We start from the raw sequence: 107,692 nt of genomic DNA, 5'->3' as shown, positions 1-107,692 counted from the left end.
CCGGCCTCCGCCTGCTTGAGGAAGTCGAGAATCTGCTCTTCGGTAAAACGCTTTTTCACTGCCGTCTCCTGCTCGGAAAACGGACTCTACTAAGTTTGACGTGGTACTGAAATCGGGGGGGGGGGGCAGGTCACAAAACCGAAAGATCGGCGCCGATTCTCTGAACTGGTCCTGCTTTGGTATGAACTGCACGGCCACTCCCTGCGCGACGGAAAGCGGCGCTTGTCGAAGCTCCAGCAATTGACGGTTCGTTTGGGTGATCCGGTAGGGACTGCATTTGAGGCGTCTAGCTATGCGCAACTGCGCCGCAAACGGCTAGAGGATGGGATATCCGGGAAGACGTTGAATAACGAATTGGGCTATGTACGGGCCGTATTCAACGAATTGAAAGACCTGGGCCAGATTGACTATGCCAACCCCTTGGTAGGGGTGAAACCTTTAAAGCTCCAAGAGCGCGAGCTTTCTTGGCTGACCACAGAACAGATCACCGAGTTGCTCGAAGCGATTCGCAGCGGCAGTGACAACCCCCATACGGAACTGGTGACGTTGCTTTGCCTTGCCACGGGGGCCCGTTGGTCTGAGGCGGAAAAGCTGGTTCCACAACGGCTACAGGGCAACGTCGTGACCTATGCCGGAACGAAGTCGGGGAGGGTTCGCCACGTTCCAATTCCTACCGAGTTGGCCGACAAGATCAGGATGCATTGGCGAACGCACGGCCTGTTCACGTCCTGCATCACATCCTTCCGCCGCGCCCTGGAGCGGACCACAATTCGGCTACCGAAAGGGCAGGCGAGCCACGCCCTACGACATACCTTCGCTAGCCACTTCATGATGAATGGGGGCAACATTCTCACTCTTCAGAAAATCCTTGGGCATTCCACACTGACCATGACTATGCGTTATGCCCACTTGTCTCCTGATCACCTTCAAGATGCTATTCGTCATGGCCCTATGGCGCTCAGAGATTTGTTCTAAGCCAGTTTTGGCAGCCGGTATTGAAAGAGTTTGTCCAAGCGGCACCTCTACCCATCTGGGCGACTAGCAAACGGTCATTGCTATCTATAAAAGTTAAAAGGTAGTCCCTGATCTGTTGGCTATTTAAGTCGCTTACGACTAACCATGTCGAGTCTAGACAGTGCCAGCGGGTAGGGAAAACCTGGGTAATTGCTTGGACAAGAGTGTTGTAGTCTTTCCCGGGTGTAATTAGGTCGTAACCGATCATGTAAACAGCCATGTGAACCTCCTTGTGGGGCGAAGTGCCACTATAACGCTAGCTGAGGTTCGGATAGTCGTCGACATTTTTTCGACACCAAAAGAAAAACCCCTGAAAAACTCTAAGCTTTTCAGGGGCTTATTTGGTGGAGCCGGGGGGATTTGAACCCCCGTCCGCCAGCTCTCCGCTATCGGTTCTACATGCTTAGCCAGCTCTACTGAGTTAACTCCGCGCCGCCCGAGTGGCAGGGTGCTTGGAGCGAGCTGTATGAGTTTTAGCCGTTACGTCTACAGCGAACTTGGCGGCGATCCTGTTCTATCTGACAGTCGTTTCGGGTTTACAGGCATCCCCTAGCGACTGCTAGCCGCATTAAGCAGCTAGAGCGTAGTTGTCGTCGTTGGCAACTATAAGTTTGCAGCAGCGAATTTACGAGTTCTGCTACCAGCTCGGCATGCCCCTCAAGTTTTGTTACCGGCGTCGAATCCTAATCGGCCCCAAAACCTTGACAGGTCGACGACCAGTCTACGGCAAAGGGCTGCGAGAGTCCAATCCGCCGCTCATAAACCTTTGACGCCGCTGGGTTTCCCCTCCGGAGGCGGGCTCAGGTCCAGGGGTTTGTCCGGTGCCTTGGCGTTCCGCCCGGGCGCCAGCTGTTTTTCCACGTCGGCCTGGATCGCCTGCAACACCGGTTGCAGGTCGCGCATGTTGTCGCGGACCTCGGGGTAAGGGTGGTCCTTGGCGAAATCGGCGATGCGTTCCAGCAACTGGGCGCGCACCGGGGAGGGCAGGTGGATGAACAGCTCGGGCATTTCCTTGGCCAGCTCGGCGGAGTAGAGCACCAGGTCCTGGCGCTCGAACTGGGCGGTGAGGCCGAGGTAGTCGAGGGCGCTGCCGGTGAGCATCGCCGCGGCCGCCTTGGTTTCCTGCATGCCCTGCAGACGCGCGGGGTTGCGCTGTTCGGCCTGGGACAGGGTCATCCAGAATTCGACGGTGAGGGTGAACAGGATCGACTGCTCGCGCAGCGAGTAGCTCATCAGGCCCAGCGCCTCGGCGCCGTAGGGCTGTTTGGCGGCGCGGAAGTCGAAGTACAGGCGCATCAGCTCCTTGAGCTTGAACAGCACTTCGCGGGCCTCGTTCTGGCGGATCTCCAGGGGGCTGTAGATGTTCAGCTGCGGGCGGAAGTTTTCCTCGCTGACCATGCGCAGGTAGAGCGGCCCGGTGAATTCGCCGCTGCGTCGCGGCAGGGCGTTCTTCTGGGTTTCCTCGATCTTCTTCAGGGCGTCGATCAGCACCTGGTAGTCGTGGCTGTCCCAGGGCTTCTGGATGTCCGGGATGCGCTGGCCGAGGTAGTAGAGGTCGGCGGCCGCGAGCGGGCGGCCGAGAACCAGTAAAAGGATGGCCAGCGGCCAGAGCAGGCGGCGTGATAGGGTCGGCACGGACTTTCCTTGCGGGGCGCGTGGATCGGCCTAGGTTAGCGATGGCCGGGGCCGGCGTCACCCCGCGCTTCGATTGGGGCGGACGGGATGGCAACGGCGCAGTGGGACGGCTTGCAGGCGGTATTCGAGGACCTCGGCGGCTACGGCGCGCTGGCGCGCCAGGCGGCGCAGGGCGAGGGGCCGCTGGTGGGGCATCTGCAACGGACCAACATCCAGCTCGCGGCGATCCCGGTGTTCACCCGCAAGGGAGTCGCCGAGACCACGGTCAACGACCTGCTGGAGGCGGCGCGGGTCTCGCGGCGGACTTTCTACAAGTATTTCGCCGGCAAGCTGGAGGTGCTGGAAAGCATCTACCACAGCGCCGTGCAATTGCTGCTGGCGCGCTTCGGCGGGCTGCGCAGCGAGGCAGGCAGCGACGAGGACTGGCTGCGGGCGATGGTCTCGCTGTTCTTCGACTACCACCTGGCGGTCGGTCCGATCATCCGCATGATGCAGGAGGAGGCCCTGCATGCCGGCTCGCCGCTGGCGGCGCACCGGCAGCGCGCGCACCTGAAGATTATCGAGCTGTGGGCCGAGCGCCTGGGCGCCCAGGGTGCGGCCCACGATGCGCTGACCTACCGGGTGCTGATCTGGGCGATGGAGGCGGCTTCGCTGGAGCTGCTCAATGCCAGCGACCCGCTGGAGCTGCCGCGGGTCAAGCGGGTGCTCGGCGACCTGCTGGTGGGTACGCTCTGTCCCAGCACCCAGGCTCCGACGAGACTGCAAGGGTAACAGCCGGGCAGTCGCCGCTCGCGCCTACAGAACCTAGGTTGGGCTCGCAGCCCACCGTGGCCATGCTCTGATGCCCTGTCATAACAACAAGACGGGAGACGTGCGTCCATGTCCGCGACACCCTATCTGCTGCAACCGCCGCTGGCGGTCGGATTCGCCCGCCTGGGCTTCGGCTCCCTCTCGCTGGAGTCGTTGCGCGAGCGCTACGCCGCACCGTCCAGCGGCTCGCGCTTCATCGAGCTGGACGGTTTCCCGCTGCACTACCGCGACGAAGGCAGCCGCGACAAGCCGGTACTGGTGATGATCCACGGCGTGGTCGCCTCGCTGCACACCTGGGACGACTGGGTGAAGGCGATGTCGCCCTACTTCCGCATCGTGCGCTTCGACGTGCCGGGCTTCGGCCTGACCGGGCCGGGGCGTGACAGCCGTTACTCCGGCGAGCGCATGGTGGCGATCCTCGGCCAGTTGCTCGATTTCCTGAAGATCGACAAGGCCTCGATCGCCGGCAACTCCCTGGGCGGTTATATCGCCTGGAACTTCGCCCTGGCGCAGCCGCAGCGAGTGGAGCGGCTGGTGCTGATCGACCCGGCCGGTTACCAGATGCGCAAGGTGCCGTGGATGATCGCCTCGGCGGCGCTGCCCGGCTCGACCCTGGCGATGCCGCTGTGGATGCCGCGAGCGCTGATCGCCCAGGGCATCAAGGAAGTCTATGGCGAGCCGGGGCGGATCAAGCCGGGAGTGGTCGACCGTTACTACGACCTGAGCCGCCGCCCGGGCAACCGCAAGGGCATGATGGAGATCTTCCGCGTGTTGCTGAAGGTCAACCGCGAGGAACTCGGCACCTCCGGCGAACGCATCGCCCGGATCGTCGCGCCGACCCTGCTGATGTGGGGCGAACGCGACCGCTGGATCTCGCCGAAGCACGTACCGCTGTGGCAACGCGACCTGCCGGGGATCCAGGTGAAGACCTATCCGGGCGTCGGGCATATCCCCATGGAGGAGATTCCCGAGCAGACCGCGGCGGATGCACTGCGCTTCCTGATGGCCTGATCCCAGGCCGTCATGAAGAAGCCCGCGCTGGTCAGTCGCGGGCTTTTTAATGCATGGACGAAAGGCCGAAATACCAGGCAGGGCAGGGAAGCGATGCAAGCCCCTCTCGCGGCGCGGAGGGGCGGCGAGGAGGGTCAGGCGGCCTTCGGTTCCGGTTCGAACTGGTCGCGGTACTGCTCGATGAGGTGCAGGTTATTGTGCTGCCAGGGGTGGAAGTCCTTCTTGTAGAAGTCCAGGTACACGCCCACCAGCGAGCGGAACACGCCGTCCTTGCCCCACAGCCACTTGATGCCGTCGCGCCAGACCTTGAAGTTCCACAGCAGGCCGTCGCGCTTGAGCATGTGGACCAGGCCCTTGGTGGTGTCGAGGGCGAAGAAGAAGGTGCCCTGGACCATCGCCCGGCGGCGCAGCCTGGCCTTGCCGTTGACCAGCATGAACACGTCGTAGGCCACCGCCTTGTGCTCGGTTTCCTCCAGTGCGTGCCAACGCCACAGGCGGGCCATGGTCGGGTCGGCGCCTTCCAGCCACCTGGGGTTGCTCAGCAGGCCGTCGGCCATGATCGCGGTGAGGTGCTCCAGGGCTGCGGTGGCCGCCAGTTGCCGCGACGGGTGCAGTTTCTGCTGGGCGAAGCGGATGCGCCGTTTGGCGCCGCCTTCCAGGCGGTCGATGTCGTAGCCGAGGGCGCGCAGGCGGTCGCTGTAGACCAGGTGCTCGCGGCTGTGGTGGCCTTCCTGGCCGATGAAGCCACGGATCTGCTGCTTCAGCGCCGGGTCCTCGACCCGCTCGCGGTAGTGGCGCACGGAGTCGATGAAGAAGCGCTCGCCATCGGGGAACAGCACCGACATGGCGTTGAACATGTGGGTCTTGAAAGCGTCGCCGCTGTGCCAGTGGCGCGGCATCGGATCGGGCAGGTCGAAGTCCAGATGACGCGGGCGGATCTCCAGACCTTCGGGGGTGGTGCTGGCCATAGCGGCTCCCTGTGATGGTGAAGGACCATGGGATCGACTATCGCTTGCGGGGGATAGCCTCACAAGGTTATCTTCTGCCAACTTTCCGGTCATATCCGGCCAGCGGTCAGAACAATAAACAGCCATGAAACAACCGCTCAATTTCACCGCCGAACTGGTGCCGGTGGCCTATGCCGAGGCACTACTCGATCTTGTCGCGGAGTACGGCGTATCCCGCCAGGCGCTGTTCGACGCTGCGCGGGTGCGTCCCGAGGTGCTGGACAGCCCGAACGGCCGCCTGTCCTTCCTCGACTTCAACCAGCTCACCTACAGCGCCCAGGCCCTGTGCGGCGAGCCGGCGCTGGGGCTGGTGCTCGGCCAGCGCCTGAACGTCTCCGCCCACGGCATCCTCGGCTACGCGGTGCTGTCCAGCGCCAACCTGGGCAAGGCCATCCAGTTCGCCCTCAAGTACTACCGGGTGCTCGGCCTGGCCTACGAACTGGAACTGGTGCTCGATGACGGCCGCGCCGAGTTGCGCGCGGTGGAGTCGATGCCGCTGGGCGCCGCTTCGGTGTTCGCCGCCGAGGGCCTGATGGCGACGCTGTATTCCATCGCCTGCTTCCTGGTCGGCGAGCCGTTGCAGGACGTGCGGGTCGGCTTCGCCTATCCGCCGCCGGCCCATGCCCGGCGCTACGCCGAGGTGTTCGGGGTGGCTGCGGAGTTCGAGCAGCCCTGGCACTGGCTGAGCATGCCCAGCGAGTACCTGGAACGACCGATGGCGCTGGCCAACCCGGCCACGGTGCAGATGTGCGAGCAGCAGTGCGAGGCGCTGCTGGCCACCCTGGACGTCCAGGAAGGCCTGCTGACCCGTGTGCGCCGCCTGCTGCTGGCGCGTCCCGGCGACTTCCCCGACCTCGAACAGGCCGCCCGCGAACTGCACACCAGCGGGCGCAGCCTGCGCCGGCACCTGTCGTCGCTGGGCACCACCTACCAGCAGGTCCTCGACGATGTGCGCAAGCGCCTGGCCCTGCAATACCTGACCACCACCCAGCTACCGCTGTACGAGATTGCCCTGTTGCTCGGCTTCAACGACTCGTCGAACTTCCGCCGGGCGTTCCGCAAGTGGACCGGCAAGCTGCCCAGCGACTACCGCGAAGCGCCCTGAGCCGACGCCGACGGTCCTCGGCACCAGGCGGATGTGCCATGCTTGGCGTTTCATAGAAATCCATGGCGCGCTTGCCGCGCCGACCGTGATCGGAGTCTTGCATGTCGACATCCCCCGCGCTGATCCGCGAAACCTTTCCCGTCGGGCCTTTGCAGTGCAACTGCACCATCATTGGCGATCCGCTGACCAGGAAGGCCATCGTCGTCGATCCGGGCGGCGACCACGAACTGATCCTGCAGCGCCTCGACCGCCTCGGCCTGCAAGTGGTCAGCATCATCCATACCCACGCGCACCTGGATCACTTCCTCGCCTCCGGCGAGATGAAGAAGCGCACCGGCGCCAGCCTGCACCTGCACAAGGACGACCAGTTCCTCTGGGACAACCTGGAGATGCAGTGCCAACTGTTCGGCGTGCCCTACACGCCGGTGCCGGCCCCGGACCGCTGGCTGGCCGACGACGAGGAACTGGCCTGCGGTTGCGGAGTGGCACTGCACACGCCGGGGCATACGCCGGGCTCGATGAGTTTCTGGTTCCCCCGGGCGAAGCTGCTGATCGCCGGCGACACCCTGTTCCGCCGCGGCATCGGCCGCACCGACCTGTGGGGCGGCGACTCGGCGGCGATCCAGCGTTCGATCCGGCAGCGCCTGTACAGCCTCGACGAGGATGCCACGGTGGTCGCCGGCCACGGCCCGGATACCACGCTGGGCGAAGAGATGCGCGAGAATCCCTTCGTCAGGGGCTGAAAAGGATTTTTCCGAGCATCGGGAATTTTGCCACCTGGCTATGCTCTAAGATGTCGGCCGCCCCTCACGCAGGGGCGTTTCAGTACCTCGAGGAGTAGTTTTCCCATGTTCACCTCCCGTTGCCTGCCTCTGGCCGCAGCCGTCACCGCACTGGCGCTGCTCGCCGGTTGTGCCAACAACAACCCCTACGACACGCAAAGCCAAAGCCAGGGTGGCATGAGCAAGACGGCCAAGTACGGCGGACTGGGTGCGCTGGCCGGCGCCGTCGCCGGCGCCGCGATCGACCACAACAACCGTGGCAAGGGCGCGCTGATCGGCGCTGCCGTCGCTGGCGCCGCCGCTGCGGGCTATGGCTACTACGCCGACAAGCAGGAAGCCGAGCTGCGTCGGCAGATGGAAGGCACCGGCGTGGAAGTGCAGCGCCAGGGCGACGACATCAAGCTGATCATGCCGGGCAACATCACCTTCGCCACCGATTCGGCGAACATCGCTCCGAGCTTCTACGCGCCGCTGAACAACCTGGCGAACTCGTTCAAGCAGTACAACCAGAACACCATCGAGATCGTCGGCTACACCGACAGCACCGGCAGCCGCCAGCACAACATGGACCTGTCCCAGCGTCGTGCGCAGAGCGTGGCCGGCTACCTGACCGCCCAGGGCGTCGACGGCACTCGCCTGAGTACCCGCGGCATGGGCCCGGACCAGCCGATCGCGAGCAACTCCACCGCCGACGGTCGCGCGCAGAACCGGCGCGTCGAGGTCAACCTGCGACCGGTTCCGGGCGCCCAGGGCCCGGCGCAGACCCAGCCGCAGTACTGATCGCGGACTGGACGAAAAAGCCCGCCATTCGGCGGGCTTTTTCATGGGCGCTGGTCGGCGCTCTTCGTCCTACGCCTTGGCGTTACCGGGAAACTCGCGGTGCAGGCTGTCGAGCAACTGGTCCTTGCGCTCCCACAGCTGGTTGACCCATTGCTGGAATTCCGCGCGGTAGCCGGCGTCCTGGTCGTAGCTCTTGCCGACGAACTGGCGCGGAATCTCCAGTTCCTCGAAGCGCACCACGACGTCCTTCAGGCGTCCGGAAAGCAGGCACCAGAAGGTCGGGCTGCCGTCCGGGTAGTGGATGGTCACGTTGACCAGGGTCTTCAATTGCTCGCCCATGGCGTCGAGGACGAAGGCGATGCCGCCGGCCTTGGGCTTGAGCAGGTGGCGGAACGGCGACTGCTGCTCGTCGTGCTTGGCGCGGGTGAAACGGGTGCCTTCGAGGAAGTTGAACACTGCTACCGGGATGCGGCTGAACTTGGCGCAGGCCTTGCGCGTGGTCGCCAGGTCCTGGCCTTTCTTCTCCGGGTGCCTGGCCAGGTAGGCCTTGCTGTAGCGCTTCATGAAGGGAAAATCGAGGGCCCACCAGCACAGGCCGATGATCGGGACCCAGATCAGTTCCTGCTTGAGGAAGAAGCGCAGCAGCGGGATGCGTCGGTTCAACTGGTATTGCAGGACGAGGATGTCGACCCAGCTCTGGTGGTTGCTGGTGACCAGGTAGGAGTGTTGGTACTCCAGGCCCTCCAGGCCCTGGACGTTCCAGCGGGTGCGCTGGACCAGGTTCATCCAGCCCTTGTTGCAGGCGATCCAGCCTTCGGCGATCAGGCTCATGATCTTGCTGCACAGGCGCTGGGCGGCGGCGAACGGCAGGAGCAGCTTGACCAGGGTCATGCCGAACAGCAGGCAGGCCCAGCACAGGGTGCTGGACACCAGCAGCAGGCCGGCCAGGGAGCCGCGCAGGAAATGGGGGAGAAACGACAGCATCAAGGAGTCCTTGTACGTAGGCGCCCGGCCAGGGCCGGGCGCGTGGAGCGGGGCGTGGTCCCGCCGTTCACATGGCACATCCTCGTGCCTGGCCGAAGCCAGTGCCGCCCACTGGGCGGCGTTCCTTCAGGCCGGGGCCTGGGCGTCCGCCTGGATGGCGGTGAGGGCGATGGTGTAGACGATGTCTTCCACCAGCGCGCCGCGCGACAGGTCGTTCACCGGTTTGCGCAGGCCTTGCAGCATCGGCCCGACGCTGACGCAATCGGCGCTGCGCTGCACCGCCTTGTAGGTGGTGTTGCCGGTGTTCAGGTCGGGGAAGATGAACACCGTGGCCTGCCCGGCCACCGGGCTGTTCGGCGCCTTCTGGCGGCCGACGCTGGCGATGGCGGCGGCATCATACTGCAAGGGTCCGTCGATCAACAGGTCGGGGCGCTGCTCGCGCGCCAGGCGGGTGGCCTCGCGAACCTTGTCGACATCCACCCCGGAACCGGAGTCGCCGGTGGAGTAGCTGATCATCGCGACCCGTGCAGGGATGCCGAAAGCCTGCGCCGACGCGGCACTCTGCACGGCGATCTCGGCCAGGTCACTGGCCGAAGGATCGGGATTCACCGCGCAATCGCCGTAGACCAGCACCTGGTCCGGTAACAACATGAAAAACACTGACGACACCAGGTTGTAGCCGGGCGCGGTCTTGATCAGTTGCAGCGCCGGGCGGATGGTGCTGGCGGTGGTGTGGATGGCGCCGGAGACCAGGCCGTCGACCTCGTCCAGGGCAAGCATCATGGTCGCCAGGACCACGCTGTCCTCCAGTTGCTGCTCCGCCATCGGCGCGTTCAGCCCCTTGCCCTTGCGCAGCTCGACCATCGGTTCGACGTAGCGCTGCCGCACCAGGTCCGGGTCGATGATCTCCAGGCCTTCCGGTAGCACGATGCCCTGGGCCTGGGCCACCGCCTGGACCTCGTCCGGCTTGGCCAGCAGCACGCAGCGGGCGATGCCGCGCGCCTGGCAGATCGCCGCCGCCTGCACGGTGCGCGGCTCGCTGCCCTCGGGCAGGACGATGCGCTTGCCGGCCTTCTGCGCGCGTTGCACCACCTGGTAGCGGAACGCCGGCGGCGACAGGCGCAGCTCGCGCGGCGTACCGCAGCGCTGCTTGAGCCATTCGAAATCGATGTGCCCGGCGACGAACTCGGTGACCCGCTCGGCGCGCTCGCGGTCGTCCACCGGGATTTCCTTGTTCATCCGGTTCAGGTTGGTCGCGGTGTCGTAGGAGCCGGTGGCCACCGACAGCACTGGCAGGCCTCCCTGCAAGGCGCCGCGGCAGAGTTCCATGATCCGCGGGTCGGGCGGGAAGTCGCTGCACAGCAGCAGGCCGGCCAAGGGTACGCCGTTCATCGCGGCCAGGCTGGCGGCAAGGATGATGTCGTCGCGGTCGCCGGGGGTCACCACCAGCACGCCGGGCTTGAGCAGTTGCACGGTGTTGGGCACGGCGCGGGCGCATAGCACGATCTTCTGCACCCGGCGCTGCTCGTAGTCGCCGGCGTTGATCACCCGTGCGCTGAGCAGGTCGGCGATGTCGCGGGTGCGCGCGGCGTTGAGTTCGTCCTGCCAGGGAATGCAGCCGATCAGGCGGAAGTCGTCGCGCAGCAGCGGCGAGTGTTCGGTGAGGCGCCGGGCGAAGTCCGCCACGCCGTCCTCGGCGTTGGCCGCGTCGGCCTCGCCGCGGACCTTGTTGAGGATCACCCCGAGCACCTTCGGGTCGCGCGGGCCGCCGAACAGTTGGGCCTGGATCTCGATACGGTCGGTCAGTTCGGTGAGCGTCTCGTTTTCCGGCGCGGAGACCAGGATCACCTCGGCGTCGAGACTCTTCGCCAGGTGGAAGTTGACCCGCGCGGCGTAGCTGGCGTGACGGGTCGGTACCATGCCTTCGACGATCACCACGTCCTTGTCGGCGGCGGCGCGCTGGTAGAGGCTGATGATCTCTTCGAGCAGTTCGTCCAGTTGGCCGTCGCCGAGCATCCGCTCGACCTGGGCCAGCGGCAGCGGCTTCGGCGTATCCAGGCCGTGGGTGCGCGCCACCAGTTCGCTGGAGCGCTCCGGGCCGAGGTCGCCGGGATGCAGCTGGGCGATGGGTTTGAAGAAGCCGACCTTCAGCCCGGCGCGTTCCAGGGCGCGAAGCAGGCCGAGGCTGATCGAGGTGAGGCCGACGCCGAAACCGGTCGGGGCGATGAAGAAGGTATGCATCTGGGCTCCTTAAGCCGTGCGTTTGGCCACGCCGCCTGGTTGGGCGGGGGCGTCGATCCAGTTCAGTCGAGCAGGGCCAGCGTGTCGAGGGCGATCTGCCGCTCTTCGTTGGTCGGGATCACCAGTACCCGCGGATGCCCCGCGGCCTGGATCGGCCCGGCGACGCCGCGCACGCAGCGGGCGTTGGCCTCCTGGTCGAGGCGCAGGCCGAACAGCCGCAGGTGGGCGGCGGTCTTGGCGCGCACCAGCGGCGAGTTCTCGCCGATGCCACCGGTGAAGATCACCCCGTCCAGTTGCGGCAGGGCGCAGCTCATCGCCGCCAGGGACTTGGCCAGGCGGTAGCAGAACACCTCGATCGCCAGGGCCGCGCCGGGGTGGCCCTGCTCGCGCTCCTGCTCCAGGGTGCGCATGTCGTTGGACAGGTCGGAGAGGCCGAGCAGGCCGCTTTCGTTGTTCAGCATCGAGTCGATGCGCTCCAGGCTCCAGCCCAGGGTCCGCGCCAGGTGGCTGTGCAGGTTGGGGTCGACGTCGCCGCTGCGGGTGCCCATTACCAGGCCTTCCAGCGGGGTCAGGCCCATGCTGGTGTCGAGGCTCTGGCCGTTGACGATGGCGCAGGTCGAGCTGCCGTTGCCGAGGTGGGCGCTGAGCCAACTGCTGTCGCCGACCGCCAACCCGGCCATTTCCGCGGCGCGGTGGCTGACGTAGCGGTGGCTGGTGCCGTGGAAGCCGTAGCGGCGCACGCCATGCTCACGGTAGAGGGCCTCCGGCAGGGCGTAGCGGTAGGCGTGCTCCGGCAGGCTCTGGTGGAAGGCGGTGTCGAACACGGCGACGTGGGGCAGCTTGGGAAACAGCGTCATCGCTGCCTCGATGCCTTGCAGGTTGGCCGGGTTGTGCAGCGGCGCCAGCGGCGCGGTGGCCCGGATCGCCTCGACCACCCGGTCGTCGATGCGCGTGGCATGGGTGAACAGCTCGCCGCCATGCACCACCCGGTGGCCGATGCCGTGGAGCTTGCCGCCCGCGGCGTTCTGCACCATCGGCAGCAACTGGGCGAGGGCGGCGCGGTGGTCGGCGTTGGGAATCATCAGGCTGTCGCTGTCGCCGCCGCGCTTCCAGCGCAGCACCGCATCGCGGCTGCCCAGGCGCTCGGCGAGGCCGTGCAGGGGAAACAGGGAGTGGGCCTCGTTGACCAGGGCGAACTTGATCGACGAACTGCCGCAGTTGATCACCAGTATGTTGCGTGAGGGCATCACTGCTCCTTGGTCTGCTCTTCTTCTTCCCGGGCACACCAGCCGCAGCGAAATTCGCGGCCGAGCTGTCTGTGCCGCTCGTTTTCGTCAAGGACCCAGGCGCGCGATTGCCAGGGCGGTTGGTGGCGCAGGTGTTGAGTATGGCCACAGGACAAGACTGCCACCCAATGGCCTTCCTCGTCCTGATGAAAATCAATCACCCGCGACGGCGCCCGCGCGCCCCGTTCATCAGGGGCGCGGTCGCTTTCGGGGCTATTGATGCGTACACTTACGCATTCATCTTCTTTATCGAAAAGGTTTCGAACCATGCAGATCGCGGCCAACAAGGCGGTTTCCATCGACTATACCCTGACCAACGACGCCGGGGATGTCATCGACAGTTCCGCTGGTGGCGCGCCGCTGGTCTACCTGCACGGTGCCGGCAACATCATCGTCGGCCTGGAGAAGGCCCTGGAAGGCAAGAACGTCGGTGACGAACTGAGCGTCGCCATCGAGCCGGAAGACGCCTATGGCGAATACAGCGCCGAACTGGTCGCGACCCTGACCCGCGAGATGTTCGAAGGCGTCGACGAACTGGAAGTCGGCATGCAGTTCCACGCCTCGGCTCCGGACGGCGGCATGCAGATCGTCACCATCCGCGACATCGACGGCGACGACGTGACCGTCGACGGCAACCATCCGCTGGCCGGCCAGCGCCTGAACTTCAAGGTCAAGGTAGTCGACGTGCGCGAGGCCAACGCCGAGGAAATCGCCCACGGCCATATCCATGGCGAAGGCGGTCACCACCACTGATCGGCGTTCATTCGCCGATTGATGACCTGGGCCGTCCGCCGGCGGAACTGCTAAGCTGGTATAGCGAAAGGCGCCTGTGGGCGCCTTTCGCGTCATGCGCCATGCCTGGGCTCTTTACCCCGTCCCTGGGGATGCGCCGCAGCCAGGGTTCTTGCCCGGTGCGGGGCTTGGCACGTTGTGTCGCTGAATGCGCAAGGAGTACGTCATGAGTGCCTTTCACGATCTCACCCTGCAGGGGTTGGATGGACAGGACCTGCCGCTTTCCCCGTTCAAGGGCAAGGTGCTGCTGGTGGTCAATGTCGCCTCCAAATGCGGCCTGACACCCCAGTACGCCGGCCTGGAGAATCTCTACCAGACCTACCGCGAGCGCGGTTTCGCGGTGCTCGGCGTGCCCTGCAACCAGTTCGCCGGCCAGGAGCCGGGCAGCGAGGCGGATATCCAGTCCTTCTGCAGCCTGAACTATGGCGTCAGCTTCCCGATGAGCGCCAAGGTCGAGGTCAACGGCAGCGCGCGGCATCCGCTCTATCGCCTGCTGGCGGGCGAGGGCGCGGAGTTTCCCGGCGACATCACCTGGAACTTCGAGAAATTCCTCCTCGGTCCCGACGGTCGCGTGCTGGCGCGTTTCAGCCCGCGCACGGCGCCGGACGACCCGGCCCTGGTGCAAGCCATCGAGAAGGCCCTGGGTTGATCTCCCCCGCGGGACGCGTTCGCGTCCCGCCGCTTCCTTTCCTGTCTTGCGCCGGTTCATGACGCAACGCGATAAGTCCCTGCCTGTAACGCCTGATCACCGCCGTTGATAATGCTGGGCGGACGAGACGACCGGTCATATTCTCTCGTTCCATGACTAGCAACCGACTCGACAAGCGCGAACTGATCCTGGCCAAGGGCTCCGAGGTCATGACCCGACGTGGCTACCACGGCACCGGGGTGCTGGAGATCGTCCAGGCCGCGCGCATCCCCAAGGGCTCCTTCTATCACTACTTCGACAGCAAGGAAGCCTTCGCCCAGCAGGCCCTGGAGCACGTCTACGCGCCGCGCCTGGCGCGCTACGCCCAGGCCCTCGGCGACAGCCGCTTCAGCCCGCGCGAGCGGGTGCTGCGCTACTACGGCGAGCTGCTGGAGCACTTCGCCCGCCAGGAAAAGCCCGAATACCACTGCTTCATCGGCAGCCTGAGCTTCGAGATGGCCGAGCTGTCGCCGCCGATCGCGGCCAAGGTCGAGTCGATCCTGCAGGCTTCCGCGCAAATCCTCCAGGACTGCCTGGAGCAGGCGCGCGAGGGCGGCGAACTGGCCGCCGACGAGGACTGCGCGAGCCTGGCCGGCTTCATCGGCTTCGCCTGGCAGGGCGCCCTGGCGCGCTTCAAGGTCGGCGCCGGCCTCGCTCCGTTGAATGCTTTCATGTCGCGCCTGGAGCTGCTGCTCCGCGCCTGATACCTGCCCGAACCTCCCATTCCCCCTCAGGAGTCCGTCCATGAGTGCCCCCGTAGAAGCCCTGTTCCAACCGTTCCGTCTCGGCGCCCTGGAGCTGCCCACCCGTGTGGTGATGGCGCCGATGACCCGCAACTTTTCCCCGGGCGGCGTACCCAACGCCAAGGTCGTCGAGTACTACCGCCGGCGCGCCGCCGCCGGCGTCGGCCTGATCGTCAGCGAAGGCACCACGGTCGGCCACAAGGCCGCCAACGGCTATCCGAACGTGCCGCGCTTCTATGGCGAGGACGCCCTGGCCGGCTGGAAGCAGGTGGTCGACGCGGTGCATGCCGAGGGCGGGCGCATCGTTCCGCAGCTCTGGCACGTCGGCAGCGTTCGGCGCCTGGGCGTGGAGCCGGACGCCAGCGTGCCCGGCTACGGCCCGATGGAGAAGGCCAAGGACGGCAAGGTGCTGGTCCACGGCATGAGCAAGGCCGACATCCAGGAAGTCATCGCCGCCTTCGCCCAGGCCGCCCGCGACGCCCAGGCGATCGGCATGGACGGGGTGGAGATCCACGGCGCCCACGGCTACCTGATCGACCAGTTCTTCTGGGAAGGCAGCAACCAGCGGGACGACGAGTACGGCGGCAGCCTGGCCAATCGCTCGCGCTTCGCCGTCGAGCTGGTGCGGGCGGTGCGCGCGGCGGTCGGCGCGGATTTCCCGATCATCTTCCGCTTCTCCCAATGGAAGCAGCAGGACTATTCCGCGCGCCTGGTGGAAACCCCGGAGGGCCTGCGCGAGTTCCTCGCGCCGCTGGTGGAGGCCGGCGTCGATATCTTCCACTGCTCGACCCGCCGCTTCTGGATTCCCGAGTTCGAAGGCTCGGAACTCAACCTGGCCGGCTGGACCCGCGAGCTGACCGGCAAGCCGACCATTACCGTGGGTAACGTCGGCCTGGACGGCAGCGAGTTCCTGCAATTCTTCGGCAAAACCGACGAGGTGGCGCAGCCGGCGAGCATCGACGGCCTGGTGGAGCGCCTGGACAAGGGCGAGTTCGACCTGGTCGCGGTGGGCCGCGCGCTGCTGGTGGATCCGGAGTGGGCGGTGAAGGTCCGCGAGGGGCGCATCGGCGACATCAAGCCGTTCAGCCGCGAGGCCCTGGCCAGCCTGGTCTGAAGGCGCGTCCGCGACACACCGGTCCGGCGCTGCGCCGGCAAGGAAATCCCACCCCTCGGGGTGGGATTTTTCATGGCCGTGATTTTTTCCGAAAACCCGCCCTGCGACCGGCTGACTTCAAAGTCCGAAACCGGCATTGTATGACCGCCAACACAACAATAGGCCGAGAAACGGCCAGAGGAGCGAATCCATGCGTATCGGCCTGGTGGTCGACGCGACCTGCGACCTGCCGCCCGAATTCCTCGCCGCCCACGGCATCCGCGTGATGCCGATCGGGATCCGCCTGGGCGAGCAGCGGCTCATCGATCGACGCGACCCCGACACCACCCTGAGCTTCTACCGCGACCACCTGCCCAAGGTCGGCAGCAAGGACGGCAGCCAGCCGCTCTCCGCCGCCGAGTTGCAGCAATGGTTCCTCGACGAACTGGTGACCGACTTCGACTACGTGGTCTGCCTCACCGTCGACAGCCTGCGCAGTCCGATCTTCGAGCACGCCACCCAGGCCTCCTTCGGCCTGCTCCAGCATTACCACGAGCGCCGCCACGCGGCCGGCATCGCCGGTCCTTTCACCCTGCGCGTACTCGACAGCCACTCGGTGTTCGCCGGCATCGCCTGCCTGGCGGCCGAGGGCACGCGCCTGCTGGCGCAGGGCAGCCACCCCAACGCGCTGCGCACGCGCCTCGAACAACTCAGCCAGCAGACCTGCACCTACCTGGTCGCCGACGACCTGGGCCACTTGCGCCGGCGCGGCTTCCAGAAGGGTGATCGCAGCGGTTTCGTCGACCGGGTCAAGGGCGCGGCGCTGGGGTTGGGCTCGCTGCTCGACGTCAAGCCGGTGTTCAGCCTGGCCGATGGCGAGGACAAACCGGTGGCGCTCTCGCCGAGCTTCGAGAAATCGGCGGAGAAGCTGTTCGGCTATGCCCTGGCGCGGGTACAGGCGGGTGAGCTGCTGGCACCGCAACTGGGTCTCAGCTATGCCGGCGATCCGACCGCGCTGCGCGACCTGCCGGGCTTCGCCGCGCTGGAGAACGCCTGCCGCGAGCGCGACATCCACTTGCACCTGGGCATGCTCAGTCCCACCGGCGGCATCAATCTGGGCGCCGGGGCCATGAGCCTGGGCTTCATCGCCGCGCCGAAAGCCTTTGCCTGAGAGCTACTCGCGGCTGCGTGGCAAGGCCCCGCCATCCTCCGCCGGCGGCCGCTCGGGCTTCGACCGAGCGGGCTGGACCAGCGGACTGGCGCAGGCGTCCTCCAGGTAGTTCTGGAAGTGCTCGACGATGCTGTCCCAACCTTGCCGGCTGGCGTGCTGGCGGGCGTTGAGACGGACCCGGCGCAGGCGTTCCTGGTCGTCCAGCAGCCAACTGGCGACTTCGACGAAGCCGCTCTTGTCGCCCGGCGCGGCGAGCACGCCGTTGTGCCCATGGCGGATGTGCTGGCCGGCGGCGGCCTGGTCGAAGGCGACCACCGCGAGGCCGGCGGCCTGGGCTTCGAGGACCACGTTGCCGAAGGTCTCCGACAGGCTTGGGAAGAGGAACAGGTCGCCCGAGGCGTAGTGGGCGGCCAGGGTTTCGCCGCGCTGGACGCCGCAGAACAGCGCTTCGGGCAGGTCCCGTTCGAGGTGCTTGCGCTCCGGCCCGTCGCCCACCAGTACCAGGCGCAGCTTCAGCTGCGGATGGGCGGCGCAGAGCGCGCGGAAGGTGCCGCCGAGCAGGCCGAGGTTCTTCTCCGCCGCCAGCCGGCCGACGTGCAGCACGGCGATGTCCTGTTCGCCCAGGCCCCAGCGCCGGCGTAGTTCGGGATCGCGCCGGGAGGGATGGAAGAGTTGGCTGTCGACCCCGCGGGAGAGCAGGTTGAGGCGTTCGAAACCGCGCCGTTGCAATTCCATGCGCTGGCTGCCGCTGGGCACCAGGGTCATCTGCGTGCGGTTGTGGAACCAGCGCAGGTAGCCGGTGACCAGCCGGGTCAGCGGGCCGAAGCCGTAGTGCTCGCTGTACTGCTGGAAGTTGGTGTGGAAACCGCTGACCGCCGGGATGCCCAGGCGCCGCGCGGCGCGCAGGGCGGAGAAGCCGAGCGGGCCTTCGGTGGCGATGTAGAGCACGTCCGGGCGCTGGCGCTTCCAGCAGCGCAGCAGCTTGTGCAGGCTCGACATGCCCCATTGCAGGCCGGGGTAGCCGGGCAACGGCCAGCCGCGGGTCAGCACCAGCTCGGCGTCGCTGCGCCGGCCGTCGTCGCCGGGCTGGCGCGGGCGCACCACCTGGACCCGATGGCCAAGCTGCTGGAGACCGGCATGCAGGCGCCCCAGGGTATTGGCGACGCCGTTGACTTCCGGTGGGTAGGTTTCGCTGATCAGGGCGATGCTTAGAGGTCTGCTCATGACGTCAGTGTCGACCGACGCCGTGTAGCGGATGTGAAGTTTTGGTGACGCTTGCGTGACGGCGCCCCTGTCGGGGCGCCGTGGATTTCAGCGTTGCAGCAGGCGTGGGTTCTCCTCGCCGAAGATCTGCTTGCGCAGGGCCTTGAGGCGTTCGTCGATGGCGGCGTGACGCTGCTCCTCGCCGTCGACGCTGGCGAGCACCTCGGCGATCACCTTGTCCGACTCTTGCGCGTATTCGCGCAGTTGCTCTTCCTCGCCAGGCGTCGGCGCTTGCTGCTGGACGGAGGCGTTGTCCTTGAGCGCCATCCAGATCTCGAAGTCGAGCGCCTCGCGGCGCCTGGCATCGGCCTCCACATAGGGCGTCAGACGCTGGATCTCCTCGAAGGTCTGGCGCGGATCGGCGCCGACCGCCACCTCGCGCTTGAGCTGTTCGATCAGACCTTCGGCGGCCTGCTTGCGTTCGATCTCGGACATCTGCCCGGCGTTGCGGCCGAACTCGCCGAGTTGCTGTTCCAGGTTGTCGGGAGCGGTGGCTGTATTCATCTCGGGGGCTCGGGAAGGAATGGAAGGTTTTGCCGCCGGTGTGGCCTGCGGGGGAGACGCGAAGGGCGCGACGGGCGCCGGCTCCGATGGGTAAAACAACAGGACGGCGCCGATGGCCGTGCCGCAGAGCAGCAGGGCCAGCAAGGTCCAGGTCAGGGTAGGTCTCATGCGATGGACTCCTCGCTTCAGGTCGCTGCGATGTCGAGCAATGGATCGCTCCTGCTCGGCTTGCCGGTCTCGACGTGTCCGGCCAGGCGGCGGAAATAGTTGGCTTCCGTATTGCTGGCGGTCACGCTGAGGTCGTACCAGCCCTGGCTGCTGCGTAACAGCCACACTTCACTGATCGCCTGGTTCGGTTCGAGTTCATAGCGACGGCTGCCCTCCCGGGTATAGGCCGGGTTCGGCGTCACCGTCACGCTGCACGGCAGGCGGCCGAGATTGCGGATGTTCAACTGCAGGTTGCCGTTGCGTTGATAGGTGACCGATACCTCGGGCCGCGCCATCTGCGCGGCGAGATGCAGGTTGCCGTGGAACTCGCGGAAGAAGCCGTTGGGGCCGTGCACCTCGAAGGCGTAGCGGCCGTTGGCGTCGAGCAGGTCGTCGAGTTCGTCGTTGAGGGTCCGGCCCAGTTCCTCTCCGCTTTCCTGGACCACCGGATAGCTGGTCACGGTATAGAAGCGCGGATTGCCGACTTCCCGCGGCTGCACCTGGAATACCGCAGCGGAGTGTCCCTGCGGATTGCCCGGCAGGCTCATGCCGTCGTTGCCCAGGGTCAGGCGCAGCTTGCCGGCGGCGATGTCGAGGGCCAGCGTGGCGTGCAACTGGTAGGGCACCGCGAGGGTAGGGCGCTGGCCCTTTTCCTGGCCGGGCAGGCTCTTCGGCTCGTAGGACCAGTACTTGGGGCTGGGCCGGTAGAACTGCTGCCAGTAGGCGTCCTCCTTGCGCGCGTCGCTCTGCGGGACGTTGGTCAGGTCGGGGGCGACCTGGGTATCGCCTGCGCCCTGGAAGTCGAACAGCGAAGTCAGGTCGCCGCAGACGGCACGCCGCCAGGGCGAGATGTTTTCCTCGACGACGCCGAAGCGGCGTTCGAGGAAGCGCAGCACCGAGGTATGGTCGAACACTTCGGCGCTGACCTTGCCGCCCTTCGACCAGGGCGAGATGGCGATCAGCGGGACGCGGTGGCCGAGCCCGATGGGCAGCCCGCTGGATGCCTCGATCTCGCCGGCGGTGCTGACCGTGGAAAGGCCGACGCCATCCTTCCACGGCGGCACCGGGGCGCTGGCGTGGTCATAGAAGCCGTCGCCCTCGTCGTAGTTGAGGATGAACACGGTCCTGGCCCAGACCTCGGGGTTGCTGGTCAGCGCCTCGAGCACCCGGGTCACGTAGTACTCGCCGAACGAGGGGCCCCACCAGGGATGCTCGCAGTAGCAGTAGGGCGCGACGATCCACGACACCTGCGGCAGCGTGTTCTCCTGCACATCCTTGCGCAACTGGTCGACGCCGCGGGCGAGCATGGCGCGCTGCCAGAGGTCCGAATCGCGCGGAGCGTTCTTGAAGTTCCTGAACCAGGCGAGGGCGTTGCAGTCGTAGTTGTTCTGCTCCTGGAGCCGGTATTTCCAGTAGGCGTCGACGTACAGGTACCAGAGTGACGAGGAGCGGTAGCCGCCTTCCTGGTAGACCCGCCAGTCCACGCCAGCGGCGCTTAGCCGCTCGGGATAGGTGGTCCAGTCCACCGTGCTGCTGGCGCCGATGGTGCCGTCGCCCATGTCGTTGCCGATGTGTACGTCCTTGCCGTCGCCGCTGGGGGCGGCGCGTCCGCTCATGTGGTAGAGGCGGTTCGGATTGGTCGGGCCCATCATCGACTGGTGGTAGGCCTCGCACAGGGTGAAGGCGTCGGCCAGGGCGTAGTAGTAGGGAATGTCGCCGCGCTTGAAGTAGCCCATGGCTTCGGGGTACTGCACCGCCATCCACTTGTCGTTGCGGCCCTGGTTCCAGATCGCGTGGAAGGCCGACCATTCATGGTTCTGCGAACTCACCCACTGGGCGCTGGTGACCTTGGTATCCCAGTGATAGGGGGAGAACTCGTACTTGTAGTTCTGGTACCAGACCGGCTTGCCGTCCTGGCGCTTGAGCGCGCGAGGGTCGTTGAAGCCGCGGACGCCGTTGAGGTGGCCGAAGTAGTGATCGAAGCTGCGGTTCTCCTGCATCAGGATGACCACGTGCTGGACGTCCTGGATGGTTCCGGTGCGGATGTCCGGCTCGACGGCCAGGGCGCGCCGGAGCGTCTCCGGGAACAGCCCGGAAAGGCTGGCCAGGGTAGCGGCCTGGGCGCTGTGCTTGAGAAAGGTTCGACGGCGGAATTTCCAGTTTTCGGTCATCGTTTAATTTTCCGGGTGGTTTTTTGATTTCCATCAATCTGCGTACTTCTTGTTTCGAGATGATTAATCGTCTCCGCTGTTTTCCCGGCAGGGAATACAGCGGGCCGATGGTTTCATGGCGATAATTTATCGGTTGATTCCGAAAGCGACTTCGATATGACCTTGAGCGACAACTTGAGAAGTTTTTCGGGATAAAAACAAAGGGCATGGAAATGGATTTCCATGCCCTTTCTCGGCTGAATGAAAGTTCACTTTTTCATGTGTTTTAAATCACATTTTATTTGACGACTTTCATGCGTCATAAAGTTGGCAGGCGAATCTCGCAACCTTGGCTGGAGCCCGCTAGGGAGCGGGGCCGAGCACCTCGAAGGCGCGGGTCGAACCGCCGATCTCGCTGATCTTCTGGGTCCAGAAGTTCTTCGCGTTGCCGTAGTGCCTGATGTAGTAACGGCCGGGCTCGGTCCCAGGTGGAATGGTCCAGCTGATAGTCGCTTTCGAGGCAGATATACCCACTCTCTCCCAGCGGTATTGGGTATCCCAGTCATTATCGGTGGCAATGGTCACGGGCGTCTGTTTGCCATCCTTGCCGATATTCACTACTTCAAGGAAAGTCTTCTCGGTGCGTAAGTCATTCTTCGGATGTCCGGTCACGAAAGCGACGGTCACCTTGTCGCCGATGCGATAACTTTCCCTGGGTTGTTGCAACACGTCGCCGAAGGACTTGCCGATATAGGGATCGTCGGCCACTACTCCGGTCTGGAAGTTCATCTGGCAGCAGGACAGGTCCGGCGCTATCGCCGAGGTTTCCACCGGCAGGCGTTCGCGCAGCGCCACCGCCATGTCGACGAACAACTGCTGGTAGGCGGCCTGGGTCCAGGGGCCGTAGAGGGTCGAGCCGCCTTCGTATTCCTGGGCGGCGTATTCCTCGCGGGTGGTGACGTAGCTGGCATAGGCATTCGCGTAGCCATTGAAGATCACATGGCGGATACCGGCCGCTTCGCTGGCCGCCTGCACCGCGCGGCGGATCCGCACCCCGGCCATCACGGTGAACTCGGCGGGGGCGCCGAGCAGTTCCAACTGGCCGATGCGGAACATCTGGATCGGCAGCACCGTCGGCGTCCAGGGGTAGGGTTTCTTGTTGCCGGTGTCGGCGAGGATGGTCTTTTCCGCCTGGCATTGCACCAGTTCCTGCGGCGGCACGCCGGTGAGCAACCCGCCAAGGGCCGAGAGGAACGGATTGTTGCCTTCATCCAGCCCCAGCGGGCCTGGACCGTCTTCGGTGCTACCGGCGGCCAGGCTGGTGCCGATGGCCGCGGTGCACAGCTGGCGCGGCTGGCCGTCGGTGAACTCCGGGCGGATCGGCAGGCGGGTGAAGTCGACGAAACGGAAGCGCGAATCCAGTTCGCCGAGCACTTCCTCCTGGGCCTGGCCGGCGATCTCGTGGGCCTTGGCGAACTGGCGCAGACCGATCTCGCGGGTGTTGTCGAACTCGTTGTCGAAGGGACCGGAGCCGGGCTTCAGGTTCAGGTTGGGCGACAGGTTGCCGGCATTGGTCTGGGCGAAGGCGGCGACGAAACCGGCCCTGCGGCTGACGTCGTGCTCCCAGTGATAGGAGGCGTAGCCCTTGTTGTCCGGCGAGATCAGATGGTTGGCGTTGGTCATCGAGGTGCTGTGCACCGGGAACCAACTGATCGCGCCGGCCAGCTCGCCGTTGGCGTCGACGAAGCTGAGCACGCTCATCTGCGGGTCGATGCCATCCTCGTAGCCGGCGATGTCCGGATTCTTCAGGTGCGACAGCAGCGAGCGGTTGCGGCTGGCGTTGCGCAGCTCGCCGCTGCCGTAGAACAGGCGGCCGGGCTGCAACCTGGCCTGGGCCCGCTCGATGGAGCGGACGATGCCGTCGACGATGGCGTTGAAGGTCTTTTCCTGGAAGCCGAGCACCGACAGGTTGTACATCGCGTAGTGGGAGAAGCCGCCCGGACCGGAGTGGGTGTGGGTGGCGGCGAGCATCACGTTGTTTTCGTCGTAGACACCGGGGTACTTCGCCTTGAGCCGGGCCAGGACCTTCAGGTGCACGGCCTGGAAGATCATCCCCAGGTCGGTGTTGACGTAGACCAGGCGACGTCCGCTGGCCGGTTCCTCGATCACGAAGGCACGCGCCCACTGGCGCATGTGGATGCCGGCGGTCTTCTGTTCGAGGGAGGAGTAACCCATCATACCGACTTCGGCGGCTTCGCCGGTGATATCCGCCTTGCCCAGGCCGAAGCGGTAGGGCAGGTCGTCGGCCCTGGCAGGCATGGAGAGCGCCAGCAGGACGCAGGACAGCAACAGTGCGGTGAATACGGAACGTGACATGGCGACCCTCTTCTTGTTTTCCGCCGCTGGGCGGGCTGGGGACGGTGGTCATCGAAAGCGGGCCGGAGCCTGCCTCGCCTGGTTGCCACTGTAGTGCCAGGGTGGCGGCGTCGAGGGGGGCGTAGCGGACAGGAAGGGGGTGAGCGCCGGCCATCCTGCATGGACGGCAAGGCAGGCGGGTAAAAAAAGGCCGCCTGCGTGGGGAAGCACCGGCGGCCAGTCGGTTCGGCAGCGTCGAGCCGGTCTGCAAGGGCTGGCGCAGGTCTCGGCTGCGGCCTGCGCCGACGCTCCCGAGGGCATTCGTAGTGTGCCCGACGCCGGCTGTCAGGGCGCTGACGCCCGCCTGACAATGCCGACAGCGGACACCGGGCGCATGCTTATTTCACCAGCGCCTTCTCGCCTTCCTCGCGGACCCAGAACAGGGTGGCGCCGGCGACGGCGGCGGGCATCATGACCAGGTTGACCAGCGGGATCAGCAGCGCCAGGTAGGTCATCCCGCCGAAACCCATGCACGCCCAGCGCTTGCTGCGCAGCCAGGCGAGCATCTCGTTCCAGCCGAGCTTGTGGTTGTCCGCCGGATAGTCGATGTACTGCACCGCCATCATCCAGATGCCGAAGAGGATCCACAGCGGCGTGGCGATCAGGTTGACCCCGGGCACGAAGCTCAGCACCAGCAGCACCAGCGCGCGCGGCAGGAAGTAGGCGAGCTTGCGCATCTCGCGACCCATGGTGCGCGGGATCATCGCCAGCAGTTCGGCCCAGCTGAACGGCGGGAAGTCGTCGCGGCCGCGAACCACCACCTCGACCTTTTCCGAGAGGAAGCCGTTGAACGGCGCGGAGATGATGTTGGCGACCATGGTGAAGGTGAAGAACACGATCACCAGCACCAGCAGGACGAACAGCGGCCAGACGATGTACTGCAGGAAGCTCAGCCAGTCGGGCAGGCTGGGCATCAGCAGGTCGACCCAGTGGCTGAACTGCTGCATCGCGAAGCCGATCAGCAGGGCGAACACCAGCAGGTTGAGGGTCAGGGGGATCAGCACGAACAGGCGCAGGCCGGGACGCATGATCAGCTTCAGGCCTTCGCCGAGGTATTGCGGGCCGCTCAGGGCTGGCATAGGGAATGGTTCTCCGATGGGATGCGGGCTGAAACCTTAGCAGACTGGCGAAAGCCCGCGACAGAGCCTGTTTGACCGCGCATTTCAGGCTGGCGCCCGGTACAGGCAATAGTGGTTGCGCTGGCGCTTGGCCTCGTACATGGCGCTGTCGGCGGCACGGACCAGTCCTTCGGCATCGCCGGCATGCCGCGGGTAGAGAGCGATGCCGATGCTCGGGGTGACGAAGTCGATGCGTTCGCCATTCAGCGCGATCGGTTGGACCAGCGCCGCCAGCAGGCGTTCTGCGAGGCGCTGCGGATTGTTTTCCTGGCTGTCCTCGAGGAGCACGGCGAATTCGTCGCCGCCCAGGCGGTAGGCCTTGTCCGGCTGCCGCAGGGTGCTGCGTACCCGTTCGGCGACGGTCCTGAGGAGGGCGTCGCCGACGTCGTGGCCGAAGCGGTCGTTGACCTCCTTGAAGCGGTCCAGGTCCAGGTACAGCAGCGCCAGTTCGCTTCCGCCGGAGCCGGCGCGAAGCAACGCCTGGCCGAGCTGTTCGTCGAAGGCCTTGCGGTTGCCCAGGCCGGTCAGCGGGTCGCGGTAGGCCATTTCCAGCAATTGCTGCTGGTAGGCGATCTGGTCGCTGACGTCGCGGACGATGCCGCGGTAGCCCCGCAGTTCGCCCTGCAGGTCGTGGATCAGCGAAACCGTGGCTTCGAAGTAGCCGAGGCTGCCGTCGGCGCGCTGCAGGGGGATGGCGAAGGTCTTGCCTGCGCCGCTCTGCATGGCGCGCTGGAAGGGTTGGCGGGCACGCGCCAGGTCGTCTTCGCCGAGCAGTTCGTAGTAGGGGTGGCCGATCAGCGTTTCGCGCGTCTGACCGAGCAGTTGGCAGAGCGCGGGGTTGACGGTGAGGATCACGCCGTCGACGTCCATTTCGAAGTAGCCGTCGCGCATCGACTGGAGGATCGCCCGGTCGCGCGCCTCGCTGTGTTCCAGGCGCTCGAGCATCTGGTTCATCTCGCCCGCCAGTTGTCCCAGCTCGTCGTTGCCGAAGTCGCTCAGGCGTATCGAGTGGGCGTTGCGTCCGACTTCGGCGACCTCCCGGTTGAGCCGTTGGACCCGGCGCAGGACCCACAGCTCCAGGGCCAGGTAGCCGACCAGGAAAGCGCCCAGCGCGACCAGCAGGGAGGCGCCGAGGAAGAAGTTGATGGCCTTCTCGCCCTGGATGTAGAGCAGGCGTTTCTTGGTGATGTCGAAGCGCAGCTGCGGCTCGCCGCTGGAACTCAGGTACTGCACCGAGACCTGCTGGACATGTTCGCCGATGAACCGCCGTGGGCTGAGCAGGGCCTGGTTGTGGGTACTGCCGCTGCGGCTGCGCAGCGGCTTCCAGGTGGCGTCGGTGGCGATGTTGGGCATCGGTTGCAGGTCGGCCTGCATCTGTTCGCGGAGGTTGGCCAGGCGTTCCCGGTCGAGGAAGTAGCCGGCGAGGATCGCGCCCTTCGCCGGCGCGCTACCCTGGTTGTTGCTGATAGGCACGCTGACCAGCAGGGTCGGCAGGTTGTCGACCAGCAGCAGCTCGCTCAGGCTGTGGTCGGTGCGTCCGCGAAAGTCCAGCGCGCCGAGGCGGATGGCGCGTTGCTGCAGTGCCTCGAGCAGGGCCTGGTCGCTCGCCGAGGGGGCGCCGAAGAGCACGCGCTGGTCGGGCGCGGGCGGGGACCACTGCTTCAGTTGCAGGTGACCCCGGTCGTCGAGGAACAGGACGAAGTCGAATCCCAGGTCGTCGAGCATCTCGTGGTCGAGGTTTTCCTGTTCGAAGGTCTCGTTGGGGCGCTGGATGAAGTCGTAGCTGGCATCCCACCAGGCGTAGGTGCGAACGATGTCCAGGTGGCGCTTCAACTCGAAGTCCAGCCGGTTGTGCAGGACGGTGGCGCCCTCTTGCAGGCGTTGCTGGTCCTCTCGGTCGAAACGGCTCAGCAGGATGCTTTCCGACAAGAGCCAGATACCGCCGAGACTGGCGGCCAGCAACGGCAGGAACAGCCAGAGCAGGCGTGTGCGTAGGGGCATGCGGTGAGGACGGGTAATGGGCGACAGCATGAGTCTAGCCGCAGGTTGAGAGCATAGGCGGACTCTATCGTGCGAATTGAAATTCGACATTTCAATGTATCGTCGTGGCTGGGTAACCTGCGCTGCATATTCTTCCGGGAGCCTGGCGTCGCCAGGCGCAACCCAACCTTCTAGGAGCCTCGACGATGAGCGTACTGGTCAACAAGCAAGCCCCCGACTTCACTGCCGCCGCGGTCCTCGGCGACGGTTCCATCGTCGATGCGTTCCAGCTTTCCAGCCTGCGCGGCAAGTACGTCGTGCTGTTCTTCTGGCCGCTCGACTTCACTTTCGTCTGCCCCTCGGAAATCATCGCCCACAACAACCGCATGGATAAGTTCCGCGAGCTGGGCGTCGAGGTGGTCGGTGTCTCCATCGACTCGCAGTTCACCCATCACGCCTGGCGCAGCACGCCGGTGGAGAAGGGCGGCATCGGCGCAGTCGAGTTCACCATGGTCGCCGACGTCAAGCACGAGATCACCCGCGCCTACGGCATCGAGCACGAGGACGGCGTGGCCTTGCGTGCTTCGTTCCTGATCGACCGCGCCGGGGTGGTCCAGCACCAGGTGGTGAACAACCTGCCGCTGGGGCGCGAGGTGGACGAGATGGTGCGCCTGGTCGAGGCCCTGCAGTTCACCGAGGAACACGGCGAGGTCTGCCCGGCCGGTTGGCGCAAGGGCCAGAAAGGCATGAAGGCGAGCGCCGAGGGCGTGGCCTCGTACCTGGCCGAGAACGCCGAGGCACTGTGATCCCGCTGCCGGGCGCGAAGTGTGCCCGACCGACCTTTTTCCGGGGCGACCGCTCCTTCCAAGCCTTCCCCATGTGCTTTGGTGGCCCCGTTTTTATTCGCGCCGACGCTGATGTCGGCAGGAGTCCGACGAGATGCCCGATACCCTCCGCCACGCCCGAGTGATCATTCTCGGTTCCGGTCCCGCCGGTTACAGCGCGGCTGTCTACGCCGCGCGCGCCAACCTCAAGCCGCTGCTGATCACCGGCATGCAGGCCGGTGGCCAGTTGACCACCACCACCGAGGTCGACAACTGGCCGGGCGATCCCCACGGCCTGACCGGCCCGGCACTGATGCAGCGGATGCAGGAGCACGCCGAGCGCTTCGAGACCGAGATCGTCTTCGACCACATCCATGCCGTGGACCTGGCCGGCAAGCCGTTCACCCTGCGCGGCGACAATGGCACCTACACCTGCGACGCACTGATCGTCGCCACCGGTGCCAGCGCGCGCTACCTGGGGTTGCCGTCGGAGCAGGCGTTCATGGGCAAGGGCGTGTCGGCCTGCGCCACCTGCGACGGTTTCTTCTACCGCAACCGCGAAGTGGCGGTGATCGGCGGCGGCAATACCGCTGTCGAAGAGGCCCTGTACCTGGCCAACATCGCCAGCCGGGTGACCCTGGTGCATCGTCGCGAGACCTTCCGCGCCGAGAAGATCCTCCAGGACAAGCTGCAGGCGCGGGTCGCCGAAGGCAAGATAGTGCTCAAGCTCAACGCCGAGGTCGATGAGGTGCTTGGCGACACGATGGGCGTCACCGGAGTGCGCCTGAAGAACCGCGATGGTGGCAGCGAGGAGATCGCCGTGGATGGCATGTTCGTCGCCATCGGCCATACTCCCAATACCTCGCTGTTCGAAGGGCAACTGGCCCTGAAGGACGGCTACCTGGTGGTCAACGGCGGGCGCGAAGGCAACGCCACCGCGACCAACGTACCGGGTGTGTTCGCCGCCGGCGACGTGGCCGACCACGTCTACCGCCAGGCGATCACCTCGGCCGGCGCCGGCTGCATGGCCGCGCTGGATGTGGAGCGCTATCTCGATTCGCTCTGATGAGAAGACAGCCCTGAGTGCTGCGTGCAAGGAAGGCCCCGCTTCGGCGGGGCTTTTCTTTGTCCGTTCGGAAAGCCGCGGGCAGTGGGTCGTCCGGTTACGCATCCGCCGACGGCGGACATCGGGGCCGAGCGGCGTACCGGCAGAACACGACTTAAGGACGGCGGACTGCGAATAGAGCAATTGCTCTAGCCGGCCTAGAATCCAGACGCTTCATCCTTCCCACGACAAGACAATAGAAGGAGCGTCATCCATGTTTCTCAGCCCTAGCGCGATCTGCCTGCTCGGCCTGATCGCCTGGACCCTGTTGCTGGTCTTCCTGCTGGTCAGCCAGCGCGGCCTGCTGGTACTCGGCGGGCGGATGGCGGTGAACGCCTTCGCCGCCGATGGCAGCAACACGCCTGGCGGTTTCGGCCAGCGGCTGGTGCGAGTCCATGCCAACTGCGTGGAGAACCTGCCGCTGCTGACCGGCGCGCTGCTCTACGCGATCGCCAGCGGGCAGAGCAGCCTGACCGACCCGTTGGCGCCACTGGTGCTCGGCGCCCGGCTGTTCCAATCGCTGATGCACCTGGTCAGCACCTCCGCGCTGTTCGTCTGGCTGCGTTTCGCCGGCTTCTTCGTGCAGTTGCTGGTGCTCGCCTGGTGGCTGCTGCTCCTCGCGGGGCTGGCCTAGCGGCGCCGGCTCAGTCGCCGGCGGCCAGTTGCTCGGCGAATACCTCGCGGTCGACGTTCGCTCCGCTGAGGATCAGGCCTACCTTCAGCCCCTTCAGGCGCTCGCGCTCCTGCCAGGCGGCGGCCAGCGCCGCCACCCCGGCGCCCTCGGCGACGTTGTGGGTGCTGGTGAAGCACAGGCGCATGGCCGCGCCGATCTCCCTGTCGCTGACCCGCACCAGGCGATCGGCGCCGGCCAGGATCATTTCCAGCGCGCTCGGGTCCGGCGTACTGCACGCCATGCCGTCGGCCAGGCGGGTGTCGACCGGGTGGCTGATCGCCGTGCCGGCCTCGAACGACAGGGCGTAGGCCGGCGCATGGGTGGACACCACGCCGACGATGCGGGTCTTCAGGCCCAGCGCGTCGCGCGCGGCGATCAGGCCGCAGATGCCCGAACCCATACCGATCGGCACGTAGACTTCGTCAAGGTCGGCCAGCGCGGCGAACAACTCCAGGCTGTAGCTGGCGACCCCGGCCACCAGCCAGGGATGGAACGCCGGAATCAGGTGCAGGCCTTCGTGCCGGGCGCGCTCGGCGGCGTATTCGCGGGAGGCCTGGAAGTCCTCGCCATGCTCGATCAGCTCCGCGCCGAGGCTGCGCATCGCCGCGTTCTTCTCGCGGCTGTTGCCGTGCGGCACGACGATGATCGGCTGGATGCCGTAGCGGCTCGCCGAGAAGGCCACCGACTGGCCGTGGTTGCCGCGGGTGGCGCTGATCACGCCGGCCGGCCGCTCACCCTGGTGCGCCAGGTGGTGGAAATACACCAGGCCGCCGCGCAGCTTGAAGGCCCCCACCGGCAGGTGGTTCTCGTGCTTCATCCACACTTCGCAACCCAGTGCCTCGCATAGCAGTGGCCAGCGTATCTGCGGCGTCGGCGGCAGGCTCTGGTGGACGATGGCGGCGGCTTGTTGGAGGGCGGCGAGAGAAAAAGGCATGCGTGGTTTCCCCGTGCTGGTGGTCGGACCAGCCTAGGGAGCGCACGGCAGATTGAACAGGCACACGTAGCCAGGGTTTCGCCGGGGGACTGTACCGTTGCGCGGATTCGCCGTCTCGCGGCGGGTGCCTGGCGGCGAAAACGACTGCCGCCCGGAGCGGGCGGCAGTCGAGGGCGTTACAGCAGGGTCCAGGCGTCCTGCCAGGCCATGCCCTTGCCCGGGGCGTAGTAGAGGTCCCAGCCCTTGCACCAGCCGGAGTTCGGGTAGGGCTTGCACTGGTAGCGCTTGCCATCGGCACCGCGCACTACGGTCCCGGCGTCGTATTGCTGCAGGCCTTGCGGATAGTCGAAGTCGACCTTGCCGTCGCCGCCCGGCTGCTCGCCGCCGCCCTCGACCGGCAGTTCGATGTCGACCTGGAAGCGGTAGCCGGCCTGGCGCACGTAGACCTGGTTGTCCTGCGAGCTGGCCACCGGGCTGACCGCCCCGTAGGCATCCAGCACGCCGACGTTGACCAGGGTGGAGTCCTGGTTGACCTTCTGCGCCAGCGCCAGCGGCCATTGCTTGGCACCGTTGTTGCCCTGGGCCAGGGTCAGGCTGTGACGCTGGGCGTCGCGGCCCTGGGCATCGAACAGACGCAGGGTGACGGTAGCACCGGCTGGCAGGTCCTGCTGCGCGCGCAGGTTGCCCAGCGCTTGCCAGGGGTTGGCGACGGCGCCGCTGAAGCTCACGTCGATGCAGGCGTAGAAGGCTTCCGGGCTGTCCGAGCGCTGCCAGACGTTATAGATCACATGCTTGCCGGTCTTGCCCTGGGGCAGCGGGCAGTTCATCCGGTAGGTGCCGTTCTCCAGCTTGACGCTGGTGATCGAGCAGAACGGCGCGGGTTCCAGGTCGCTCCAGGCCAGCGGCTTCTCGGGGTTGTAGCCGTCCTTGGTGATGTAGAAGTCGAAGTAGCGGGTCGCGTGCGGCGCGCTGGCCTTGTAGACGAACTGGAAGTTGCCGCTGGCGTCCGGCGCAATGGCAGTGCTGGGCCAGTCGCTGCGAGCCAGGTTCAGGCCCTTGAACAGTGCCTTGCCGGCGCCGCAGAGCTGGCCGTCGGGGACCACCGCCTGGTGGTTGCCGTTGGCGTTGCCCTGGTTGACGCCATTCCAGTCGTACAGCGCCTGGGTGCCGCCGGCGGCGACGGCGGCCTTGCAGGCGGCCGACTTGGGATTCTCCGGACCTTCGAGGAAGCAGCCGTAGACCCGGCTGGGCGGCGTTTCCATCGAGCCGTGGGCATGGGCTGCCTGGGGCAGGAACAGGGCGAGGGTGAGTGGCAGGAGTGCCAGGGTGGCTGAGTAGTGTTTCATGACAAGTCCTTTTTTCCAGAACCGGATTCATTTCGAAGCGGGCTGATCCTAGCCCTCGGTGCCGGTTTGAGGTCCCTACCAAATGTGACGGGCCGGTCAGATTCGCTACCCATTCCTGATGGATGTCGCGGAATGCAAAGCGGTCGGCACCCGCACTGTGAGCCGGTAGAGGCAGGCAAAGGGCCGCCATGGGGGCGGGGAAGGCAAGCCGGCGGGAAGGTGGCGGACCTGTCAGAACGATCAGTGTCCGCGCCCGGCCGCAGCCGGGCGGGAAGGGAACTAGACCTGGCTGCCGAGCTGTTCGGCGCGACGCAGCCAGCCCTGGCGCTGTTCCTCGCTGGAACTGCGCATCGGCGCGAACTCTTCCAGGCGGCGGGTGGCGATGCCACAGGCGCCGAGCACGCTGCGCACCATCTGCCGGTGCGCCGGCGGGCCCTTGAGGAAGCGCAGCCGCGACAGCGGCTGGTCGTGGCAGACCAGCAGGTCGGCGCTGCGCCCGCCCAGCAGTTGCTCCCAGTCCTTGTCCTGGGTGCCGCGGTAGCGGAAGGCGAAGCCCGGCTGCAGGGCGCGGTCGAAGAAGCCCTGCAGCAGCGCCGGCAGGCCGCCCCACCAGACCGGGTAGACGAACACCAGGTGCTCGGCCCAGTGGATCTGCCGCTGCGCTTCCAGCAGGTCAGGTTCGAGCACCTGGCTCTGCTCGTAGCCTTCGTGGAGGATCGGGTCGAAGGCCAGTTCGCCCAGTTTCAGTTCGCGCACCACGTGATCCTTGCTGCGCGCGCCCTGGGCGTAGCATTCGGCGAGCAGGTGGCAGAAGCTCTTGCGCTTGGGCGAGCCGACGATCAGCAGGATGCGCTTGCCGTCGCCTTCCAGCGGGGTGGCGCCGGACTTGGCGGTTTCAACCATGATGGCCGGCCTCCAGCATCTGCTCCGGCCGTACCCATTCGTCGAACTGCGCTTCGTCCAGGTAGCCCAGCTGCAGCGCCGTGGCGCGCAGGGTGGTGCCTTCGGCGTAGGCCTTCTTGGCAATTTCGGCGGCCTTGTCGTAGCCGATGTGCGGGTTCAGTGCGGTGACCAGCATCAGGCCGCGCTCCAGCAGGTCGGCCATGCGCCGGGCGTCCGGCTCCAGGCCGGCGACGCAATGCTTGTTGAAGTTGCGGCAGCCGTCGGCGAGCAGGCGGATGGACTCCAGCAGGTTGTAGACGATCACCGGCTTGAACACGTTGAGTTGCAGATGGCCCTGGCTGGCGGCGAAGGAAATCGTGCTGTCGTTGCCCATGACCTGGCAGGCCAGCATCGACAGCGCCTCGCACTGGGTCGGGTTGACCTTGCCGGGCATGATCGAGCTGCCCGGTTCGTTGGCCGGCAGCTTCACCTCGGCGAAGCCGGCGCGTGGGCCTGAGCCGAGCAGGCGCAGGTCGTTGGCGATCTTCATCAGGGCCACCGCCAGGCTCTTCAGGGCGCCGGAGAGGATGACCAGAGGCTCGTGGCCGGCCAGGGCGGCGAACTTGTTCGGCGCGGCGACGAAGGGCAGGCCCGATTCGGCGGCGATTTCCGCGGCGATGGCGTCGGCGAAGCCCTTCGGCGCGTTGAGCCCGGTGCCCACCGCGGTGCCGCCCTGGGCCAACTGGTAGACCGCCGGCAGCGCCGCGCGGATGGCGCGCTCGGCGTAGTCGAGCTGGGCGACGAAGGCCGAGAGTTCCTGGCCGAAGGTGATCGGCGTGGCGTCCATCAGGTGGGTGCGCCCGGTCTTGACCAGGCTGGCGTGCCGCGCCGACTGTTCGGCGAGACCTCCGGAAAGCTCGGCGATGGCCGGCAGCAATTGTTCGTGCACGGCCTTGGCGGCGGCGATGTGCATGGCGGTGGGGAAGCTGTCGTTGGAACTCTGCGCGCGGTTGACGTGGTCGTTGGGATGCACCGGCGACTTGCCGCCGCGCGGATTGCCGGCCAGTTCGTTGGCGCGGCCGGCGATCACCTCGTTGACGTTCATGTTGGTCTGGGTGCCGCTGCCGGTCTGCCAGACCACCAGCGGGAAGTGTTCGTCGTGGCGGCCTGCGAGGACCTCGTCGGCGGCCTGTTCGATCAGCCGGGCGACTTCCGGCGGCAGTTCGCCGAGGTGGTCGTTGACCCGCGCGGCGGCTTTCTTGATCAGCGCCAGGGCGTGGATCACGGCGAGCGGCATGCGCTGGCCGCCGATGGCGAAGTTCTCCAGCGAGCGCTGGGTCTGGGCGCCCCAGTAGGCGTCGTCGGGCACCTCTATGGTGCCCAGGCTATCGGTTTCGGTCCGGCTCATGAGTGTTCTCCAGGGTGCGTATCCGGCAGTTTAGGCCTTCGCTCCCGCCTTGGGTTCCGCTGCCGTCGCTTCCTCGTGGGCATTTTTCGCCGCGCTGCGGGTCGGAAATAGATTGCCCGCCGCCGGCGTCACCAGCGCGCGCGGGTCGAACCGATCCAGCCGAGGGCGCCGTCCACCGGCACGCAGTCGCCGTCGTCGTGGCGCAGGGTGCCGTTGAAACGGCCGAACCACTGGCGGGTATTGGCATAGAACAGGCCGACGCTGGGCCGCGCCTGGTGCAGCTGTTCGGGACGGAAGAGCAGCTCGACGCGACCGCAGGCGCTGTCCAGGCGCCATTCGGCCAGCGGGTCGCGAGGCTCGCGGATGTGCACGTCGTCGAGCACGCGGCTGAGCTTGCCGCCGAACCACAGGGCGTTCTCGCGCAGGTCGCTGGCTTCGGTCCAGCCGGTGCCGAAGTTGCCGGCGATGCCGCCGGGGGCGGCGAAGGCGGCGCGGGTCCAGTAGGTATGCAGCGGCCAGACGCCGCGGCCGAAGTCCAGCGCGGCGAAGCTCTGGCCCGCCTGGCAGTCGTAGCGCCGGCGGCCGAGTTGCAGGCAGCCGCTGATCGGCAGGCCGAGCTGGCGGCTACAGGCATGGAAGGTGTGTTCGCCCATCGGCACCACCAGGTTCACCGACTCCAGGTGCGACGGTCGTCGCACTTCTAGCGCCAGCTCCAGCGGCAGGCCGCCGAGGTCCGGGGCCTGGCCGGTGACGCGCAGGCGCCCGGGCTGTTCGTCGAAGCGCAATTGCAGGCGGGGATGCTCGAAGGCATGGCTGGCCTGCGGCTCGTCGGGCAACTGGCAGCCGAGGCCGAAGAAGCGGATCTGCGTGTGCGCTACCGCCTGGCCGCTGTCCAGGTCGAGGAAATAGGCGGCGCCGTAGGTCAGGTAGTCGAGGTCGGCGATGGTCAGCGAGAGCATCCAGCCGGGGCTGACGATGCACCAGTGGTTCCAGCGCTTGCGCCGGCCGAAGTGGCCGGGGATGTGGCAGAGCACCCGCGGCCGGGCGGACCAGCCGACCGCCCGGGGATCGAGCCGGCCGTGGCTGTCGCAGAGGTTGCGCAGGGGCGGGGGCGATACGGCGAGGGTATCGGCGGCGGTTCCGTTCATCTAACACATCCATGTGACAGGCTGACGCAAGCATGCCGGCTGCGGAAGGAAGGCGGCAAGTACCCACTACAGAACTGATAGTAGACGGCATGGAGCGGGCGGGCGCCGGATAGGATTCTCCCGATATTCGGCGCCGCGCTTGAGCGGATTTCGAACTTAGGCGCAGAATGTCGGGTCCCACGGACACATCTACCCAACCTCAAGGATTTTCCATGACCCGTCTTCGCCTCATCGGCAGCGCCGTGCTGCTCAGCCTCAGCTCCATGGCCATGGCCGATTCCGCCAGCCAGGCCGAGCAATTCCTCAAGCTGGTCCATGCCGACAAGCTGACGGTCCCGGTCTATGCCCAGGTGCAGCAGATGCTGGCCCAGCGCTTCGCCCAGGCCAAGGCGCCGGAGAGCAAGAAGGCGGTTCTCGAGCGTTACCAGGCCAAGGCCAATGCCGAACTGGACCGCGCCATCGGCTGGGACAAGATCAAGCCCGAGCTGATCAAGCTCTACACCACCAACTTCACCGAGTCCGAGCTGAAGGACCTGAATGCCTTCTACCAGTCGCCGCTGGGCAAGAAGGTGCTGGAGAAGATGCCGCGCCTGACCGCCGAATCCGCCCAACTGACCCAGGCCAAGCTGCAAGGCGCCGTCGAGCCGGTGAACAAGCTGATGGCCGACATGGACAAGGAACTCGGCGTCGCCGCGCCGGCCCAGAAGAAAAAGTGAGTCGTGATTCGCGATGAGCATGCGTGACCGTATCCAGACCGCCCTGCAGCCCCTCGATCCGCAACACGTCGAGGTGCTCGACGAGAGCCACATGCACAGCCGCGGGCTGGAGACCCACTTCAAGGTGGTGCTGGTCAGCCCGCAGTTCGCCGGGTTGAACGCGGTGAAGCGGCACCAGAAGGTATATGCCACCCTCGGTGGGTTGATGGGCGAGTTCCACGCCCTGGCGCTGCATACCTTCACCCCTGAGGAGTGGAGCCAGGCTGCGGTGCCGTCCTCGCCGACCTGCCGCGGCGGGAGCAAGCACGACATACCCTGAGACGGCGTCCGTCGCGGCGGGGTGCAGAGCCTGCCCCTGCTGCGCTAGACTACGCACCCAGCGCCGGCCTTCCGCCGGCGTTGTCGTTTCCATGGCGCCAGCGGCTGGCGCTTTTCGTTCCGGTCCGCCCTTTACGCGGGCGACCACCTGGAGGCTATATCCCCATGACATCCATCGTCGTGGCGGCGCTGTACAAGTTCGTGACTCTCGACGATTACGTGGCGCTGCGTGAACCCCTGCTGCAAACCCTGCTCGACAACGGTGTGAAAGGCACCTTGCTGCTGGCCGAGGAAGGCATCAACGGCACCGTCTCCGGTAGCCGCGAAGGCATCGATGCGCTGTTCGCCTGGCTGCGCAGCGATCCCCGGCTGGCCGATATCGAGCACAAGGAATCCTACTGCGACGAACAGCCGTTCTACCGCACCAAGGTCAAGCTGAAGAAGGAAATCGTCACCCTCGGCGTGCCTGGCGTCGATCCGAACAAGCAGGTCGGCCAGTATGTCGAGGCGAAGGACTGGAATGCCCTGATCAGCGATCCGGAAGTCCTGCTCATCGATACCCGCAACGACTACGAGGTGGCGATCGGCACCTTCGAGGGCGCGGTCGATCCGAAGACCAGGTCGTTCCGCGAGTTCCCCGAGTACATCAAGGCCCACTACGACCCGGCGCGGCACAAGAAGGTGGCGATGTTCTGCACCGGCGGCATCCGCTGCGAGAAGGCTTCCAGCTACATGCTCGGCGCCGGTTTCGAGGAGGTCTTCCACCTCAGGGGCGGCATCCTCAAGTACCTCGAAGAGGTGCCGCAGGAACAGAGCCTGTGGCGCGGCGACTGCTTCGTATTCGACAACCGCGTGACCGTGCGCCACGATCTTAGCGAGGGCGAGTACGATCAGTGCCACGCCTGCCGCAACCCGGTCTCGCTGGAGGACCGCCAGTCCGAGCACTACGTGCCCGGCATCAGCTGTCCGCACTGCTGGGACTCGCTGAGCGAGAAGACCCGCGCCGGCGCCCGCGAGCGGCAGAAACAGATCGAACTGGCGCGGCAGCGCAACCAGCCGCACCCGCTCGGTCGCGATCCGCGCCAGTCCACGCTGGAGAACTGAACCTTGGCCAAGGCCCGCCTGCTGTACGTGATGGACCCCATGTGTTCCTGGTGCTGGGGCTTCGCCCCGGTCGCCGAGGCGCTGTCCCGGCAGGCGGCCGCCGACGGCGTCGCTTTCCACCTGGTAGCCGGTGGCCTGCGCGCCGGCCACGGCGCGGCGCTCGACCCGAATACCCGCGGCTACATCCTCGGCCACTGGCAGACCGTGCAGCAGACCACCGGCCAGCCGTTCCGCTTCGACGACGCGTTGCCCGAAGGCTTCGTCTATGACACCGAGCCGGCCTGCCGGGCCCTGGTGGCGGCGCGCAGCCTCGACGAGGAAAGCGCCTGGCCGCTGGTGAGGGCGATCCAGCGGGCGTTCTACGCCGAGGGTCGCGATGTCACCCAGGCGGCGGTGCTCGCCGACCTGGCGGAAGCGGTGGGAATTCCACGCATCGAGTTCGCCGCGGCCTTCGACAGCGGCGAGGCGCGTGACGCCACCGCCGCCGATTTCGCCTGGGTCCAGGATCTTGGCATCGCCGGGTTCCCGACCCTGCTGGCCGAGCGCAACGGCCAACTGGCGTTGCTCACCAACGGCTACCAGCCGCTTGCCGAACTTTCACCCTTGCTCGGCCGCTGGCTGGAACGGGGCCGGCATGAGTGAGCGCGGAGACCGCCTGAGCTGGGCGGAGATTCGTCGACTCGCACTGCGCCACAAGAAAGCCCTGTTGCTCGCCAACCTGGTGGCGGTGCTGGCCACCCTCTGCACCGTGCCGATCCCCTTGCTGCTGCCGTTGCTGGTGGACGAAGTGCTGCTCGGCAAGGGCGACGGCGCGCTGCGTTTCATGGACCGCCTGTTGCCCGCCGACTGGCAGGTGGCGTTCGGCTACATCGGCCTGATGCTGGCGGCGACCCTCCTGTTGCGGGGGGCGGCGCTGGTGTTCAACGTGCTCCAGGCGAAGCTGTTCGCGCGGCTGTCCAAGGACATCGTCTACCGCATCCGCCTGCGTCTGATCGAGCGCCTCCGGCATATCGCCCTGGGCGAATACGAAACCCTCGGCGGCGGTTCGATCAGCGCCCACCTGGTGACCGACCTGGACACCCTGGACAAGTTCGTCGGGGAAACCCTCAGCCGCTTCCTGGTCGCCTTGCTGACGCTGCTCGGCACCGCCGCGATCCTGGTCTGGATGCACTGGCAGCTGGCCTTGCTGATCCTGCTGTTCAACCCGCTGGTGATCTGGTCCACGGTACAACTGGGCAAGCGCGTCAAGCACCTCAAGAAGCTCGAGAACGACAGCACCGCGCGCTTCACCCAGGCGCTCACCGAGACCCTCGAGGCGATCCAGGAAGTCCGCGCTGGCAATCGCCAGGGCTATTTCCTCGGCCGCCTCGGCCATCGCGCCCAGGAAGTCCGCGACTACGCTGTGGCCTCGCAATGGAAAAGCGACGCCGCCGGGCGCGCCAGCGGCCTGCTGTTCCAGTTCGGCATCGATGTGTTCCGCGCCGCGGCGATGCTCACCGTGCTGCTCTCGGACCTGTCGATCGGCCAGATGCTCGCGGTGTTCAGCTACCTCTGGTTCATGATCGGGCCGGTCGAACAGCTGCTCGGCCTGCAATACGCCTACTACGCCGCTGGCGGCGCGTTGCAGCGGATCAACGAGTTGCTGGCGCGGGCCGACGAGCCGCGCTACCCGCCGCTGCGCGATCCGTTCGCCGGCCGCACGACCGTTGGCATCGAGGTGCGCGGGCTGGATTTCGCCTACGGCGAGGACAAGGTCCTGGAGCAGTTGGACCTGAACATCGGCGCCGGCGAGAAGGTTGCCCTGGTCGGCGCCAGCGGCGGCGGCAAGAGCACGCTGGTGCAACTGCTACTCGGCCTCTACAGTGCGCAGCGCGGCAGCATCCGCTACGGCGGGGTGCCCCTGGAGGAAATCGGCCTGGACTGCGTGCGCGAACATGTCGCGGTGGTTCTCCAGCATCCGGCGCTGTTCAACGACAGCGTGCGGGCCAACCTGACCATGGGCCGCGAACGCAGCGACCAGGCCTGCTGGCGGGCTTTGGAGATCGCCCAGTTGGCCGACGGCGTGCGGCGCCTGCCGCAGGGGCTGGACACCGTGGTCGGGCGTTCCGGGGTGCGCCTGTCGGGCGGTCAGCGGCAGCGCCTGGCGATCGCCCGGATGATCCTCGCCGAGCCCAAGGTGGTGATCCTCGACGAGGCCACCTCGGCCCTCGACGCCGCTACCGAGTACGCCCTGCACCAGGCGCTCGGCGACTTCCTCGAAGGCCGCACCACATTGATCGTGGCTCATCGGCTGTCGGCGGTGAAGCAGGCCGACCGGGTCCTGGTCTTCGATGGCGGGCATATCGCCGAAGACGGCGACCACCAGCAACTGATCGCCGAAGGCGGCCTCTACGCCCGGCTCTACGGACATCTGCAACAGATGTGAGGCACCAGGCTGTCGCCTGGCGGTTTTTCTCGTATATTCCATATAAGACATCCGGTTTTTATTGGCTGCGGCAATAAAAAACGCTGTCTGTTCCGCCAGGTGCAGGGCAGGTTCGGCAAACAGCCACTAGACTCCTACTGTTTGCCGGGTGTCCGCCTCCTCCAGCGTCGTGGCTGCCGGCAGGCAAGGCCTCGGGAGTTCTGCGACGGGATCTTGAGCGGCCGACAGGTGATGCAGTCAGGGGTGACGGAGACGGCACCCGATCGCTTAGCGCCAGTTTGAATGGTAGATGGAATGAGGCAGAACCGGACTCTCGACAAGCCCCGCCTGCTCGGCCTGGTATGGCCCTTCATCGTCGTGGTGCTGTTGCAGGCCATGCTGGCGGGCGGCAGTCTCTACGTCCTCTCCGCGGTGCGCAGCTATGTCGGCGGCGAAAGCCTCTGGTCGAAGGGCCAGAAGGATGCCATCTACTATCTCACCCTCTATGCCGACTCACGCGCCGACGAAGACTTCCGCCGCTACGAGGAGGCCATCGCGATCCCCCTCGGCGACCGCGAGATGCGCCTTGCCCTGGACCAGCCCGACCCGGACATCGAGGCGGCCCGCCAGGGCATCCTCAAGGGCGGCAACCATGCCGACGACGTTACCGCGATCATCTGGCTGTACCGCAACTTCCACGACTTCAGTTACTTCGAGCGCGCCATCGAGCTGTGGCTGGTGGGCGACAAGTACGTCATGGAACTGATCGACGTCGCCGGCAAGATGCGCGCGGGCATCGGCACCGGGCAGGCCAGCGCCGAGCAGGTGCAACAGTGGAAGACCGAGATCCACGCGATCAACGAGAAGGTCACGCCGGCGGCCAAGGCCTTCAGCGACGCCCTCGGCGAGGGCTCGCGGGCCTTGCTCAGGCTGCTGCTGGTGGCCAACCTGACCACCGCCAGCGTGCTCATCCTCCTGGCGTTCCTGCGGACCCGGCAGCAACTGATGCAGCGCCAGGAAGTGGAGAACGCCCTCGATGCCGAGCGCGAACGGGCCCAGATCACCCTGGCCTCGATCGGCGACGGAGTGATCACCGCCGACACCCAGGGGGGCATTTCCTACCTCAACCCGGCCGCCGAGCAGATGACCAACTGGACGCTGGACAAGGCCCGCGGCCTGCCCCTGGCGTCGCTGTTCCGGATCGTCGACGAAAGTTCGCGGGAGGAGGGCATGCTGCTGATCGAGCAGATCCTCAGCGGCGAGATCGACGGCGGCCGCGAGCATTCCAAGCTGGTCCTGCGCCACGACGGCAGCAGCGTGCCGGTGACCCTGGTGGGCGCGCCGATCCACCGCGGCGGCGAGATCACCGGGGTGGTCCTGGTGCTTCACGACATGACCCGCGAGCGCCAGTACATGGCGCGCCTGTCCTGGCAGGCGACCCACGATGCGTTGACCGGGCTGACCAACCGCCGCGAGTTCGAGTATCGCCTGCAGATAGCGCTGGAACGCCTGGAGCGCAACAGCGGGCGGCACGCCCTGATGTTCCTCGACCTGGACCAGTTCAAGCTGGTCAACGACACCTGCGGCCACGCCGCCGGCGACGAACTGCTGCGCCAGGTCTGCACCCTGCTGCAACAAGGCTTGCGCGAGGGCGACACGCTGGCGCGGCTGGGCGGCGACGAGTTCGGCATCCTGCTGGAGAACTGCCCGGCGGAAAAAGCCGTGGAGATCGCCGACCATCTGCGCAAGACGGTCCAGGACCTGCACTTCACCTGGAGCGGGCAGCCGTTCAACTGCACCGTCAGCGTCGGCCTGGTGCACCTGCTGCCGGGTATCTCGACCCTCGAGGAGGCACTGCGCTCCGCCGACATGGCCTGCTACATGGCCAAGGAAAAGGGGCGCAATCGGGTCCAGGTGTTCCATCAGGACGACGTCGAACTGTCGATGCGCTTCGGCGAGATGACCTGGGTCCAGCGCATCCACCTGGCGCTGGAGGAAGACCGCTTCAGTCTCTATGCCCAGCCCATCGTGCCGCTGGGCGAAGGTGCGGAGGAGGGCTTGCACGTCGAACTGCTGCTGCGCCTGCGCGACGAGGGCGGGCGCCTGGTGCCGCCGCTGAGCTTCATACCCGCCGCCGAGCGCTACGGCCTGATGACGCTGATCGATCGCTGGGTGGTGGAGAATGCCTTCCGCACCCTTGTCGAGCGGGCCCAGGACCCTCGCGCCGAGCCGATCGGCACCTGCGCCATCAACCTCTCCGGCGCGACCATCGGCGACGAGTCGTTCCTGCAGTTCCTCACCGAGCTGTTCGCCCGTTACCGCATTCCGCCGCAGACGATCTGCTTCGAGGTCACCGAAACCGTGGCGGTTGCCAACCTGGCCAGCGCCATCCGCTTCATCAACGAGCTCAAGGACACCGGTTGTCGTTTCTCCCTGGACGATTTCTGCGCCGGCATGTCGTCCTTCATCTACCTCAAGCACCTGCCGGTGGATTACCTGAAGATCGATGGCAGCTTCGTCAAGGACATGCTCGAGGATCCCATCGATCGCGCCATGGTCCAGGTGATCAACCATATCGGCCACGTGATGGGCAAACGTACCATCGCCGAGTTCGTCGAGACCGTCGAAGTGATGGAAGCGCTGCGCGAGATCGGCATCGACTATGCCCAGGGCCTGGCCATCGGCGCGCCCCTGCCGTTCAGTCGCCAGCCTCCGGGCGCAGGGCTGGATGCCCAGGGCCTGTGGCCGAGCCTCGGACAGAACCTCCGGTAGGTGACCGCGGAGCGAAGAAAGAGTAGTTTCGCTGCTATGAGGCCGTTGCCGAGAAGAAGAGAAGGGAGACGGGTGTGAGCGAGTTCTTTGACCGTACGGGCCCCTTGCAGGAGGCTGGAAGCTATCCGCAGTGGGCGCAGCAACTGATCGTCGACTGCCAGGCGAGCAAGGATCGGGTTTCCGGTCACGAGCTGTACCGGCGCATGCGCGACGCCGAGCTGAGCCCGGCGCTGATGCGCCTGTACCTGATCGGCGGCTGGCCGGTGGTCGAGCAGTTCCCCTTGTACATGTCGCAGAACCTGCTGAAGACCCGTTTCGCCCGTCATCCCGGCGAAGACATGGCGCGCCGCTGGCTGATGCGCAACATTCGGGTCGAACTCAACCACGCCGACTACTGGCTGCACTGGGCCGAGGCCCACGGCGTGAGCCTGGCCGAGATCCAGGCGCAAGACGTGCCGGCCGAACTGCACGCGCTCAGCCACTGGTGCTGGCACACCTGCGCCAGCGACTCGCTGGCGGTGGCCATGGCCGCCACCAACTACGCCATCGAAGGCGTCACCGGCGAGTGGTCGGCGCTGGTCTGTTCGAACGGCGTCTACGAAAACGCCTTCCCCAAGGAAGGCCGCAAGCGCGCCATGAAGTGGCTCAAGCTCCACGCCCAGTACGACGATGCCCACCCCTGGGAGGCGCTGGAGATCATCTGCACCCTGGCCGGCACCAATCCCAGCGCCGAGCTGCGCCGGCAACTGCGCGACGCGATCTGCAAGAGCTACGACTACATGTACCTGTTCCTCGAGCGCTGCATGCAGCTGGAGGAGGCGCGCAGCGCCCGCAAGCTCGCGGTCGGCGCGGAGTAGCCTTGCGCACAGCGGAATCCCGGCGTGTTCCGCCGGGATTCCGCCCGCTCCTCAGGGCACCAGGATGATCTTCTCGCAGGTGCCTTCGTTCACCGCCCGGTACTGCTCCACGCCCTGCTCCAGCGGGACTTCCCGCAGCCCGTCCGGCAGCGGCAGGCGGCCCTGGTCGAACAGCTTGCCGAAGGCGTCGAGGAAGCCTGCGCAGGCTTCCACGCCATAGAGCAGCGAGTTGATCCCCACCACCGAGCCACCGCGGCGGTACAGGTTCAATGCGGGTAGGCGCACATGGCCGTCGGCCGGTGCGGCGATGATCGCCAGGCGACCGAAGGCGGCCAGCGCCGGGACCGCCGCCTCGAGCCAGAAACCGGTCGTATCGAAGATCACCTCGGCACCGCCGGGGAAGATCCCTTCCACCTGTGCCGCCAGTTCGGCCGGCTCGCCCAGCAGCAGCGCGGCGATGCCCTGCGCTTCCAGCGCCTGGCGTTGCTCCTCGCGCCGCACCGCGCCGATCGCTTCGGCCCCCAGGGCCTTGGCCAGCGCCAGCGCGGCCTTGCCGACCGCGCCGCTGGCGCCGATTACCAGGAGCCGGGTGCCGGCCTTGACCTGGCTGCGTTGCAGGGCGTCCCAGGCGGTGCTGTAGGGCACCCCGCAACTGGCGGCCTGGGCGAAGCTCAGGCTTTCCGGCTTGAGCGCGACGCCGGCGGCCGGCAGGGTCAGGAACTGCGCGTGGCTGCCGTCGCGGAAGAATCCTGGCTCCCGCCCGGTGCCCCAGACCGCCTGGCCGAGCAGGGCCTTCGGTCCCTCCACCACCACCCCGGCGAAGTCGCGGCCCGGTACCCGGGGCAGGGTGGTATAGGGGAAGCGGCCGAGGACGTTCTTCACGTCGCTCGGATTCAGCCCGGCGGCGCGGATTTCCACCCGCACCTCATCGGCGGCGGGAAGCGGGTCGGGCATGTCCACCAGCTTGAGGGCGGCGAGGTCGCCGGTACGGTCGAATTGCAGTGCTTTCATCGGGGGCTCCGTGTCGTCGCGGCGATCAGTGCAGCCACTGCTGCAGCAGGTCGCGGCCAAGGGGGAAAAGCTGTTCGCCGAGCTGCATGCCAAGCAGGCCGACCAGGGCGATGGCGGGTGGCGCCGGCGAGCGGAAGTCGAGTACGGCGTAGAGCAGGCCGACCAGCAGGCCGATGCCGAGGGAGATCAGGTAGTTCATGGCGGCTGACAGGGACGGTGAACGATGGTGCCAGTCTAGTTGGCCGAAAAAACATCTATCGGCCAATCGCTATCGAATACCGGTCAAGGCTGGAACGGCTGGTGATGCTCGGCCCTGTACTCGGTGGGAGAGACGCCCAGCTCGCGGCGGAACATGTCGCTGAAGGCGCTCGGCGTATATCCCAGGGCATGGGCGATGCCTGCCACCGGACGGCCATCGATCAGTGCGGCGGCGGCGGTCGCCAGTTGCACCTGCCGCCGCCAGTCGGCGAAGCCCATGCCCAGGCTGCGCTGGAACAGGCGCGAGAGGGTCCGCACGCTGGCCCCGGCGTCTTCGGCCAGGCGCTCCAGGCCGATGTCCAGGGAGGGATTGGCCATCACCGCCTGGCACAGCGCGAGCAGGCGCCTGTCGGAGGCGTCCGGCAGCGGTACGCGGAGGCTGGAACGGCGCGCGCGACCGAGTTCGAGCACGGCGAGATCGGCCAGCGCCCGATAGTAGTGGGGGTCGCTCTGTCGTTCCTGCTCCACCAGGCTGACGATCAGCTCGCGCAGCAGCGGGCCGACCACCAGCACCAGGGTGCGGTCCTCCAGGCCGCGGGAGAGTTCCGGGCTCAGGTAGATGTTGCGCATCTGCAACTCGGACGCGATCCGCACCGCATGGCGCAGGCCCGGAGGCAACCAGACCGCCCGTTGCGGCGGGACCGGCAGGGCCTCGTCGGGCGTCTCCAGCCACATCATCCCGGACACCGCATAGAGCACCTGGCCCCAGGCGTGCTCGTGGGCATCGACGCGGTGCCCGGCAGGATAGCTGCGGGCGACGCCGCGCAGGGGCCGGCGGCTGTCGCTCAGGTCGGGTGGGGCGGGTCGTGCCATGGGAATGCCGTCGCGGAGTAAAGACGCAGGTTAACCGCTTGACGCCGATCATGCAGCGCCGGCTTTCAGCGCAGCCGTGACAGCGCTGCTGGCAGCTTTTCGCTCCGCCCTGTAAGGATAATTTTACGAAGACCGGGCGTTCGCCATGCATGCCGCCGGCGCGTAAGGAATAGTTGCCAGAAACCCTGCGCCAGGCCCTGCGCCGGGCCCTGCCGACGGCTTGTCCGCCGCGCCGCCACGGGGTGAGATGAAGGCATCTCCCATGTCGCCGGCCGCCTGGACCGGCGGCGGTCCATTCAACAAGAACAACGAGGAGGCCGGATGAACGCCGTGGCCAAGATCGAACAGCACAATCCCATCGGTACCGACGGATTCGAATTCGTCGAGTTCACCGCCCCCGACGCCAAGGGCATCGAGCAGCTGCGCCAGCTGTTCAACATGATGGGCTTCACCGAAACCGCCAAGCATCGTTCCAAGGAAGTCTTCCTGTTCCAGCAGAACGATATCAACATCGTGCTCAACGGCAGCCCGACCGGGCATGTCCACGAATTCGCCCTCAAGCACGGCCCGAGCGCCTGCGCCATGGCCTTCCGGGTGAAGAACGCTTCCCAGGCCGCCGCCTACGCCGAATCCCAGGGTGCCAAGCTGGTGGGCAGCCACGCCAACTTCGGCGAGCTGAACATCCCCTGCCTGGAAGGCATCGGCGGATCGCTGCTGTATCTCGTCGACCGCTACGGCGACCGCAGCATCTATGACGTCGACTTCGAGTTCATCGAAGGCCGCAGCGCCAACGACAACTCGGTCGGCCTGACCTACATCGACCACCTGACCCACAACGTCAAGCGCGGCCAGATGGACGTCTGGTCCGGTTTCTACGAGCGCATCGCCAACTTCCGCGAGATTCGCTACTTCGACATCGAAGGCAAGCTCACCGGCCTGTTCTCCCGCGCCATGACCGCACCTTGCGGGAAGATCCGCATCCCGATCAACGAATCGGCCGACGATACCTCGCAGATCGAGGAATTCATCCGCGAATACCATGGCGAAGGCATCCAGCACATCGCCCTGACCACCGACGACATCTATGCCACCGTGCGCAAGCTGCGCGACAACGGCGTGGAGTTCATGTCGACCCCGGACACCTACTACGAGAAGGTCGACACCCGCGTCGCCGGGCATGGCGAGCCGCTCGAGCAACTGCGCGAACTGAACCTGCTGATCGACGGCGCCCCGGGCGACGACGGCATCCTGCTGCAGATCTTCACCGACACGGTGATCGGCCCGATCTTCTTCGAGATCATCCAGCGCAAGGGCAACCAGGGTTTCGGCGAGGGCAATTTCAAGGCCCTGTTCGAGTCCATCGAGGAAGATCAGATTCGCCGCGGCGTGATCTGATCCCGCTGCCGCCAGCCTCTTCCGGGGCTGGCGGTTTTCCTTGCGCTCCGCGTTTCCGTTCCAGCGGCGCCGATCGCGCCAGCCTTGCCCGCACCGCCGAGCCACGAGCCTGGCGGCCCATTCACGTCACGTACAACAACAAACAGGTGACGCATGATCCGTGAGTCCTTCCTTCGCCCAGCCGACCGCCCGCCGCCACGCGCCCCGCATGGCGCCCGCCGTGCGCCTGCCGCCTGAGCCGCACGGCCCCGTTTCGCCTCCGACAACAATAAATTTCCACTTGCGTGAGATAACTCAATGGACGGCCAACATCCGCATTCGGGCGAGCTCAAGCGCGGCCTGAAGAATCGTCACATCCAGTTGATCGCCCTCGGCGGCGCCATCGGCACCGGCCTGTTCCTCGGCTCGGCCGGGGTGCTCAAGTCGGCGGGCCCGTCGATGATCCTCGGCTACGCCATCGCCGGCTTCATCGCTTTCATGATCATGCGCCAGCTCGGCGAGATGATCGTCGAGGAGCCGGTTGCCGGCTCTTTCAGCCACTTCGCGCACAAGTACTGGGGCGGCTTCGCCGGCTTCCTCTCCGGCTGGAACTGCTGGGTGCTGTACATCCTGGTCGGGATGTCGGAACTGACCGCGGTCGGCAAGTACATCCACTACTGGTGGCCGGAGGTGCCGACCTGGGCCACGGCGGCGTTGTTCTTCGTCGTCGTCAACGCGATCAACCTGGCCAACGTCAAGGCCTTCGGCGAAGCCGAGTTCTGGTTCGCGATCATCAAGGTGGTGGCGATCATCGGCATGATCCTGCTCGGCTGCTACCTGCTGTTCAGCGGCAGCGGCGGTCCGCAGGCTTCGGTGAGCAACCTCTGGGCACACGGCGGTTTCTTCCCCAACGGAGTGAGCGGCCTGGTGATGGCCATGGCGATCATCATGTTCTCCTTCGGTGGCCTGGAAATGCTCGGCTTCACCGCGGCCGAGGCGGACAAGCCGAGGACGGTGATCCCGAAGGCGATCAACCAGGTGATCTATCGCATCCTGATCTTCTACATCGGTGCCCTGGTCGTGCTGCTCTCGCTGACGCCCTGGGACAGCCTGCTGCAGACCCTCAACGCTTCCGGCGATGCCTACAGCGGCAGCCCGTTCGTGCAGATCTTCTCGATGATCGGCAGCGGCACCGCCGCGCACCTGCTGAACTTCGTGGTGCTCACCGCCGCACTGTCGGTGTACAACAGCGGCACCTATTGCAACGGCCGCATGCTTCTCGGCCTGGCCGAGCAGGGCGATGCCCCGCGCGCGCTGGCCAGAGTCGACAAGCGCGGCGTACCGGTACGCGCCCTGGTGGTATCGGCGCTGGTGACCTTCCTCGCGGTGGTGGTGAACTATGTGATCCCGCACCAGGCGCTGGAGCTGCTGATGTCGCTGGTGGTGGCGGCGCTGGTGATCAACTGGGCGATGATCAGCATGGCGCACCTGAAGTTCCGCGCGCAGATGGACCGCCAGGGCACCCGCACGCACTTCCGCGCGTTCTGGTATCCGTACGGCAACTACCTGTGCATGGCCTTCGTGGTGTTCATCCTCGGCGTCATGTTGCTGATCCCCGGCATCCAGGTCTCGGTCTATGCCATCCCGGTCTGGCTGCTGGTGATGTGGGCCTGCTACCGACTCAAGGGAGCCCCGCGGCCGATGCCGGGCCTGCGGGTGAAGCCGGTCGCCGAGTGATCGATGGGGCGCCGGCGCGCAGAGGAGAGGGGAGCGCTCCTTTGCGCGTCCCGGCGGCCCACAAGACTTTTTCTAGGGGCGCCTGTCGTTGACGCGGCAGGTGCCGAATTCCTACAGTGGCAGCGCCATTTTTTCTCGTTAGAGGGATTTCCATGAAAAAAGCGCTCTGGCTGCTTCTGGCTGCCGTTCCCGTGGTCCTGGTCGCCTGCGGCGGCAGCGACGACGACAAGCAGACCGCCCAGGTCGATTACCTGGCCCTGCCGGGGGATGCCAAGCTGGATACCCGCAGCGTCGACTACAAGTGCGAGAACGGTCGCAAGTTCACCGTGCAGTACCTGAACAAGGGCGACAACAGCCTCGCCGTGGTGCCGGTCAGCGACAACTCGACGCTGGTCTTCAGCAATGTGATTTCCGCCTCCGGCGCCAAGTACGCCGCCGGCCAGTACATCTGGTGGACCAAGGGCGAGGAAGCCACCCTCTACGGCGACTGGAAGGGCGGCGAGCCCACCGACGGGGTCGCCTGCAAGGAGCGTTGAGTTCGACCTGGCGCCTTAGCCGAAATGAAGGAACCCGGCCGCGGCCGGGTTTCTTTTGGCCTGCTTTTCCGCTCGGCAAAGGGGGTATGCTGGCAGCCCGTTGGTCCACCGTGCCGCCCCATGCTGATCATCTCCAATGCCGTCCACCTGCCCGACCATGAGATCGAGCTGAATGCCATTCGCGCCCAGGGCGCCGGCGGGCAGAACGTCAACAAGGTCTCCAGCGCGGTGCACCTGCGCTTCGACATCCAGGCCTCGTCGTTGCCGCCGTTCTACAAGGAGCGTCTGCTGGCACTGAACGACCAGCGCATCAGCGGCGACGGCGTGGTGGTGATCAAGGCCCAGCAGTACCGGACCCAGGAGCAGAACCGCGAGGATGCCCTGGAGCGCCTGGCGGAGTTGATCCGCAGCGTGGCCAAGGTGCAGAAGGCGCGGCGCCCGACCAAGCCTACGCGCGGCTCGCAGAAGCGCCGGCTGGACGGCAAGGCCAAGCGCGGCGCGGTGAAGGCCGGGCGCGGCAAGGTGGATTTCTGAGCCGGCCGGTCTTCGCGACGGATCAGCGTACGGCCTGGGCCACCGGCTGGCCGAGGCCGCGCTCGCGGTCGCGTTGCAGGCGATAGGCCTTGGCCGCGGCCGGGATCGCAGTGACCTGGCCGGTTTCCAGCCAGCGTCGCAGGCGAGTGGCGTCGGCGAAGTGGGTGTACTTGCCGAAGGCGTCCAGCACCACCAGATTGACCGGGCTGCGGTTGATCGTGGTGCGCATCACCAGGCAGTGACCTGCTTCGTTGGTGAAGCCGGTCTTGGTCAACTGGATGTTCCAGGTCTTGTTGTTGATCAGGTGGTTGGTGTTGCGGAAGCCCAGGGTGTAGTTGGGGTGGCGGAAGGCCACGGTCTTCTCCGGAGTGGTGCTCCACTGGCTGAGCAGCGGGTATTGCCGGCTGGCCACCAGCAGGCGGGTGAGGTCGCGAGCGGTGGAGACGTTGTGCAGCGACAGCCCGGTCGGCTCGACGTAGCGGGTGTTCTTCATTCCGAGGGCGTGGGCCTTGGCGTTCATCGCCTTGACGAAGGCGTTCTTGCCGCCCGGATAGTTCTGCGCGAGGCTGGCGGCGGCGCGGTTCTCCGAGGACATCAGGGCGAGCAGGAGCATGTCCCGGCGGCTGATCTGGCTGCCGACCCGCACCCGGGAAAACACCCCGCGCATTTCGCTGGTCTCGCTGATGGCGATCGGCAGTACCTCGTCCAGCGGCAGTTTCGAGTCGAGCACGACCATGGCGGTCATCAGCTTGGTGATCGAGGCGATCGGCACCACCAGGTCGGGGTTGCGCGAGTAGAGCACCTTGCCGGTGTTCTGGTCGGTAACCAGCGCGCTGCCCGACGCCAGCTCCTGTTGCAGCGGCAGCCCGGCCTTGGGCGGCGGGGAGGCGGATACCGCGGTGGCAACGCTGAGGGACAGGAACAGGGTGACCAGTGACAGGAGACGGTTTCTCACGTGCGTTGCTCACTAAGACGAGAAAGTGGGGGCCGTGGGGCGCAGTGTGAACTGGTGCCCATAATTGAGCATTTTATGCTCTTTTGTAGGAAAAGCACGTAGGGCTTTGAAAGTGCTGACTTATGGCTGGCCCGGTTCGGAGAGGTTCGGCGGATAACGCCTGTGGCGTTATTCGCCCTACGCCCACAAGGTCGTGGTGCGGTAGGGCGAATAACCGCAACGCGGTTATCCGCCACCTCGGCGGGAGTGCGCGGCATTCGCAGGGGCGAAAAAAAGCCGGCCATCACAGCCGGCTCAGGGTAACCGTGAGGGGTCAGTCCGCGCAGACCTGGGCGATGGCTTGCGCCAGGCGGTCGAGGCGGCGCGCGTCGAGACCGGCGACGTTGGCCCGGCCGCTGGAGACCAGGTAAACGGCGTGCTCGTCGCGCAGCCGAGCGACCTGCTGCGGGCTCAGTCCGGTATAGGAAAACATCCCGCGTTGCGCGCCGACATGGGCGAAGCGCTCGGCCAGGCCGTGCGGCGCCAGGGCTTCGACCAGGCCGATGCGCAGGCTGGCGATGCGCGAGCGCATGCCTTCGACCTCTTCCTGCCAGAGTCCCTTCAACTCGCTGTCGCCGAGGATCGCCGCGACCACCTCGGCGCCATGCGCCGGCGGGGTCGACCAGAGGTTGCGGGCGAGGAAGGCCAGTTGGCTACGCACATCGGTGAGCTTCTCGGCGTTCTGCGCGCAGACGATCAGCGCGCCGACGCGGTCGCGGTACAGGCCGAAGTTCTTCGAGCAGGAACTGGTGACCAGCACCTCCGGCAGTTCGCCGGCGAACAGGCGTACCGCCCAGGCGTCTTCCTCGAGACCGTCGCCGAAGCCCTGGTAGGCGAAGTCGATCAGCGGCAGCAGCTCGCGGCGACGCACCACGTCGAGCACCCTGCGCCAGTCGTCGTGGCTCAGGTCGAAACCGGTCGGGTTGTGGCAGCAGGCATGCAGCAGCACCACGTCTCCCTGGGGAATGCGCTCCAGGCCAGCAAGCATCGCCTCGACATCCAGGCGGTTGTCGGCGCCGACGTAGGGGTAGTGGGAAACCTTCAGGCCGGCGGCGGCGAACAGCGTCTCGTGGATCGGCCAGGTCGGGTCGCTCAGCCAGATGCCGCGGCCGGGCAGGCAATGGGCGATGAAGTCGCCAGCCAGGCGCAAGGCGCCGGTGCCGCCGGGCGTCTGGGTAGCGTCGGCGCGTTGCTCCAGCAACAGCGGCGAGGCGGCGCCGAGCGCCAGTTCCGCCAGGCGCGCGGCGAACAGCGCATCGCCGTGGCCGCCGACGTAGCTCTTGGTGGTTTCCTGCTCGACCAGGCGCTGCTCGGCGAGTTTCACCGAGCGCAGGATCGGGGTCAGGCCCTGGGCATCCTTGTAGACACCGACGCCGAGGTCCAGCTTGTCCGCGCGCGGATCGTTGCGGTAGGCGTCGAGCAGGCCCAGGATCGGGTCGCCCGGTACGCGGGCGACCTTGGCGAAATGACTCATTTGCGCCCCTCGGCGGTTTTCGCTACCTCGTCGGTGCGCGCCGCCATGATGAAGTCGTTGCGGTGCAGGCCCTTGATCGAGTGGCTCCACCAGGTCACGGTGACTTTGCCCCACTCGGTCAGCAGGCCCGGATGGTGGCCTTCGGCCTCGGATATCTCGCCGACGGCATTGGTGAAGGCCAGGGCGTGCTTGAAGTTCTTGAACAGGTAGACCTTCTCCAGCTGCATGATGCCGTCGCGGACTTCGATGTTCCAATCCGGGATCTGCCGCAGCAGCACGGGCAGTTCTTCGTCGCTGACGTGCGGGGCGTCGGCGCGGCAGGCTTCGCAATGGGCTTGGGTGAGTGCGGTCATGGTGGGAGTCCTTGGTTGTCGCATGTGGGAGCGGCGGACGGGCCGGACCCGTCCACCATAGTACAAGGCCGCCGCGGGGTCAGCCGCGGCGGCGGCGATTCTCGTCAGGCCGCCTGCTTGGGCGGGAACAGCGGCGCGTGCAGGCCCAGGCGCATGGCCTCGTGGACCAGTGCCATGATGTCTTCCTGGGCCAGTTGGAACAGGCGCTTGAGGTCGGGCAGGACGAAATAGAGCGGTTGCAGGATGTCGATGCGGTAGGGCGTGCGCATCGCCTCCAGCGGATTGAAGGCCTGGTGCAGCGGCTCGTCGGAGAGGCAGTAGACGGTCTCCTTCGGCGAGGAGAGGATGCCGCCGCCGTAGATGCGCTTGCCCTGGTCGGTCTCGACCAGGCCGAACTCGATGGTCATCCAGTACAGGCGGGCGAGGAACACGCGTTCCTCCTTGCTCGCCTTGAGGCCCAGCTTGCCGTAGGTATGGGTGAACTCGGCGAACCAGGGGTTGGTCAGCAGGGGGCAGTGGCCGAAGATCTCGTGGAAGATGTCCGGCTCCTGCAGGTAGTCCAGTTCTTCCGGGGTGCGGATGAAGGTGGCGACGGGGAATTGCTGGCTGGCCAGCAGTTCGAAGAAGGTCTGGAACGGAATCAGTGCCGGAACCCGCGCCACGCGCCAGCCGGTGGTGGCCTGGAGAACCCTGTTGATCTCGTCGAGCTGGGGGATCCGCTCGTGGGGCAGGCCGAGCTGTTCGATGCCGTCGAGGTATTCCTGACAGGCGCGGCCTTCGATCACCTTCAATTGCCGGGTGATCAGGGTATTCCAGACCTGGTGCTCGGTTTCCGGATAGTGGATGAAACCGTTGTCGTCGGGCTGGCGGGCCACGTACTGCGTCGTTTTCATACGGACTCCATGAGCGGCTTGTGGCCGCGGGGTCTTTGTTGTTGTCGTTGCCTTATCGATACCGCGTCGGGACGGTCCGTGCAGCCCCGGATAGGGACCGGGCAACGGGGATGAATCGGCGTTTTCGTAAAGTTTTCCTTACGAATTGGCCTGGGTCGCCTGTTCATTGGGCCAGGCATTCTTGCTGGTGAGTCTAACTGTCACATATTCTTGACGGAAATTTCCGGCCGGGAGTTAAAAAAACCGGCCGCGAGCCCATCAGAACGACAACACCGGGCCACGCCATGCGTATCAAAGTGCACTGCCAGAACCGTGTAGGCATCCTCCGCGACATCCTCAACCTGCTGGTCGACTACGGCATCAACGTCAATCGCGGCGAAGTCGGCGGCGACCAGGGCAACGCCATCTACCTGCTCTGTCCGAACATGATCAACCTCCAGTTGCAGTCGCTGCGGCCCAAGCTGGAGGCGGTGCCGGGGGTCTTCGGGGTCAAGCGCGTCGGCCTGATGCCCAGCGAGCGCCGGCACCTGGAACTCAACGCGCTGCTCGCCGCCCTGGACTTCCCGGTGCTCTCGGTGGACATGGGCGGGCAGATCGTCGCCGCCAACCGTGCCGCCGCGCAGTTGCTCGGCGTGCGCGTCGACGAGGTGCCGGGGATTCCGCTGTCGCGCTATGTCGAGGACCTCGACCTGCCCGAACTGGTGCGCGCCAACAAGGCGCGGATCAACGGGCTGCGGGTCAAGGTGAAGGGCGACGTGTTCCTCGCCGACATCGCGCCGCTGCAATCCGAGCACGACGAGAGCGAGGCGCTGGCTGGAGCGGTGCTGACCCTGCATCGCGCGGATCGCGTCGGCGAGCGCATCTACCATGTGCGCAAGCAGGAGCTGCGTGGCTTCGACAGTATCTTCCAGAGTTCGCGGGTAATGGCCGCGGTGGTCCGCGAGGCGCGGCGCATGGCGCCGCTGGACGCGCCGCTGCTGATCGAGGGCGAGACCGGCACCGGCAAGGAGCTGCTGGCGCGCGCCTGCCACCTGGCCAGCCCGCGCGGGCAGTCGCCGTTCATGGCGTTGAACTGCGCCGGCCTGCCGGAATCCATGGCCGAGACCGAGCTGTTCGGCTATGGTCCGGGAGCCTTCGAGGGCGCCCGTCCGGAAGGCAAGCTCGGCCTGCTGGAGCTTACCGCCGGCGGTACGCTGTTCCTCGACGGCGTCGGCGAGATGAGCCCGCGCCTGCAGGCCAAGCTGTTGCGCTTCCTGCAGGACGGCTGTTTCCGCCGGGTCGGCAGCGACGAGGAGGTGTACCTGGACGTGCGGGTGATCTGCGCCACCCAGGTAGACCTGTCCGAACTCTGCGCCAAGGGCGAATTCCGCCAGGACCTCTATCACCGTCTCAATGTGCTCTCGCTGCACATCCCGCCGCTGCGCGAGTGCCTGGATGGCCTGGCGCCGCTCGCCGAGCATTTCCTCGACCAGGCCAGCCGGCAGATCGGCTGCGGCCTGCCGAAGCTTTCCGCGCAGGCGCTGGAACGTCTCGAACGCTACCACTGGCCGGGCAACGTGCGGCAATTGGAAAACGTGCTGTTCCAGGCGGTTTCGCTGTGCGAAGGGGGAACGGTCAAGGCCGAGCACATCCGCCTGCCGGACTACGGCGCACCGCAGCCGCTGGGGGATTTTTCCCTGGAAGGAGACCTTGACGCCATCGTCGGGCGCTTCGAGAAGGCGGTGCTGGAGCGCCTGTTCCGCGAGCATCCGAGCAGCCGCCAGTTGGGCAAGCGCCTCGGCGTTTCGCATACCACGGCGGCGAACAAGCTGCGCCAGCATGGCGTGGGGCAAGGCGAGGGCTGAGCGGCATGCTTGCCGGTTTGTTGCAGGCTGGGAAAGAAACGGCGGAGGCGTCGGCCCCTGTGGAAGGGCGCCAGCGCGGTGAGGCGCGGGGAAGACGGCCAGGATGTTCGCCGAGGGGCGGGATTGTCGCCGCCGAGTACACAATGATCGCGCCGGATGGGCGAGCTGCCCCTCGTGGCGCGATCCTTCGGAGGTCGACCCGGAGGTCGAGGAGAGTTTAGCCGCCAGTGCAGCCGTTGCCCCAGACCTGATATTCGACGGTATGTTTCTGCCCGTTCGAATCTTCGTAGGTCATGCGTGCGGGAACGATGCCGCACGCATTGGAAGTGTCGGTTGAAGATATAACGCGAGCCACATCCAGTTGCATGCCATAGGCATATTCTTCAACAGCGTTTTCCTGCTGGCTGGCAGGTTGATCCTGGGCGCCAACCGCCATCACCAGCGGCGAGCAGGCGAACAGGGCCATCAGGGCGAAAGCCTTCATTACTATTTACCTGAGTAGTTTCTGAGTGGGTACGATCTGCCGTCGGAAGACAGGCGGACAGGTCACCGGTGCAACTCGATAAACAAGGCTGGGTAAGTAAGTCTGCAATCAAGTTGCGGAGTCGAAGTTCAACGGGAGTTAACTTCGGCTGTTGGGTTTATTTTAAGTTGGGATAGGCTGCGACATATAGACTCAGTCAAGACAAGAACCTTGTACGGATCGGTAACAATATCCCTGTGGCCTTCTGCGCCGCGGCTTTTCGACCGGCTCACGGGTTTCTTTCCTGGCCCAGGGGCGATTGCGGGTCGAGCAGGGCGCTGCGAATGAAGTGCAGGTAGCTGAGCACCCGTCGCAGCGGCGAGGTATCGAACTGCGGTGCGCGCGGCTCCGGCGCCGCCCGTACCGCCATAATCGCCTGGTTCACCGCGTGCAGGGCGCGCTGACGGTTGCTCGGCCCGGGTTGCAGGAACAGCCGGATCAGCGCCCGGCCCATCAGGCGGATCGCCCGGCGCCAGGCGGTGCGTTCGGCGTAGCAGGGCTCCTGGGGCAGGCGTTGCTGTTCGAGGCGCAGCTCGATGATCGCCTGGCCGACCTCCAGCACCAGGAACATCCAGCCGAGCAACCGGCGCTGCACGTCCGGGCGGCCGGCGGAGAAGGTGTAGGCCTGGTTCAGCAGGTCGCGGGTGCCGCTTTCGAAACCGGAGACCAGGCCCTTGCTCTTGCCGCTGATGGCGAACACTACCCGCTCGCGCAGGTCGTGCTCCAGGCGCTTCCACATCCACGGCCGGTTCGGCGGCAGGATCACCCTGGCGGCGACCGTGGCGAGGACCATCGACAAGAGTAGTGCCAGGTATTCGTTGAAGAAGGCCAGGGCGTCGTAGCGCGCCATGTTGGCCGGCAGCGAGGCGAAGCAGAACCACACCAGCAGGCCGACGCCGTAGCCGTTCCACTGCGGCCGCCAGAGCAGCAGGGCGCCGACCGCGAAGACCGGCAGCAGGCAGCAGAGCAGCATCGGGAAACCGTCCACGTGGGGTAGCAGGTAGAGCAGCACGAACAGCCCGGTGCAGGCCCCGGCGAGGGTCCCGAGGGTGAGTTGCAGCGACAACCGGCCGGGATTCGGCGAGGTCGAGGAGAGCGCCGAGATCAGTACCGCGGTGAGGGCGAAGGTGCCGCCGTGGGGCCAGGAGGTCTGGATCCAGAACGTGCCGAGCAGGCCGATCATCAGCGCGCTGCGCGCTCCGGCGACCAGCGCGGCGACCGGGTTGGCGCGGGCGACGAAGCTTTCCTTCCATTGCTCGCGGGCATGGTGGTGTTCGGCCAGGGAAGCGTGGGTCAGGGCGTAGTTGTGCAGGTCGTCGGTGAAACGGAAGGCCAGTTCGGCGGCGGTGTTGAAATCCAGCAGGTCGTTCTCGCCGGGGCGCTGCTCCACCAGGCGCTGGCGGGCCTGGCGGATGTTCTGCATCAGTTCCGGCTTGTAGGCCTCGATGCGTTCGGCCAGGCGCGCGGCGTCGGCGTCGGTGGGCGTCCGTTCGCGAATCGGCGCGAGCAGCCCGGCAAGCTCCGCCAGGCAGGGCGCCAGGACCTCCAGGACATTCTGCGCCCCGCGCCCGCGCAGGCGTTCGAGCAGGCGGTGGAGGCCGTGGAAGCGACTGGTCATGACCATGAATTCGTTGTTCAGGCGAATCAGCCGGCCGCTGCGCAGGCGCATGTGCGGATCTTCGAAAGTAGTGGCGCTGCGCAGGTTTTCCAGGCCCACGGACTGGGCGACGAAGCGCGCGCTGAGCTCGCCGAAGCGCTCGCCGTCGAGGCTGCCCTGCAGGCCTTCGGCGGCGAACCCGGCGAAGTCGCGGAAGCGCCCGTAGAGTGTGTTGCGCAGGGCGGCGCCGCTGGTCTGCGGCAGGAAGATGGCGCTGACGGTACCGGTGCAGAGGATGCCCAGGGATATTTCCAGGACCCGCCACAGCGCCGCCATGAAGGCGCCTTCCGGGTGCGCGGTGGCGGGAATCCCGATCATGGTCGCGGTGTAGCCGGCGAGTACGCAGGCGTAGCCGCGGAAATCGCGGTAGCGCGCGGCGCCGGCGGTGCACAGGCCGACCCAGAGCGCCAGGCAGGCGAGGAACAGCACGCGCTCCTGGGCGAACAGGGCGATCAGGGTGACCATCACGCTGAGGCCGATCAGGGTTCCGACGATGCGGTAGAAGCTCTTGGCCAGGACCTGCCCGCTCTGCGTCTGCATGACGATGAAGACCGTCACCAGCACCGTACTCGGCTGCGGCAGCTCCAGGCGATAGGCCAGCCACAGGGCGAGGCTGGCGGTGAGCAGGGCCTTGAATACGAAGACCCAGGCGACGCCGTCGCTACGCGCCCATTCGAGCAGGGCGCGGCGCAATTCGTCGGGGCTGGGAAAGAACGCGAGGGTAGCCGGTGGAACCAGGGGGAGACCTTTCCGGGTGGCGCGGGGCACTGCTGCGAATCCTGAACGACGGCGAGGGGAGGCCGAAACGGCTGGGAATTCTAGGAGCGCCGGCGCTTGCGGATAAGAGCTCGGATAGGTGAAAAATTTTTGTCACAAAAGGCAATAATAGGTGGGTTGACTCATGACAGAATCTGCGCCGCCTTGGGGTGTCCTCCGGGTTGCGTGGAAAAGAGACGCGCCATAAGCGTCAGAGCCTAGAGGGCCGTGATGGATATCCTGTTCAATATGCGCGCGTTCGTCAGCGTCGCGGAGACCGGCAGTTTCACTGCCGCCGCCCAGCGCCTGGACCTGACGACCGCCTATGTCTCCCGTGCGGTGGCCAAGCTGGAGGCCCACCTGCAGACCCGCCTGCTGCATCGCACCACCCGGCGCATCGCGCTGACCGAAGCCGGGCAGCGCTACCTGATGCGCGCCCAGCAGATACTCGCCTACATCGAGGAGGCCGAGGCCGAGGCGGGCGACGCCCATGCGCGGCCGTCGGGCACGCTGAAGGTCCACGCGATGACCGGCATCGGCCAGCACTACCTGATCAAGGCCATCTCGCAATATTGCGAGACCTACCCGGAGGTTGGCTTCGACCTGACCCTGGCCAACCGGATCACCGACATTCTCGACGAGGGCTACGACATTTCCGTGGTGATAGCCCCCGAACTGCCGGACTCCGGTTTCGTCTCCAAGTGCATCGGCCAGACCTACAGCATCCTCTGCGCCTCGCCGGGCTACATTGCCGCGCACGGCTTCCCCAAGCTGCCGGCGGAGCTGTCCGCGCACCGTTGCCTGCGCCTGGTGAACTCGGTGATGTCGCTGGACCGCTGGCTGTTCGACGGTCCCGACGGCCAGGAACTGGCCTGCATCAACCAGACGCATTTCCAGGTCAACACCGCCGACGCCATGACCGAGGCGGTGGTCTCCGGCATGGGTATCGGCGCGCTGCCGGTGTACGCGGCGGTCAACGGCCTGAAGGACGGCAGCCTGGTGCGGGTGTTGCCGCGCTATAGCCTGTTCCATCTCAACGTCTACGCCCTCTACCCCTCGCGGCAGTACCTGGATGCGAAGATCCGCACCTGGGTCGAGTTCCTCCGCGAGCACATGCCGGCGATGCTCGCCGCGGACGAGCGCAGCCTGGCGGAGAGCGGTGGGTTGGCGAACTGAGCGGGAGTGGTGGGCGGCCCCCTACAGGCTGTCTCCCACCCTCTGCAACTCCTCGATCAACGCCCGCAGGCAACTCGGCAGTGCTTCCAGGTCGCGTACCAGCAGGCTGCGCTCGCGGATCGCCCAGGGCTCGTCGAGTTCGATGGTCGCCAGCTTCATCGTCCGGCTGTGGCGGCGCGCGGCGGACTGCGGGATCACGCCGATACCGACGCCGCCCTCGATCATCCGGCAGATCGCCTCGAAGCTGGAGACCTGGATGCGCAGCGATAGCTGCTCGCCCATCTGCTCCACCCGTTCGTACAGGAAGGCGTGCAGGGTGGTGCCCTCGGGCAGGCCGATATGCTGGAACTGCAGGGTGTCGCGCAGGCGTACCTTGGCCTGTCCGGCCAGCGGATGGCCCTGGGGCACCGCCATCACCAGGCGGTCGGTGCTGAAATGCAGGATCTGCAGGCCACTGGCTGCCACCGGCCCGGCGATGATGCCGAGGTCGGTGGAGCCGTCCAGCACGCCGCGGACAATGTCGCGGCTGAGGCGTTCCTGCAGGTCGACGGTGACGCCGGGACGAGCGGCAAGGAAGCCGGCGAGGATTTCCGGAAGGAATTCGGTGACCGCGGTGGTATTGGCGAAGATGCGGATATGCCCGGCGGCGTCGCTGCCGTACTCGGTGAACTCGCTCTTCAGGTATTCCACCTGGCGCATGATCAGCCGCGCGTGCTGTAGCAGGCGCTGGCCCGCCGGGGTCAGTTCGACGCCGCGGCTGTCGCGGTACAGCAGGCGGCTGCCGAGCTGGCCTTCGAGCGCCTTGACCCGTGCGCTGGCGGCGGCCGGGGAAAGGAAGGCGCGGCGCGCGCCCTGGGTCAGGCTGGGCGACTCGGCGATATGGATGAACAGGCGCAGGTCGGCGAGATCGAAATGCATGGGCACTCCATGGCGTTCGGCAAATCCGAACGCGCCATTGCGTAATTGCAAATTCTCAAAACGCTAGCATCCTATCATTCTCCTCCCATCACCCCCTAGGTCATGGGAAGCCACGCATGAGTGAGTCCGCTTTCGCCCCCTGGATCGGTCGCCAGGAAGAAACCCACGATCAATTGAGCCGCAACCTGGTCAAGCGCATCGCCGCCACCTTCGGCGAGCCGACCCCGGCCCACGGCGAAGCGCTGCCGCCGCTCTGGCACTGGGCGTTCTTCCAGGACCCGGTGGAGGCCGCCGGCCTCGGCGTCGACGGCCACCCGGCGCGCGGCGGTTTCCTGCCGCCGGCGGACGATCGCAACCGCATGTGGGCCGGCGGGCGCCTGGAGTTCCACCAGCCGCTGCGGGTCGGCGGCGAGGCCAGCCGCACCTCGACCATCCTCCGGGTCGAGGAGAAGCACGGTCGCAGCGGTGCGCTGCTGTTCGTCACCCTGCGCCACGACTACCGCCAGGACGGCCAACTGGCGCTGAGCGAAGAGCACGACATCGTCTACCGCGAACCGACCCCGCCCAAGCTCGGCGGTACCGAGGCCTTGCCCGAGGGCGACTGGCGCGAGGCGCTGGAGCCCGATCCGGTGTTGCTGTTCCGCTACTCGGCGGTGACTTTCAACGGCCACCGCATTCACTACGACTGGCCCTATGTCACCGATGCCGAAGGCTATCCGGGCCTGGTGGTGCACGGTCCGCTGATCGCCACCCTGGCCCTGCGCGCGTTCTGCCGGGCCAATCCGCAGGCGCGTCTGCGCCGCTTCGCCTATCGCGGCCTGCGCCCGCTGATCTGTCCCGAGCCGTTCGAGGTCGGTGGCCGCCTGCTCGCTGCCGGCAAGGCCGAGGTATGGGTCGGCAATGGCGCCGGCCTGGCCCAGCGCGGCGACGTGGAATTCGACTGAAAGGGCCCCAGCGCCCGTCCAACGACAAGAATCGAGGAGTCACCGATGAATCCGAACAGCGAAGAGCTGAACGCGATCCGCGAGGGCGTACGTGCCCTCTGCGCCGAATTCGACGCCGCCTACTGGCGCCGCATCGACGAGCAGCGCGGTTTTCCCGAGGCCTTCGTCAAGGCCCTGACCGACGCCGGCTGGCTCTCGGCGATGATCCCGGAGGAGTACGGCGGTTCCGGCCTGGGCCTGGCCGAGGCCTCGGTGATCCTGGAGGAAGTCAACCGCTGCGGCGGCAACTCCGGCACCGTGCACGGGCAGATGTACAACATGTTCACGCTGCTGCGTAACGGCAGCGAGGCGCAGAAGCGCTTCTACCTGCCGAAGCTGGCCAGCGGCGAGCTGCGCCTGCAGTCGATGGGGGTGACCGAGCCGACCACCGGCACCGATACCACCAAGATCAAGACCACCGCCGTGCGCAAGGGCGACCGCTATGTGATCAACGGGCAGAAGGTGTGGATCTCGCGGATCCAGCACTCCGACCTGATGATCCTGCTGGCGCGCACCACGCCGCTGGCCGAGGTGAAGCGCAAGTCCGAAGGCATGTCGATCTTCCTCGTCGACCTGCGCGAGGCCATCGGCAAGGGCCTGACCGTGCAGCCGATCGCCAACATGGTCAACCACGAGACCAACGAGCTGTTCTTCGACAACCTCGAGATCCCCGCCGATAGCCTGATCGGCGAGGAAGGCAAGGGCTTCCGCTACATCCTCGACGGCCTCAATGCCGAGCGCACCCTGATCGCCGCCGAATGCATCGGCGACGGCCGCTGGTTCATCGACAAGGCCAGCCACTATGCCCGCGACCGCGTGGTCTTCGGCCGGCCGATCGGGCAGAACCAGGGCGTGCAGTTCCCCATCGCCGAGGCGCACATCGAAGTGGAGGCCGCCGACCTGATGCGCTGGCGCGCCTGCCAGGAGTACGACGCCGGGCTCAACGCCGGGGCCAGCGCGAACATGGCCAAGTACCTGGCGGCGAAAGCTTCCTGGGAGGCGGCCAACGCCTGCCTGCAGACCCACGGCGGCTTCGGCTTCGCCTGCGAGTACGACGTCGAGCGCAAGTTCCGCGAGACCCGCCTGTACCAGGTGGCGCCGATCTCCACCAACCTGATCCTGTCCTACGTGGCCGAGCACCTGCTCGAACTGCCGCGCTCGTTCTGAAGCGGGAGCCGCCCATGCAGATCGACCGTCTCGACCACCTGGTGCTCACCGTCCGCGACATCGACGCCAGCATCGATTTCTACACCCGCGTGCTGGGCATGCGCGCCGTTACCTTCGGCGCGGGTCGCAAGGCCCTCGCCTTCGGTGCGCAGAAGATCAACCTGCACCAGGCCGGGGGCGAATTCGAACCCAAGGCCGAGCGACCTACGCCAGGGTCCGCCGACCTCTGTTTCATCGTCGCCACGCCACTCGAGGCGGTGGCCGAGCAACTGCGCCAGCAGGCCGTGGAAATCCTCGAGGGCCCGGTGCAGCGCACCGGCGCCGGCGGGCCGATCCTCTCGCTGTACCTGCGCGACCCCGACCTGAACCTGATCGAACTGAGCAACCCGCTGTAGGCCGCGTGCCTCGGGACAACTACAAGAGAGCGTTGGTCATGACCGACTACACCCAGCAACTCGCCGGCTTTCTCGCCGGCCTGCGCTACCAGGACCTGCCGCCGGCGGTGCTGGCGCGGATGGAAGAATTGTTCCTCGACTGGCTCGGCTCGGCGCTGGCCGGCAAGGGCCAGCATCCGATCCCATTGTTCGAGCGTTACGCCGAACGCATGGGCCCGGCCGACGGTAGCGCGCAGATCCTGCCCAGCCGGCGGCGCAGCTCGCCGTATTTCGCCGCCCTGGTGAACGGCGCGGCTTCCCACGTGGTGGAGCAGGACGACCTGCACAACAGCTCGGTGCTGCACCCCGCGGCGGTGGTCTTCCCTGCCGCCCTGGCCGCGGCCCAGGACCTCGGCCGCAGTGGCGCCGAGCTGATCCTCGCGGCGGTGGCCGGCTACGAGGCCGGCATCCGCATCGGCGAATTCCTCGGCCGTTCCCACTACCGGGTGTTCCATACCACTGCCACGGTCGGCACTCTCGCCGCGGCAGTGGCGGTGGGCAAGCTGATGGACTTCGACCGCGAGCGCTTCGTCGACCTGCTCGGCAGCGCCGGAACCCAGGCCGCCGGGCTCTGGGAGTTCCTCCGCGACGCCGCCGATTCCAAGCAGTTGCATACCGCCAAGGCCGCCGCCGACGGGCTGCTCGCGGCCTATCTCACCGCCGACGGCCTGAGCGGCGCGCGACACATCCTCGAAGGCGAGCAGGGGATGGCCGCCGGGATGTCCAGCGACGCCGACCCCGAGCGCCTGGTGGATCGCCTCGGCAGCCGCTGGGCGTTGCTGGAAACCTCGTTCAAGTTCCACGCCTCGTGCCGCCATACCCATCCCGCGGCCGACGCGCTGCTGGCGCTGATGCAGCGCGAAGGGCTCGATCACTCGCAGATCGCCGCGGTCACCGCGCGGGTCCACCAGGGCGCCATCGACGTGCTCGGCCGGGTGGTCGAGCCGCAGACCGTGCACCAGGCGAAGTTCTCCATGGGCACCGTGCTGGGCCTGATCGCGGTGTACGGCAAGGCCGGCCTCGGCGAGTTCCATCGGCATGCGCTGAGCGACCCACGGGTCGCTGCGTTCCGCGAGCGGGTCGAGATGCGCCTGGACCCGGAGGTCGACGCCGCCTATCCGCAGCGCTGGCTCGGGCGGGTCGAAGTACTGGATCGCGAAGGGCGGCGCCATACCGCCGCCATCGACGAACCCAAGGGCGATCCCGGCAATACCCTCAGCCGCGACGAGCTGGCCGACAAGTTCCGCCGCCTGCTGGCGTTTTCCGGCGCGGCCACCGGCGCCGAGGCGGAGATCCTTATCCAGCGGGCCTGGGGCCTGCGTCAGGCGCCTTCCGTAACGCCCCTGATCTGATCAACCGAACCAGCCGCACCTCGTCTTCGACGGACGAGGGCAGGGAGTCCGACCCATGACGCAATCCCACCAGCCGCGCCCGCTCGACGGCATCACCGTGGTCAGCCTGGAGCACGCCATCGCCGCGCCCTTCTGCACCCGCCAACTGGCCGATCTCGGCGCGCGGGTGATCAAGATCGAACGCCCCGGCGTCGGCGATTTCGCCCGTGGTTACGACGAGCGGGTCAACGGCCTGTCGTCGCACTTCGTCTGGACCAATCGTTCCAAGCAGAGCCTCAGCCTCGATCTCAAGCAGGCCGAGGCGCTGCCGTTGCTGGAGAAGCTGCTGGCCGGCGCCGACGTGCTGGTGCAGAACCTCGCGCCGGGCGCCGCCGCGCGCCTGGGCCTGTCCTACGAGGCGTTGCGCGAGCGCTTCCCGCGACTGATCGTCTGCGATATCTCCGGCTACGGCGAAGGCGGTCCCTACGAGAAGAAGAAGGCCTACGACCTGCTGATCCAGAGCGAGGGCGGCTTCCTTTCGGTGACCGGCGGCGCCGGGCCGAACGAGATGGCCAAGGCCGGCTGTTCGATCGCCGATATCGCCGCCGGCATGTACGCCTACAGCAGCATCCTTTCGGCCCTGCTGCTGCGCGAGCGCACCGGCGAGGGCAGCCGCATCGACGTGTCGATGCTGGAGAGCCTGGTGGAGTGGATGGGCTACCCGATGTACTACGCCTACCAGGACGCGCCGCCGCCGCCGCGCGCCGGCGCTTCGCACTCGACCATCTACCCCTATGGGCCATTCCCCGCCGGCGACGGCGGCACGGTGATGCTCGGCCTGCAGAACGAGCGCGAGTGGCGGGCCTTCTGCGACAAGGTCCTGCGCCGCCCGGAGCTGGCCGACGACGAACGCTTCTCGGCGAACTTCAAGCGCTCGGCCAACCGCGAGGAGCTGCGTGCGCTGATCGTCGAAGCCTTCGCCGCCTTGCCGGCCGCCGAGGTGGTGGCGCGCCTGGAACAGGCGCAGATCGCCAACGCCCACGTCAACGACATGGCCGGGGTCTGGGCGCACCCGCAGTTGCAGGCGCGGCAACGCTGGACCTCCATCGACAGCCCGGCCGGGCGCCTGCCGGCGTTGTTGCCGCCGGCCAGCAGCAGCGCCTTCGTTCCGCGCATGGATGCGGTGCCGGCGCTGGGCGGCGACAGCGACGCGCTGCTTGCCGAACTGGGCTGTACCGCGGCCGATATCCAGCGCCTGCGCGCGACCGGAACGGTATGAGGAGACGGACATGAACCGACAGATCGTGCGCAGCGCGCTGTTCGTCCCGGCGACCCGCCCGGAGCGGATCCCCAAGGCCCTTGCCAGCGGCGCCGACCGGGTCATCGTCGACCTCGAGGATGCGGTGGAGGAGGGGCTGAAGGTCGAGGCGCGGGCCAATCTCCGGCGTTTCCTCGTCGATACGCCGGAAGCCCGGGTGCTGGTGCGGATCAACGCGGCGGAGCATCCCGAACATGCCGACGACCTGGCGCTGTGCCGCGACCACGCCGGAGTGATCGGCCTGCTCCTGCCGAAAGTGGAGAGCGCCGCCCAGGTGCGCCACGCCGCCGTGGCCAGCGGCAAGCCGGTCTGGCCCATCGTCGAGAGTGCCCGCGGCCTTGCCGCGCTGGGCGAGATCGCCGCCGCCGCGGGGGTCGAGCGGCTGTCCTTCGGCAGCCTCGACCTGGCCCTGGACCTCGATCTCAACACCGGCAGCAACGCCGCCGAACAGATTCTCGGTCACGCCCGTTACGCGCTGCTCCTGCAATCGCGCCTGGCAGGCCTGGCGCCGCCGCTGGACGGTGTCTATCCGGCGATCCAGAACCGTGCCGGACTGGTCGAGGCAGTGCGCTTCGCTCGCGATATGGGCTTCGGCGGGTTGCTGTGCATCCATCCGAGCCAGGTCGAGCCGATCCACCAGACATTGATGCCGAGTCCGGCGGAACTGGAGTGGGCGCGTCGGGTGGCAGAGGCCGGCGCCTCCGGTGCCGGCGTCTTCGTGGTCGACGGCGAGATGGTCGACGCGCCGGTGCTGGGACGCGCGCGACGCCTGCTGGAGCGGGCCGGGGAGGGCGGCTGAACGCGTTCGACAGACGCGAACGCGGGCTTGAGCAATGGCGAATTCTCCGAACGCGCCGGCTGCGTCAGGCTCGTCGATACCTCGAAAGCACAACAACAATCTGAGGTCACGAAATGTTCAAGACGATGGTACGGGCGCTGTTGTGCGCCCTGGCGATCGGTGGCTCCTGCCTGGCGAATGCCGCGCAGCCGATCGTCATCAAGTTCTCCCACGTGGTCGCGGAAAACACGCCCAAGGGCCAGGGCGCGCTGCTGTTCAAGAAACTCGTCGAACAGCGCCTGGGCGGCCGGGTCGAGGTAGACGTCTATCCCAACTCGTCGCTGTTCGGCGACGGCAAGGAAATGGAGGCGCTGCTGCTGGGCGACGTGCAGATGCTGGCGCCGTCCCTGGCCAAGTTCGAGCAGTACACGCGCAAGGTGCAGATCTTCGACCTGCCGTTCCTCTTCGACGACATCCAGGCGGTCGACCGCTTCCAGCGCAGCCCGCAGGGGCGCGCCCTGCTGACCAGCATGCAGGGCAAGGGCATCCTCGGCCTGGCCTACTGGCACAACGGGATGAAGCAGCTCTCCGCCAATCGCCCGTTGCTGGAGCCGGAAGACGCGCGCGGGCTGAAATTCCGCGTGCAGGCGTCCGACGTGCTCAACGAGCAGTTCCGCCAGCTCCGCGCGATCTCCCGGAAGATGTCCTTCGCCGAGGTCTACCAGGGCTTGCAGACCGGCGTGGTGAATGGCACCGAGAACACCTGGTCGAACTACGAGAGCCAGAAGGTCAACGAGGTGCAGAAGTATTTCACCGAGTCCAACCACGGCCTGGTGGACTACATGGTGATCACCAACGCGAAGTTCTGGAACGGCCTCCCGGCGGACATCCGCGAAGCGCTGCAGCGGATCATGGACGAGGTCACCGTGCAGGTGAACATCGAAGCCGAGCGCCTCAACCGCGACGCCCGCCAGCGCATCCTCGCCAGTGGTGTCAGCGAGATCCATACCCTGACCCCGCAGCAGCGCGCCGACTGGCGCCAGGCGATGCAGCCGGTATGGCAGAAATTCCGCGGCAATGTCGGTGCCGATCTGCTCCAGGCCGCCGAAGCCTCCAACCGTCCCGATTGACCCGTCCGGCCCCGCCCGGCCGGGCGGGGCATTGTGGAGAACGCTGCGATGAATCGACTCGTGCGCGTTTGGAACCGCTTCGAGGAGGGCGCTATCGCCTTCCTGCTGGCGGCGATGACGCTGGTGACCTTCCTCTATGTGGTGATGACCAACGTCTTCACCCTGTTCTACGACCTCGGCGACCGCCTGCCGACACTGCGGGTTCCGCTGTACTCGGTGGGCGACGCGATCCTCGGGGTAGCCCAGGACATGTCCTGGAGCAACGCGCTGACCAAGGCGCTGTTCGGCTGGCTGATCTTCCTCGGCATCGCCTACGGCGTGCGCACCGCCGGCCACCTCGGGGTGGACGCCCTGGTGCGCCTGGCGCCGCGTCCCTTGCAGCGCCTGATCGGGATACTCGCCTGCCTCTGCTGCCTGGGCTACGCCGGGCTGTTCATGGTCGCCAGCTACGACTGGGTGAAGACCCTGTTCGTCGCCGGCATCGGCGCCGAGGACCTCGACCACTTCGGCATCCTCCAGGCCTACATCGCGGTGGTGGTGCCGGTCGGCTTCGGCCTGGTGCTGCTGCGCTACCTGGAAATCCTCGTCAACCTGTTGCGCGGTCGCCAGCTCGGGCTGGGCCTCGCCGACGAGGCCGCCGAGGCCTCCAAACTGGCCGGCGAAGAGGCCGGGGAGAACCGCCCATGACCGTGCTGATCCTGTTCCTGCTGCTGTTCCTGTTCATGTTCATCGGCGTGCCCATCGCCATCTCCCTGGGGTTGTCCGGCGCCCTGACGATCCTGCTGTTCAGCCCGGATTCGGTGCGCTCGCTGGCGATCAAGCTGTTCGAGACCTCCGAGGCCTACACCCTGCTGGCGATCCCGTTCTTCCTGCTCTCCGGCGCGTTCATGACCACCGGTGGCGTGGCGCGGCGCCTGATCGACTTCGCCAATGCCTGCGTCGGGCATATCCGCGGCGGCCTGGCGATCGCTGCGGTGCTCGCTTGCATGCTGTTCGCCGCGCTGTCCGGTTCGTCGCCGGCGACAGTGGCGGCGGTCGGCTCGATCGCCGTGGCCGGCATGGTCCGCTCCGGCTATCCGCGCGCCTTCGGCGCGGGGATCATCTGCAATGCCGGGACCCTGGGCATCCTCATCCCGCCATCGATCGTGATGGTGGTCTACGCCGCCGCCACCGAGACCTCGGTGGGCAAGCTGTTCGTCGCCGGGGTGGTTCCGGGGTTGTTGCTCGGGGTGATCCTGATGGTGGTGATCTACATCGTCGCGCGGGTCAAGAAGCTGCCGGCGCAGCCGCGCGCCAGCTTCCGCGAGTGGCTGGCCGCCGCACGCCGTGCAGGCTGGGGCCTGTTGTTGCTGGTGATCATCCTCGGCGGCATCTATTCCGGGCTGTTCACCCCCACCGAGGCGGCGGCGGTGGCGGCGGTGTACTCGGCCTTCGTCGCGCTGTTCGTGTACAAGGACATGCGTCTGCGCGACTGTCCCAAGGTGCTGCTGGAGTCGGGGCGGCTGAGCATCATGCTGATGTTCATCATTGCCAACGCCATGCTCTTCGCCCATGTGTTGACCACCGAGCAGATCCCCCAGCAGATCACCGAATGGGTGGTGCAGGAAGGCCTGACCCCGATCGGCTTCCTGCTGATGGTCAACGTGGTGCTGCTGGTTGCCGGCAGCTTCATGGAGCCCTCGGCGATCGTGCTGATCCTGGCGCCGATCTTCTTCCCCATCGCCATGAAGCTGGGCATCGATCCGATCCACCTGGGTATCGTCATGGTGGTGAACATGGAGATCGGCCTGGTACACCCGCCAGTGGGCCTCAACCTGTTCGTCACCTCGGCGGTCACTGGCATGCCGCTGGGGGCGACCATCCGCGCGGCGCTGCCGTGGCTGATGATCCTGCTGCTGTTCCTGATCCTGGTGACCTACGTGCCGTTGATCTCGCTGTGGCTGCCGGGCCTGCTGGGCATGAGTTGAGGTCGCGGCGGCGGGGCGCGGGACGCGCTCCGCCGCCCGGCGCAAGGCTACGATCGGCGCGGCTTATAGCTACGATCGGCGCTGTCGCGCAGTGGTAAGACCATGGTCGTATGGTTCGTGGGGTGTGCGCTCGCTACAACTGGGCACAACAAAAACAACACTCACGTACCGAGGTTAAAGCCATGTCTGCGGCATCCCTGTACCCCGTGCACCCGGAAGCGGTGGCACGGACCTTCACCGACGAAGCCACCTACAAGACGATGTACCAGCAGTCCGTCGTCAACCCCGACGGCTTCTGGCGCGAGCAGGCCCAGCGGATCGACTGGATCAAGCCGTTCGAGAAGGTCAAGCAGACCTCCTTCGACGACCATCACGTGGACATCAAGTGGTTCGCCGACGGCACCCTCAACGTGTCGCACAACTGCCTCGACCGTCACCTCGCCGAACGCGGCGACCAGGTGGCGATCATCTGGGAAGGCGACGATCCTGCCGACCACCAGGAAATCACCTACCGCCAGCTCCACGAGCAGGTCTGCAAGTTCGCCAACGCCCTGCGCGGGCAGGACGTGCACCGCGGCGACGTAGTGACCATCTACATGCCGATGATCCCCGAGGCCGTGGTCGCCATGCTCGCCTGCACCCGCATCGGCGCGATCCACTCGGTGGTCTTCGGCGGCTTCTCCCCCGAGGCCCTGGCCGGACGCATCATCGATTGCAAGTCGAAGGTGGTGATCACCGCCGACGAAGGCGTGCGCGGCGGCAAGCGCACTCCGCTGAAGGCCAACGTCGACGACGCCCTGACCAACCCGGAAACCTCCAGCGTGCAGAAGATCATCGTCTGCAAGCGTACCGGCGCCGAGATCAAGTGGAACCAGCACCGCGACGTCTGGTACGACGACCTGATGAAGGTTGCCGGCAGCACTTGCGCACCCAAGGAAATGGGCGCCGAGGACCCGCTGTTCATCCTCTACACCTCCGGCTCCACCGGCAAGCCGAAGGGCGTGCTGCATACCACCGGCGGCTACCTGGTGTACGCCTCGCTGACCCACGAGCGGGTCTTCGACTACCGTCCGGGCGAAGTCTACTGGTGCACCGCCGACATCGGCTGGGTCACCGGCCACACCTACATCGTCTATGGCCCGTTGGCCAACGGCGCCACCACCATTCTGTTCGAGGGCGTACCGAACTACCCCGACGTGACCCGCGTGGCGAAGATCATCGACAAGCACAAGGTCAACATCCTCTACACCGCGCCGACCGCGATCCGCGCGATGATGGCCGAAGGCAAGGCGGCGGTGGCCGGTGCCGACGGTTCCAGCCTGCGTCTGCTCGGTTCGGTGGGCGAGCCGATCAACCCGGAAGCCTGGCAGTGGTACTACGAGACCGTCGGCCAGTCGCGCTGCCCGATCGTCGACACCTGGTGGCAGACCGAGACCGGCGCCTGCCTGATGACCCCGTTGCCGGGCGCCCATGCGATGAAGCCGGGCTCCGCGGCCAAGCCGTTCTTCGGCGTGGTCCCGGCGCTGGTGGACAACCTCGGCAACCTGATCGAAGGCGCTGCCGAGGGCAACCTGGTGATCCTCGACTCCTGGCCGGGCCAGGCGCGGACCCTGTTCGGCGACCATGACCGCTTCGTCGACACCTACTTCAAGACCTTCAAGGGCATGTACTTCACCGGCGATGGCGCGCGCCGCGACGAGGACGGCTACTACTGGATCACCGGGCGAGTCGACGACGTGCTCAACGTCTCCGGCCACCGCATGGGCACCGCCGAGGTGGAAAGCGCGATGGTCGCCCACCCGAAGGTCGCCGAGGCGGCGGTGGTCGGCATGCAGCACGACATCAAGGGGCAGGGCATCTATGTCTACGTCACCCTCAACTCCGGGGTCGAGCCGAGCGAGGCGCTGCGCCAGGAGCTGAAGCAATGGGTCCGCCGCGAGATCGGTCCGATCGCCACGCCGGATGTGATCCAGTGGGCGCCGGGACTGCCGAAGACCCGTTCGGGCAAGATCATGCGGCGCATCCTGCGCAAGATCGCCGCGGCCGAGTACGACACCCTCGGCGACATCTCCACCCTTGCCGACCCGGGCGTGGTCCAGCACCTGATCGAGACCCATCGCTCGATGCAGGCCGCCTGACTTCCGCCTGATCCGAAACGACCCCGCGCGGTGCGAGCCGCGCGGGGTCTTTCATTTGGCGCGGGCCGAGGAGGAGGGCGTTTCGAATGGGCTCGCGCCGGGAATGGGGCGGCGGTAACACTTCGGTGATGTGCGCTTGCGCATAATTGGGGCGAGAGGAAACGCCACGCACAGCCAAGGTGCGACACGGGGTAGCAGTCGAGGCGAGTCGTAGCGGCCAAGCCATTGAAGGAGAAGGAATTAGAAATTTATGGCTTGAGATTTGCTTTACTCATTGATTACACTTCGCGCTTTCCGGGCACAAATGTCGCTGCCTGTCAATATCGCCGAATGCCCTCTTCGGTGCTTTTATAATTAGTTGTCGCATTGAAGAAATAACCACTTTCGGCCTGTCGCTAGAATGCCGCTCACCCCAGCTGGCGCCCTGTCCACGAGAAGGCGCCATGCGCAAGAGCCGGTGATCACGCATATCCGTCGGCAGCCTGGGCAAGGTTCTATTTCTCCTGCCAATCGATGCCATCCCCTTCGAAGGAGTTCCAGATGAAGAAGCTCGCACTTCTCGGCGCCCTGGCGCTGTCCGTGCTCTCCCTGCCCACTTTCGCCGCCGACAAGCCGGTGCGCATCGGCATCGAGGCGGCCTACCCGCCGTTCTCGCTGAAGACCCCGGACGGCCAGCTGGCAGGCTTCGACGTGGATATCGGCAATGCCCTCTGCGAAGAGATGAAGGTGCAGTGCAAGTGGGTCGAGCAGGAGTTCGACGGCCTGATCCCGGCCCTCAAGGTGCGCAAGATCGATGCGATCCTCTCGTCGATGACCATCACCGACGAGCGCAAGCGTTCGGTGGACTTCACCAACAAGTACTACAACACCCCGGCGCGCTTCGTGATGAAGGAAGGCGCCAGCCTCAACGATCCCAAGGCCGACCTGAAGGGCAAGAAGGCCGGCGTGCTGCGTGGCAGCACCGCCGACCGCTACGCCTCCGCCGAACTGACCCCGGCCGGTGTCGAAGTGGTGCGCTACAACTCCCAGCAGGAAGCCAACATGGACCTGGTGGCCGGTCGCCTCGACGCGGTGGTCGCCGATTCGGTGAACCTCGAGGACGGCTTCCTCAAGACCGATGCCGGCAAGGGCTACGCCTTCGTCGGTCCGCAACTGACCGATGCCAAGTACTTCGGCGAAGGCGTCGGCATCGCCGTGCGCAAGGGCGATAGCGAGCTGGCCGGCAAGTTCAACGCGGCCATCGACGCGCTGCGCGCCAACGGCAAGTACAAGCAGATCCAGGACAAGTACTTCAGCTTCGACGTCTACGGTTCGAACTGACGCTATCCGTCAGAGGTGGCACAAACGTCCGCGACGCCTCGCGCTGTTTGTGCCACTTTTTTATTGACTGGACGCCACTGCTTTAGCGCTGCATTAGCTGCATAGAGGTACCGTTTTGATGATCACTGGCTACGGTGCGACCATCGTCGATGGCGCCTGGCTGACTCTCCAGCTGGCCCTGCTTTCCATGCTCCTGGCCATCGTCCTCGGCCTGCTGGGCGCGGCCTTCCGCCTGTCGCCGGTGCGCTGGCTGGCCTGGTGCGGCGACCTGTACGCCACGGTAGTGCGCGGCATCCCCGACCTGGTGCTGATCCTGCTGATCTTCTACGGTGGCCAGGGCCTGCTGAACTGGGTCGCCCCGCAACTCGGCTACGACGACTACATCGACCTGAATCCCTTCGTGTCCGGCGTCGGCACCCTCGGCTTCATCTTCGGCGCCTATCTCTCGGAGACCTTCCGCGGCGCCTTCATGGCGATTCCCAAGGGCCAGGGCGAGGCCGGCTACGCCTACGGCATGAGCCACCGCCAGGTGTTCTTCCGCATCCAGGTGCCGCAGATGATCCGCCTGGCGATCCCCGGCTTCACCAACAACTGGCTGGTGCTGGTCAAGGCCACCGCGCTGATTTCCGTGGTCGGCCTGCAGGACATGATGTTCAAGGCCAAGCAGGCCTCCGATGCGACCCGCGAGCCGTTCACCTACTACCTCGCCGTGGCCGGCCTGTACCTGCTGGTGACCAGCGTGTCGCTGCTGTTGCTGCGCCTGCTCGAACGCCGCTATTCGGTCGGCGTGAAAACCGCGGAACTGTGAGTCAAGGGGCCCTATCGTGATCTTCGATTTCTCCGTCATCTGGGACAGCCTTCCGCTCTATTTCGACGGCCTGCTGGTCACCCTCAAGCTGCTCTCGATCTCCCTGCTGATCGGCCTGCTGCTGGCGGTGCCGCTAGCGCTGATGCGGGTCTCCAAGCAGCCGCTGGTGAACTTCCCGGCCTGGCTCTATACCTACGTGATCCGCGGCACGCCGATGCTGGTCCAGTTGTTCCTGATCTACTACGGCCTGGCGCAGTTCGACGCGGTGCGCGAGAGCGCGCTGTGGCCCTGGCTGTCGAACGCGTCCTTCTGCGCCTGCCTGGCGTTCGCCATCAACACCAGCGCCTACACCGCCGAGATCCTCGCCGGCAGCCTGAAGGCCACGCCCCATGGCGAGATCGAGGCGGCCAAGGCGATGGGCATGTCGCGCCTGAAGATGTACCGCCGCATCCTCCTGCCATCGGCACTGCGGCGTGCGCTGCCGCAGTACAGCAACGAAGTGATCATGATGCTGCAGACCACCAGCCTGGCGTCCATCGTCACCCTGGTGGACATCACCGGCGCCGCGCGAACCGTCTATTCGCAGTACTACCTGCCGTTCGAAGCGTTCATCACCGCCGGTCTGTTCTACCTGTGCCTGACCTTCATCCTGGTGCGCCTGTTCAAGCTTGCCGAGCGCCGCTGGCTGGCTTACCTGGCGCCGCGCAAATCCTGATCCGGAGGACCGCATGGAGCGTATCGACCACCTGCTGCCGTGGAGCACCCTGGGAAGCGAGAAGCGCCTGAGCGTGTTTCGCTTCGGCTGCGGCGCGCGCAAGGTCTACATCCAGTCCAGCCTGCACGCCGACGAGCTGCCGGGCATGCGCACCGCCTGGGAGCTGAAGCAGCGGTTGCGCCTGCTGGAGGCGGAAGGCCGCCTGCGCGGTACCGTCGAGCTGGTGCCGGTGGCCAATCCGGTCGGTCTCGGGCAGATGATCCAGGCGCTGCACCAGGGGCGCTTCGAAATGAGCAGCGGGCGCAACTTCAACCGCGATTTCCCCGACCTGCTGGACGCGGTGATCGACAGTGTCGGCGAGCGTCTCGGCAGCGATCCGGCGGCCAATGTCGCGCTGGTCCGCCAGGGCCTGCGCGCGGCGCTGGACGCCCTGCCGCCGGCGACCTCGGAACTGGAGGGCATGCAGCGCCTGCTCTATCGCCACGCCTGCGACGCCGACCTGGTGCTCGACCTGCATTGCGACTTCGAGGCCGCCATCCATCTCTATACCCTGCCGCAGCAATGGCCCGCCTTCGCCTCCCTGGCCGCACGCCTGGGCGCCGCTGTCGGGCTGCTCGCCGAGGAGTCCGGCGGCGGTTCCTTCGACGAGGCCTGCTCGGTGCCGTGGCTGCGCCTGTCGCGCCTGTATCCGCGCGCCGAGCTGCCGCTGGCCTGCCTGGCGACCACCGTCGAACTCGGCGGCCAGGCCGATACCACGGCGCAGCAGGCCGAGGCCAACGCCGCGGCGATCCTGGCCTTCCTCGCCGAGCAGGGCTTCGTCGAGGGCGAATGGCCGGCGGCGCCCGAAGCCTGCTGCGAAGGCTTGCCCTTCGAAGGCACCGAATACGTCCACGCGCCGCATACCGGCGTGGTGAGTTTCCTGCGCCGGCCGGGCGAATGGGTGGAGGCGGGCGAACCGCTGTTCCAGGTCATCGATCCCCTGGCCGACCGTGCCAGCACCGTGTGCGCCGGGGTCTCCGGCGTGCTTTTCGCCATCGAACGGATGCGCTACGCGCAGCCGGGACTCTGGCTGGCCAAGGTGGCCGGTCGTCAACCGATCCGTCAGGGACGCTTGCTCAGCGACTGATTAGCCGAGAACACACACATGTACAAACTGGAAGTCCAAGACCTGCACAAGCGCTACGGTAGCCACGAGGTGCTCAAGGGCGTCTCGCTGGCGGCGAAAGCGGGCGACGTGATCAGCATCATCGGCTCGAGCGGTTCCGGCAAGAGCACCTTCCTGCGCTGCATCAACCTGCTGGAGCAGCCGCACGCCGGCAAGATCCTGCTCAACGGCGAGGAGCTGAAGCTGGTGCCCGGCCGCGACGGCGCGCTGAAGGCCGCCGACTCCCGCCAGTTGCAGCGCATGCGCTCGCGCCTGTCGATGGTGTTCCAGCATTTCAACCTGTGGTCGCACATGAGCGCCCTGGAGAACGTCATCGAGGCGCCCGTGCATGTACTCGGCGTGTCGAAGAAGGAAGCCATCGAGAAGGCCGAGCACTACCTGGCCAAGGTCGGCGTGGCGCACCGCAAGGACGCCTACCCGGCGCACATGAGCGGCGGCGAGCAGCAGCGCGTGGCGATCGCCCGGGCGCTGGCGGTGGAGCCGGAAGTGATGCTGTTCGACGAGCCGACCTCGGCGCTCGACCCCGAACTGGTGGGCGAAGTGCTGAAGGTCATGCAGGACCTGGCGCAGGAAGGTCGCACCATGGTGGTGGTGACCCACGAGATGGGTTTCGCCCGCGAGGTGTCGAACCAGTTGGTGTTCCTGCACAAGGGCCTGGTCGAGGAACACGGCTGCCCGAAGGAAGTCCTCGCCAACCCGCAGTCGGACCGCCTCAAGCAGTTCCTCTCCGGCAGCCTCAAGTAACATTCATCGCAGAGGCCGGCTAAGCTGCTCCCATGACTGCCCAACCCCAACGCATCGGTTTCCTCCTCTGGCCCGCCACCCGCGCGCTGACGCTATCGCTTGCCGAGGAAGCCCTGCGGGCGGCCCGGCGGTTGCACCCCGAGGCGCTCTACGAGCCGCTGTTCCTGCTCGCCGAAGCGCCGGCCGAAGAGGAGGGCTGGCGCCTGCCGGGAACGGCCTGGAACGGCAGGCTGGAGCAATGCTCGCGGCTGTTCCTGGTCGCCGACGAGGCGCCGGCGGCGGTGTCGCCAGCGCTGGGCCTGGCGCTCAAGCAACTGGCGCGTTCGGGAGCGGCGATCGGCGCACTGTCCGCCGGCATCTACCCGCTGGCCCAGCTCGGCCTGCTCGACGGTTATCGCGCCGCGGTGCACTGGCGTTGGCACGATGACTTCACCGAGCGCTTCCCCAAGGTCATCGCCACCAACCACCTGTTCGAGTGGGATCGCGACCGCATGACCGCCTGCGGCGGCATGGCGGTACTCGACCTGCTGTTGGCGCTGCTGTCCCGCGACCATGGCGCTGAACTGGCCGGCGCGGTCTCGGAGGAGTTGGTGGTGGAGCGCATCCGCGAAGGCAACGAGCGCCAGCGCATCCCGCTGAAGAATCGCCTCGGCTCCAGCCATCCGAAGCTGACCCAGGCGGTACTGCTGATGGAAGCCAATATCGAGGAGCCACTGACCACCGACGAGATCGCCCAGCATGTGTGCGTTTCGCGGCGCCAGTTGGAACGGATCTTCAAGCAATACCTGAACCGCGTACCCAGCCAGTACTACCTGGAGCTGCGCCTGAACCGCGCGCGGCAGATGCTGATGCAGACCAGCAAGTCGATCATCCAGATCGGCCTGTCCTGCGGTTTCTCTTCCGGGCCGCATTTCTCCAGCGCCTACCGCAACTTCTTCGGCGTCACTCCGCGCGAGGACCGCAACCAGCGGCGCGGCGGCAGCGCCTTCGAGACGACCTTCACTCCCGTCGAACGCGGCTGATCGCCAACGGCGCGGCGTTTTCAGCCGGGCTTTGCGACGCCCCGGGAGGCGGATCGCCTCGGAAAGTCGCCGAGTTCGCGACGGGCCGTCGGAATGATCGCCTCCAGCAGTTCCAGCGGAACGTCGCTGGCGAACAGGTTGACCACGAAACGCCGGCCGGCGTCGTCGCGAAAGACCTCGAACAGCGGCTGTTCGCCGCGCCAGCACTCCAGGCCGAGGCCGTCGCGTGGATTGACGTCGGAGGCGAAGACGAGATGGTAGTCGATTCCCTCGATGGGCATGGCTTGTTTCCCTGCTGTTCCCGCCCGCGGGGCGGCGTAGAAGAAGTATGCACCCGAGTGCATCGCGCGTTTACACTGCGCCTTCCCGATGCTTTCTGTCGCATTTCCGAAAGCCGCGGAAATTCCCGGGTTGGCGCTATAACAAGTTGTCGCATGGCGGCAATGCCGGCCCGGTCCCAATCCCTACAATCCTTTCATCGATAGCCGCCTTCAGGCAGGAGAAACACCGATGTCCGCTCCCCATGCGCAGGTAGAACGTGCCGATTTCGACCGGTATATGGTCCCCAACTACGCCCCCGCCGCCTTCATCCCGGTGCGAGGCGAGGGATCGCGCGTCTGGGACCAGAGCGGCCGCGAACTGATCGATTTCGCCGGCGGCATCGCCGTGACCTCCCTGGGCCACGCGCATCCGGCGCTGGTCAAGGCGCTCACCGAGCAGGCCCAGCGCATCTGGCACGTTTCCAACGTCTTCACCAACGAGCCGGCCCTGCGCCTGGCGCGCAAGCTGGTGGACGCCACCTTCGCCGAGCGGGTGTTCCTCGCCAACTCCGGCGCCGAGGCCAACGAGGCGGCCTTCAAGCTGGCTCGCCGCTACGCCAACGATGTCTACGGCCCGCAGAAGTACGAGATCATCGCGGCCAGCAACAGCTTCCACGGGCGCACCCTGTTCACCGTCAACGTCGGCGGCCAGCCGAAGTATTCCGATGGCTTCGGGCCCAAGTTCGAGGGTATCACCCACGTTCCCTACAACGACCTGGAAGCGCTGAAGGCGGCGATCTCCGACAAGACCTGCGCCGTGGTGCTGGAACCGATCCAGGGCGAGGGCGGCGTGCTGCCGGCGCAGCAGGCCTACCTGGAAGGGGCGCGCAAGCTGTGCGACGAGCACAACGCGCTGCTGGTCTTCGACGAGGTCCAGAGCGGCATGGGCCGGGTCGGCGAGCTGTTCGCCTACATGCACTACGGCGTGGTCCCGGACATCCTCTCCAGCGCCAAGAGCCTGGGCGGCGGCTTCCCTATCGGTGCGATGCTGACCACCGGCGAGATCGCCAAGCACCTGTCGGTCGGCACCCACGGCACCACCTACGGCGGCAACCCGCTGGCGTCGGCGGTGGCCGAGGCGGCGCTGGACGTGATCAATACCCCGGAAGTGCTGGATGGCGTGAAGGCCAAGCATGAGCGCTTCAAGTCCCGTCTGCAGAAGATCGGCCAGGAGTACGGCATCTTCGGCGAGATTCGCGGCATGGGCCTGCTGATCGGCGCGGCGCTGACCGACGAGTGGAAGGGCAAGGCCAGGGATGTGCTCAACGCCGCCGAGAAAGAGGCGGTCATGGTGCTCCAGGCCAGCCCGGACGTGGTGCGCTTCGCGCCGAGCCTGGTGATCGACGACGCCGAGATCGACGAAGGCCTGGAGCGCTTCGAGCGCGCCGTGGCCAAGCTGGTCCGCGGCTGAGCGAACCCACGGGGCCCCGGCGCAGGCCGGGGCCCCGATGCGACATCCCGGAGCGGCCCGCGCCGGAGCCGGGAACCGTGCCGCCGTGCGTGGCGCGGGATCTTCCCTGCTGGACGTTCGAAACCGTGGCACAGGAAGGTGCCGCGGTCCCGCGCATGGATGCGGCAATCATCGTTGTCTGAGAAAGGAGTGACGCCATGTTGGTGATGCGCCCCGCCCAAGCGGCCGACCTGCCACAGGTGCAGCGTCTGGCGGCGGACAGCCCGGTAGGCGTCACGTCCTTGCCGGATGACGCCGAACGCCTGCGCGACAAGATCCTCGCTTCCGAGGCCTCGTTCGCCGCGGAGGTGAGCTACAACGGCGAGGAAAGCTATTTCTTCGTCCTCGAGGACAGCGCCAGCGGCGAGCTGGTCGGCTGCTCGGCGATCGTCGCCTCGGCCGGGTTCTCGGAACCGTTCTACAGCTTCCGCAACGAAACCTTCGTGCACGCCTCGCGCTCGCTGTCGATCCACAACAAGATCCATGTCCTCTCGCTGTGCCACGACCTTACCGGCAACAGCCTGCTGACCAGTTTCTACGTACAGCGCGACCTGGTGCAGAGCGTCTATGCCGAACTCAACTCGCGCGGTCGCCTGCTGTTCATGGCCAGCCATCCGGAGCGCTTCGCCGACGCGGTGGTGGTGGAGATCGTCGGCTACAGCGACGAGCAGGGCGAATCGCCGTTCTGGAACGCGGTCGGGCGCAACTTCTTCGACCTGAACTACATCGAGGCGGAAAAGCTCTCCGGGCTGAAGAGCCGCACCTTCCTCGCCGAACTGATGCCGCACTATCCGATCTACGTGCCACTGTTGCCGGATGCCGCCCAGGAGTCCATGGGCCAGGTCCACCCGCGAGCGCAGATCACCTTCGACATCCTGATGCGCGAAGGCTTCGAGACCGACAACTACATCGACATCTTCGATGGCGGCCCGACCCTGCACGCGCGTACCTCGGGGATTCGCTCGATCGCCCAGAGCCGGGTGGTTCCGGTGAAGATCGGCGAGGCGCCGAAGAGCGGGCGTCCATACCTGGTCACCAACGGCCAGTTGCAGGACTTCCGCGCGGTCGTGCTGGACCTGGACTGGGCGCCCGGCAAGCCGGTGGCCCTGAGTGTTGAAGCCGCCGAGGCCCTGGGCGTCGGCGAAGGCGCCAGCGTGCGCCTGGTAGCGGTCTGAAGGAGCCAGTCATGATCGTACGTCCTGTTACCAGCGCCGACCTGCCGGCCCTGATCGAGCTGGCGCGCAGCACCGGCACCGGCCTGACCACCCTGCCGGCCAACGAGCAGCGCCTGCAGCATCGCGTCAGCTGGGCCGAGAAGGCCTTCCGCGGCGAGGCCGAACGCGGCGACGCCGACTACCTGTTCGTCCTCGAGGACGACGCCGGCAAGGTCGTCGGCATCTCCGCCATCGCCGGAGCGGTGGGGCTTCGCGAACCCTGGTACAACTACCGGGTCGGCCTCACCGTGAGCGCCTCGCAGGAACTCAACATCCATCGCGAGATCCCCACGCTGTTCCTGGCCAACGACCTGACCGGCAATTCCGAGCTGTGCTCGCTGTTCCTCCACGCCGACCACCGCAGCGGCCTCAACGGCAAGCTGCTGTCGCGCGCGCGCTTCCTGTTCATCGCCGAATTCCGCCACCTGTTCGGCGACAAGCTGATCGCCGAGATGCGCGGCATGTCCGACGAGGAGGGGCGTTCGCCATTCTGGGAAAGCCTCGGCCGGCACTTCTTCAAGATGGAATTCTCCCAGGCCGACTACCTCACCGGGGTCGGCAACAAGGCCTTCATCGCCGAGCTGATGCCGAAGTTCCCGCTCTACACCTGCTTCCTCTCCGAGGAGGCGCGCGGGGTGATCGGCCGCGTCCATCCGAACACCGAGCCGGCGCTGGCCATGCTCAAGGCCGAGGGCTTCAGCTACCAGGGCTACGTCGACATCTTCGACGCCGGCCCGGCGATCGAGGCCGAGACCGACAAGATCCGCGCCATCGCCGAGAGCCAGAACCTGGTGCTGGCGGTGGGCACTCCCGGCGACGACGCCGAGCCCTACCTGATCCACAACCGCAAGCGCGAAGACTGTCGCATCACCGCCGCGCCGGCGCGGGCCGCCGCCGGCACCCTGGTGGTCGATCCGCTGACTGCCAAGCGCCTGCGCCTGTCGGCCGGCGCCTCGGTACGCGCAGTGCCGCTGTCGGCGCAGAAGCGCGCTTGAAAGCCTGATGGAGGCGTCCCGGCGAGGGCGCCCGAGGAGTCGATGATGAGTACCCATTACATTGCCGGCCAGTGGCTGGCGGGCCAGGGCGAGACCCTGGAGTCCCTCGACCCGGTTGGCCAGGGCGTGGTCTGGTCCGGGCGCGGCGCTGACGCCGCCCAGGTCGATGCCGCCGTGCGCGCCGCCCGCGAGGCCTTCCCGGCCTGGGCGCGGCGCCCGCTGGAGCAGCGCATCGAGTTGCTCGAGCGCTTCGCTGCGACCCTCAAGTCCCGCGCCGACGAGCTGGCCCGGGCGATCGGCGAGGAAACCGGCAAGCCGCTGTGGGAGTCGGCCACCGAAGTGACCAGCATGGTCAACAAGGTGGCGATCTCGGTGCAGGCGTTCCGCGAGCGCACCGGCGAGAAGTCCGGTCCGCTGGCCGACGCCACCGCCGTGCTGCGGCACAAGCCGCATGGCGTGGTGGCGGTATTCGGTCCCTACAATTTCCCCGGCCACCTGCCCAACGGGCATATCGTCCCGGCGCTGCTGGCCGGTAACTGCGTGGTGTTCAAGCCCAGCGAGCTGACCCCGAAGGTCGCCGAGCTGACGCTCAAGGCCTGGATCGAGGCCGGCCTGCCGGCCGGCGTGCTCAACCTGGTCCAGGGCGGTCGCGAAACCGGCGTCGCGCTGGCCGCCCACCGTGGGCTCGACGGTCTGTTCTTCACCGGTTCCAGTCGCACCGGCAACCTGCTGCACAGCCAATTCGGTGGCCAGCCGCAGAAAATCCTGGCACTGGAGATGGGCGGCAACAACCCGCTGGTGGTGGAGGAGGTCGCCGACCTCGACGCCGCCGTCTACACCATCATCCAGTCCGCCTTCATCTCCGCAGGCCAGCGTTGCACCTGCGCCCGCCGCCTGCTGGTGCCGCAGGGCGCCTGGGGCGACGCACTGCTGGCGCGCCTGGTGGCGGTCAGCGCTACCCTGCGGGTCGGTCGCTTCGACGAACAGCCGGCGCCGTTCATGGGCGCGGTGATTTCGCTGAGCGCCGCCGAGCACCTGCTCAAGGCCCAGGAGCATTTGATCGGCAAGGGCGCACAGCCGCTGCTGGCGATGACCCAGCCGATCGACGGCGCCGCCCTGCTGACCCCGGGCATCCTCGACGTCAGCGCGGTGGCCGAGCGACCGGACGAAGAGTTCTTCGGGCCGCTGTTGCAAGTGATCCGCTACTCCGATTTCGCTGCGGCGATCCGTGAAGCCAACGCCACCCAGTACGGCCTGGCCGCCGGGTTGCTGTCGGATTCCCGCGAGCGTTTCGAGCAGTTCCTCGTGGAAAGCCGCGCCGGCATCGTCAACTGGAACAAGCAGCTCACCGGCGCCGCCAGCAGCGCGCCGTTCGGCGGTATCGGCGCGTCCGGCAACCACCGGCCGAGCGCCTACTACGCCGCCGATTACTGCGCCTATCCGGTCGCCTCGCTGGAAAGCCCCAGCGTGTCCCTTCCTGCCACCCTGACTCCCGGGATCAGCCTATGAATGCCCATGAAGTGAATTTCGACGGCCTGGTCGGCCCGACCCACAACTACGGCGGCCTGTCCTACGGCAATGTCGCTTCGCAAAGCAACAGCCAGGCGGTGTCCAACCCGAAGGAAGCGGCGAAGCAGGGCCTGGCGAAGATGAAGGCGCTGATGGAGATGGGTTTCAAGCAGGGGGTACTCGCTCCGCAAGCCCGCCCGGATACCGCTGCGCTGCGTAGCCTGGGCTTCTCCGGCAGCGACGAGGAGGTGATCCGCCGTGCGGCGAAGGAAGCGATGCCTCTCCTCGCCGCCTGCAGCTCGGCGTCGAGCATGTGGACCGCCAATGCCGCCACGGTCAGCCCGAGTGCCGACACCGCCGACGGCCGCGTGCATTTCACCGCGGCCAACCTGAACTGCAAGTTCCACCGATCCATCGAGCATCCCACCACCAGCCGCGTGCTGGCGGCGATGTTCAACGACGAGCGGCATTTCGCCCATCACGCGGCGCTGCCGGCAGTGAGCCAGTTCGGCGACGAAGGCGCGGCCAACCACACGCGCTTCTGCAAGGACTATGGCGATGCCGGCGTGGAGTTCTTCGTCTTCGGTCGCAGCGCCTTCGACAGTCGCTTCCCGGCGCCGCAACGCTATCCGGCGCGCCAGACCCTGGAAGCCTGCCAGGCCGTCGCGCGTCTGCACGGGCTGAGCGAGGCCGGAGTGGTCTACGCTCAACAGAACCCGGCGGTGATCGACCAGGGCGTGTTCCACAACGATGTGATCTCGGTGGGCAATGGCGAGGTGCTGTTCCATCACGAGGACGCCTTCCTCGATACCGAGAAGGTCCTTGCCGAACTGCACGACAAGCTTGGCCGCCGCGGCGGCCGCTTCCGCGCCATCTGCGTGCCGCGCGACCAGGTCGCGGTGGAGGACGCGGTGAAGTCCTATCTGTTCAACAGCCAACTGCTGTCGAAGGCCGACGGTTCGATGCTGCTGGTGGTACCGGAGGAGTGCCGGAACAACCCGCGGGTCTGGAACTACCTGGACCAGCTCACCGGCGACGACGGCCCGATCCGCGAAGTGAAGGTCTTCGACCTCAAGCAGAGCATGCAGAACGGCGGCGGCCCGGCCTGCCTGCGCTTGCGCGTGGCGCTGCAGGAGCGGGAGCTGGCGGCGGTGAATCCGGGGGTGATCATGAGCGCCGGCCTGTACGACACGCTGGTAGCCTGGGTCGACCGGCACTACCGCGACCGCCTGAGCGAGACCGACCTGGCCGACCCGCAACTGCTGCTGGAGTGCCGGACGGCATTGGATGAACTGACGCAGATCCTTAAACTGGGCTCGGTTTATTCCTTCCAACTCGATTGAGAGCCTCGCCACCATGTCCGATAGCCTGCAACTGATCCTCGAAGATACCGACGGCACCCAGCTGGAAACTTCCTGCACCCGTTTCGCCGTAGTCTGGCAGGGCAAGGAAGTGTGGGTCCAGCAAGCCGGCAACGGCCAGTTGCTGATCGGCGTCGACGTCGAAGACGGCGATACCGAATACACCAACCTGCTGTTGCGGCCGATGGCGACCAACCTGGTCAGCCTGCAACTGGAGATGGAGCCGATCGAAGAGGGCGACGACCACGAGCACGGCCCCGACTGCGGCTGCGACCACACCCACTGACTGAGGACATCCCATGCTCGCCCTCGGCAAACTGCTCGACTTGACCCTGGCCGGCCGCGAGCCGACCGAGAAGATCCAGCTCACCGCCGACGGCACCCGCCTGCACTGGCTGGCCGAGGGCGCGCTGGAAGTCACGCCGATCGGCGCCCGCGACAACGGCGTCGACCTGTTGCTCTCGGCCGGTATCCACGGCAACGAGACCGCGCCCATCGAACTGCTCGAACGGCTGATCCGCAAGGTCGCCGCGGGCACCCTCAAGCCTGCCGCCAGGGTCCTCTTCCTGTTCGGCAATCCCGAAGCCATCCGCCGCGGCGAGCGCTACGTCGAACAGGACATGAACCGCCTGTTCAACGGTCGCCACGAGGAGGGCAGCGGCAACGAGGCCTTCCGTGCCGCCGAGCTGGAGCGCTTGGCCCAGGTGTTCTTCAGCAAGACCGAGCGAGTCCACCTGCACTACGACCTGCATACCGCGATCCGCGGCTCGAAGATCGAGCAGTTCGCCCTCTACCCCTGGGCCGAGGGCCGCGAGCATTCCCGCAGCGAACTGGCCCGCCTGCGCGACGCCGGCATCGAGGCGGTGCTGTTGCAGAACAAGCCGGGCATCACCTTCAGCGCCTACACCTACGGCCAGCTCGGCGCCGAGGCCTTTACCCTGGAACTGGGCAAGGCACGTCCGTTCGGAGAGAACCAGGAGGTCAACCTGGAGCGCCTGGAGCGGAGCCTGGAGCTGCTGATCGACGGCAGCGAGGAACAGCCGGACGGCTCCCGACTCGATGGCCTCAAGCTGTTCAGCGTGTCGCGCGAGGTGATCAAGCACAGCGACCACTTCCGCCTGCACCTCGACGACGACGTGGCCAACTTCACCGAACTCTCGCCGGGCTACCTGCTGGCCGAGGATATCGGCGGCACGCGCTGGGTGGTGGAGGAGGTCGGCGCGCGCATCATCTTCCCCAATCCGCGGGTGAAGAACGGCCTGCGCGCCGGAATCCTGGTGGTGCCGGCCAAGCTCTGAGATGTATCGGCCTTCCCTCTCGATCATGACGGAGCGCTTCGGCGCTCCGTTTCCGTTGCGGCCGGGAAGATTTCCCGACTTCCCTTGTGGCTGTCGGTAGAGCGCCGTAGGATCGGGCTTTTCCGCCGAACCGAGGAGCCCTCCGTGCCTGTCATCGACCTGCGCAGCGACACCGTCACCCAGCCCACCGCCGGCATGCGCGAAGCCATGGCCGCGGCCGAACTGGGCGACGACGTCTATGGCGAGGACCCTACGGTCAACCGCCTGGAGGCCGAACTGGCGGCGCGCCTGGGCTTCGCCGCGGCGCTCTTCGTACCGACCGGGACCATGAGCAACCTGCTCGGATTGATGGCCCACTGCGAGCGCGGCGACGAATACATCGTCGGCCAGCAGGCGCATACCTACAAATACGAGGGCGGCGGTGCCGCGGTGCTGGGCTCGATCCAGCCGCAGCCGATCGACGGCGAGGCCGACGGATCGCTCGACCTGGACAAGGTCGCGGCGGCGATCAAGGCCGACGACTTCCATTTCGCCAGGACCCGCCTGCTGGCCCTGGAAAACACCATGCAGGGCAAGGTGCTGCCGCTCGACTACCTGGCCGCGGCGCGCGCTTTCACTCGCGCGCGTGGCCTGGCCCTGCACCTGGATGGCGCGCGCCTGTACAACGCGGCGGTGAAGCTGGGCGTAGACGCCAGCGAAATCACCCGGCACTTCGACTCGGTGTCGGTGTGCCTGTCCAAGGGCCTCGGTGCGCCGGTGGGCTCGGTGCTTTGCGGCAGCGTCGAACTGATCGGCAAGGCCCGTCGCTGGCGCAAGATGGTCGGCGGCGGGATGCGCCAGGCCGGTCTGCTGGCGGCTGCCGGCCTGTACGCCCTCGATCACCAGGTGGCACGCCTGGCCGACGACCACGCCAACGCCGCGCGCCTGGGCGACGGGCTGCGCGAACTGGGCTATGCGGTGGAGCCGGTGCAGACCAACATGGTCTACGTCGATGTCGGCGAGCGGGCGGTCGCGCTGCGCGACTTCCTCGCCGAGCGCGAGGTGCGGATCAGCGCGGCGGCGCGTTTGCGCCTGGTCACCCACCTGGACGTTTCCGCCGAGTCCATAGGACAAGTACTGGATGCCTTCGCGGCCTTTCGTCGCTCATAAGCGAAAAGGTCGGCAATAGGCAATAACTATCGCGCAAATACACTACAACCTTGCCCAAGGGCCGATATAATGCGGCCCTTTGCCGGCGATTCGTGGCCGCCAATTTTCCGTGGAAGAACCTATGAAAAGCGCTGAAATCCGTGAAGCCTTCCTCCGCTTCTTCGAAGAGAAGGGACACACCCGTGTCGCTTCCAGTTCGCTGATCCCGGCGAACGATCCGACCCTGCTGTTCACCAACGCGGGCATGAACCAGTTCAAGGACTGCTTCCTCGGCCTGGAAAAGCGCGCCTACACCCGTGCGACCACCAGCCAGAAATGCGTGCGCGCCGGCGGCAAGCACAACGACCTGGAAAACGTCGGCTACACCGCGCGGCACCACACCTTCTTCGAAATGCTGGGTAACTTCAGCTTCGGCGACTATTTCAAGCGCGACGCCATTCATTACGCCTGGGAGTTCCTCACCGGCGAGAAATGGCTGAACCTGCCCAAGGAAAAGCTCTGGGTCACCGTCTACGCCACCGACGACGAGGCCTACGACATCTGGACCAAGGAAGTCGGCGTGCCCGCCGAGCGTATGGTGCGGATCGGCGACAACAAGGGCGCGCCCTATGCGTCCGACAACTTCTGGGCGATGGGCGATACCGGACCTTGCGGTCCCTGCACCGAGATCTTCTTCGACCATGGTCCGGAGATCTGGGGCGGCCCGCCCGGTTCGCCGGAAGAGGACGGCGACCGCTACATCGAGATCTGGAACAACGTGTTCATGCAATTCAACCGCACCGCGGACGGCGTCATGCACCCGCTGCCGGCGCCGAGCGTGGACACCGGCATGGGCCTGGAGCGCGTCAGCGCGGTACTCCAGCACGTGCACTCGAACTATGAGATCGACCTGTTCCAGAACCTGCTGAAAGCCTCCGCCGAGGCCATCGGCTGCGCCAACGACGACGCGCCGTCGCTGAAGGTGGTAGCCGACCACATCCGTTCCTGCAGCTTCCTGATCGCCGACGGCGTGCTGCCGTCCAACGAAGGTCGCGGCTACGTCTTGCGGCGGATCATCCGCCGCGCCTGCCGCCACGGCAACAAGCTGGGCGCCAGGGGCACCTTCTTCCACAAGATCGTCGCAGCGCTGGTCGCCGAGATGGGCGATGCCTTCCCCGAGCTGAAGCAACAGCAGGCACACATCGAGCGCGTGCTGAAGACCGAGGAAGAGCAGTTCGCCAAGACCCTGGAGCAAGGCCTGAAGATCCTCGAACAGGACCTCGCCGAACTGCAGGGCAGCGTGATTCCCGGCAACGTGGTGTTCAAGCTGTACGACACCTATGGCTTCCCGGTCGACCTGACCAATGACATCGCCCGCGAGCGCGAGCTGACCATCGACGAGGACGGCTTCGAGCGCGAGATGGAGGCCCAGCGCGAGCGCGCCCGCGCTTCCAGCGCCTTTGGCATGGACTACAACAGCCTGGTCAAGGTCGACGGCGAGACCCGCTTCCTCGGCTACCAGGGCGTCTCCGGCGCCGGGCAGATCGTCGCGCTGTTCAGGGACGGCCAGGCCGTCGAGCGCCTGGAGGAGGGCGAGGAGGGCGTCGTGGTCCTCGACCAGACGCCGTTCTACGCCGAGTCCGGCGGCCAGGTCGGCGACAGTGGCTACCTCGAGGCGGCTGGCGTGCGCTTCGACGTGCGCGATACCACCAAGGCCGGCGGCGCGCACCTGCACCACGGCGTGGTCGCCCGGGGCAACCTGAGCGTCGGCGCCGCGGTCAAGGCCGAGGTCGACGCCTCGGTACGCCAGGCCACCGCCCTCAACCACTCCGCGACCCACCTGCTGCATGCCGCGCTGCGCCAGGTACTGGGCGACCACGTACAACAGAAGGGCTCGCTGGTGGACAGCCAGCGCCTGCGTTTCGACTTCAGCCACTTCGAGGCGATCAAGGCGGAACAACTGAAGGCCCTGGAGGATATCGTCAACGCCGAAATCCGTCGCAACACCGAGGTCGAGACCGAGGAAACCGATATCGACACCGCCAAGGCCAAGGGCGCCATGGCGCTGTTCGGCGAGAAGTACGGCGACCAGGTGCGCGTGCTGAGCATGGGCGGCGATTTCTCTGTCGAGCTGTGCGGTGGCACCCACGTATCCCGCACCGGCGACATCGGCCTGTTCAAGATCACCAGCGAGGGTGGCGTGGCTGCCGGCGTACGCCGTATCGAGGCGGTCACCGGCGCGGCGGCGCTGGCCTACCTGAACGGTGCCGAGGAGCAGCTCAAGGAAGCCGCCAGCCTGGTCAAGGGCAGCCGCGACAACCTGCTGGACAAGCTCGGCGCCCTGCTGGAGCGCAACCGCTCGCTGGAGAAGGAGCTGGAACAGCTCAAGGCCAAGGCTGCCAGCGCGGCCGGCGACGACCTTTCGGCGGCGGCGGTGGAAATCAAGGGCGCGAAGGTACTCGCCGCGCGCCTCGATGGTCTGGACGGCAAGGCGCTGCTGGCGCTGGTCGACCAGTTGAAGAACAAGCTCGGCCGCGCAGTGATCCTGCTCGGCGGCGAGCTGGACGGGAAGGTCGTACTGGTCGCAGGCGTGACCCAGGACCTGACCGGCCAACTGAAGGCCGGCGAGCTTATGAAGCAAGCCGCGGCGGCAGTTGGTGGCAAAGGTGGCGGACGCCCGGATATGGCCCAGGGCGGCGGCACCGATGCAGCGAAATTGGACGAGGCCCTGGCCCTGGCCCAGCGCTTCGTCGAGCAAGGGCTCTGATGCCATGCCGGCCCCGCGCCAGAGCGACGCGGGGCCGGGCGGCCAGCGCCCCTTGATGCCCGGCCGGCGGTGCGCCCCGCCAGTCCGGGTAGCGAAAGAATGTGGCAGGTTCAAAAGGGCGCCCTTCACGGAATCAGGCGGTTTGAAATGGCTTTGATCGTACAGAAGTTTGGAGGGACCTCCGTCGGCACCGTCGAGCGTATCGAGCAGGTGGCCGAGAAGGTGAAGAAATTCCGCGAAGCGGGCGATGACGTCGTCGTGGTGGTATCCGCCATGAGCGGCGAGACCAACCGTCTGATCGGCCTGGCCAACCAGATCATGGAGCAGCCGGTTCCGCGCGAACTGGACGTCATGGTCTCGACCGGAGAGCAGGTGACCATCGCCCTGCTCAGCATGGCCCTGATCAAGCGCGGCGTGCCGGCGGTCTCCTATACCGGCAACCAGGTGCGTATCCTCACCGACAGCGCGCACACCAAGGCGCGCATCCTGCACATCGACGACACCCATATCCGCGCCGACCTCAAGGCCGGCAGGGTAGTGGTGGTCGCCGGTTTCCAGGGCGTCGACGGCAACGGCAACATCACCACGCTGGGCCGCGGCGGTTCCGATACCACCGGGGTGGCCCTGGCGGCGGCGTTGAAGGCCGACGAATGTCAGATCTACACCGACGTCGACGGCGTCTACACCACCGATCCGCGCGTAGTGCCGCAGGCCCGCCGGCTGGACAAGATCACCTTCGAGGAAATGCTGGAAATGGCCAGCCTCGGTTCCAAGGTGCTGCAGATCCGGGCGGTCGAGTTCGCCGGCAAGTACAACGTTCCGCTGCGCGTGCTGCACAGCTTCCAGGAGGGTCCGGGCACCCTCATTACTATCGATGATGAAGAGGAATCCATGGAACAGCCGATCATCTCCGGCATCGCCTTCAACCGCGACGAAGCCAAGCTGACCATCCGTGGCGTACCCGATACCCCCGGCGTGGCCTTCAAGATCCTCGGGCCGATCAGTGCCGCCAATGTGGAAGTCGACATGATCGTGCAGAACGTGGCGCACGATAACACCACCGACTTCACCTTCACGGTGCATCGCAACGATTACCTGAACGCCCTGGAAATTCTCAAGCAGACCGCCGCCAACATCGGCGCGCGCGAAGCCATCGGCGACACCAACATCGCCAAGGTTTCCATCGTCGGCGTCGGCATGCGTTCGCACGCCGGCGTGGCCAGCCGCATGTTCGAGGCGCTGGCCAAGGAAAGCATCAACATCCAGATGATCTCCACCTCGGAAATCAAGGTTTCCGTGGTGATCGAAGAGAAGTACCTGGAACTGGCGGTACGTGCCCTGCACACGGCGTTCGAGCTCGACGCGCCGGCGCGACAGGGTGAGTGACGCTGGCAGGCGAAAGGCGCGGCAACCCCGCGCCTTTTGTCGTTTTTGACCGTTCGGCAGGAACTTTCATTCCGGCGGGACTGGTCAATACTGGGTGAAGGATCGCGCTCTTGATTTCTGCGGATCCGCCGCCATTTCTTTTTTGCAGACTGTTGTCCTGAAATATTCGCGTGAGGAGAAAGGAATGCTGATTCTGACTCGTCGGGTCGGAGAGACCCTGATGGTAGGTGACGACGTCACCGTGACGGTACTGGGTGTCAAAGGGAACCAGGTGCGCATCGGCGTCAACGCGCCGAAGGAAGTCGCCGTGCACCGGGAGGAAATTTACCAGCGCATCCAGAAAGAGAAAGATCAAGAGCCAAACCATTAATTTTTATCTAATTTTCCCTTTGCAAACGGGGTAAAGATGGGTATCATGCGCCCCGTGTTGCGGAGAGGTGGCCGAGTGGCCGAAGGCGCTCCCCTGCTAAGGGAGTACACCTCAAAAGGGTGTCGGGGGTTCGAATCCCCCCCTCTCCGCCATTCAAGTGTTAGAGGTTGATTCAGGCGGCGAAAGCCATCTTGGTAACTAAGTTACTGATTTGATTGAAAAAATCGCTTGACGGATAAAATCCACAATCTATAATGCGCCCCCACGACGCACTCATAGCTCAGCTGGATAGAGTACTCGGCTACGAACCGAGCGGTCGGAGGTTCGAATCCTCCTGAGTGCGCCATATTTCGAAGGGTTCCTCTCGTCAGGGGCTCGACGGACGAAGGATCGACAGTTGCGGTCTTTCACGGTAAAACAAGCGTTACCGGCAGGTGGCCGGAAAAAGCACCGACACGCACTCATAGCTCAGCTGGATAGAGTACTCGGCTACGAACCGAGCGGTCGGAGGTTCGAATCCTCCTGAGTGCGCCATACCGAAAGGGCCTGCAGCAATGCAGGCCCTTTTTCTTTGCCCGGGATTTTTCTTCCGCCGGAACGCGGCCCCGTCGTCAGGCGGGGCGGGAAGGGGTCAGACCAGCACCGAGTACCAGAACACCCGGCCGATCACGTTGATGTGCTCGGCGGCTTCCTGGGGCTCGTAGCGCTCGTCCGGGTGCTCGTCGCTGTTGAAGCTGCGAATGCGCAGGCCGCCGCCCGGAAGGCGGTAGAGCAGTTTCACGCGCAGTTGGCCGTCGTGGTCGAAGGCGTACATGTCGCCGTCCTTGATCGTCCGCGCGCTAGTGTCCACGCCTACCGTGCTGCCGTCCGGCAGCACCGGCTCCATGCTGTTGCCGCTGACCGTGACGCAGGCGGCACTGGCCGGATCGATGTTCTTCTTGCGCAGGGTGTACTTGCCGAAGCGCAGCTTGCGCCCGCCGGTCTGCAGGATCACCGTGCTGCCCTTGCCGCCGGACAGCTCGATCTCCTTGTAGAAGGGCAGTTCGATCTCGTCGGCATCCAGGGGCGTTTCGTCGTCCCATGACTCTACTGCGCCAAGCCAACTGGCATTGGGTCCTGCGTTCGCCTGGCCGCGCTCGGCGAGCATCTCGCCGCGACCTTCCGCCAGCCACAGGGGGTTGACGCCGCAGGCGCCGGCGATCTGCGCGACGAAGCTGGTGGCGCGGGACTTGCCGCGCTCCAGATCGGAAATGGAGGTCTGGGTCATGCCTACCGCCTGGGCAAGCTGGACCTGGCTGAGATGGGCGTGCTTGCGCGCCGCCTTGATGCGATCTTTGAGTTCCATAGGGGGCAAGACTAAGGGTGTGCCTGTGGCATTGCAAGCGTCCGTATATGGGTATTACCATAATTTCAGCGCTTTCCTACTCGCCTCGGGTAGGACGGCGGCCCAACACAGCCACTGCGGGTGGCTAATGCGAGCGGCCAGCCAGGTGGGCCGGCCAAGGAGGGAATACCATGTTTCAAAGTACCGAGCAGGCGCTGGCCGTGGCCTACTGGATGTTCGAGCACCAGCCGGGACCGAAGTCGTCGACGGCGATGGTGATCGATGGCCTGCGCGAGCGCTTCGATCGCAGCTTCATCGAACACCTGCCCAGCGGTTTGAGTCCGCACGAATGGCAGGCCCAGGCGGTGATGACCGTGCGTTTCGCCCAGCGCCAGCTGGCTGCGCACCCACTGGAGCTGGCGGTGGTGCGGGCCGAGTTCGCCCGCGGGCGGGATTTCGTCCTTGGCCTGGCGGCTTTGCGCGACTGGCTGAAGCCCGGGGCCGACCCGATCGAGCAGCGGGCGACCCTGGCCTTGCTGATGCGCATGTTCCGTCGTCCGCCGTCGAGCATCCGCGAGATCGAGCGACTCAGCGGCCTGTCGAAGAGCACCCTGCATCGCTGGGACAAGGAATGGCGCGAGCGGGTCGTCGCTTTGCTGCGCCAGGCCTTGCAGCGGCTGGAGGAGCCGATGGCGGAGGTGGGGATCGTGTGCGAGCGCTAAAAAAATTTCTATATGAAAACGGGTTTTCCCATATTGACGCTATGGGACGATAAAGGTATAAATTCTCCACGATTGAAATTCCTCTGGCCGAAGCCCGCCGATGCGGGCTTCGGCCGTTCCGGGCCCGCCTTTTCGGCGGGCCTTTGCATTTCCGGGAGTCATCCATGTCCGAGCCAAGCTCTGCGGCCTCCGCCGCCAGCGCAATGGCTGGCGTCGGCCTGGCCATGTACCTGCCGGGTATCGATGGCAACGCTTTGCTGGGAGGCTTCGGCGGCGCCATCTTCTTTGTCGTGTTCGCCCGTGACTACAACGCCCTGACCCGCCTCGGCTATCTGCTGGTGTCCTGGGTCGGCGGCTATTACGCCGGAATCGAGGCGCTCGGCCGCGGGTTGACCCAGACCAGCGGCATGGCCGCCTTCGTCGCCGCGACCCTGTGCGTGACCGGCGGCATCGGCATGCTCGAGTGGATGCGTGGCGGTGAACTGCCCAACTGGATGCGCGGGCTGTTGCGCCGCCGGGGAGGCAAGTCCGATGGTTGATCCGCTGTCCACCCTGACCGTGCTGGTCTGCTCGGCGATCTGCATGCGCCTGATCACCTATCGCCGCGCCGGCGCGCGTTTCCGCCCCGGCGTTTCCCTGTGCGCCTACCTGCTGGCGTTGTGCACCGGCTGCCAGGCGCTGGGAATAGTGGCCGGGCTGTATCGCGCCGAGCACCTCTCGCCGTGGATGCTCGGGGTACTGCTGGTGCTGCTGGTCCTGCTGTTGCAGGCGCGCGGCAACCTGGCGCGGGTCCTGCGCCTGCATTGAACGAACGCACTTCGCTCCGGCCTGGCCGGCGGTTGTATCCGCCGCGTCGGTGCCTGTCCGTCATCCATCCATTCTGAAAAAGGAGTTCGCCATGTCCAGTGCAACCGTGCGCCTGGATCACGCCGCCCTGCGCGAAACGTTGCGGCAGTTGTTCGGCCTGCCCGCCGGCAGCGTCGTCGATGCCGATCAACTGCTGGCCCCGCCGGCCATCCCCTTCATGACCTTGCGCCTGGAGTCCTCGAGCCTGCTTGGCAAGGTGCGGCGGGAGTTTTCCGCCAGTGGCGAGCAGGAGTCCCTGCTGGCCAGTTGCGAGAGCATCTTTCGCCTGACCTGGCATGGTCCCGAGGCGCACCAGTACCTGCAGGATGCCCGCTGCCTGCTGCAGTCAGGCAATGCCGGCGAGCGCCTGCGCGTGCTGAAGGCCAGCCTGCTGCGCCTGACGCCCATCGAAAACCTGTCCGTCGTGCAGGATGGCCAGGCGCTGGTGGGGCAGGCTCGTTTCGACCTTGTTCTCGCTCACGAACACGTGCTGCTCGTCGACCTCGAGCGCACCGCTCCCGGGCAGGCCTCCGGGGGGGCAGGTGGAACGGCTTCCTAGAGGTCGTTGCGATGCATCGTAGCGATGCCATCCATACATAGAGGAGAGATCCATGGTCATGTTGATCAGTCGTCGCGTCGGCATCGTTCGCCTGGATGCGGTGATTTCCGAAAACCTCGCGCAGGCTGCCGGGAGTGTCGTCGAGACGGGGCAAGAGGCTGCCGTCAGCGCGCGCGGCGACAAGCTCATCACCATCGTCGGCAGCATTGTCGACCATGCGCCCGCTGACGAGCCGTTGCCCTCCTTGCTGCCGATGGAGGGAGGCAGCCGCGCGTTGAACGAGTACCGTGTGCGCAAGGGCATCGCTGCCTTGACTTCACTGCAAGGCGCTTCCGAAACGGTGGACGTGCAAACGGGATTCCACCTGTATCGCGGTCTGTTCATCACGCGCGTTGTTGCCCGGCAAACCGCAGAAAGAGGATTGAGCCTGACCATAACCGCCAGCCAGAGGCGTGCGCGGCGGGTAGGCGGTAGGCTGCTGAAGACTGTCGTCCGTCTTTTCCATGCGGGCAGGGCGACACCCTGCCCGGCACGCTAAAGGCGATGCCGGTCCTGCTTTCATCGGTATGAGGTCGGCCCGGCCTTAGCTCCCGGGATCGACTCGCTCCACCCGGTACCTTCCCTTTCCCTTCACGCATCCCTCCTGATCGAAGCTCACGCTTCTCGCTCCCCGTCGCTTGTCGGCCTTGTACTGATAACGCACCTCCGCATTGTTCCCGCTGACCCGGTCCGGCTTGCCCAGCGCCCGCTCCACATCGGAGCGGGTCATTCCCGTCATTATTCGCTGCTCCACGATCGCCTTGCGGCGTTCCTTCTCGTCCAGGCGTCTTCCGCAGCGATCTTCTCTTTCTCCGATCACCGCGAGCGGCACGTTTTTCCGGCCGATGGACGCCTTTTTCGTCTTCGTCTCGGCCATCGGCGTGACGCTCCTGCCTCCCGGCGGCGGGTTGTCCGCCACGACGGTCTCGCCGGCCTGCCCGGCGGGGCAACCGAGTTGGGTGAAGCTGACATGGCCGCTGGCGTCTTCGCAGCGGAATACCGCAGCGGCCTCGCAGGTGGACGCCAGCGAGAGGAGGAGAACGAGGGACAGGGAACGCATGGCCGGCACTCCGGGTCGGATAAGGGTGAGTGCAGGCTAACGCGTTGCCTTTTTCCGCGGGGCCGAGTGTCCTGAGTGAAATTTCCGGCGTCGCAGTCAGGCGTCGAGTGACGATGAACTTTGTGCCGCAAGCGCTTGTTCTTGCCGCCATTTTGTAACGCGCAAAACGCAAGCGGAGTGTTATCATTATCCGTATCTGCCCCGAGAGGGCCCTTGGAACACCCCCATGGACTTACCCAGTAGAAACTCGAACAGTTTCCCGTTTGACCAATCACGTTTCTGATTGACCCCTTTGGCGTGCTCCGCTACTGGGGGTGGAGCGCGCTATGACCGAAGTAGAAGCCAAGAAGCCGCAGGAAAGCCTGCAGGACCGCCTAGCGCAGGTGGTCGAGCTGCTGCATCGCCACAAGGTGGTGGAGGACCTGACCCATCGTCAGGAAGGCCAGCACCATGACCGGGTGGAAAACCTCGTCCACCGGCAGAATCTCGTAGAACTCCAGCGCAAGCTGGAGGAACTGCACCCCGCCGACATCGCCCACATCCTCGAATCGCTGCCGCTGGACGACCGCCTTACGGTCTGGCAGCTGGTCAAGTCCGAGGACGACGGCGACATCCTCCTCGAAGTCTCCGACGCGGTCCGGGAAACCCTGATCGCGGACATGGACGACCACGAGATCATCGCCGCGACCAAGGACCTGGACGCCGACGAACTCGCCGACCTGGCGCCGGAACTGCCGCGCGACGTGGTCCATGAACTGATGGAAAGCCTCGACGCGCAGCAGCGCGAGCGAGTGCGTTCGGCGCTGTCCTACGAGGAGGACCAGGTCGGCGCGCTGATGGACTTCGAGATGGTCACCATCCGCGAGGACGTCAGCCTGGAAGTGGTGCTGCGCTACCTGCGCCGCCTGAAGGAACTGCCCGGGCATACCGACAAACTGTTCGTGGTCGACTACGACGGCGTGCTCAAGGGCGTGCTGCCGATCAAGCGCCTGCTGGTCAACGATCCGGACAAGCAAGTGCTGGAAGTCATGGCCACCGACCCGGTGACCTTCCACCCGGACGAGGACGGCTACGACGCCGCCCAGGCATTCGAGCGTTACGACCTGATTTCCGCGCCGGTGGTGGACAAGGGCGGCAAGCTGATCGGTCGTCTGACCATCGACGAGATGGTCGACCTGATCCGTGAGGAGAGCGAAAGCGAAGTCCTCAACATGGCCGGTCTGCGTGAAGAAGAAGACATCTTCGCCTCGGTCTGGAAGTCGGTGCGTAACCGCTGGGCCTGGCTGGCCACCAACCTGATCACCGCCTTCGTCGCCTCGCGGGTGATCGGCCTGTTCGAAGGCTCCATCGAGAAACTGGTGGCGCTGGCCGCGCTGATGCCGATCGTTGCCGGCATCGGTGGCAATTCCGGCAACCAGACCATCACCATGATCGTCCGCGCCATCGCGCTCGACCAGGTACAGCCGACCAGCAACAGTCGCAACCGCCTGCTGCGCAAGGAGCTTGGCGTCGCGCTGGTCAACGGCCTGGCCTGGGGCGGAGTGATCGGCGTGGTGGCCTTCTATCTTTACGGCAACTGGGAACTGGGCGTGGTGATGACCGCCGCGATGACCCTGAACCTGCTGCTGGCGGCGATGATGGGAGTGCTGATCCCGATGACCCTGCATCGTTTCGGACGCGATCCGGCGATGGGCTCCAGCGTGATGATCACTGCGATGACCGACAGCGGCGGTTTCTTCATCTTCCTCGGCCTGGCGACGATCTTCCTGATGTAGCCGAAGCGCCATGCAAGAAGCCGCCCAAGGGCGGCTTTTTTCATGGCGGTCAGATCAGCGGGGAAACCTTCGGTGGCGACCAGGACAGCACGCTCAGGCAGCGATCGCCGCCATTGACGAAATACTCGTCGACGGCCTTGGTCTCGCGGGCGACGAAGCCCTCGCGACGGCATTCCTGGTCCAGCCAGCCGCCTTGCTCGACCCGGTACAGCCAACCCTCGGACGCCGCACAGGCTGGCCAGAATTCCAGCAGGTCGGCAGCGTCGAGCTGGCGCAGGCCTTCGACTTCGACGAACTCGACGCGCCAGGTGCGCTGGTTGGCGAGGTCGCGGACGAGGATGGTGAGGCCGGCGCGATCCTGGCGGCACTCCAGGAACCAGGGGTCGACGCAGGGCGGCGCCTGGAGCAGAACCGCCAGCAGCGGCTCCGCGCGTTCAGCCACGGACGCGCAGGGTCAGGCCCTTGAGGAAGTTGCGCAGCAACTGGTCGCCGCAGGTCCGGTAGTTGCTGTGACCGGGCTTGCGAAACAGGGCGCTCAGCTCGGGTTTGGAGACCGGGAAGTCGACGCTGGCGAGGATGGCATGGAGGTCTTCCTCCTTGAGTTCGAAGGCGACCCGCAGCTTCTTCAGGATCATGTTGTTGCTCAACGGCAGCTCCAGCGGCGGTAGCGGACGCGACTCGTCGCGTCCGCGGCGCTGGATGATCAGTCCGTCCAGGCAGCGCGCCAGGTAGCGGTCGGGGCAGGCCTGGAAGCCGTCTTCGTCTTCCTTCTTCAGGTAAGCCTCGAGCAGGTCCGCTTCGACTTGCTCGCCGAACGGGGCGGCCAGTTCGGCCAGATGTGCATCGGGAAGATCCAGCAGGTAGCGCAGGCTGCGTAGTACGTCGTTGTTGAGCATCGTGCTCTCCGGAACGGTTGGCGATGAAAAAGCCCCGCGGGGCGGGGCTCTTCAGGGAGGGCTCAGACCAGCTCGGCCCAGAGGTCGTACTCGTCGGCATCGGTGATGCGCACGCGGACCTTGTCGCCCGGCTTCAGCTCGTCGCTGTCGACGAACACGTTGCCGTCGATTTCCGGAGCGTCGGCCCAGGAGCGGCCGACCGCGCCCTGTTCGTCGACTTCGTCGATCAGCACTTCGATTTCCTTGCCGACCTTGAGCTGCAGGCGAGCGGCGGAGATCGCCTGCTGGTGGGCCATGAAGCGTTCCCAGCGGTCCTGCTTGACCTCGTCCGGCACCGGCTCCAGGCCCAGCTCGTTGGCCGGAGCGCCTTCGACGGGGGAGTACTGGAAGCAGCCGACGCGGTCGAGCTGGGCTTCTGTCAGCCAGTCGAGCAGGTACTGGAAGTCTTCTTCGGTTTCGCCCGGGAAGCCGACGATGAAGGTCGAGCGGATGGTCAGTTCCGGGCAGATCTCGCGCCACTGCTTGATCCGGGCCAGGGTCTTGTCCTCAAAGGCCGGGCGCTTCATGGCCTTGAGCACCTTCGGGCTGGCGTGCTGGAAGGGGATGTCGAGGTACGGCAGGAGCTTGCCGGCGGCCATCAGCGGGATCACGTCGTCGACGTTGGGGTACGGGTAGACGTAGTGCAGGCGAACCCATACGCCCATGCTGCTCAGCGCCTCGCAGAGTTCCTTCATGCGGGTCTTGACCGGCTGGCCGTTCCAGAAGTCGGTCTTGTACTTCAGGTCCACGCCGTAGGCGCTGGTGTCCTGGGAAATCACCAGGAGTTCCTTGACCCCGGCCTTGACCAGGCGCTCGGCCTCGCTCAGCACGTCGCCAACCGGCCGGCTGACCAGCTTGCCGCGCATGGACGGGATGATGCAGAAGCTGCAACTGTGGTTGCAGCCTTCGGAAATCTTCAGGTAGGCGTAGTGGCGCGGGGTCAGCTTGACGCCTTGCGGCGGGACCAGGTCGACCAGCGGGTTGTGTTCGGTCTTCGGCGGTACCACTTCGTGCACCGCGGTAACCACCTGCTCGTACTGTTGCGGGCCGGTGACCGCCAGCACGCTGGGATGCACGTCGCGGATCGCGTCCTCTTCCACGCCCATGCAGCCGGTGACGATGACCTTGCCGTTCTCGGCGATGGCTTCGCCGATCACTTCCAGGGACTCGGCCTTGGCGCTGTCGATGAAACCGCAGGTGTTGACCACCACGACGTCGGCGTCTTCGTAGGTCGGGACGACCTCATAGCCTTCCATGCGCAGCTGGGTGAGGATGCGCTCGGAGTCGACCAGCGCCTTGGGGCATCCAAGACTGACGAAGCCGACTTTGGGAGTGGGGGTGGACATGGCTAACCTCGGTAGGCGGGCGCGCTTGCTGGCGCCTCTGATCAAAAAGTGCGCAATTCTAGCGGCAGCGCCGCGGCTTTTCCAGTCTCCCGTGCAGCTCTTTTCCGGCTCTGGAAAAACTCTCCGCGGGCGCTCGGCAATCGGCTCCCCGGCCTTCTATAGTCATAGCAGTCCGGGGCCTCGGCGCTTGCATCGCGGACGGCATGGGCGCAGCATTTGCCGAATTTTTCCGGGGGAAAGCGTTTCATGAGTGATGCAGCGACGCGTGCCGAGGAGACGTCGGAGGGGCATTCCAGCTCTGCCATCGGCCTGATGGTCGGGGCGGTTGGAGTCTGCTATGGGGATATCGGCACCAGTCCCTTGTATACCCTGAAAGAGGTTTTCATCGGCGGCTACGGGGTGCAGGCCAACCACGATGGCGTCCTTGGCGTGCTGTCGCTGATCTTCTGGTCGCTGGTCTGGGTCGTTTCCATCAAGTACGTGATCTTCGTCCTGCGTGCCGACAACCAGGGCGAGGGCGGGGTGATGGCGCTGTCGGCCCTGGCGCGCCGGGCGGCGGCGCCGTTCGGCAGGCTGCAGACCTTCGTGGTGGTTGCCGGCCTGATCGGCGCGGCGCTGTTCTACGGCGACAGCATGATCACCCCCGCGATCTCGGTACTGTCGGCGGTAGAAGGGCTGGAGATTGCCTTCGACGGCCTGGAGCACTGGACGGTACCGCTGGCGCTTATCGTGCTGATCGGCCTGTTCCTGATCCAGAAGCACGGCACCGCGCGGATCGGTATCCTGTTCGGCCCGGTCATGGTGCTCTGGTTCGGCGCCCTGGCGGCGCTGGGTGTCTACGGGGTGATCCAGCAGCCGGAAGTGCTGCAGGCGATGAACCCTGTATGGGCCGTGCGTTTCTTCGGTTCGCATCCCGGCATCGGTGTCGCCATCCTCGGCGCCACCGTACTGGCGCTGACCGGCGCCGAGGCGCTGTACGCCGACATGGGCCACTTCGGTCGCAAGCCGATCGCCCGTGCCTGGTTCCTGCTGGTGCTGCCGGCGCTGGTGCTGAACTACTTCGGCCAGGGCGCGACCATCCTTTCCAACGCCGAGGCGGCGCGCAACCCCTTCTACCTGCTGGCGCCGGGCTGGGCGCTGCTGCCGATGGTGGCGCTGTCTACCCTGGCCACGGTGATCGCCTCCCAGGCGGTGATCTCCGGCGCCTTCTCCCTGACCCGCCAGGCGATCCAGCTCGGCTACGTGCCGCGGATGACCATCCAGCACACTTCCAGCCACGAGCAGGGGCAGATCTACATCGGCGGGGTGAATTGGGCGCTGATGGTCGGCGTGGTCCTGCTGGTGCTCGGCTTCGAGTCCTCGGCGTCGCTGGCGGCGGCCTACGGCGTGGCGGTGACCGGAACCATGCTGATCACCACCCTGCTGATGGGCGTGGTGATCTGGCGCCTGTGGAAATGGCCGCTGTGGCTGGGCGTCCCGTTCTTCTGCGTGATGCTCGCGGTGGACAGCCTGTTCTTCGCCGCCAACCTGCCCAAGGTGATCCAGGGCGGCGCCTTCCCGGTCATCGCGGGTATCGTCATCTTCATCCTGATGTCCACCTGGAAGCGTGGCCGCCAACTGCTGGTGGAGCGCCTCGACGAGGGCTCGCTGCCGCTCTCGGTGTTCATTTCCAGCATGCGCGTGCAGCCGCCGCACCGGGTCCAGGGGACCGCGGTGTTCCTGACCGCGCGTACCGACGCGGTGCCTCACGCGCTGCTGCACAACCTGTTGCACAACCAGGTGCTGCACGAGCAGGTGGTGCTGCTCACCGTGGTCAACGAAGACAGCCCACGGGTTCCGCCGGATCGCCGTTTCGAGGTCGAGGCCTATGGCGACGGGTTCTTCCGGGTGATCCTGCACTTCGGCTTCATGGAAGAGCCGGACATCCCGGCGGCCTTGCGCCTGTGCCATCTCAACGAACTGGACTTCAGCCCGATGCGCACCACCTACTTCCTCAGCCGGGAGACGGTGATTCCATCCAAGCGCATCGGCATGGCGCGCTGGCGCGAGGGGCTGTTCGCCTTCCTGCTGAAGAACGCCAACGGCAACCTGCGCTATTTCAACCTGCCGCTCAACCGGGTGATCGAGCTGGGAACCCAGGTCGAGATCTGATCCGTTCCGCTGCAACAAAGCGCGCCCGATTGGGCGCGTTTCTCAGCGCCGTTGCGGCAGCATCCGTACCAGGGTGTTGTCGTGGCTGACGAAGTGATGGAAGAGTGCCGCGGCGGCGTGCAAGCCGATCAGGAAATAACCGGCGTTGCCGATGGTTTCGTGCCATTCCTTGATTTGCCCGGCGAGGTCGGGGTTCTTGTCTACCAGCGGCGGTAGCTCCAGGCCGAAGAACGGTATCGGCTTGCCGGCGGCGCTGAGGATCAGCCAGCCGGCGAAGGGCAGGCCGATCATCATCAGGTAGAGGGCGTAGTGCATCAGCCTGGCCAGCGTCGCCTGCCAGGCGGGGATGGCGGGCTCTATGCGCGGGGTAGGGCTGGCCAGGCGCACCAGCAGGCGCAACCAGACCAGCAGGAAAACGCTCAGGCCAAGCATGAAGTGCCATTGCTTGAGCAGTTCGCGGGTTTCGCTGCCCTTGGGGAAATTGCCCTTCAGTTCGATACAGGCGTAGACCCCGGCGATCAGCAGCAGGGTCAGCCAGTGCAGGGCAATGGTCAGGCTCCCATAACGGGACTCGGTGTTTTTCCAGCTCATCACGGTTCCTTCTCTTCGGCTCTCGGGAGCCCGCTCTGCGGCGGGTCGGCCGGTATTCTCGGCGGCTTCGCCGAAGCCAGCCGGAATGCCCCCGGCAGGCTCAGTCTAGCTGGCGCCGGCCGGGGACAAGAAGGAAGGAGCAGGGAGCCTGATCGCGGTCAGGCGTCGGGAGCGTTCTCGCGGTCGCGGATGGCCTGGAGCATCTTCTTCGCCAGGGACAGGTAGTCCTCGTCGAAGTGGTGGCCGCCCGGCAGTTCGAGCTTCTCGCCGACGGCCTGGGGTTGGGTACAGCCGCTTTCGTCCTTTTCTTCGGCGCCATAGATGCAGAACACCTTGGCCGCCGGCAACCTGGCCATTTCCGGGCCGGTGGCGGCTTCCTCGCCGGCCTTGCCCAGCCAGCCTTCCACTTCGATCTCGAAGCTGCCGGTCCGCGCCAGCGCCAGCAGGAGCATGGCTTTCACTTGCTGCTGGTCCTTTCCGGGCAGGCGGTTGTAGATCGCCGGCAGGATGTCGGCGCCGAACGAGTAGCCGGCCAGGACGAAACGTTTCGCGCCCCACTTCTCGCGGTAGTGTTGCATCAGCTTGGAGAGGTCGGCGGCGCTCTGTTCCGGGCTCTTGTGTTGCCAGTAGTAGCGCAGGGTGTCGATGCCGACCACCGGGTAGCCCATGCTCGCCATATGCTCGGCAGAGTCCTTGTCCAGGTCGCGCCAGCCGCCGTCGCCGGAATAGAACAGGGTGACGATGTCCGAGGGTTGCGCCGCGGGGACCTCGAGTACCGGCAGGGCCTCGGCGTTGCCTTGCAGTTGCAGGCGCAACTGATGGGCGAGCACGTCGGACAGCGGGGTGTCGTAGTCGCTGATGCTGGTTTCCGCGCTCGACTGCTTGCGGACGAAGACCGCGGTGTCGTCGTCCGGGTTGTCGTTCCAGGCCAGCAGCCACTGGCCGTGCGCTGCCTGGTGCGGCAGCGGGGCGTCGCAGTCGCGCTCGGCCAGGGCAATGTCGAAGCCGACCGAGAGCGCCTTGGCCTTGTCGTCGTCCTGGCTGGCGAGCCAGCGCCAGGCGGTGGTCGAGCCCGGGCCGATGCCGGCGACCAGGTTCGGCTTGCCGCCGAGGCGGGCAATGACCGCTTCGAGCCGGGACTGCTGCGCCCTGCAATCGCCGTTTTCCGGGGGGAAGTACTGGATCACCCGGGCGGCGCTGTCGTGAGCCAGGTTCAGCATCTGGGCGTCGTTCAGTTGCTGTTCGGGGGCGGCGATCACCACCACCCGCGAGCGCGGCTTCTCGCCGGGTTCGGCAAGGGTGGCGTGGCCGCCGTCGTCGAGGGCCAGGGCTTCCAGTTTCGCCTGGGCCGCCGGTCGGCTCCAGAGCAGCAGGGCGGCACCGACGATCAGCACCAGGGCGGCGACCAGAAAACGGCGCCAGTGACGTTTCACGACAGACATATCAGCGTTTCACCAATCCAGTCAGGCCGCCGGCGATCAGCGCGGCGGTATCGGCCAGGGCCACCAGCGGGTCGAGCCCGGCTGGCACGGCCAGGTAGCGGGGTTCCCAGTCGGGCTGGAACTTGTCCTTGAAGCGTCGCAGCCCCTGGAAATTGTAGAACTGTTCGCCCCGCCGGAAGACCAGTGCGCCCAGGCGCTGGGTCAACGGCGCGCCGCGCCTTGGCTGGAGCCCGGCCAGCGGCACCATGCCGAGGCTGAAGCGCGCGTGGCCCTGGGCCTTGTAGTGGAGGATGAGGCCGAGCATGAGGAACTCCATGGTCAGCTTCGGCGCCTCCGGGTGCACGCGCATCAGGTCGAGGCTCGCCAGTTCGCGGCTGTCGGTTTCCAGCAGGTTGGCGAAGGCCACCGGCTTGCCCTGGTGGCGGACGATGGCGATGCGGAAGAAGTTCAGGTACGCCGGGGTGAAGCGGCCCAGGGAGAAGCCTTTCTCGCGCACCTGCTTGCCGCCCAGCCAGGCGTCCGATATCGCCTTCAGCTCGTCCAGCGGAGCCTGGCCCGGTTCATGGAACTCCAGGGCCAGCCCGTCGCGCTGGCCGCGGTTCCAGGTGTAGCGCAGGTCTTTCATTTCCTTGCCCTTGTTCTCCAGGTCGAAGCGCAGCAGGTCGACTCGCGCTTCTTCGCCGAGCTTGAGGGCGGTCAGGCCGATGTCCATGTAGAACGGCAGGTTCTCGGCACGCACCTGGTAGAACACCGGGCGGGCATGGTGCAGGTCGCAGAGGTCGCGGAACTGCCAGATCAGTTCGGCGCGCTGCATGGCTGGGCCGATCGGGTCGTACAGGGCGATCATGCTGCGACCGCGGCGGGCGTACATGAGGAAAGCGTCGTCGCCCTCATGGAAGAGCAGGGCCTTGTCGCCGGTCAGGGCCAGGCCGCCATCCGGCTGGTCCGAGTGGCGGATGATCCGCGCCGCGCGCTGCAGCTCTTCCGCGTCCGGCTCGCGGATCGCCGGCGGTGCCGCGCGCAGCAGCCAGCCAAGGGCCAGGGCCAGGAGCAGCAGGCAACTGCCGAGGGCGGCGCGCAGGGCGCGCGGGGCGTCGGCGTCCAGGGCGAACTGCCACCAGAGCTGGTTGCTGTAATGCACGTCCTGGTTGGCGAACAGCAGCAGCCAGACCGAGGCGCCGACCACGCAGATGCTGGCACCTACGTAAAGCGGCGAGAAGGGTACTTCCATCAGCCGGCTGGGACGGTAGAAGGAGCGGCGGAACATGGCGAGCAGCGCGGCGGTCAGGCTCAGCAGGCTGGCTTCTTCCCAGTCGAAGCCTTTCAGCAGCGAAAGCAGGGCGCCCACCAGCAACAGCACCAGGGTCAGGGCCCAGGCGGCCGACAGCCGTCGGCGCAAACCCTGCGCGAGCAGCAGGCAGAGCACGCCGATCAGGCTGGCGACCAGGTGCGAGGCATCGATCAGGCGATGTGGAATGAGGAAGCCGAGGTGCTCCAGGCGGGTGTCGATCGCCGGCGTGGCGCCGGAAAACAGCAGCACGACACCGGAGAGGAAGACCAGGATCGCCAGGATCGGTGCGGCGAAACCCGAGGCGACGCGGATCGCCTGGCGCGTCACCCACAACCGGCGCGCTTCGAGGAACAGCAACAAAAGGCAGGCCAGCAGCAGCGGCAGCACCACGTAGATCAAGCGGTACAAGAGCAGGGCCGCGGCCAGCGGCGCGGCGCCCAGTTGGCCGGCGAACGCGGCCAGCAGCACCGCCTCGAACACCCCGACTCCGCCCGGTACGTGGCTGAGTACGCCGGCGGCCAGGGCGAGCAGGTAGACCAGCAGGAACGCCGCGAAGGGTGGGGTTTCCGGCAGCAACAGATAAAGGACGGTAGCGGCGGCGGCGACGTCGAGGGCGGTGATCAGCAGTTGCAGCAGCGATAGGCGCAGGCCTGGCAGGCGCAGGCTGCGGCGGCCGAGGCGGACCAGCAGGCTGTCGGGGGACGGCCGTTCTCCCGGCAGACGGTGCCGGGCCAGGAACGCCACCAGGCCGACAGCCAGCAACAGGACGGCGATCGCGATGACGGCGACCAGGGCGTGGGGCAGGTGCAGCGCCGATGCCGCATCGTCGAGGTCGCAGAGTGCGGCGAGTGCCGCCAGCACCGGCAGTGCGCAGCCCAGGGAAAGGCTGGCAAATAGCGTCATCCGGGCAATTTCGGCAGCGCCGATGCCATGCCGGGAATACAGTCGGTAGCGTACGGAGCCGCCGGAAAGCAGCGACAGACCTACCGCATTGCCGATGGCGAAGGCGCTGAAGCCACCGGTGGCCAGGCTGCGCATGGGCAGCGTGACGCCAGCGAAGCGGCTGGCCGACCACTCGTAGCCGAGCAGGATGACGAAGCCGAGGGCGGTCGCGCCCAGGGCGCCGAGCAGCGCCGGCCTGGGCACGTCGGCGATGGCATCGTGGAGGGCGCCGGGATCGATCTCCCGTAGCAGGTGGTAGCAGGCCACCAGCGCCAGGCCGAACAGCAGCAAAGTGAAGACCAGGCCGATGGGCTGGCGGTAGGCGGTAATCCGATCGATCAGCCGGATGCGTTGTGGGGACGCGGGAGAGCTGGGTGGAGCGGGATGTTCTGGAACGGGAGCGTCGGTGCGCATCAGCCACCTCATGGGAATTTGCGCGACAGAGTATGGCCTCTCGGGCGAGTTCCCAAGTGGTCGCAGCAGATTTTTTCTGTGCGGGGCGGCGTCCTGTCACAGGGAGAAGACCGCCGGGTTTTTCAGGAGTTGCGTCGGCGAAGTGGCCGAAGGCCATTTGCTGGTGTTCGTTCAGCGATGGTTCAGCTTGCCGTGGGCATAGTGGCGGCTTGCACTGTCCGACCATTTCCGAGGGGGGAAGGGTGACGATGATCCAGGCGGGCATTCATGTCGGCGCCGGAGTCGTGCTGGGCGTGGCCGCTGGATGGTGGCTGGGGGATTGGGAACAGTCGTTGCAGGTCAAGGACTCGGTGGCGCGGGTCGATTGCCTGTTGTACGGCGTCCTGCTGGTGGTGTTGCTCCGCCACGACGGTTGGTTGCGCCGCCTGGGCCAACTGGGCCTGGGGCTGTTCTGCGGTTCCCTGCTGGTCTATTCGGTGAATCCGGCAAGCCTGTTCGCTGCGAAAGAGTCCTGGAGCCTGGCGCGGATCTCCATGCGGGCCTTCGGTCCGCTGGTGATGCTGGTCGTGGGGATGGCCTGCGCGCGCCTGGCACACGAGTTGCGCTGACGCAGGCGTTGCGCTCACGCCGGAGTCAGGTGACGCGATTCCTCGCGGTATTCCTTCAACCAGCGCAGCACTTCCACGGCCTCCCAGCGAGAGGGGTCGTACAACGCATAGATCTCGCCCTGGTAGCCGACCACATCGAGCGGCCGGTGGAAGCCGGCGCGCTGGAACAGCGCCTCGATCTCGGCGAAGCAGGTGTTGAAGTGCACGCGGGTGAACGGCGTCTTGCCGTCGGTGACCAGGCCGTCCATCTGCAATTCGTCCACTGCCTGGCGGATGTCGTCGAGTCCCATCCGGTTCACGCTGCGCTTCAATTGTTCGACGTTCAGCATCTATCTGTCCTTTCCGTATCCGTTACCGAGCATTCATCGAAGGCTGAGCTAGCTGTACGAATATACAGTTAAATGTGCGATGATGCGAGCGAACGGAGGGCGAGGCGATGCAGTGGAGCACGAGTGTCGGAATGCAAAAAGCCCCGGCGCTATCGTTAGTGCCGGGGCTTTTCGAATGTGGTTGCGGGAGCTGGATTTGAACCAACGACCTTCGGGTTATGAGCCCGACGAGCTACCAGACTGCTCCATCCCGCGTCTGTGTGGGCGCATTCTACGGACTCTCGTCGGGCTGTCAATCGATTTTTCGAAAAAAGTGTTTTTTCTTCAAATGCTTAGCGCTTGCCCAATGCTAGAATTCGGCGCTCCGGGGCAGGCCCGG

At 66.2% G+C, this 107,692-nt stretch carries 99 protein-coding genes, 4 tRNA genes and 1 other RNA gene; 65 read left to right on the top strand and 39 right to left on the bottom strand.

The features are described from left to right. Positions 1 to 111 precede the first annotated feature (111 nt). Positions 112 to 975 carry a phage integrase gene (locus AC4OR5_RS22735; protein ID WP_058160006.1) on the top strand — a complete coding sequence of 288 codons (864 nt, stop codon included), beginning with the start codon at positions 112 to 114 and terminating at the stop codon, positions 973 to 975. A gap of 381 nt (positions 976 to 1,356) precedes the next feature. Here AC4OR5_RS22735 and ssrA read toward each other — a convergent pair. Beyond that, positions 1,357 to 1,709, bottom strand: a transfer-messenger RNA (tmRNA) gene (ssrA, locus tag AC4OR5_RS22730). Positions 1,710 to 1,770: 61 nt separating this feature from the next. Next, positions 1,771 to 2,649, bottom strand: a complete 879-nt coding sequence (locus AC4OR5_RS22725) for a hypothetical protein (RefSeq protein WP_058160016.1) — start codon at positions 2,647 to 2,649, stop codon at positions 1,771 to 1,773. Positions 2,650 to 2,736: 87 nt separating this feature from the next. Here AC4OR5_RS22725 and AC4OR5_RS22720 point away from each other — a divergent pair, with 87 nt between their 5' ends. Both AC4OR5_RS22720 and AC4OR5_RS22715 read left to right on the top strand, forming a co-directional pair. Next, on the top strand, positions 2,737 to 3,420 hold the full coding sequence (locus tag AC4OR5_RS22720) for a TetR/AcrR family transcriptional regulator (RefSeq protein ID WP_003085795.1): 684 nt from the start codon (positions 2,737 to 2,739) through the stop codon (positions 3,418 to 3,420). A 108-nt stretch (positions 3,421 to 3,528) separates the two neighbouring features. Continuing rightward, entirely contained in the window at positions 3,529 to 4,470 is a 942-nt protein-coding gene (locus AC4OR5_RS22715; RefSeq protein ID WP_003085798.1) for an alpha/beta fold hydrolase, read from the top strand. 134 nt (positions 4,471 to 4,604) lie between these two features. Here the strand turns inward: AC4OR5_RS22715 and AC4OR5_RS22710 are convergent, their stop codons facing one another. After that, complete coding sequence (locus tag AC4OR5_RS22710; RefSeq protein WP_003109433.1) at positions 4,605 to 5,438, bottom strand: metal-dependent hydrolase; 834 nt, start codon at positions 5,436 to 5,438, stop codon at positions 4,605 to 4,607. A gap of 124 nt (positions 5,439 to 5,562) precedes the next feature. On the opposite strand from AC4OR5_RS22710, the gene oruR reads away from it, so the two are divergent. From oruR to AC4OR5_RS22695, 3 genes are all read left to right on the top strand, one after another. After that, positions 5,563 to 6,582 carry an ornithine utilization transcriptional regulator OruR gene (oruR, locus tag AC4OR5_RS22705; protein ID WP_003114220.1) on the top strand — a complete coding sequence of 340 codons (1,020 nt, stop codon included), beginning with the start codon at positions 5,563 to 5,565 and terminating at the stop codon, positions 6,580 to 6,582. A gap of 101 nt (positions 6,583 to 6,683) precedes the next feature. After that, positions 6,684 to 7,325, top strand: coding sequence for an MBL fold metallo-hydrolase (locus AC4OR5_RS22700; RefSeq protein ID WP_003085806.1), 642 nt, complete (start codon positions 6,684 to 6,686; stop codon positions 7,323 to 7,325). A gap of 105 nt (positions 7,326 to 7,430) precedes the next feature. Further along, on the top strand, positions 7,431 to 8,144 hold the full coding sequence (locus tag AC4OR5_RS22695; protein WP_003085808.1) for a YiaD family glycine zipper/OmpA-like lipoprotein: 714 nt from the start codon (positions 7,431 to 7,433) through the stop codon (positions 8,142 to 8,144). Between the two features lie 69 nt (positions 8,145 to 8,213). Here the strand turns inward: AC4OR5_RS22695 and yihG are convergent, their stop codons facing one another. The 4 genes from yihG to AC4OR5_RS22675 all read right to left on the bottom strand — a co-directional run bounded on the left by yihG (position 8,214) and on the right by AC4OR5_RS22675 (position 12,954). Beyond that, positions 8,214 to 9,128: a 1-acylglycerol-3-phosphate O-acyltransferase, YihG family gene (gene yihG, locus AC4OR5_RS22690; protein WP_003085811.1), complete on the bottom strand. Its 915-nt coding sequence runs from the start codon at positions 9,126 to 9,128 to the stop codon at positions 8,214 to 8,216. Positions 9,129 to 9,254: 126 nt separating this feature from the next. Continuing rightward, positions 9,255 to 11,369, bottom strand: coding sequence for a phosphate acetyltransferase (gene pta / locus AC4OR5_RS22685; protein WP_003085813.1), 2,115 nt, complete (start codon positions 11,367 to 11,369; stop codon positions 9,255 to 9,257). Positions 11,370 to 11,431: 62 nt separating this feature from the next. After that, positions 11,432 to 12,616, bottom strand: a complete 1,185-nt coding sequence (locus tag AC4OR5_RS22680; protein ID WP_019486722.1) for an acetate kinase — start codon at positions 12,614 to 12,616, stop codon at positions 11,432 to 11,434. Then, positions 12,616 to 12,954: a DUF3565 domain-containing protein gene (locus tag AC4OR5_RS22675; protein WP_003109430.1), complete on the bottom strand. Its 339-nt coding sequence runs from the start codon at positions 12,952 to 12,954 to the stop codon at positions 12,616 to 12,618. The genes AC4OR5_RS22680 and AC4OR5_RS22675 overlap by 1 nt, the downstream gene beginning before the upstream one ends. Here AC4OR5_RS22675 and AC4OR5_RS22670 point away from each other — a divergent pair. The 5 genes from AC4OR5_RS22670 to AC4OR5_RS22650 all read left to right on the top strand — a co-directional run bounded on the left by AC4OR5_RS22670 (position 12,923) and on the right by AC4OR5_RS22650 (position 17,142). Next, complete coding sequence (locus AC4OR5_RS22670) at positions 12,923 to 13,408, top strand: FKBP-type peptidyl-prolyl cis-trans isomerase (RefSeq protein WP_003085816.1); 486 nt, start codon at positions 12,923 to 12,925, stop codon at positions 13,406 to 13,408. The genes AC4OR5_RS22675 and AC4OR5_RS22670 overlap by 32 nt on opposite strands. A 205-nt stretch (positions 13,409 to 13,613) precedes the next feature. Continuing rightward, positions 13,614 to 14,096 (top strand): glutathione peroxidase, encoded by a 483-nt coding sequence (locus AC4OR5_RS22665; RefSeq protein WP_003109429.1) that lies wholly within the window; start codon positions 13,614 to 13,616, stop codon positions 14,094 to 14,096. 152 nt (positions 14,097 to 14,248) lie between these two features. Next, a complete protein-coding gene (locus AC4OR5_RS22660; RefSeq protein ID WP_023084562.1) occupies positions 14,249 to 14,839 on the top strand; it encodes a TetR/AcrR family transcriptional regulator in 591 nt (196 codons plus the stop codon). Between the two features lie 40 nt (positions 14,840 to 14,879). Further along, a complete protein-coding gene (locus AC4OR5_RS22655) occupies positions 14,880 to 15,992 on the top strand; it encodes an NADH:flavin oxidoreductase (protein WP_003085824.1) in 1,113 nt (370 codons plus the stop codon). 190 nt (positions 15,993 to 16,182) lie between these two features. Further along, complete coding sequence (locus AC4OR5_RS22650) at positions 16,183 to 17,142, top strand: DegV family protein (RefSeq protein ID WP_003085826.1); 960 nt, start codon at positions 16,183 to 16,185, stop codon at positions 17,140 to 17,142. Positions 17,143 to 17,145: 3 nt separating this feature from the next. Here AC4OR5_RS22650 and AC4OR5_RS22645 read toward each other — a convergent pair whose 3' ends face one another. From AC4OR5_RS22645 to AC4OR5_RS22620, 6 genes are all read right to left on the bottom strand, one after another. Next, a complete protein-coding gene (locus AC4OR5_RS22645; RefSeq protein ID WP_003085828.1) occupies positions 17,146 to 18,366 on the bottom strand; it encodes a glycosyltransferase family 4 protein in 1,221 nt (406 codons plus the stop codon). Positions 18,367 to 18,453: 87 nt separating this feature from the next. Beyond that, on the bottom strand, positions 18,454 to 19,077 hold the full coding sequence (gene plcR, locus AC4OR5_RS22640; RefSeq protein ID WP_003122996.1) for a phospholipase C accessory protein PlcR: 624 nt from the start codon (positions 19,075 to 19,077) through the stop codon (positions 18,454 to 18,456). 17 nt (positions 19,078 to 19,094) lie between these two features. Further along, a complete protein-coding gene (locus AC4OR5_RS22635) occupies positions 19,095 to 21,287 on the bottom strand; it encodes a phosphocholine-specific phospholipase C (protein WP_058160017.1) in 2,193 nt (730 codons plus the stop codon). A gap of 342 nt (positions 21,288 to 21,629) precedes the next feature. Then, positions 21,630 to 23,642 carry a ceramidase CerN gene (gene cerN / locus AC4OR5_RS22630; protein WP_058160018.1) on the bottom strand — a complete coding sequence of 671 codons (2,013 nt, stop codon included), beginning with the start codon at positions 23,640 to 23,642 and terminating at the stop codon, positions 21,630 to 21,632. A gap of 377 nt (positions 23,643 to 24,019) precedes the next feature. Continuing rightward, positions 24,020 to 24,760 (bottom strand): sulfate transporter CysZ, encoded by a 741-nt coding sequence (cysZ, locus tag AC4OR5_RS22625; RefSeq protein ID WP_003085838.1) that lies wholly within the window; start codon positions 24,758 to 24,760, stop codon positions 24,020 to 24,022. An 84-nt stretch (positions 24,761 to 24,844) separates the two neighbouring features. Continuing rightward, the gene (locus AC4OR5_RS22620; protein WP_058160019.1) at positions 24,845 to 26,800 is read right to left on the bottom strand and encodes a sensor domain-containing diguanylate cyclase; all 1,956 of its coding nucleotides are present in this window, start codon (positions 26,798 to 26,800) and stop codon (positions 24,845 to 24,847) included. A 185-nt stretch (positions 26,801 to 26,985) separates the two neighbouring features. Here AC4OR5_RS22620 and AC4OR5_RS22615 point away from each other — a divergent pair, with 185 nt between their 5' ends. The 3 genes from AC4OR5_RS22615 to AC4OR5_RS22605 all read left to right on the top strand — a co-directional run bounded on the left by AC4OR5_RS22615 (position 26,986) and on the right by AC4OR5_RS22605 (position 29,342). Beyond that, positions 26,986 to 27,585, top strand: a complete 600-nt coding sequence (locus tag AC4OR5_RS22615; protein WP_003085842.1) for a peroxiredoxin — start codon at positions 26,986 to 26,988, stop codon at positions 27,583 to 27,585. A gap of 133 nt (positions 27,586 to 27,718) precedes the next feature. Beyond that, a complete protein-coding gene (gene trxB / locus AC4OR5_RS22610; protein ID WP_003134313.1) occupies positions 27,719 to 28,669 on the top strand; it encodes a thioredoxin-disulfide reductase in 951 nt (316 codons plus the stop codon). A 253-nt stretch (positions 28,670 to 28,922) separates the two neighbouring features. Next, positions 28,923 to 29,342: an MAPEG family protein gene (locus AC4OR5_RS22605; RefSeq protein ID WP_058160020.1), complete on the top strand. Its 420-nt coding sequence runs from the start codon at positions 28,923 to 28,925 to the stop codon at positions 29,340 to 29,342. Between the two features lie 10 nt (positions 29,343 to 29,352). On the opposite strand, the gene AC4OR5_RS22600 is transcribed toward AC4OR5_RS22605, so the two are convergent. The 5 genes from AC4OR5_RS22600 to AC4OR5_RS22580 all read right to left on the bottom strand — a co-directional run bounded on the left by AC4OR5_RS22600 (position 29,353) and on the right by AC4OR5_RS22580 (position 35,099). Beyond that, on the bottom strand, positions 29,353 to 30,315 hold the full coding sequence (locus tag AC4OR5_RS22600; protein WP_033995163.1) for a threonine dehydratase: 963 nt from the start codon (positions 30,313 to 30,315) through the stop codon (positions 29,353 to 29,355). A 176-nt stretch (positions 30,316 to 30,491) separates the two neighbouring features. Continuing rightward, positions 30,492 to 31,661: a chitin-binding protein CbpD gene (cbpD, locus tag AC4OR5_RS22595; RefSeq protein WP_003109418.1), complete on the bottom strand. Its 1,170-nt coding sequence runs from the start codon at positions 31,659 to 31,661 to the stop codon at positions 30,492 to 30,494. Positions 31,662 to 31,940: 279 nt separating this feature from the next. Next, on the bottom strand, positions 31,941 to 32,564 hold the full coding sequence (locus tag AC4OR5_RS22590) for an NAD(P)H-dependent oxidoreductase (RefSeq protein ID WP_003140847.1): 624 nt from the start codon (positions 32,562 to 32,564) through the stop codon (positions 31,941 to 31,943). Then, positions 32,557 to 33,951 (bottom strand): class II fumarate hydratase, encoded by a 1,395-nt coding sequence (locus AC4OR5_RS22585; protein ID WP_058160021.1) that lies wholly within the window; start codon positions 33,949 to 33,951, stop codon positions 32,557 to 32,559. The genes AC4OR5_RS22590 and AC4OR5_RS22585 overlap by 8 nt, the downstream gene beginning before the upstream one ends. Before the next feature lie 128 nt (positions 33,952 to 34,079). Further along, on the bottom strand, positions 34,080 to 35,099 hold the full coding sequence (locus tag AC4OR5_RS22580; protein WP_003109416.1) for a DUF2804 domain-containing protein: 1,020 nt from the start codon (positions 35,097 to 35,099) through the stop codon (positions 34,080 to 34,082). Between the two features lie 167 nt (positions 35,100 to 35,266). On the opposite strand from AC4OR5_RS22580, the gene AC4OR5_RS22575 reads away from it, so the two are divergent. The 7 genes from AC4OR5_RS22575 (at position 35,267) to AC4OR5_RS22545 (ending at position 43,270) form a co-directional block, all read left to right on the top strand. Beyond that, complete coding sequence (locus AC4OR5_RS22575) at positions 35,267 to 35,815, top strand: DUF2059 domain-containing protein (RefSeq protein WP_003120754.1); 549 nt, start codon at positions 35,267 to 35,269, stop codon at positions 35,813 to 35,815. A 13-nt stretch (positions 35,816 to 35,828) separates the two neighbouring features. After that, entirely contained in the window at positions 35,829 to 36,134 is a 306-nt protein-coding gene (locus AC4OR5_RS22570; protein WP_003109415.1) for a BolA family protein, read from the top strand. 164 nt (positions 36,135 to 36,298) lie between these two features. Further along, positions 36,299 to 37,237: an oxygen-dependent tRNA uridine(34) hydroxylase TrhO gene (gene trhO, locus AC4OR5_RS22565; RefSeq protein ID WP_003109414.1), complete on the top strand. Its 939-nt coding sequence runs from the start codon at positions 36,299 to 36,301 to the stop codon at positions 37,235 to 37,237. A 39-nt stretch (positions 37,238 to 37,276) separates the two neighbouring features. Then, positions 37,277 to 37,879, top strand: coding sequence for a DsbA family protein (locus tag AC4OR5_RS22560; RefSeq protein WP_003140842.1), 603 nt, complete (start codon positions 37,277 to 37,279; stop codon positions 37,877 to 37,879). Next, the gene (locus AC4OR5_RS22555; protein WP_003106581.1) at positions 37,872 to 39,662 is read left to right on the top strand and encodes an ABC transporter ATP-binding protein; all 1,791 of its coding nucleotides are present in this window, start codon (positions 37,872 to 37,874) and stop codon (positions 39,660 to 39,662) included. Before AC4OR5_RS22560 ends, AC4OR5_RS22555 begins: the two co-directional genes overlap by 8 nt. Positions 39,663 to 39,956: 294 nt before the next feature. After that, positions 39,957 to 42,413, top strand: coding sequence for an EAL domain-containing protein (locus tag AC4OR5_RS22550; RefSeq protein WP_003134291.1), 2,457 nt, complete (start codon positions 39,957 to 39,959; stop codon positions 42,411 to 42,413). Between the two features lie 74 nt (positions 42,414 to 42,487). Continuing rightward, positions 42,488 to 43,270 carry an iron-containing redox enzyme family protein gene (locus tag AC4OR5_RS22545; protein ID WP_003106577.1) on the top strand — a complete coding sequence of 261 codons (783 nt, stop codon included), beginning with the start codon at positions 42,488 to 42,490 and terminating at the stop codon, positions 43,268 to 43,270. Positions 43,271 to 43,321: 51 nt separating this feature from the next. Here the strand turns inward: AC4OR5_RS22545 and AC4OR5_RS22540 are convergent, their stop codons facing one another. The 3 genes from AC4OR5_RS22540 to AC4OR5_RS22530 form a co-directional block, all read right to left on the bottom strand. Continuing rightward, entirely contained in the window at positions 43,322 to 44,281 is a 960-nt protein-coding gene (locus tag AC4OR5_RS22540) for a quinone oxidoreductase family protein (protein WP_003134289.1), read from the bottom strand. Positions 44,282 to 44,306: 25 nt separating this feature from the next. Then, positions 44,307 to 44,480, bottom strand: coding sequence for a DUF1427 family protein (locus AC4OR5_RS22535; protein ID WP_003109411.1), 174 nt, complete (start codon positions 44,478 to 44,480; stop codon positions 44,307 to 44,309). 83 nt (positions 44,481 to 44,563) lie between these two features. Then, the gene (locus AC4OR5_RS22530) at positions 44,564 to 45,352 is read right to left on the bottom strand and encodes an AraC family transcriptional regulator (RefSeq protein WP_003085876.1); all 789 of its coding nucleotides are present in this window, start codon (positions 45,350 to 45,352) and stop codon (positions 44,564 to 44,566) included. Between the two features lie 321 nt (positions 45,353 to 45,673). On the opposite strand from AC4OR5_RS22530, the gene hppD reads away from it, so the two are divergent. From hppD to arfB, 4 genes are all read left to right on the top strand, one after another. Next, complete coding sequence (gene hppD / locus AC4OR5_RS22525; RefSeq protein WP_058160022.1) at positions 45,674 to 46,747, top strand: 4-hydroxyphenylpyruvate dioxygenase; 1,074 nt, start codon at positions 45,674 to 45,676, stop codon at positions 46,745 to 46,747. Between the two features lie 297 nt (positions 46,748 to 47,044). Beyond that, positions 47,045 to 48,463 carry an amino acid permease gene (locus tag AC4OR5_RS22520; RefSeq protein ID WP_058160023.1) on the top strand — a complete coding sequence of 473 codons (1,419 nt, stop codon included), beginning with the start codon at positions 47,045 to 47,047 and terminating at the stop codon, positions 48,461 to 48,463. A 152-nt stretch (positions 48,464 to 48,615) separates the two neighbouring features. Then, positions 48,616 to 48,999 (top strand): lysozyme inhibitor, encoded by a 384-nt coding sequence (locus tag AC4OR5_RS22515; protein ID WP_003085889.1) that lies wholly within the window; start codon positions 48,616 to 48,618, stop codon positions 48,997 to 48,999. A 120-nt stretch (positions 49,000 to 49,119) separates the two neighbouring features. Further along, positions 49,120 to 49,533 (top strand): alternative ribosome rescue aminoacyl-tRNA hydrolase ArfB, encoded by a 414-nt coding sequence (arfB, locus tag AC4OR5_RS22510; protein WP_003105972.1) that lies wholly within the window; start codon positions 49,120 to 49,122, stop codon positions 49,531 to 49,533. Positions 49,534 to 49,555: 22 nt separating this feature from the next. Here arfB and pbpG read toward each other — a convergent pair whose 3' ends face one another. From pbpG to phhA, 4 genes are all read right to left on the bottom strand, one after another. Next, entirely contained in the window at positions 49,556 to 50,488 is a 933-nt protein-coding gene (gene pbpG, locus AC4OR5_RS22505; RefSeq protein WP_003114239.1) for a D-alanyl-D-alanine endopeptidase, read from the bottom strand. Between the two features lie 313 nt (positions 50,489 to 50,801). Beyond that, positions 50,802 to 52,001 carry an amino acid aminotransferase gene (locus AC4OR5_RS22500; RefSeq protein ID WP_034016428.1) on the bottom strand — a complete coding sequence of 400 codons (1,200 nt, stop codon included), beginning with the start codon at positions 51,999 to 52,001 and terminating at the stop codon, positions 50,802 to 50,804. Next, positions 51,998 to 52,354, bottom strand: a complete 357-nt coding sequence (locus AC4OR5_RS22495; protein ID WP_003085898.1) for a 4a-hydroxytetrahydrobiopterin dehydratase — start codon at positions 52,352 to 52,354, stop codon at positions 51,998 to 52,000. The genes AC4OR5_RS22500 and AC4OR5_RS22495 overlap by 4 nt, the downstream gene beginning before the upstream one ends. Before the next feature lie 104 nt (positions 52,355 to 52,458). After that, the gene (gene phhA / locus AC4OR5_RS22490) at positions 52,459 to 53,247 is read right to left on the bottom strand and encodes a phenylalanine 4-monooxygenase (RefSeq protein WP_003140840.1); all 789 of its coding nucleotides are present in this window, start codon (positions 53,245 to 53,247) and stop codon (positions 52,459 to 52,461) included. Positions 53,248 to 53,531: 284 nt separating this feature from the next. Here phhA and AC4OR5_RS22485 point away from each other — a divergent pair, with 284 nt between their 5' ends. Then, positions 53,532 to 55,091: a sigma-54-dependent phenylalanine hydroxylase transcriptional regulator PhhR gene (locus AC4OR5_RS22485; RefSeq protein ID WP_003105980.1), complete on the top strand. Its 1,560-nt coding sequence runs from the start codon at positions 53,532 to 53,534 to the stop codon at positions 55,089 to 55,091. A gap of 217 nt (positions 55,092 to 55,308) precedes the next feature. On the opposite strand, the gene AC4OR5_RS22480 is transcribed toward AC4OR5_RS22485, so the two are convergent. Both AC4OR5_RS22480 and AC4OR5_RS22475 read right to left on the bottom strand, forming a co-directional pair. Continuing rightward, positions 55,309 to 55,575, bottom strand: a complete 267-nt coding sequence (locus AC4OR5_RS22480; RefSeq protein ID WP_058160024.1) for a DUF2790 domain-containing protein — start codon at positions 55,573 to 55,575, stop codon at positions 55,309 to 55,311. A 268-nt stretch (positions 55,576 to 55,843) separates the two neighbouring features. Next, a complete protein-coding gene (locus tag AC4OR5_RS22475; protein ID WP_009878012.1) occupies positions 55,844 to 58,039 on the bottom strand; it encodes an FUSC family protein in 2,196 nt (731 codons plus the stop codon). Between the two features lie 219 nt (positions 58,040 to 58,258). Here AC4OR5_RS22475 and AC4OR5_RS22470 point away from each other — a divergent pair, with 219 nt between their 5' ends. Continuing rightward, positions 58,259 to 59,203, top strand: a complete 945-nt coding sequence (locus AC4OR5_RS22470) for a LysR family transcriptional regulator (protein WP_003085907.1) — start codon at positions 58,259 to 58,261, stop codon at positions 59,201 to 59,203. Positions 59,204 to 59,224: 21 nt separating this feature from the next. On the opposite strand, the gene AC4OR5_RS22465 is transcribed toward AC4OR5_RS22470, so the two are convergent. Continuing rightward, on the bottom strand, positions 59,225 to 60,121 hold the full coding sequence (locus AC4OR5_RS22465) for a LysR family transcriptional regulator (RefSeq protein ID WP_058160025.1): 897 nt from the start codon (positions 60,119 to 60,121) through the stop codon (positions 59,225 to 59,227). A gap of 116 nt (positions 60,122 to 60,237) precedes the next feature. Between AC4OR5_RS22465 and AC4OR5_RS22460 the strand changes: the two genes are divergently transcribed. The 16 genes from AC4OR5_RS22460 (at position 60,238) to argR (ending at position 77,141) form a co-directional block, all read left to right on the top strand. Beyond that, a complete protein-coding gene (locus AC4OR5_RS22460) occupies positions 60,238 to 61,065 on the top strand; it encodes an HTD2 family dehydratase (protein ID WP_003085910.1) in 828 nt (275 codons plus the stop codon). 45 nt (positions 61,066 to 61,110) lie between these two features. Continuing rightward, positions 61,111 to 62,271 carry an acyl-CoA dehydrogenase family protein gene (locus tag AC4OR5_RS22455; RefSeq protein ID WP_003085913.1) on the top strand — a complete coding sequence of 387 codons (1,161 nt, stop codon included), beginning with the start codon at positions 61,111 to 61,113 and terminating at the stop codon, positions 62,269 to 62,271. A 14-nt stretch (positions 62,272 to 62,285) separates the two neighbouring features. Then, a complete protein-coding gene (locus AC4OR5_RS22450) occupies positions 62,286 to 62,666 on the top strand; it encodes a VOC family protein (RefSeq protein WP_003085915.1) in 381 nt (126 codons plus the stop codon). 38 nt (positions 62,667 to 62,704) lie between these two features. After that, on the top strand, positions 62,705 to 64,057 hold the full coding sequence (locus tag AC4OR5_RS22445; RefSeq protein WP_004348281.1) for an MmgE/PrpD family protein: 1,353 nt from the start codon (positions 62,705 to 62,707) through the stop codon (positions 64,055 to 64,057). A gap of 55 nt (positions 64,058 to 64,112) precedes the next feature. Next, a complete protein-coding gene (locus AC4OR5_RS22440; RefSeq protein WP_003110264.1) occupies positions 64,113 to 65,315 on the top strand; it encodes a CaiB/BaiF CoA transferase family protein in 1,203 nt (400 codons plus the stop codon). A 10-nt stretch (positions 65,316 to 65,325) separates the two neighbouring features. Beyond that, positions 65,326 to 66,153, top strand: a complete 828-nt coding sequence (locus tag AC4OR5_RS22435; RefSeq protein WP_058160026.1) for an HpcH/HpaI aldolase/citrate lyase family protein — start codon at positions 65,326 to 65,328, stop codon at positions 66,151 to 66,153. A gap of 113 nt (positions 66,154 to 66,266) precedes the next feature. Further along, entirely contained in the window at positions 66,267 to 67,262 is a 996-nt protein-coding gene (locus tag AC4OR5_RS22430) for a TRAP transporter substrate-binding protein (protein WP_009315301.1), read from the top strand. Positions 67,263 to 67,310: 48 nt separating this feature from the next. Beyond that, positions 67,311 to 67,949: a TRAP transporter small permease gene (locus AC4OR5_RS22425; protein ID WP_058160027.1), complete on the top strand. Its 639-nt coding sequence runs from the start codon at positions 67,311 to 67,313 to the stop codon at positions 67,947 to 67,949. Further along, the gene (gene dctM / locus AC4OR5_RS22420) at positions 67,946 to 69,229 is read left to right on the top strand and encodes a C4-dicarboxylate TRAP transporter large permease protein DctM (RefSeq protein WP_003085927.1); all 1,284 of its coding nucleotides are present in this window, start codon (positions 67,946 to 67,948) and stop codon (positions 69,227 to 69,229) included. The genes AC4OR5_RS22425 and dctM overlap by 4 nt, the downstream gene beginning before the upstream one ends. 182 nt (positions 69,230 to 69,411) lie before the next feature. After that, positions 69,412 to 71,367 carry an acetate--CoA ligase gene (gene acs, locus AC4OR5_RS22415; protein WP_003110260.1) on the top strand — a complete coding sequence of 652 codons (1,956 nt, stop codon included), beginning with the start codon at positions 69,412 to 69,414 and terminating at the stop codon, positions 71,365 to 71,367. 540 nt (positions 71,368 to 71,907) lie between these two features. Further along, positions 71,908 to 72,687 carry an ABC transporter substrate-binding protein gene (locus AC4OR5_RS22410; protein ID WP_003085932.1) on the top strand — a complete coding sequence of 260 codons (780 nt, stop codon included), beginning with the start codon at positions 71,908 to 71,910 and terminating at the stop codon, positions 72,685 to 72,687. 118 nt (positions 72,688 to 72,805) lie between these two features. Next, positions 72,806 to 73,495 carry an ABC transporter permease gene (locus tag AC4OR5_RS22405; protein ID WP_003085934.1) on the top strand — a complete coding sequence of 230 codons (690 nt, stop codon included), beginning with the start codon at positions 72,806 to 72,808 and terminating at the stop codon, positions 73,493 to 73,495. A gap of 16 nt (positions 73,496 to 73,511) precedes the next feature. Then, positions 73,512 to 74,210, top strand: a complete 699-nt coding sequence (locus AC4OR5_RS22400) for an ABC transporter permease (protein WP_003085936.1) — start codon at positions 73,512 to 73,514, stop codon at positions 74,208 to 74,210. A 13-nt stretch (positions 74,211 to 74,223) separates the two neighbouring features. After that, entirely contained in the window at positions 74,224 to 75,336 is a 1,113-nt protein-coding gene (locus tag AC4OR5_RS22395; RefSeq protein ID WP_034028025.1) for a M14 family metallopeptidase, read from the top strand. Positions 75,337 to 75,354: 18 nt separating this feature from the next. After that, positions 75,355 to 76,119, top strand: a complete 765-nt coding sequence (gene aotP, locus AC4OR5_RS22390) for an arginine/ornithine transport ATP-binding protein AotP (protein ID WP_003085940.1) — start codon at positions 75,355 to 75,357, stop codon at positions 76,117 to 76,119. 32 nt (positions 76,120 to 76,151) lie between these two features. Further along, entirely contained in the window at positions 76,152 to 77,141 is a 990-nt protein-coding gene (gene argR / locus AC4OR5_RS22385) for a transcriptional regulator ArgR (protein ID WP_003085944.1), read from the top strand. A gap of 20 nt (positions 77,142 to 77,161) precedes the next feature. Here argR and AC4OR5_RS22380 read toward each other — a convergent pair whose 3' ends face one another. Continuing rightward, entirely contained in the window at positions 77,162 to 77,485 is a 324-nt protein-coding gene (locus AC4OR5_RS22380) for a hypothetical protein (RefSeq protein ID WP_079992396.1), read from the bottom strand. A 166-nt stretch (positions 77,486 to 77,651) separates the two neighbouring features. On the opposite strand from AC4OR5_RS22380, the gene aruC reads away from it, so the two are divergent. From aruC to AC4OR5_RS22310, 14 genes are all read left to right on the top strand, one after another. Beyond that, positions 77,652 to 78,872 (top strand): bifunctional succinylornithine transaminase/acetylornithine aminotransferase, encoded by a 1,221-nt coding sequence (gene aruC, locus AC4OR5_RS22375; RefSeq protein WP_003085948.1) that lies wholly within the window; start codon positions 77,652 to 77,654, stop codon positions 78,870 to 78,872. 197 nt (positions 78,873 to 79,069) lie between these two features. Then, positions 79,070 to 80,086 carry an arginine/ornithine succinyltransferase subunit alpha gene (gene aruF / locus AC4OR5_RS22370; RefSeq protein ID WP_003085950.1) on the top strand — a complete coding sequence of 339 codons (1,017 nt, stop codon included), beginning with the start codon at positions 79,070 to 79,072 and terminating at the stop codon, positions 80,084 to 80,086. Between the two features lie 11 nt (positions 80,087 to 80,097). Beyond that, positions 80,098 to 81,120, top strand: a complete 1,023-nt coding sequence (gene astA / locus AC4OR5_RS22365) for an arginine N-succinyltransferase (protein ID WP_003110258.1) — start codon at positions 80,098 to 80,100, stop codon at positions 81,118 to 81,120. A gap of 42 nt (positions 81,121 to 81,162) precedes the next feature. Beyond that, positions 81,163 to 82,629, top strand: coding sequence for a succinylglutamate-semialdehyde dehydrogenase (astD, locus tag AC4OR5_RS22360; RefSeq protein ID WP_023435825.1), 1,467 nt, complete (start codon positions 81,163 to 81,165; stop codon positions 82,627 to 82,629). Next, on the top strand, positions 82,626 to 83,972 hold the full coding sequence (gene astB, locus AC4OR5_RS22355; protein WP_003085956.1) for an N-succinylarginine dihydrolase: 1,347 nt from the start codon (positions 82,626 to 82,628) through the stop codon (positions 83,970 to 83,972). Before astD ends, astB begins: the two co-directional genes overlap by 4 nt. A gap of 13 nt (positions 83,973 to 83,985) precedes the next feature. Further along, positions 83,986 to 84,276: a hypothetical protein gene (locus AC4OR5_RS22350; protein ID WP_003085959.1), complete on the top strand. Its 291-nt coding sequence runs from the start codon at positions 83,986 to 83,988 to the stop codon at positions 84,274 to 84,276. 13 nt (positions 84,277 to 84,289) lie between these two features. After that, positions 84,290 to 85,288 (top strand): succinylglutamate desuccinylase, encoded by a 999-nt coding sequence (gene astE / locus AC4OR5_RS22345; RefSeq protein WP_003085962.1) that lies wholly within the window; start codon positions 84,290 to 84,292, stop codon positions 85,286 to 85,288. A 144-nt stretch (positions 85,289 to 85,432) separates the two neighbouring features. Beyond that, entirely contained in the window at positions 85,433 to 86,437 is a 1,005-nt protein-coding gene (gene ltaE, locus AC4OR5_RS22340) for a low-specificity L-threonine aldolase (RefSeq protein ID WP_003111717.1), read from the top strand. 121 nt (positions 86,438 to 86,558) lie between these two features. Further along, positions 86,559 to 89,183: an alanine--tRNA ligase gene (gene alaS, locus AC4OR5_RS22335; protein WP_023112293.1), complete on the top strand. Its 2,625-nt coding sequence runs from the start codon at positions 86,559 to 86,561 to the stop codon at positions 89,181 to 89,183. A gap of 147 nt (positions 89,184 to 89,330) precedes the next feature. Next, positions 89,331 to 90,569, top strand: a complete 1,239-nt coding sequence (locus AC4OR5_RS22330) for an aspartate kinase (protein WP_003085971.1) — start codon at positions 89,331 to 89,333, stop codon at positions 90,567 to 90,569. A 184-nt stretch (positions 90,570 to 90,753) separates the two neighbouring features. After that, a complete protein-coding gene (csrA, locus tag AC4OR5_RS22325) occupies positions 90,754 to 90,939 on the top strand; it encodes a carbon storage regulator CsrA (RefSeq protein ID WP_003085981.1) in 186 nt (61 codons plus the stop codon). 61 nt (positions 90,940 to 91,000) lie between these two features. Further along, positions 91,001 to 91,091 (top strand) — tRNA-Ser (locus AC4OR5_RS22320). A 117-nt stretch (positions 91,092 to 91,208) separates the two neighbouring features. Beyond that, positions 91,209 to 91,285: transfer RNA gene (locus tag AC4OR5_RS22315), tRNA-Arg, on the top strand. A gap of 111 nt (positions 91,286 to 91,396) precedes the next feature. Beyond that, a tRNA-Arg gene (locus AC4OR5_RS22310) sits at positions 91,397 to 91,473 on the top strand. Positions 91,474 to 91,570: 97 nt separating this feature from the next. Here the strand turns inward: AC4OR5_RS22310 and alpR are convergent. Next, complete coding sequence (gene alpR / locus AC4OR5_RS22305) at positions 91,571 to 92,284, bottom strand: transcriptional regulator AlpR (protein WP_003085982.1); 714 nt, start codon at positions 92,282 to 92,284, stop codon at positions 91,571 to 91,573. Between the two features lie 170 nt (positions 92,285 to 92,454). Here alpR and AC4OR5_RS22300 point away from each other — a divergent pair, with 170 nt between their 5' ends. The 5 genes from AC4OR5_RS22300 to AC4OR5_RS22280 all read left to right on the top strand — a co-directional run bounded on the left by AC4OR5_RS22300 (position 92,455) and on the right by AC4OR5_RS22280 (position 94,928). After that, entirely contained in the window at positions 92,455 to 92,985 is a 531-nt protein-coding gene (locus tag AC4OR5_RS22300) for a hypothetical protein (protein ID WP_009315311.1), read from the top strand. A 164-nt stretch (positions 92,986 to 93,149) separates the two neighbouring features. Beyond that, entirely contained in the window at positions 93,150 to 93,524 is a 375-nt protein-coding gene (locus AC4OR5_RS22295; RefSeq protein WP_003085986.1) for a phage holin family protein, read from the top strand. Beyond that, positions 93,517 to 93,792, top strand: coding sequence for a phage holin family protein (locus tag AC4OR5_RS22290; protein ID WP_003085989.1), 276 nt, complete (start codon positions 93,517 to 93,519; stop codon positions 93,790 to 93,792). The genes AC4OR5_RS22295 and AC4OR5_RS22290 overlap by 8 nt, the downstream gene beginning before the upstream one ends. Positions 93,793 to 93,883: 91 nt before the next feature. Beyond that, positions 93,884 to 94,390, top strand: a complete 507-nt coding sequence (locus tag AC4OR5_RS22285) for a phage neck terminator protein (RefSeq protein ID WP_058160029.1) — start codon at positions 93,884 to 93,886, stop codon at positions 94,388 to 94,390. A 52-nt stretch (positions 94,391 to 94,442) separates the two neighbouring features. Then, positions 94,443 to 94,928, top strand: coding sequence for a hypothetical protein (locus tag AC4OR5_RS22280; protein WP_021264332.1), 486 nt, complete (start codon positions 94,443 to 94,445; stop codon positions 94,926 to 94,928). A gap of 45 nt (positions 94,929 to 94,973) precedes the next feature. Here the strand turns inward: AC4OR5_RS22280 and AC4OR5_RS22275 are convergent, their stop codons facing one another. Beyond that, positions 94,974 to 95,489: a DUF4124 domain-containing protein gene (locus AC4OR5_RS22275; RefSeq protein WP_058160030.1), complete on the bottom strand. Its 516-nt coding sequence runs from the start codon at positions 95,487 to 95,489 to the stop codon at positions 94,974 to 94,976. A gap of 326 nt (positions 95,490 to 95,815) precedes the next feature. Between AC4OR5_RS22275 and mgtE the strand changes: the two genes are divergently transcribed. Then, complete coding sequence (mgtE, locus tag AC4OR5_RS22270) at positions 95,816 to 97,264, top strand: magnesium transporter (protein ID WP_003085996.1); 1,449 nt, start codon at positions 95,816 to 95,818, stop codon at positions 97,262 to 97,264. A 49-nt stretch (positions 97,265 to 97,313) separates the two neighbouring features. Here mgtE and AC4OR5_RS22265 read toward each other — a convergent pair whose 3' ends face one another. From AC4OR5_RS22265 to rimO, 3 genes are all read right to left on the bottom strand, one after another. Beyond that, positions 97,314 to 97,706, bottom strand: coding sequence for a hypothetical protein (locus AC4OR5_RS22265; protein ID WP_003085997.1), 393 nt, complete (start codon positions 97,704 to 97,706; stop codon positions 97,314 to 97,316). Beyond that, the gene (locus tag AC4OR5_RS22260) at positions 97,699 to 98,160 is read right to left on the bottom strand and encodes a YehS family protein (protein WP_003085999.1); all 462 of its coding nucleotides are present in this window, start codon (positions 98,158 to 98,160) and stop codon (positions 97,699 to 97,701) included. The genes AC4OR5_RS22265 and AC4OR5_RS22260 overlap by 8 nt, the downstream gene beginning before the upstream one ends. Before the next feature lie 62 nt (positions 98,161 to 98,222). Next, positions 98,223 to 99,545 (bottom strand): 30S ribosomal protein S12 methylthiotransferase RimO, encoded by a 1,323-nt coding sequence (rimO, locus tag AC4OR5_RS22255; RefSeq protein WP_058160031.1) that lies wholly within the window; start codon positions 99,543 to 99,545, stop codon positions 98,223 to 98,225. A gap of 246 nt (positions 99,546 to 99,791) precedes the next feature. Here rimO and AC4OR5_RS22250 point away from each other — a divergent pair, with 246 nt between their 5' ends. Continuing rightward, positions 99,792 to 101,696, top strand: a complete 1,905-nt coding sequence (locus AC4OR5_RS22250) for a potassium transporter Kup (RefSeq protein WP_003140804.1) — start codon at positions 99,792 to 99,794, stop codon at positions 101,694 to 101,696. A 42-nt stretch (positions 101,697 to 101,738) separates the two neighbouring features. Here the strand turns inward: AC4OR5_RS22250 and AC4OR5_RS22245 are convergent, their stop codons facing one another. The 3 genes from AC4OR5_RS22245 to mprF all read right to left on the bottom strand — a co-directional run bounded on the left by AC4OR5_RS22245 (position 101,739) and on the right by mprF (position 106,376). Continuing rightward, positions 101,739 to 102,287 (bottom strand): cytochrome b, encoded by a 549-nt coding sequence (locus tag AC4OR5_RS22245; protein WP_003140803.1) that lies wholly within the window; start codon positions 102,285 to 102,287, stop codon positions 101,739 to 101,741. Positions 102,288 to 102,445: 158 nt separating this feature from the next. Continuing rightward, complete coding sequence (locus AC4OR5_RS22240) at positions 102,446 to 103,729, bottom strand: virulence factor family protein (protein WP_023126471.1); 1,284 nt, start codon at positions 103,727 to 103,729, stop codon at positions 102,446 to 102,448. A 1-nt stretch (position 103,730) separates the two neighbouring features. After that, the gene (gene mprF / locus AC4OR5_RS22235) at positions 103,731 to 106,376 is read right to left on the bottom strand and encodes a bifunctional lysylphosphatidylglycerol flippase/synthetase MprF (RefSeq protein ID WP_003140801.1); all 2,646 of its coding nucleotides are present in this window, start codon (positions 106,374 to 106,376) and stop codon (positions 103,731 to 103,733) included. Between the two features lie 248 nt (positions 106,377 to 106,624). Here mprF and AC4OR5_RS22230 point away from each other — a divergent pair, with 248 nt between their 5' ends. Continuing rightward, complete coding sequence (locus AC4OR5_RS22230) at positions 106,625 to 106,984, top strand: PA0921 family PhoP regulated protein (protein WP_003086013.1); 360 nt, start codon at positions 106,625 to 106,627, stop codon at positions 106,982 to 106,984. A 14-nt stretch (positions 106,985 to 106,998) separates the two neighbouring features. Here AC4OR5_RS22230 and AC4OR5_RS22225 read toward each other — a convergent pair whose 3' ends face one another. Together AC4OR5_RS22225 and AC4OR5_RS22220 are read right to left on the bottom strand one after the other, a co-directional pair. Then, complete coding sequence (locus AC4OR5_RS22225) at positions 106,999 to 107,313, bottom strand: transcriptional regulator (protein WP_003109929.1); 315 nt, start codon at positions 107,311 to 107,313, stop codon at positions 106,999 to 107,001. Positions 107,314 to 107,491: 178 nt separating this feature from the next. Then, a tRNA-Met gene (locus AC4OR5_RS22220) sits at positions 107,492 to 107,568 on the bottom strand. Positions 107,569 to 107,692: the final 124 nt, after the last annotated feature.

The sequence above is a fragment of the Pseudomonas sp. YA1 genome (genome assembly GCF_058680555.1).
The sequence above is the reverse complement of the archived record's forward strand: the minus strand, read 5'-3'. Positions and strand labels throughout refer to the sequence as shown.

Excerpts from the sequence above, each read along its gene's own strand:
- AC4OR5_RS22720 (WP_003085795.1), top strand. The coding sequence starts at position 2,737 with ATGGCAACGGCGCAGTGGGACGGCTTGCAGGCGGTATTCGAGGACCTC.
- AC4OR5_RS22715 (WP_003085798.1), top strand. The coding sequence starts at position 3,529 with ATGTCCGCGACACCCTATCTGCTGCAACCGCCGCTGGCGGTCGGATTC.
- AC4OR5_RS22710 (WP_003109433.1), bottom strand. The coding sequence starts at position 5,438 with ATGGCCAGCACCACCCCCGAAGGTCTGGAGATCCGCCCGCGTCATCTG.
- oruR (WP_003114220.1), top strand. The coding sequence starts at position 5,563 with ATGAAACAACCGCTCAATTTCACCGCCGAACTGGTGCCGGTGGCCTAT.
- AC4OR5_RS22700 (WP_003085806.1), top strand. The coding sequence starts at position 6,684 with ATGTCGACATCCCCCGCGCTGATCCGCGAAACCTTTCCCGTCGGGCCT.
- AC4OR5_RS22695 (WP_003085808.1), top strand. The coding sequence starts at position 7,431 with ATGTTCACCTCCCGTTGCCTGCCTCTGGCCGCAGCCGTCACCGCACTG.
- yihG (WP_003085811.1), bottom strand. The coding sequence starts at position 9,128 with ATGCTGTCGTTTCTCCCCCATTTCCTGCGCGGCTCCCTGGCCGGCCTG.
- pta (WP_003085813.1), bottom strand. The coding sequence starts at position 11,369 with ATGCATACCTTCTTCATCGCCCCGACCGGTTTCGGCGTCGGCCTCACC.
- AC4OR5_RS22680 (WP_019486722.1), bottom strand. The coding sequence starts at position 12,616 with ATGCCCTCACGCAACATACTGGTGATCAACTGCGGCAGTTCGTCGATC.
- AC4OR5_RS22670 (WP_003085816.1), top strand. The coding sequence starts at position 12,923 with ATGCAGATCGCGGCCAACAAGGCGGTTTCCATCGACTATACCCTGACC.
- AC4OR5_RS22675 (WP_003109430.1), bottom strand. The coding sequence starts at position 12,954 with ATGGAAACCGCCTTGTTGGCCGCGATCTGCATGGTTCGAAACCTTTTC.
- AC4OR5_RS22665 (WP_003109429.1), top strand. The coding sequence starts at position 13,614 with ATGAGTGCCTTTCACGATCTCACCCTGCAGGGGTTGGATGGACAGGAC.
- AC4OR5_RS22660 (WP_023084562.1), top strand. The coding sequence starts at position 14,249 with ATGACTAGCAACCGACTCGACAAGCGCGAACTGATCCTGGCCAAGGGC.
- AC4OR5_RS22655 (WP_003085824.1), top strand. The coding sequence starts at position 14,880 with ATGAGTGCCCCCGTAGAAGCCCTGTTCCAACCGTTCCGTCTCGGCGCC.
- AC4OR5_RS22650 (WP_003085826.1), top strand. The coding sequence starts at position 16,183 with ATGCGTATCGGCCTGGTGGTCGACGCGACCTGCGACCTGCCGCCCGAA.
- AC4OR5_RS22645 (WP_003085828.1), bottom strand. The coding sequence starts at position 18,366 with ATGAGCAGACCTCTAAGCATCGCCCTGATCAGCGAAACCTACCCACCG.
- plcR (WP_003122996.1), bottom strand. The coding sequence starts at position 19,077 with ATGAGACCTACCCTGACCTGGACCTTGCTGGCCCTGCTGCTCTGCGGC.
- AC4OR5_RS22635 (WP_058160017.1), bottom strand. The coding sequence starts at position 21,287 with ATGACCGAAAACTGGAAATTCCGCCGTCGAACCTTTCTCAAGCACAGC.
- cerN (WP_058160018.1), bottom strand. The coding sequence starts at position 23,642 with ATGTCACGTTCCGTATTCACCGCACTGTTGCTGTCCTGCGTCCTGCTG.
- cysZ (WP_003085838.1), bottom strand. The coding sequence starts at position 24,760 with ATGCCAGCCCTGAGCGGCCCGCAATACCTCGGCGAAGGCCTGAAGCTG.
- AC4OR5_RS22620 (WP_058160019.1), bottom strand. The coding sequence starts at position 26,800 with ATGCCCCTACGCACACGCCTGCTCTGGCTGTTCCTGCCGTTGCTGGCC.
- AC4OR5_RS22615 (WP_003085842.1), top strand. The coding sequence starts at position 26,986 with ATGAGCGTACTGGTCAACAAGCAAGCCCCCGACTTCACTGCCGCCGCG.
- trxB (WP_003134313.1), top strand. The coding sequence starts at position 27,719 with ATGCCCGATACCCTCCGCCACGCCCGAGTGATCATTCTCGGTTCCGGT.
- AC4OR5_RS22605 (WP_058160020.1), top strand. The coding sequence starts at position 28,923 with ATGTTTCTCAGCCCTAGCGCGATCTGCCTGCTCGGCCTGATCGCCTGG.
- AC4OR5_RS22600 (WP_033995163.1), bottom strand. The coding sequence starts at position 30,315 with ATGCCTTTTTCTCTCGCCGCCCTCCAACAAGCCGCCGCCATCGTCCAC.
- cbpD (WP_003109418.1), bottom strand. The coding sequence starts at position 31,661 with ATGAAACACTACTCAGCCACCCTGGCACTCCTGCCACTCACCCTCGCC.
- AC4OR5_RS22590 (WP_003140847.1), bottom strand. The coding sequence starts at position 32,564 with ATGGTTGAAACCGCCAAGTCCGGCGCCACCCCGCTGGAAGGCGACGGC.
- AC4OR5_RS22585 (WP_058160021.1), bottom strand. The coding sequence starts at position 33,951 with ATGAGCCGGACCGAAACCGATAGCCTGGGCACCATAGAGGTGCCCGAC.
- AC4OR5_RS22580 (WP_003109416.1), bottom strand. The coding sequence starts at position 35,099 with ATGAACGGAACCGCCGCCGATACCCTCGCCGTATCGCCCCCGCCCCTG.
- AC4OR5_RS22575 (WP_003120754.1), top strand. The coding sequence starts at position 35,267 with ATGTCGGGTCCCACGGACACATCTACCCAACCTCAAGGATTTTCCATG.
- AC4OR5_RS22570 (WP_003109415.1), top strand. The coding sequence starts at position 35,829 with ATGAGCATGCGTGACCGTATCCAGACCGCCCTGCAGCCCCTCGATCCG.
- trhO (WP_003109414.1), top strand. The coding sequence starts at position 36,299 with ATGACATCCATCGTCGTGGCGGCGCTGTACAAGTTCGTGACTCTCGAC.
- AC4OR5_RS22560 (WP_003140842.1), top strand. The coding sequence starts at position 37,277 with ATGTGTTCCTGGTGCTGGGGCTTCGCCCCGGTCGCCGAGGCGCTGTCC.
- AC4OR5_RS22555 (WP_003106581.1), top strand. The coding sequence starts at position 37,872 with ATGAGTGAGCGCGGAGACCGCCTGAGCTGGGCGGAGATTCGTCGACTC.
- AC4OR5_RS22550 (WP_003134291.1), top strand. The coding sequence starts at position 39,957 with ATGAGGCAGAACCGGACTCTCGACAAGCCCCGCCTGCTCGGCCTGGTA.
- AC4OR5_RS22540 (WP_003134289.1), bottom strand. The coding sequence starts at position 44,281 with ATGAAAGCACTGCAATTCGACCGTACCGGCGACCTCGCCGCCCTCAAG.
- AC4OR5_RS22535 (WP_003109411.1), bottom strand. The coding sequence starts at position 44,480 with ATGAACTACCTGATCTCCCTCGGCATCGGCCTGCTGGTCGGCCTGCTC.
- AC4OR5_RS22530 (WP_003085876.1), bottom strand. The coding sequence starts at position 45,352 with ATGGCACGACCCGCCCCACCCGACCTGAGCGACAGCCGCCGGCCCCTG.
- hppD (WP_058160022.1), top strand. The coding sequence starts at position 45,674 with ATGAACGCCGTGGCCAAGATCGAACAGCACAATCCCATCGGTACCGAC.
- AC4OR5_RS22520 (WP_058160023.1), top strand. The coding sequence starts at position 47,045 with ATGGACGGCCAACATCCGCATTCGGGCGAGCTCAAGCGCGGCCTGAAG.
- AC4OR5_RS22515 (WP_003085889.1), top strand. The coding sequence starts at position 48,616 with ATGAAAAAAGCGCTCTGGCTGCTTCTGGCTGCCGTTCCCGTGGTCCTG.
- arfB (WP_003105972.1), top strand. The coding sequence starts at position 49,120 with ATGCTGATCATCTCCAATGCCGTCCACCTGCCCGACCATGAGATCGAG.
- AC4OR5_RS22500 (WP_034016428.1), bottom strand. The coding sequence starts at position 52,001 with ATGAGTCATTTCGCCAAGGTCGCCCGCGTACCGGGCGACCCGATCCTG.
- AC4OR5_RS22495 (WP_003085898.1), bottom strand. The coding sequence starts at position 52,354 with ATGACCGCACTCACCCAAGCCCATTGCGAAGCCTGCCGCGCCGACGCC.
- phhA (WP_003140840.1), bottom strand. The coding sequence starts at position 53,247 with ATGAAAACGACGCAGTACGTGGCCCGCCAGCCCGACGACAACGGTTTC.
- AC4OR5_RS22485 (WP_003105980.1), top strand. The coding sequence starts at position 53,532 with ATGCGTATCAAAGTGCACTGCCAGAACCGTGTAGGCATCCTCCGCGAC.
- AC4OR5_RS22480 (WP_058160024.1), bottom strand. The coding sequence starts at position 55,575 with ATGAAGGCTTTCGCCCTGATGGCCCTGTTCGCCTGCTCGCCGCTGGTG.
- AC4OR5_RS22470 (WP_003085907.1), top strand. The coding sequence starts at position 58,259 with ATGGATATCCTGTTCAATATGCGCGCGTTCGTCAGCGTCGCGGAGACC.
- AC4OR5_RS22465 (WP_058160025.1), bottom strand. The coding sequence starts at position 60,121 with ATGCATTTCGATCTCGCCGACCTGCGCCTGTTCATCCATATCGCCGAG.
- AC4OR5_RS22460 (WP_003085910.1), top strand. The coding sequence starts at position 60,238 with ATGAGTGAGTCCGCTTTCGCCCCCTGGATCGGTCGCCAGGAAGAAACC.
- AC4OR5_RS22455 (WP_003085913.1), top strand. The coding sequence starts at position 61,111 with ATGAATCCGAACAGCGAAGAGCTGAACGCGATCCGCGAGGGCGTACGT.
- AC4OR5_RS22450 (WP_003085915.1), top strand. The coding sequence starts at position 62,286 with ATGCAGATCGACCGTCTCGACCACCTGGTGCTCACCGTCCGCGACATC.
- AC4OR5_RS22445 (WP_004348281.1), top strand. The coding sequence starts at position 62,705 with ATGACCGACTACACCCAGCAACTCGCCGGCTTTCTCGCCGGCCTGCGC.
- AC4OR5_RS22440 (WP_003110264.1), top strand. The coding sequence starts at position 64,113 with ATGACGCAATCCCACCAGCCGCGCCCGCTCGACGGCATCACCGTGGTC.
- AC4OR5_RS22435 (WP_058160026.1), top strand. The coding sequence starts at position 65,326 with ATGAACCGACAGATCGTGCGCAGCGCGCTGTTCGTCCCGGCGACCCGC.
- AC4OR5_RS22430 (WP_009315301.1), top strand. The coding sequence starts at position 66,267 with ATGTTCAAGACGATGGTACGGGCGCTGTTGTGCGCCCTGGCGATCGGT.
- AC4OR5_RS22425 (WP_058160027.1), top strand. The coding sequence starts at position 67,311 with ATGAATCGACTCGTGCGCGTTTGGAACCGCTTCGAGGAGGGCGCTATC.
- dctM (WP_003085927.1), top strand. The coding sequence starts at position 67,946 with ATGACCGTGCTGATCCTGTTCCTGCTGCTGTTCCTGTTCATGTTCATC.
- acs (WP_003110260.1), top strand. The coding sequence starts at position 69,412 with ATGTCTGCGGCATCCCTGTACCCCGTGCACCCGGAAGCGGTGGCACGG.
- AC4OR5_RS22410 (WP_003085932.1), top strand. The coding sequence starts at position 71,908 with ATGAAGAAGCTCGCACTTCTCGGCGCCCTGGCGCTGTCCGTGCTCTCC.
- AC4OR5_RS22405 (WP_003085934.1), top strand. The coding sequence starts at position 72,806 with ATGATCACTGGCTACGGTGCGACCATCGTCGATGGCGCCTGGCTGACT.
- AC4OR5_RS22395 (WP_034028025.1), top strand. The coding sequence starts at position 74,224 with ATGGAGCGTATCGACCACCTGCTGCCGTGGAGCACCCTGGGAAGCGAG.
- aotP (WP_003085940.1), top strand. The coding sequence starts at position 75,355 with ATGTACAAACTGGAAGTCCAAGACCTGCACAAGCGCTACGGTAGCCAC.
- argR (WP_003085944.1), top strand. The coding sequence starts at position 76,152 with ATGACTGCCCAACCCCAACGCATCGGTTTCCTCCTCTGGCCCGCCACC.
- AC4OR5_RS22380 (WP_079992396.1), bottom strand. The coding sequence starts at position 77,485 with ATGCACTCGGGTGCATACTTCTTCTACGCCGCCCCGCGGGCGGGAACA.
- aruC (WP_003085948.1), top strand. The coding sequence starts at position 77,652 with ATGTCCGCTCCCCATGCGCAGGTAGAACGTGCCGATTTCGACCGGTAT.
- aruF (WP_003085950.1), top strand. The coding sequence starts at position 79,070 with ATGTTGGTGATGCGCCCCGCCCAAGCGGCCGACCTGCCACAGGTGCAG.
- astA (WP_003110258.1), top strand. The coding sequence starts at position 80,098 with ATGATCGTACGTCCTGTTACCAGCGCCGACCTGCCGGCCCTGATCGAG.
- astD (WP_023435825.1), top strand. The coding sequence starts at position 81,163 with ATGATGAGTACCCATTACATTGCCGGCCAGTGGCTGGCGGGCCAGGGC.
- astB (WP_003085956.1), top strand. The coding sequence starts at position 82,626 with ATGAATGCCCATGAAGTGAATTTCGACGGCCTGGTCGGCCCGACCCAC.
- AC4OR5_RS22350 (WP_003085959.1), top strand. The coding sequence starts at position 83,986 with ATGTCCGATAGCCTGCAACTGATCCTCGAAGATACCGACGGCACCCAG.
- astE (WP_003085962.1), top strand. The coding sequence starts at position 84,290 with ATGCTCGCCCTCGGCAAACTGCTCGACTTGACCCTGGCCGGCCGCGAG.
- alaS (WP_023112293.1), top strand. The coding sequence starts at position 86,559 with ATGAAAAGCGCTGAAATCCGTGAAGCCTTCCTCCGCTTCTTCGAAGAG.
- AC4OR5_RS22330 (WP_003085971.1), top strand. The coding sequence starts at position 89,331 with ATGGCTTTGATCGTACAGAAGTTTGGAGGGACCTCCGTCGGCACCGTC.
- csrA (WP_003085981.1), top strand. The coding sequence starts at position 90,754 with ATGCTGATTCTGACTCGTCGGGTCGGAGAGACCCTGATGGTAGGTGAC.
- alpR (WP_003085982.1), bottom strand. The coding sequence starts at position 92,284 with ATGGAACTCAAAGATCGCATCAAGGCGGCGCGCAAGCACGCCCATCTC.
- AC4OR5_RS22300 (WP_009315311.1), top strand. The coding sequence starts at position 92,455 with ATGTTTCAAAGTACCGAGCAGGCGCTGGCCGTGGCCTACTGGATGTTC.
- AC4OR5_RS22295 (WP_003085986.1), top strand. The coding sequence starts at position 93,150 with ATGTCCGAGCCAAGCTCTGCGGCCTCCGCCGCCAGCGCAATGGCTGGC.
- AC4OR5_RS22290 (WP_003085989.1), top strand. The coding sequence starts at position 93,517 with ATGGTTGATCCGCTGTCCACCCTGACCGTGCTGGTCTGCTCGGCGATC.
- AC4OR5_RS22285 (WP_058160029.1), top strand. The coding sequence starts at position 93,884 with ATGTCCAGTGCAACCGTGCGCCTGGATCACGCCGCCCTGCGCGAAACG.
- AC4OR5_RS22280 (WP_021264332.1), top strand. The coding sequence starts at position 94,443 with ATGGTCATGTTGATCAGTCGTCGCGTCGGCATCGTTCGCCTGGATGCG.
- AC4OR5_RS22275 (WP_058160030.1), bottom strand. The coding sequence starts at position 95,489 with ATGCGTTCCCTGTCCCTCGTTCTCCTCCTCTCGCTGGCGTCCACCTGC.
- mgtE (WP_003085996.1), top strand. The coding sequence starts at position 95,816 with ATGACCGAAGTAGAAGCCAAGAAGCCGCAGGAAAGCCTGCAGGACCGC.
- AC4OR5_RS22260 (WP_003085999.1), bottom strand. The coding sequence starts at position 98,160 with ATGCTCAACAACGACGTACTACGCAGCCTGCGCTACCTGCTGGATCTT.
- rimO (WP_058160031.1), bottom strand. The coding sequence starts at position 99,545 with ATGTCCACCCCCACTCCCAAAGTCGGCTTCGTCAGTCTTGGATGCCCC.
- AC4OR5_RS22250 (WP_003140804.1), top strand. The coding sequence starts at position 99,792 with ATGAGTGATGCAGCGACGCGTGCCGAGGAGACGTCGGAGGGGCATTCC.
- AC4OR5_RS22245 (WP_003140803.1), bottom strand. The coding sequence starts at position 102,287 with ATGAGCTGGAAAAACACCGAGTCCCGTTATGGGAGCCTGACCATTGCC.
- AC4OR5_RS22240 (WP_023126471.1), bottom strand. The coding sequence starts at position 103,729 with ATGTCTGTCGTGAAACGTCACTGGCGCCGTTTTCTGGTCGCCGCCCTG.
- mprF (WP_003140801.1), bottom strand. The coding sequence starts at position 106,376 with ATGCGCACCGACGCTCCCGTTCCAGAACATCCCGCTCCACCCAGCTCT.
- AC4OR5_RS22230 (WP_003086013.1), top strand. The coding sequence starts at position 106,625 with ATGATCCAGGCGGGCATTCATGTCGGCGCCGGAGTCGTGCTGGGCGTG.
- AC4OR5_RS22225 (WP_003109929.1), bottom strand. The coding sequence starts at position 107,313 with ATGCTGAACGTCGAACAATTGAAGCGCAGCGTGAACCGGATGGGACTC.